Consider the following 115,343-nt stretch of genomic DNA (forward strand, 5'->3'; position numbering starts at 1 on the left):
TTCTCCTTATTCACACTTAACGTCATAGACGGATAATGCTCCTTATAGAACAAATCCACTGCCTTTTCCGAAATCTCCACCTCAAAATCAACGGCCCCCTCTAATTTATACATGTCAGCAGGGGATGACGTTAGCTCTTCCGCTTTTTTGGAAGGATGATCCTTCAATTCCTGTATTGATATTATTTTGTCGCACCTAAAAACCTGTACCTGATTATTCTTAAAATTAAATCCTGTGGCATACCACTGTCCATAAGATGCTGAGATATCAAAAAACTGAATCGTATAGGATTCCCCGGCACCATTTTTAGCATATCCAAGCTCGCATACTTTTTCCTCCAGCGCGGTTCTTAGAATTTCCTGGAGAAAAGGACTGCTGTTAGCATGCTTGTATGTCTCCAGCTTTAATAATCGTTCCATTTGGAAGACCCTTAGTATCTGCTCACTGGAAAGACAGGATTCGAACTTCTTCTTCAATTTTTCAACACTTAAATGAAAGGGTGTCGATTGATATGTTTTTAGTGTCAGCATTGAAAAATACAAAGCGTATACTTCATCTACTGTAAACACAATAGGTGACAACAATCTGTTTTTCAAGATCCCATATTTTCCGTATCGCCCCAATTCAGAAAAGATAGGCATCCCTATTTCCTCTAATGACTGGATATCCCGCAAGGCTGTGCTTTTAGAGATATTGTATCTGTCCATAATGTCCTTTAAGTTAAATTGCTCCTGCCCGTTCAGAAAAATAATCATATCGTTTATCCGTTCCGACTTTTTCATTTGTTATCTCCTTACGTTTTGAAAGGTGTCAAAATATGATACCTTTCAGCAGTATACTTTACATGCAGGAGATATTAAAGGAGGAATAATTGTGGATACGAAAAGAGAGTTTTTAAGAATGATGGCACAGCAAACAGAAATAGCATTGGCAACCATTGCAGAAAATCACCCGAAGGTTAGAATTGTAAATTTTTATTACGATGACAGATCACATTCCCTTTTCTTTTCAACGTTTGCCGACAATCAGAAAGTCAATGAGATAGAAAAAAACAACAGAGTGGCATTCACAACCATTCCATCGAGCGGCAATGAGCATGTAAAAGCGGAAGGTCTTGCTGTAAAAAGCGCAAAAAACATTCATGATGTACAAGACGGATTCATCCATAAAATTCCCGACTACAAAAACACCATTGAGCAGGCTGGTGATTTCCTGATATTATTTGAAATTAAGTTTGAAACTGCTATTGTAACTTTAGATTTCGAAAATACTGGTATTTACTCAATTTAAGAGCAGATATAAACCGGACTTGAACCGTCCTCATGATCCCGCACGAGATGCAGCCAGTCTGCGCAGCACCCTCTTCCACACATCAAAGAGCCCCCTGAATCCACCGGATAAAAGGAGCTCTTTGGTATTATAGTACGAGAGACATAGTTAGCGCAGCCGGTTACTCTCCGGCCTTGCGGGCCGCTTTATGCGCAGTCTCTTCCGCCAGTTCCGCCAGTACGCTGTTCAGCCGCAGCTTGAGTTCCTCGGCCAGTTCAACTATGCCCTGATCGCCCCGCACAGCCTGTGAGTCCACGGCATATACGCCGCCTAGAATATGCCGCGCGCCGAGCACGGACAATACCGGCTTCAGTGCGTAGTCTATGGTGAGCAAATGTGCCAGGCTGCCGCCCATAAAGAGCGGGAGCACGATTTTGCCGGCCAGTCCTTTTTGCGGGATCAAATCAAGGAAGGTCTTGAGCACACCAGTATAGGAGGCTTTATACACCGGACTAACCACGATTACTGCATCTGCTTCGGCTACATGACCATTGGCTTTGACGATCGCTTCACTTTCAAACTTGGTGTGGATCAAATCCTCCGCCGGCAGCTCAGCGACATTAATGCGCTCCACCTCAAACCCGCGCCCGCGTAAATCGGCCTCCGCATATTCAATAACCGCGTTGATCCGCGATACCAGGGACGGCGTTCCGTTGATCACAACTATTTTGCCCATTTCTCCACCTCTTCCGTTCATTTCACAATATATGCAAGACGCACCTAATCTCAAGCCTAAATACTTTAAATTAGTAATAATCCTATCAAAGAGCAAGGATTAATGTCAAACAGGAATTACCCTTGCACCCCGCAAAATCATGGGATATAATAAGCGGCAATACTATATCCCGACCAGGCCAATGAACGGCATCCAACCGCGAGGCGTCTGCGACCGGAGCATTTACTTGTTCCCTAAGTTTACCGGGTTTCGCCCGTTACCGCGAAGACCAAAGAGGATCGAATTCCGCTACTGAAGCAGCTTTACTGGGATTCGGTCAACCTGGGTGGCACCGCGAGCTGACGCTCCTCGTCCCATGGATGAGGGCGTTTTTTGCATTTTTTTAAACCAAAAGGAGCGAAGCGGTATGCTGGACATGAACTGGATCAGGGAGAATGAGGAACTCGTAAGAAACACGGCGGTGTGGAAAAAGGTGAATTTCCCGCTGGATGAATTGCTGGAATGGGACGATAAGCGGCGGGGTTTACGCCGGGACACGGAGCAGCACCGGGCACAGCGCAATACGCTGACCAAAGAAGTGGAACAGCTGCTGCGACAAGGCGACACCCCAGGCGGAGAAGCTGCCAAGGAGCAGGTGCGGAAGATCAACGTCCTGCTCGGCAAGCTTGAAGCTGATCTGGCGGAGGCGGACCGCCGCTGCGGAGAGCTGCAGCTGCTCGCGCCGAACCCGGTATCGGGCGATACGCCCATCGGCGACGATGACAGCCAGAATGTGGAGCTGCGGCGGACCGGTGCGCTGCCGGATTTCGGCTTCGCGCCACGCGATCATGTCGAGCTCGGCGAACTGCATGATATCATCGATATACCGCGTGGCGTCAAGGCTGGCGGACCGCGCAGCTATGTGCTGAAAGGCGCGGGTCTGAACCTGCATCTCGCTGTGCAGAGGCTGGCCCTGGATGTGCTCGCAGCACGCGGCTTCACGACAATGGATGTGCCGGTCATCGTCCGGCCGGAGGCGCTGGAGCGGACGGGATTTTTCCCCGGCGGCATGGATCAGACCTATGAGCTGACCGGTGAAAAACGCTGGCTGGCCGGAACCTCGGAAGTGTCGCTTGTTTCATTATATAGCGATGAGATTGTCGATCTTGCGGAGCCTATGCGGTTAGCCGGGATGTCCACCTGCTTCCGCCGCGAAGTCGGCTCAGCGGGACGCGATGTGCACGGCCTGTACCGCGTGCATCAGTTCTCGAAGATCGAACAGGTTGTGTTATGCAGAGGCGATAACAAGGTCTCGGAGCAAATGCTGCAGGAAATTCTGGCGAATGCCGAGCATATTTTGCAGCTGCTCGAGCTGCCTTACCGGGTCGTGGCCGTCTGCAGCGGCGATATGGCGCTGAAAACGCATAAGCAGTACGACATCGAGACCTGGATGCCCAGCAGAGGCGCTTATGGGGAGACCCATTCGGCTTCGAACCTGCTCGATTTTCAGGCCCGCCGTTCGGGCATTCGTTACCGGGATGAGGACGGACGGCTGCATTACTGCCACACCTTGAACAACACCGCAGTGGCTACGCCGCGGATTTTGATTCCGCTGCTCGAGAACCATCAGCAGGAGGACGGAACGATTTATATTCCGAAGGCACTCCAGCCTTATATGGGGGGCTTAGACTCCCTCCCTGCTCCGGCACAGACAGAGAAATAGCAGAATACGATCCTGCAAATCTTTTTATCGTTTCACAAATGCCCTTGGCCTTACCGCGGCCGGGGGCATTTTTACGTTCTCTTCACATAAACATAACATACAAATAACACTAACCAACTCAGAAAAAGACAATCTCAGACCTATCATTTCATAAATTCAACACAACTCTTTGGATTGGACGAGAAAAACATCATCGTCTTTTGTGCTCCGAACCGAAATTTCCAATATTTCTATGTTATTTAACCCATGTTTAATATATATTTAATGGTAGACAACCTATCATTTAATGAACAGATGATAGAGTTAGGTTAGGTTGAGTGATTATCGTAAACGAGAGGAGAAGATTCGAACAAATGAAAATCTCATCAAGGCAAAGAAAATGGTGGTCTGCGGCACTCTCAATGCTGCTCGTTACCGGTATTGCCCTGCCCGCACCACAGACCGCTTCTGCGGCCGAGGATAACAGCTCACCCGTAATCTCCCAGGTATATGGTGGCGGAGGAAACTCCGGAGCCAAATACAAAAATGACTTCATTGAGCTTTATAATCCGACCGATACAGCTGTCGATCTGACTGGCTGGAAGGTTAGATATGCCAGCAGTGCCGGATCATTCGGCACCAACAACATCCCTCTCGCCGGTATCCTTCCAGCCAACGGTTACTATTTGATCATGGGCGCAGGAGGAAATACTGGAGATGCGTTGCCTACCCCCGATCTCATCCCTTCTTCGCTTATCAATCTGAGTGCCACCAACGGTAAAGTCGATTTATTGGACGGTACCGATACCCAGGTTGACCTTATTGGATACGGCACTGCTAACTTTTTTGAGGGTACAGCGGCGGCTCCTGCCCTGACCAACGCAACCGCAGCAACACGCCAACAGTCCCTTGTATTGCCGTCAAGCAACCGCGGATTAGATACTAACCAGAACTCTACCGACTTTATTACTACACAAGCACCAGATCCGCGCAGTTCCGGTTCCGGGGTAGTCGACCCCAAATCTCCGGCCGTTGCCGCATCCATCGCTTCCGGCCTGCTCGTGGGCAAGGGAACTGAACTCGCTCTTACTACAAGCAGTGTAACCGCAAGCGTATACTACAGTGTATATGCAAATGGCAGCACTGACGCCTTAGCAGATTACGCATGGTATAATGCCCCGATTGTTCTGCAAGATGACAGTATCCTGATCAAAGCTTTCTCTAAAGAAGAAGGCAAATCCGACAGCGATATTTCACAGTTTAACTATACGACCAAGGATGCCGTGAGCGGACTGACGATTCCCCAGATCCAGGGCACTGTCCAATCCTCTACTTATACTGGTCAATTGGTGAAGGGCGTGCCGGGCATTGTGACTTACACAAGCGGCAGCACCTTCTATATCCAGAACCCGACGCCAGACAGCGATGTCCGGACTTCCGAGGCGATCATGGTCTACCTCCCCGGGAACAAGGTGAAGGTTGGTGATTCCGTGCTCGTGGACGGAACGGTCAAGGAATATAAGGAAGGCGGATATGATGGCGCCTCCGATCTGCTGACTACGGAAATTGCCGCAGCTCAGGCAAAAGTCATATCTTCCGGAAACGCTCTTCCCGCTGCTACCGTTCTTGGCACCGGTGGCCGCGCTATTCCCACTGCTGTCATTTCGGCCGGTTTGAGCAAAGAGCTTGAACCTGCCAAATATGCGCTCGACTTCTACGAGAGCCTTGAAGGCATGCGCGTTCAGCTCAATACCCCAAAGATTATCGGACCTTATGATTATGAAATTCCGGTTACCGTAAACAACGGTACCAGCACGACAGAAGTCAGCTCTCCGGCGGGCGGTCTGGTCCTTACAGGAGCAGACTATAATCCCCAGCGGATTCTGATTGCCAAGAAACCAAGCAGCCCGGTCAAAACAGGGCAGGTTTTTGCCGGCAACATCACCGGTATTCTCGGCTATGATTACGGAAACTTCAAAGTGCGTCCGGATAGCGAACTGCCTGTGGTAAACCCGGGAACCTCCAAGGACCGGGAAACTACCGCTTTGACAGCCGAAGCGGACAAATTGACGGTCGCTTCATTTAATGTGGAGAATTTCTCCAAATCCAACTCCTCCACTAAAATTAACAATGTGGCTAAATCCATTGTAAGCAATTTGAAAACACCGGATATCGTCGGCCTGCTGGAAATCCAGGACAACGACGGTGCCACGGACAGCGGCAATGTCGATGCAGCTGAGAGCTACAAGGCGCTGATCGACGCCATCACAGCACAGGGCGGTCCAGTCTATGCTTATACTGACATCTCCCCTGCAAACAACATGGATGGCGGTGCACCAGGCGCTAACATCCGGGCCGGATTTATTTACAATACTGCACGCGTTAAACTGGCTGGATCAGCCAGCAAAGGCGACGCAACAACAGCAGTTGCTTACACTAAAGACGGCGGACTCAGCCTGAATCCGGGCCGGATTGATCCAACCCACCCCGCATTCAAGAGTTCCCGCAAGCCGCTTGCGGCCGAATTTATGTTTAACAATGAAAAAGTTATGGTTATCGCTAATCACTTCAATTCCAAAACAGGCGATACTGGCCTTTATGGCGGCACACAGCCTCCGGTTAAGGCAAGTGAAACCCAACGGGCGGAAATCGCCAACGTGGTAAATGGCTTCGTGTCAGATGTCCTGACCAAGAATCCGGATGCCAATATCGTCGTTCTTGGCGATCTGAATGACTTCCAGTTCTCGAATACACTAAAGGTTCTGAAAGGCAGCGCATTGACCAATCTGATCGACACCCTGCCTCTGGGAGAGCGCTACTCCTATATTTATGAGGGCAATTCCCAAACGCTGGATCACATGCTGGTCAACAATAAGCTGGCCTCCAGATCCACACTCGACATCGTGCATATCAATGCCGACTTCCAGGAAGAAGAAGGACGGGTAAGCGACCATGACCCGCTGCTGACTCAAATTGACTTCGGCACCGACACTTTCAACCTGCGTGTGTTACACACAAATGATACGCACAGCCACCTGGAGAATGTAACCAGACGCACGTCGGCGATCAGTAGTGAACGCACAGGCAACACGGTGCTGCTGGATGCAGGGGACGTGTTCTCCGGAACCTTGTATTTCACCCAGTTCAAGGGGCAGGCAGATATCAAGTTCATGAACAACATCGGCTATGACGCGATGACATTCGGCAACCATGAGTTCGATCTGAACAAGGATCAGCCGGAAGTGCTGAAGGACTTCGTGACGGCAGCCAAATTCCCGTTCGCCAGCTCCAACATCGATTTCACTACGAAGAAAAGCGAACTCGCGGAGCTCTATCACAATACGATCGGAACGCTGGAAACCGACGAGTCCCTGAGCACGGCCAAGGATGGCAACATTTATCCTGCGGTCATCAAGGATATTTACGGCGAGAAAATAGGTATTTTTGGCCTAACAACCGAGGACACCGTTGGACTGGCATCGCCAGGTGATAAAATCAGCTTCAAGGACCATGTGGAAAGCGCCAAAAACACAGTTAAAATGCTGGAGAACCAGGGAATTAACAAGATCATCGCCGTTACCCATCTGGGTTACACTGTTGATCAGGAACTGGCGAAGGCTGTTCCCGGAATTGACATTATCGTTGGCGGACATTCGCATACGAAGGTCGATAATCCTCCGACGCCAATTGTTAATGCCGGAACTGGCAAGAATGTACTGATCGTGCAGACCGGTGAATACAGCCAATTCCTCGGGGAATTGGACGTAACCTTTGATAAAGACGGTGAAATTCTCGCCTACAACGGCAAACTGCTGGATGTTAATCTATTCGGCGAGGATGCTACAGCCAAAGCTTTGCTTGCTCCTTACGACGCTGAATTGGCAGCTGTCCGCAGCGAAGTCGTAGGCTCGACTGACGTCGATCTCTACACCAACCGCACCATCGACGGTAAGTCTGTACGCGTTGTGCGTCAGGAAGAAACACCGATCGGCAACATGATTGCCGACAGTATCGCGGAAAAAGTCAAAGAGCTTATGCCGAATTTTGTGCCGGAAAGCGACCTTGCTTCCATTAAGGGCGTTGTGTCCATCCAGAATGGCGGCGGCATCCGTGCAGCCATCGACAAAGGCGACATCACGATGGGCGAAGTGCTGACCACACTGCCTTTTGCCAACAGCCTTGCTGCGCTCAAGGTAACGGGCTCGGAAATCATCTCCTCTCTGGAGAACTCGGTCAGCGGCCTGAGCTCCGACCAAGGACGTTTTGCTCAGGTTTCCGGCATGAAATACACGTATGATTCCACGAAAACACCTGAAATTGTGGATTCCATAACAGGCAAAGTAACACAAACCGGGGAACGTATCGTATCCGTCGATATCCTGCAGGCTGACGGCTCCTACGCACCAGTTGACCCGAACGCTTACTATCTTCTGTCCACGAACTCCTTCATGGCAGGCGGCGGAGACTTCTATCGTGCCCTGGCTGCTGCCAAGGCAGACGGACGTTATTATGAGCTTGGTCTTCCGGATTTCGAAGTTCTCTTGTCCTATTTGAACAAGCATAAACCGGTCAATGTCGAAGTCGAGGGCCGTATCACGGACTTGAAGGGAACTCCGTCGCCGGACGAAGACTTCTCTTTACGCATTCTGCACACCAACGATACGCACAGCCATCTGGAAACTGTAGTTAAACGGATGACAGCGATCAAGCAAGAACGGACCGGCAACTCCATCCTGCTTGATGCAGGGGATGTATTCTCCGGCACACTGTATTTTACGAAATTCGAAGGACTGGCTGATCTTGAATTCATGAACTATATCGGTTATGACGCTATGACCTTCGGAAATCATGAGTTTGATAAAGGACTGCCTGCATTAAGATCGTTTATTAATGAGGCCAAATTCCCGTTCATCAGCTCAAATATCGACTTCACGAGCAAGGATAACGAACTTAAGGATATTTTTGTAAATAAAACCGGCGGCACTACCGCCACACCAGCACTGGATGGCCACATCTACCCTTCGGTCATTAAGGATGTGTATGGTGAAAAAATCGGCATATTCGGACTCACCACCGAGGATACAGTAGGCTTGTCTTCACCGGGTGACAAGATTGCCTTTAAAGATTACAAAACAAGCGCAGAGAACACAGTGAAAGCACTGAAAGAACAAGGCATCAACAAAATCATTGCTGTCTCCCATCTGGGGTACAACATGGATCAGCAATTGGCTGTTCAGGTGCCGGGCATCGACGTAATTGTCGGCGGGCACACCCATACCAAGCTGGACGCTCCTGTAATCTTCAATAAAGACGGCGAACCGACACTGGTTGTACAGACCGGGGAGTATGGCCAGAACCTCGGCGAACTGGATGTTGAATTCGACGACAACGGCGTTATTACCAACTATACGGGCAAGCTGCTGGACGTAAGCAAGTTCGCCGATGATCCGGCCGCTAAGGAAATGCTGGCCAAATATGACGTGCAGCTTGCGGAAATCCGCCAGACCCTTGTCGGCAAAACCGATGTGCCTCTGGTCTATGAACGACTGGTCGACGGAAAAACAACCCGTGTTGTACGCAAGGAAGAAACCAATCTGGGCAATCTCATTGCCGACGGCATTAACGCCAAAGCCAAGGAATTGGTAAGCAAGCTGATTTCTGCCGAAGATCTTTCCACGATTAAAGGCTTTGTCGCTATTCAGAATGGCGGCGGCATCCGTGCCGGCATTGATCAGGGAGACATTACACTCGGTGAAGTGCTGACTGTAATGCCGTTCTCCAACAGTCTGGTGGCTCTCAAGGTTACCGGACAAGAGATTATTGATTCTCTGGAGAACAGCGTCAGCGGACTTGAGACCGACCAAGGACGGTTCGCACAGGTTTCGGGTATGCGCTATACCTACGACTCCACCAAACCGGCAGAAAAAATCAATGCAACTACAAACGTTCTGGAGCAGGAAGGAGCGCGCATAGTTTCGGTTGATATTAAACAAGCCGATGGCAGCTACGTTGCCATTGACCCTGCAGCTTACTATATCCTGTCCACGAACTCCTTCATGGCAGGCGGCGGAGATTTCTACCGCTCACTGGCTACAGCTAAGGCAGACGGCCGGTTCTATGAGCTGTACCTGCCGGATTATGAGGTCTTTACCGACTATCTGAAAAAATCCGGCACTGTAAACCCTGCTACGGAAGGCCGTATTACCGATCTGAAAGGATCGACGCCAACACCACCACCTTCCACTGGTGGCGGATCGCTGCCAACGCCGACACCGGCACCTAGTGCAACACCGGCTCCATCAGCAGCACCGCAGGTGACTACAATTACAGCAGCCGATCTGACCGGCAAATTGGCATCACTGCCTAGCGGCAGCAATGAGCTCGTCATTCCGGTTACCGCCACAGCAGGCGGAGTACAGGTTGTACTGCCAGGCAGCGTGCTGGTCAAACAGGCCGCAGCCAACCCTGCGACAGTTCTTACGTTCACTTCACAGGGAGCTTCCTACTCGCTTCCGTTAAGTGTCCTGAACGGAACAGCACTGGCTGCGCAGCTTGGCACCACCGACTTTACGATTACAGTTTCCATGCTGCTGGCAAGTCCGGCAACACTCAGCAGCGTGAATCAGGCGCTGGCTTCCCAAGCCGGTTCCGTCACTCTGGCGGCTCCGGTCATTGAATTCAGCATTACCGCACAAGCGGGAACTAACAGCGTGCCGCTCAACAGCTTCGGAAGCACTTATGTGAAGCGGAGTATCACTGCTCCAGGGAAACTGAACTCCGAGAGTGCAACAGCGGTATCCTTTGATCCGGCAACGGGCAAAATTTCCTTCGTGCCTTCTCTCTTCACAACAAAGGCTGACGGAACTACCGATGTCACCATTAAACGGAACAGCAACAGCTATTACACGGTTGTGAAATCAGCCAAAACATTCGGAGACATCACGGGGCACTGGGCCAAGTCGGCCATTGATCTCTTGGCCTCCAAGCTGATCATTACCGGAACCAGCGATACGGCGTTCTCCCCTGCCCAGAAGGTGACACGGGCGGAATTCGCAGCACTGATCACACGCTCCCTTGGCCTTGCGGCAACAAGCAGCGGAGCAGCCTTCAGTGATGTCAGTGCAAGTGCATGGTATGCCGATGCCATTCACACAGCAGCCACAGCGGGCCTGATCACGGGCTACACAGACGGCAGCTTTAAGCCGAACAGTCCAATCACCCGTCAGGAGATGGCCTCCATTCTGTCGAAGGCGATGAAGTACACCGGGGCAACCTTAACTGCCGATCCGGCCCGGCTTGCGAAATTCAGCGATGCCGCCGACATTGCCGCATGGTCGCAAAGTGCGGTAGAGGAAATTGCTGCAGCGGGCATCATCCAGGGCAGAGCGGACGGCTCATTCGCTCCACAAATGTCTGCTACCCGCGCGGAAGCAGTTACCATGCTGGAGAAGACTCTGAAGTCCCTTCAGTTCATCAACTAAGCTGAGACAACTTTTACAGCAGCATAAAAAGGCGGTTCCAAAGGCGCAAATGGCGTCCGGCGGAAACGCCTTTTTTTATTTTTCCTTTATATTGAAATTATAGTTTAGTTCGCATATAATAAAACAAATAAATAGTTCTATATTTATAGAACAAATATCATTCACACACATTTACAGAAGGAAATGAGGAACCTCAACAATGTACAAAGTAGAAGTCGACTTTGCGCCCATGTATGAATGTATCGCCAGCCTGAACGCTTTTCTCTGGAAGCAGAATCATAATGCCATGGATGGAGGAAAGCTCTGGGTCCGTGAGGTCCAGGCCAGATTTGCACCGGTGCAGCTCCAGAGAATGCGGGAGATTATTACCCTTGTCGAGGATTTCAGTTTGGCGCCGTATATTTGGAGTTGTCCGGGGGACCGTTCGGTCAGCGGCTTTATGCACTGGTTCGAGGATCTGTCTGCGGGTGAGCTGTTTGAGATTGCCGGACGCTTCGGACAATCCGTCCCGTCCAATCTTGCGGAGCTGCGGAACTCCACCTCTGAAATTCTGCGTGCCTGGGATGCAGGTTATTTCAGTGGAATCAATCCCGAAATCCTTGAAGGGTTAAGCCAGGAGGCTGAAGCCAGACGGGCGATGCTGAACGGCGGGAATGACATGGAGGTCTTCGAACAGGCAACCGAGGGCATGCGGCTGTATCCTGCCGAGCAGCTGAAGCAGGTGATTATTATTCCGCAATATCATCCCCGGCCTCTGGTTACTTCCGCTATGTACGATGAATTTGTATTTACCAGCTACTCCTGTGATGTTCTTCCTCCGGAAGAAGGACGTCCGGCTCCCGCACTGCTCCGGCTTACCCGGGCGCTGTCCGATGAGACGCGGCTGTACATTCTCCGCCTGCTTGCAGGCAAACAGCTGAACTTCACCGAGATCGTCAAGCAGGTCGGCCTGTCCAAAAGCACGATTCATTATCATCTTATCGCTCTGCGCGCAGCTGGTCTCGTCATTGTCCACTCCAGCGGAAAAAGCGTATCGTACAGTCTGCGCCTTGAAGCACTGAACAATCTGCCTCATCAGATCGGGGCCTACCTGGAGAGCTGATGCAGTGATTGGAACTGATCTAGTAAGGTTTGCCTTGAAAGGGGAGTACATCCTGTGAAAAAACGCAGCTATTATGGTTTGCTGTCCACCATATCTTTGAGCGCCTTCGGGGATGCTTTTGGCCTGCTGGCCATGGAGTGGCTGGTCTACGAGCTGACCGGCTCCAAGCTGGCTATGGGGGCACTGGCCCTCAGCTCCGGCATTCCGGAGCTGCTTCTGCGCCTGCTGGGTTCGCCGCTGTCCGACCGGCTGCACCGCGTGCGCTTCATGGCCTGCCTGGCGGCTATCCGCCTGCTGGCGATTGCGCTGCCGCTGGGCATGGGCCTGGCCGGGAAGCTGGAGCTCTGGCATCTCTTCGCCGCCGCCAGCCTCAGCGGGGCCTGCGCCGCGCTGTTCATGCCGACGGCCATGGCGGTGATTCCCGGCGTCGCCGACAGCCGGAAGCTGGTGCGCGCCTTCGCCATTATCGACGGCTGCAAAGGCGCGGCCGCGCTGCTGGGCCCGGCGCTTGCCGGTGTATTGACCGCCGCCAGCGGAGCCCTGCCGGCGCTTGGCATCAACGCGGTTTGTTATACCGCTGCCATAGCCACTCTGCTGTGCCTGCCGAAGATGCCGAAGCCATCGCCGCGCTCCGGCACCTTCTCCATACCCGCTTATATGCGGGAGATTGCCGAAGGCTTCACCTTCTACAAGCAGTTTCCGGCGATGTTGACCATTATGATGATGGCCTCCATCAGCAACTTAAGCTCCGTTGCCGTCTGGACTATGATGGTTCCCTATGTACGCGAGGTACTCCACCGTGACGCGGCGGCTATGGGTACACTAACAACAGCTTCCGCACTTGGAACCTTAGCCGGACTCGGCATAATTTCCCTGCTGGGTGAAATCAAACGGAGACGTTTCGTGATGCTGGGCAGCCTGGGAGCCATTGGGCTCTCCACTGCGCTCTGGGGCCTGATTCCGAGCTTTCCGTTTGCGCTCGCTGCCGTATTCGCCGCCGGAGTCCTTGGCCCCTTCTTCGGCTCGTTAAGCTCCTCCCTGCATGGCCGGCTGGTTCCCGGCAACCTGCAGGGCCGGGTCAACTCGATCCGCTTCCTGATCGGCGGCAGCCTGCAGCCCTTTGGCGCTTTTGCAGGCGGAGCCGTCGCCGAGCTTTACGGCGTACCTGCACTGTTCCTGGCCGCCGGGCTGCTTCCTCTCCTTTGCGCCGGACTGGCGCTGCTGCTCCCGGGTCTGAAGGCGCTGGACGGCGACCTGTCTGCACTTGAAGCTAAGACCCGGCAGAGCGGTGGGACCTTTGTAGCGCAAAGCGCAATCGCCGAACAGTGACGGAACAAATAAATGCTCAGATCAGCCCACCGGAAACAGGCGATGCCGGATTCCCGGATCATCGCCTGTTGGCTGCTTCTATTCGATTAATAATCTACCGGAACACAAATCACGAATCAGCTAGGATTCCATTCCGGCTTCGCTTGTTTCATAATGGCTCGTATCTCCATGCAGCACAATTTCCGGCACACCGTCCGTAATATCAATTCTGCACAGGCAGGTCGGATAAATATATGGCAGATCCCATAGCTGCTCCATTGCCCTGCCTTCAAAATGGGCCATCAGCACCTTAATCACTACAGTATGCGTAACAATGAGTACGGTCTGCCCTTCATGCTTGTCCACAATCTCCAGAAGCTTCTGCAGTGCCCGTTCCTGCACCTCCCGGAACGTCTCGCTGCCTTCTACAGAGAATTTCTCCGGGTCTTTCCAGAAATAATGATGCTGCTCCGGATGAGCGCGCTCAATTTCCGCAGACTCGCAGCCTTCCCACAAGCCCATTCGGATCTCCTTGAATTCATCGCAAGCGATTACCGGGACCGTCCGTTCTCCGCGGATAATCTCTGCCGTACGCAAGGTCCGCTCACTGGAGCTTGCATAGATGGCATCAATCTGTACCTTGTTTAACCCACGGTTCAACCATTCCGCCTGCTGCACGCCAAGCGGCGTAAGCGGCGAATCCTGATGTCCCTGCATCCGCTGCTGGACATTCCACTCCGTCTGTCCATGCCGTGTGAGATATATTGTTGTCGTCCCCATGTCCGCTCCCCTTTTCCTGGCTCCGATTGTTCGTGATTCATTCATTCCGGCGGATTCAAAGATTCCGCTTTTTCTCCAGCCACTTCACCGCATAATCAACAATCTCCTGCTGCGGAATCAGCTGAGCTACCGAGGCGGCAACCGTACCATATGTAATCCGTCCCGTATCTTGGCCAAATTCCCCGCCAAGCGCTGCGAAGTCATCCGAATTCCAGTTGAAATCTCTGAATTCCACCCATTGTCTGGCTCTATCCACCAGCATTGGCGCTCCGGCGGTTACCTCCTGCTTCCCGGCATAACTTGCCCGGTGTTCGGCCAGATGAAGTGAGGTATTGTTGACATGATCCACCCCGAGCAGCAGCACGCTTCCATTCAGATCATAGATCCGGGCGAGGGGAGAATGTTCCCCCAAGGCAAAATCCAGCGCATGGCCGTCAATAATCACATCCCGGTGTTTCCCCCATGCGGCGAAGGAATGGATCGGATGGCTGCTGCGCCTAACCCCCTTCTGCTTGCGGAAGCAGTCGGGTATGATCCCCATTCCCCTCAGCAGCGTCATGTCCGGATCATAGGCCGGCATCTGCTCCCGGATACTCTGCCACCATTCCTTGGGCACCGGCGGATTGCTCCAGCCGGCCGGATCGGTTAGATCGGAGGAATGGGTAGGCATCACGAGCGTCCCTTCCTCCCCCAGCACCTGCTCCAGGGCGAGAATAACCGCCACCGGTCCACCGGCTACCCACTGGCCCAGCGATTTAAAGGACGAATGCAGCAGCAAAGTCATACCTTCGGTTACTCCCAGCTTCCGGAGATCTGCCGCAAGCGTCTCAACCGTAATCAAATCCCCTTGTATTTCTTCCACTTTAAACCCTCCAACAGCTAATAGAATTCCTTGTTATCCGCGCGGGAAGGCGTCCTCTCCAGCTGCTTCATCCGGAATTCCCCCGGGGAGATGCCCTCCAGTTCCTTAAATACGCGGGCAAACTGCTTGCTGTTCTCGAACCCGACAGCCTCAGACACCTCCGCCAGCTTGATGCAGTTTTCGGACAATAGTTTCTTGGCATGGCGGATGCGGACTTTTTTCAAGTATACGACAAAGCTCTCGCCAGTATAAGCCTTAAAGGCTTCACTGAAATAGGAGTAGCTAAGCGAAACGTAATTGCTGACCATCGCCATATTCAGCGGGCGGGAATAATGGTCCTCGATGTAAGCCAGTGCCTCTTCCATATCGGCATGCTCACTATGAGCAGTCCTAATGCCTATAATATAATCGTTTATACTGATGAGCAAATGCTCCAGTGCACGGTAATAGTCATGGAAATGGCGGTAATTGTACAAATCACCGACCGTACGATACAGCTTCAGTACCTCTACGGAGGCCTCTCCGTGTACCCGGAACACCTCATCCAGCACACGTTCATTCATACTCCGGCCCACACTCTCCAGGTAAGCCAAATCCAATTGCGGCAAATGCTCGATCTGAAAAATAACGCCCAGGAGATTCCTGATCTCCTTCTCACGGTCTGTGCCCAGCATGTTGAGCAGCTTGCGCAGTTCTTCGTCCGGTGACGGAAAGCTAAGCCGGTCGGCCTGGATATCGGTATAATCCATAAAGCTTGCCTGCGGAGACAGGAAGGTATATTGCAGCGCACGGCAGGCTTCTTTGTAGCAGGTCTGGAATTCCTCCGGACTGCGGCCTTTGCTGCCTATACCGATGAGCAGCCCCCTCAGCTCCCTGGCCCCGGCTTGCCGGGACAGCTCCAGAAAACCTTCCCTACCGCTGCCGACCAGCACTAGCTTCCCCTCCCAATCCGTCAGAATCTCGATAAATTTCTGTTCCAGCGGACCGACCAGCCGTTCGGCCATCCCCTGCACTTCCTCCGGCTTCATTCGCGCACCGTCACTGTAATAATAATTCAGTACACCAACTGTAAAAGGCTGCTCCAACCGGCCCAGTTCCTCTTGCTGTTCGGGCGATGGCTGCACCTTCTGCGGCATCAGCAATCCCTTCAAACGGGCCGAACGCAGCTCCCTGCGGAAACCCTCCGTTTCCAGCTCCAGTCTGTGGACGCCGGACTCACGCTCCTTCTTCTCCTGAACGATTTGCTCCAGAATACTGAACAGCTCATCCCGGCGGATAGGCTTTAGCAAGTAATCCTTGGCACGGTAGCGGATGGCACTTTTGGCATATTCAAAATCATCATAGCCGCTCAGGATGATAACAGCCGGGTCTTCACCCGGCGCTGCCTCCGCAGACAAGTGCTCCAGCAGTGCTATGCCATCCATAACCGGCATGCGGATATCCGTAATAATAATGTCTCTGTGTTCCTGCCTGAACAGCTCCAGCGCCTCCGCACCATTGCCTGCCAGCGCAATACTATACTGCGAAGGATATTCCCTTTCGATCATCGCTTGCAAGCCCTGGCGGATCATTCTTTCATCATCTACAATCAGCAGTTTCATCATGGTTGTTTATCCCCCGTCAAAAGAACTTTAGGCAGCGTCATGAAGACCGTAGTCCATTTCCCTGGCTCACTCTGCACTTCCAGCCCGTAAGCGCCGCCATAAAACAGCTGCAGCCGCTGGTGTACATTCCTTAGTCCGATTCCGCTTGCTCTAGGATTATTGGCTCCCGTACCGCTAAAGCTTGCGGCCGGCTGCTCTTCTTTGACAGCGTACACGCTCTCGTTCAAAGTGGCCAACCGCTCCGCCGTAAGCCCGATCCCATTATCATGGACAGCTATAAAGATATCGCCTTCGGATTCCGAGATATCAATACAGATAATTCTCTCCTTCATTTCCTCTTTATCTCCGGTCCAGGCATGCTTAACACTGTTCTCAACTATAGGCTGCAAAGACATCTTCAGCACCTCCAGCTCTAAATAGTGAGCTTCAATGCGAAGCTTCAAAACAATAGGATACTCGAAGCGGATATTCATCACTTCAATGTAATTTTCGATATGGCGGACTTCATCACGCAGCTTCACATACTCGCCAGACCATTTGAAATTATAACGCATCATGCCGCCGAGCGAGGTCAGTGCATCGGAGATCGTACGCTGATTCTCCATTTCAGCCAGCATTTTAATATTTTCGAGTGTATTATACAAAAAATGTGCATCGATCTGGTTGTGTAATGTACGAAGCTCAGCCTCCTTGGATAGAGCTTGCTTTTGTACGGCCTGAGCAACTAAAGTATTAATCGTATTCATCAGCTTTGAGAAATGATGCGCGAGTTCGCCCACTTCCCCGCCGCCCCGGATCGTAATCCCCGTGTACGCCTCACCTCTACGCACTTTTTTCATCGTTTCGGTCAAGCGGCGCAAGTTCTTAAGAATAAAGGCATTAAGCACGTAAGCAATAACGGTCACTAATATAATAAAACCGATGTTAACGCCGATAATTAAATTCCGTGTATGTGAAATCTCCTTCATGACGCCTTCCATGGAGACTACATTAAGCAGGTGCGCATCAATCCGTTCCAGCGGAGTGTTAATAAACAGAAAAGACTTCCCGTTCTCCGTATAGTGAATATCCCAATTCCCTGTCTTATTATACGATTGCAGACGATCCGTAATTGCTGCAGCCATCTTCCTGTTCGCTTGCAGAAAAGAGTGGTCTGGCCGCGTAAACAGCTGCATTTCCCCATCGACCAGAAACATTTGAGATTGGCTATCCTGTACAGTTGTATAAGTCTTAGGCGTAAACCGCTCCAGCAGCATATCGACTTGCACCATTCCGATATGGTTATCCTCTGGAATGCTCATTTCACGCAGTAGCGATACTTTTGGCACAATCTTTGGTTTTTGTCCGTAAAAACGCTCCAGCAGATCCCGGTCACTATTTAGAAAAGACCACGAAAATTTCCCCTTCAGCTTTTGTGCTTTCTGGTACCAAGGCTCAGAGGCTACACGACTTTCACGGAAGATAATGGGCGAAATCTCATGAACATTACTATTCGAATACAAGCGCAAGTGTTCGATGTTCGGATTGTTATATTGGATGCGTGTAATATTCGTAAAGACATTGGTGTTAAAATCTACTAACTCTACCAGATCCGGTTCTTCCATATTTGCCAGATAATCCGTTACCTCCTTATCCTCATAGGCCATTTGAACCGCACGTTCCATCACTTCGATCTGATTATTGATATGCAGCTTCTCCATCTGCAGCAGATAGCTATTCTTGTCGATAGCATCCTTGAAGTAAGTATTGTTGATAGCCTTATACGAATAAAAGGACACCATTAAACAGGGGCCCAAAATAATAAAAATATAGGCGGCGATTAAGCGGCTTTGCAGTGAACGCCTCCCCCACCAATAAAAAAATGATTCCCATATATCCCGAGTACGCTTGCCCAGTTTCACGCTGTAACGTTCACCTCACCGTTAGTACGACTACTTATTTTAAACGCCCAAAAGCCCGCGGTCAGCGGGCGTTTTGAGCCTTACTATTTTACATGCCGAGTTTCTTCTTGTTCTCTTCATATTTCGTTTGTTGGAAAGCCTGCACCTTTTCAAGACCCAGATCCTTTTGTTTGTCGATGTACGCTGTCCAAATTTTGTCGAATTCCCCGTCCGAAGAAGCCATCAGCAGCTTCGGCAGTGTTTTGCTGCGCAGCTCTTTAACTTTGGCTAATATAATCCCTTCCGGAGAGTTGGCCAATGGATCAATCTGGTCAAACTCGGAGATACTGTGTGTTTTTCCTCGGGTCCAGTCTTCAAGCTGTTTGAAAGGCTCTACCGATTTGGGTGTCCATTGATCTGTAATATTGGTATTCATCAGCATCCAGAAGGTAAAGGAGGAGCCGTATTGCTTGTCGAATGCCGAACGGTCTTTATTCATCAGTTCAAATACTTCGGGTTTGAATTGATCTTTGCCATCGATGGTATCGTAGCTCACACCTTTTTCCCCTAAATAAAGGTCTTTATTGCCTTCCTCACTGTTCAGGTAGCTGAGGAACTTGATGGCACGGGCTTTATCCTTCACATCTTTGGAGATAAGGGTTACTGTCCAGCCGGAAATAGCAGGCCCGTTCAGCGTAGGCGCATCCAGGTTCGTGTTAGCCGGTCCGTCCACAGCGATATAGATTTTATTCGGGTCTTGCTGATACATTGTGCCAAGCTGTGTTGCAAAGTCGGTACGTTGATACAGCATTGCGAAATAACGGCCTTGAGCAATTTTTTCTTCCATTTGCGGACGTTTGTCGATAAAGATATCCTTGGCCAGCAGTCCGTCCTGATTAGCTTGGCGAAGTGTCTTCATCCATCTGATATATTCAGGATCTGTCTCGCGGTTGTACAGCTTGCCGTCTTTTTCTCTTGGAATAGCCAGGAAGTTCTGAATGTATTGCTCCAACGAATCGTTACCGGTTGCGGTAAACTCATGCAGACCCAGCGGAATCATCGGTTGTCCATCGATATCAGGGAATTTCTCTTTTGCAGCCTTCAGCGCGTTCATGAATCCTTCCGGTGTGCGCATGTCTGGGCTGCCGATAGCTTCATACATATCCTTGCGGACAACGAAGGTTTGGTTGGATACATATTTATCGCCATATTTCTCATAGTCGGCTGGAGAAGAGGAAGCATTAGGATAGCCGTAAACATTGCCATCCGCTTGAGTATACCATCCTAATTTGTCTGGATCGGATACTTTGTAGAAATAAGGGTCATATTCATCAGCCAGCTTATTAAGCGGAAGCACAAGCTCGCCTTCGATCATTTTCTTAACAGCATCTTCGTACCAGCCCAGCGTGATGAAGTCGGGTAGCTTACCGGAAGCCATAAGGGTATTCAGTTTTTCATTTTCATTACCTGCAGGAACGATGAAGTTAATATCTACACCGGTTTTTTTGGTAATATATTGGGAGGTTGGGTCTACACCCCATTTATTAGGGAACCAGGCGAAATTTAGATACCAGTCAAAGGTAATCGGAGAAGTATCGGACTTCCATCCGGGTTCATCCGCAGATACGGGCGCTTTGGTCGCCTCTGCTGTTGCTGACGCATTGGCCGTTTTCCCGTTATTAGCCTTACCCTCGTTATTCTTCTCACCATTGCCGCTGGAACAGGCTGCTGTTGAAAGTGACATGATTAATGTCAGCAGCAGAAGCACCATTTTCTTTGGCTTACGTTTTATTCCCATGCTTTTTTACCCCTTTTCTGAGAATGTGTAATTATAAGCTATAACCCCAGAACCGTTGCGAAACGACTGGAGGAGTTACCTTGGTGTGCCGAAGCTTTGTTTTACAGGTCACTTTTAGCCCTTGATCGAGCCAATCATCATTCCCTTGACAAAATAACGCTGCAGGAACGGGTATACGAATACAATTGGAAGTGTAGTGACCACCATAGTCGCTAATTTAATCGACTGTGACGTTACCGTTTTGGTAAGGGCGCTGCCCTGAACGGCAACCATCATCTGGTTTGAACTGGACTGGGCCACAACACGGTACAAATAGGTCTGAATGGGCTGCATACTCTCATTGTTGATGTAAATCATCCCTGTAAAATAGTCATTCCATTGATACACACCATGGAACAACGCAATCGTAGCAAGGACGGGCATGGATACCGGCAGTATAATCCGCAGGAAAATCGACCAGTCATTGGCCCCGTCAATCCGGGCCGCCTCTTCCAATCCGTCTGGAATTTCCCTGAAGAAGGTCATCAGGATGATTAGATCGTAGAAGCTGAACAACACTGGAATAATATAAACCCAGAAGTTCTCTAGTAGATGCAGATCCCGCATGAGCAGATAGCTTGGAATGAGCCCCCCCGCAAAGAAGAGAGTTACTGTACCCATCAGAATATAAATTTTGCCTCCGATCAGATCCTTGCGGGAAAGCGCATAAGCTACCATGGCTGTAAAGAATACATGGGCGACTACACCGATTGCGGTCTTAGCCACGGTAATCCACATGGCCCGCATGATGCCAGGGCTTGCGAATACCGCCTCGAAGTTCTTAAAGGTGAACATGCGCGGCCACCAGTAAATATTGCCCAACATGGCGTCTTTGCCATCGTTAAAGGCGTTGATCAGCACGTACCAGATAGGATATAGGGTAATGAAACATATACATAACATGAAGACATTGTTGGCTAGATCGAAGATGACTTCGCCCTTTGTTTTGCGTTTCAGTGCAAACATGTGCAGGTCCTCCTTGGCCTAAAACAACGATGTGTCGTTGATTTTTTTGGTTACTCGATTGGCAATCAGCAGCAGAATGAGAGCGATAACTGATTTGAACAGCCCGATGGCAGCAGAATAAGAGAAACGCGCCGAAAGTAGTCCGGTCTGGTAAACATAATAATCAATTACATTACTACTGCTGTCATTAAGCGAATTGCGCAGGACCAGGATCTGGTCAAAGTTGGAGTTCATTACACCGCCGACCGCAAGAATAAACAGGATGCTGATCGTCGATTTGATTGATGGCAAAGTAACATACCACATCTTTTGGAACCTTCCCGCTCCGTCAATCGTTGCTGCTTCATACATCTCGGGAGATACACCGGCGATCGCTGCCAGATAGATGATAGCTGACCAGCCAAGCTCTTTCCAAATATCAGAGGTGATGATGATGGTCCAGAAATACTTGGGCTCTGCCAAGAACGTAATGGGCTGGTCGATTAAGTGAAGCCCCATCAAGATATGGTTGATGATCCCGACATCCGCCAGCCATGTGGCGAGAATCCCGCCGAGCACTACCCAGGAAAGAAAATGCGGCAGATAGGAAATCGTCTGAATGGTTTTCTTATACCGGATCGAACGGACTTCATTCAGAAAAAGTGCAAATATGATCGGCAAAGGAAAACCGACAAACAGCTTGATTAAACTGATCCCCAGTGTGTTTTTCATGACATTCCCAAAATTATCATCCGCTAGAAACTCCCTAAAGTGGGCAAGTCCTACCCAGGGGGCCTCGGAAATCGACTTGACGATATTAAACTCCTTGAAAGCGATGATGATGCTGTACATTGGAATGTAGTTGAAAATGATCATCCAGACCACGCCGAGCAATGCCATTGTCTGCAGATGGCGCTGGGCCAGAAATCTCCTCCAGAGTGGCCGTTTGTTACCAAAACCGGTTTCGATTACCGCAGGAATCAGCGGCCGTTTCGCCGGATTTATTCCGTCGCCTCTTTTGTTCTCCATGATATGGACCTCCAAAACCAATCTATCTATATTTAAAGCGCTTACAGCTTTATGTATTTATTGTAATTGTATTCCGCGTTCCCCGAAAGGCCGCAATTTTCATATTTAGGGGCTCATTTTTCGGATAAGGCTGAAATTTAAGATATTTCACACAAAAAGAGAAAGGCCTTTTCAGCCTTCCTCATTTGCACAGTCTCTTTAACCCATAACTGCACGGATCGCCACAATCTCTCCCCGGCGCAGGTCTTCAGCTTCCGCACCGCGCAGCAGCGCTCCCGAAATAGGGGTAACGGTCCCGTCACGGTAGACCAGCGTAAGGTTCTGGATCACCGCCCGCTCTGCCCCAAAGGTATCGGCCCGTTTGGGGTTGTGGTAGGTGACCTCCGTGCCCCCCAGGAAGTTGAATGACAGATTGCCCTGTTCATCGAACAGCCAGCCCGGCAGTGCCGGTGCAAGCGCCAGCGTCAATTCACCATCCTCTACTGTGAACACACGGCTTCCGGCCATCATCGTTCTCCACATGCTCAGGAACTCTGCGGTGGAACCGCTGAGTCTGGCTACAAATCCCCGGCCATGAGTGCCCGGGTCCGGATTCCCGCCCGTAGCAATGAACGAGGAATTCTCCAAGGTGCTGCGCCCGTATACAGCCGGATCGAGGAACGGAATCAGCGAAGTCTTCATTTCACTGAAGAACTCCTCGTACAGCCCTGATTTCAGCAGCTCCAGCAAATATTTGTAGGACATATGCAGGAAATTGGACTCCCGCTCCTGCCAGCCCGGAGTAAACGCCCGTATCCGCCCGATATCGTTCGACTCCTGCTCCAGCGAGACCGACGTCCGGTACATCGAAGTGACTGGATCGTATAGACCGGTATTTTTGACTCTGGTATAGATGTCCTTGGCCTGCTCTGGACTTTCCAGCGTTTTGAGCCAGCGGGTCGGCCCCTCCAGGAAATACGGCAGGGCATAGGCTTCGAACTCTTCCACCACAGCCTTCGGCAAGCCGTAGCCGCTGATTACCGGTTTACCCGCCTCATCCGTCACCGGCTGAAAGCGCACGGCCTCGAACCGGAAATAAGTTGGTGCAAGCCCGCCGCCCATTTCTACTGCTCTATCAATGCCTTCGTTAATTTTGAGCAAGAATTTGCCAAGCGCCTCACGGATGACGGCAAGTGTGACCTCGGCCAATTCACCGGCAATTCCGAACCGGATGCTCTCCCGGTAAGCTTCACGTGCCGAAGCTACAGTATCCCAGTAGTCAAATTGACTGGTCCCGCCGGCAAGCATAACCGTCACGGCTTGATGCACCCGCTCCAGCAGCAGCGCCACCTCCACCGGAAGCGCTACAGCTTCGGTGCCATCCCCCCCGTTCTCCAGCGCCTCCAGTAAGAAGAGGAGCATCCGTTTCAGCTCGAACGTCTCACTCATCCCTGAACCAAATAATCCGGGCAGCCCGTTCATGGCATCATTCCAGCCTGGTTTGTTGCCTTCCATTTCCACGCCCATGCCATACGGATCAAGGGTCGCAAATTTGTTCAAGGCAAGTGAGATCATCTTCACGAACAGATTCGTGCGGTAAATCTCCCCGAACCCGCCTTCCGTGCGCAGCCACTGGGTATCTCCGGCTTTGCGCTGCAGTCTGTGCAGCTTCTCCTCGTCCTCCAGCAGCGAACCATACTGCCGGACCTTCCCGCCGCTCAGCACATATTTCTCGCTGCGCGGAAGCACATAGGCCGGGCTGTCATAGAACGTGTAGGATTCATCCCCGAACAGCAGTTCCTGCTGTTTATCCGGGAATACATCCAGATAACCTTCGACCAGATCAAGATTGTACGTCCAGTGGTCGGACCAGAAGCCTTCGCCAAAGGCAGCCTCTATATTCTGCTGCGACAAAGCAAGCACACCGCTGAGCAATTGCTGTTCGTCTACCTTCAGCGTAATGTTGTGGTCGGCGATGTAATTGATCAGGCGGCCCGGTGTGAAGCGGCTTGCGCACAGCTTCACGAGTTCCTCCCGGTGATCGGCTGCAGCTTCGGCAATCCAGCCGGTCAGCTTCTCCGCATTCTCCGGCAGCACTTCAAAGCTGGTTCCCTGCACACTGAGCGGATTATAGCCGTCCGCCTGAATCAGGCTGTAGAACATTTTGATGTTGAAGCTGCCGACCTGCGGATGGAAAAATACATCGTTGCGCCGGTTCTGGTTCATATCGCGGAAATTCCCGTTGCCCTGGGAATAATATTCCGGTGCCAGAGAGAAGAAGTTATAATCCCGCTCCATATCGCCGTGCTTGCGCGAGTATAGATGTACTACAAAGCCGTCTCCCCCGTTGTCAAAGATAAACGGATAGCCGCCGCGCAGAAAGTTGTCGAGATAGGACTGCCGGCAGTAGGCATCGAACACTACTGAGGAGGTATGGGTGGCGATATCCGCCGTCAGCTCCTCGGTCAGGCTGGCTGCCTCCTGCGCCTTGGCTGTAATATACTCCTCGCGGCAGAGCTCCGCCGATTTCTGATTGATCTTCCCGATCTCGTTGACATGCCCGATGATCGTATTCAGCGTCAGCTTGCCGCCGGGAGCAAGCGTACGTGCTGTACCGCTGAAGCCGCAAGGCACCTTGTTCACCGGATATTGCGGCTGTTCCAGCAGCACTGCAAGTGGCTGTCCGGCGAAGCCGTCCGGGTAGGCAAGCGATGTGTTTCCGCCAAACACAAGCTCGAAATCTACAATCGGCGCCAGCATTTCCCCCTCCGCTGTGAAGGAAAGGTAGAAATGGCCGTTATTGATTTCACTGATTTCCGCATCATCATTCGTGCTGGAGCGCAGCTTATAGAATGGAATGCCATTCTCCAGGTTGTATACATCCATCCAACTGCGCAGCAGGTTGCCCATTTCCTTGTAGCCGCTGTTCTCCACACCGTAAGGAAGAATCTCCGGCAGACCGTCCAGCAGCTCAAACTCCAGCTTCTCAGTGCCTGTATTTTCGATTTCCACCCGCCGGATAAGCGCAGCATAATCATCATTTGGCAGGTTAAAGTAGTGTACGGTCGTCTTCAATCCATGCCCGGCATGAGCTTCCTCAATGGTTAATCCGTTCGGCAGGATGGTCATGGTCCGCTTGGCTGCAGGATCAGGACGTGCCGACTGGAATGGCTCATAGATTTCCGGCGCATTGCCCAGCTTGATGAAGGTGCGGAAGCCGGAAGACGCTACATTTTTATAAGAAATATTCGCCGGAGAAAATTCCATGATCGGCGAGTTTTTATCCCGTACCCCGAAGCTGCAGACCCCTTGGCCCCGGTTGACATAGAAGGTCCACATCGGAATTCCCTTGAGCCCGGCAAGCCCGGGCAAAAAGCTGGCAAACGGCTTGCTCTCGTGAAATTGCTCCATCACAAATTTGCCTGCATCAAAATAAGATTTGCTCATGACAAGCCCTCCTAAAAGTTTTGTGCGCTTTTGCTTCCTGAATTAACTTCGTTCAAAACTAGCTTCGGAAGCATTCACTTAAGTTTTGTGAGCTTATGCTGACCTACGAGAGGACATGTGTGACGATGGAGTGCGGCGCCAGGCGGCATTCGGCCAGCTCTGCACCCAGACCCAGAGTCAGGGAACGTTCTTCCCCGCTCTCATTCATCAGCACCACGGCAATGCTGCCGTCCGGATTGCGGAAAGCTGTGGAAAGCACACCTTCTGCAGTGGACTCCAGCCCGATCCGCACAGCACCCGGAGCGATAAATTTACTGAAATGCCCGATGTAATAATAAGAGCTGTTATAGTGCACCTCGTCCGTCGTCGTATCGGCAATGATCGGAGCATCGCAGAAATTGCCCACATGGTTCGGGCCTCCGGTCTCATCCAGCACCAGATTCCAGTCCAAATACCCTTCGGTCCAGGCGTTAAGATCACCGATCATATTCCGCCCGTAGCGTTCTCCTGTGAACCACTCTCCAAGCCGTACGCCGCCCTCCTGGCAGCCTTCCGTGAACAGCAGATGCTTATCCGGGAAAAGCTCATGTACCTTGGCCACCTTGTCGAATTCCTCACCGCCGTACCAGTGAAGACCGCTGCCCCATATATATTGCGCTGCTTCGGGATCAGACAGGATAGGTGTTACACGTTCGACCATAATATCGCGGTTGTGGTCCCAAATCACGATATTCACATCCGCCAATCCCGCTTCGTGCAGGACTGGTCCGAGATGATTTTTAACAAAATCCCGTTCCTCTTCCGCGCTGTAGATACAAGAATCCCAGGTCTGAACAGCTGCCGGCTCATTCTGAACCGAGACCGCCCATACCGGAATACCCTCTTTGCGGTAGGCTTCAATGAACTTTGTATAATACCGCGCCCAGGCATCCCCGTATTCCGGTTTCAGCGAACCGCCGTTATTCATCTCCCCGTTCGTCTTCATCCATGCCGGAGGGCTCCAGGGAGAAGCCAGCATTGTGAAAGGTCCGCCTTTTACCTCCATGGCATCCTTGATCAGCGGCAGCACCCACTTATGGTCATGGGAGATGTCAAAGGTAGCCAGCTCTGTATCATGGTCCTGCACATAGGTGTAATTGCCGAGTGCGAAGTCACAGCTATGAATATGCACGCGGCCCATACTGTAATTTAATCCCTCGACAGGATGAAAATAGCGGCGTATAACCTCCGCCCGTTTGGCAGGACTCATACGCGACAAAGTATAGCCCGCCGCTTCAGTGAAAGCACCGCCAAAACCTATCATCTTTTGAAATTCTACCTCGGGCTGCAGCTGCACATCGGCCTGCTGTCCGGCAGTACGGGCTTTAAACTGGATTCCCTCCTTCGGACTTAAACGTTCTCCTGTTTCTTTGGCAGTTACTACTGTGCTTACTGTTGTCATTTTGTCTGTCTCCTTTTGAATAAATTATGAATGCTATAATAATCGAAACCGGTTTCGATTATTTCGAAAAAAAAGCGCACCGAGGCGAACTCCCTTTTATTCATTGCCTGGCGGTGCGCAGGAATCCCTCACGACCACTTCGACGGGAAGCACAAGCGCTTCCATTCCTTGCCGATTGCCGTCGATCGAAGCCAGAAGAATCTCAGCCGCCCGGGTTCCGAGATTAGCTGTATCCTGCTTAATAGTCGTCAGAGCTGGAGTAACATACCGGGCAAGCTCAATATCATCGTAACCCATAACGGAAATATCCGCCGGTACCGCCAGCCCCTTGTCTTTGGCTGCCATAACCGCGCCTAACGCCAGCAAGTCACCCGAAGCAAAGACGGCTGTCGGGCGTTCCGGTAGTTCAAGAAGACTCTGCATTGCGGCATAGCCGCTCTCCAGGGAATAAAAAGCCCCCACCGAAACATACCCCTCCTGTACCTCAAGCCCGTGCTGCTTCATTGCAGCCTTATATCCATTCTCTCGCTGTTTGCCCGGGAATGTATTCTCTCCCCCCGATATATGGGCGATTCTCCGGTGTCCCAAAGAAGTCAGGTATTCCACCGCCTGCAGCGCACCGGCAATATTGTCCGAGCAGACCGTATGTGACTGAGTTGTCTCATAATCCAGTATAACCGTGGGAATATTGCTCTCCAGCAGCTCCTGAAAATAAGGATCTTCATAATCAGAGAGAAACACCACGACTCCGTCCACACCATGAATCCGGCAATTTTCCAAATACCCGCTTTGCTTGCCGCCGACATCCTTGGAGATAAACATCAGGGCATACCCTTTGGCCACAGCAACCTGCTTGAAGCTCTCAATCACCGCGCCGAAAAATGGATGACGGATACCGACGCCGGTGCCCTCCACGAACAGCACGCCAAGGGTCCATGATTTCTTCGTAGTCAGCGTGCGCGCATGTGCATTGGGTAAATAGCCCATCTCGCGGGCAGTCCGCAGAATCTCCTGGCGCGTCTTCTCCCGCACATCGGAGTAGTTATTAAATGCCTTTGATACCGTAGTTGGAGAGTAACCGGTTCTTTTGGCAATATCATATATAGTTGTCATTCCGGTGCACTCCCCCGGCTCAAATGAAAGCCCTTTATTTGTTCACTGCCATTCTAACGTCTTTCCGCACGTCCGTCCAGCATAAAATATCCCTGTACCGCAGGCAGCAGTGTAACAGCCTGAATCAGCAGGCCCAAGCTGGTATAGACCACATGGACAATGGATACAGCGTTCATCATGTAGGTCTGCACCATAATCCAGATAATTTGCCCGAAGCCGATATAGAGGGAAAGTGCCCACGCACTATGCAGTGTCCTGAACGGATTCAGCGGGGCCGCCCACTTCCAATCCGGCTTCTTGACTAGGCCATACAGCACCAGCAGCGGCAGAAGTCCAAAGATCACCAGCAGCAGAATGCCAGGGATTGCAAAATTCTCAAAGGGCGATCTTTCCAGCACGGAAGACGGCATCCCGATCATTTCACCACTGGGGTCTGCCAGCAGCATCAGTCCTCCCCCTATCGCTCCGACTCCCAGAAAAGCCTGAAGAATATACAGTAAAATTACAGCACCCGGTCTTTTCCCGGCTTGTGTCATTGCTAATCCCCTCGCATTCATCGTCCCAAAATATCGATCTAAACTTGCTTTGAGTAGATTTTACAGGTTCTCCCTCCACCTTGCTAAGACAGATGTCACAAATTAGGGAATCGGCGAATTTTTATGCTTGCGGTGTGAACAGACACACTTTACGTTATACTAAAGTTATTATCTGTTGAACAGGAAGTCTTTACTAATCCATAAAAAAATGAGGGGACCGGGTGACGCTGGCAAAGCATCATCCACACATGCCTATGACCGATACGAACCAGCTTTTATCCAAACAATGCGCCTATTGCCATAAACTAAAACCACTTGCCGAATTCCGCCGGCGGACCGGAAAACGCTCCAAGGGCCAGTCACGCCGCGGCGCCTGCCGGGAATGCCGCAAGGCCCGCGAAGCGGGATCCACTCCTGCACTGCTCCGCAGTATGGGAGCTGTGTCTGTGTCCGCTGTTTCAGCTCAGACTTCCGAATCCGGGCCTGCGGCTCCGCCCCGCCGGTCACCAGCTCCATCGGCACCGGCTCCTGCAGCTTCCAAGCCGCCTGCACCCAAAACCCATCTGCACTCCTTGCCGGAGCGCTCCAAGGAGGGTAAGACCGCACCTCTTACCTCCGGAGTCAAGGGAAAGACGCGTCCGCGCGGAGCCGAGCAGCGGCGGAAAGCGCCGCAGCCGTTTGGACCGAAGCCCGATCCGCAGGACGCCTCCGCCCTGATCCCTTCATTTAAAGGGATGATTCTGATGCGCGGACATAGCGACAAGGGACGCCGCTGGCACCAGGAAATCGATCTGGAGCTGGCTGTGACCCTTGTCAAAGAGCATGCCGCAATAGTTGTGAACCGCCGCACGATCCGCCGCCTGTATAGCAACAAGGATTTTCGGGCGTTAATTCTAAACAGGGACAACTATACTTGTCATTTCTGCGGCTTGTACGGAGACACTATTGATCACTTGCTGCCGCGCGCCAAAGGCGGCCACACCACTCCCGACAACTGCGTCTGTGCCTGCAATCAATGCAACCAGACAAAAGCCGACCAATATGTAGAAGAATTTATGGGCCGTTAAGAGCGGCGGGGCAGCTTTAGAAACCCACCTGCTGATCAAGCTTGCTCTACCCGGCTCCATTCCACTCACACCCCTAAATTTTTTCCATTTTATAACACGATCTATTGTATTGTCCAATTCAAGCAGAACTTTCTCTTCTCTTTAATGATCAACACCAAGTGCCTGAACAACAATAAACGCTCCTTCCGCCGGTGGCTGCTGTGCTGTTGGGCAACAGTAGCCAGGCGAGAGGAGCGCTATTGAAAGTTAAAGATAGGGATGCAACGACTTTTTCATTCAGCTGGTAATATTCTTAACCCGGCCGACTTGTCCGTCCGTCAGCCGCACCTTGATGCCGTGCGGATGGCGGGGCGAATTGGTCAAAATATCTTTGACCGTGCCATGCGTAAGTTTGCCTGTTGGCTGGTCTTGCTTGAGTACAATATCCACCTCAAGTCCGGGGCGGATGTCTGCTCTGGATTGCCCGCTCATGATGTTCTCCCCTTTCATAGGTTATAATGGAGTCAACAATTACTGAAAAGAATAGGGATGAGGATAGCTATGGCCTTCGGAATTAACAGAGAAGAATTAACCCGGTGGAAACAAGCAGTCTCGGCAGGAGAGATCGCTTTTCTGACGCATTATTGGATTGACCCGCGCTTTCCGGGAATTACTACAGTGACTAAAGTAGGCTGCAGTGACCTGCCCCGTCTAAAACGCTGGTGTAAGGAAAATGGTCTTCCGCCGCAGTATATCCACAACCGCAAACCCTTCCCCCATTTCGATCTTATGGGTCCGAAACAGCCGGAAATACTCCGGCAGGAGGGATTATGGGAGCAGTTGGAGCGGTTCCGCATGATTTGAAATAATACCGTATTTGCGTGGCCCGATTACTTCTTGTTCCGCAGATCCTTCATAATCTGGCGCCCGGTAGGGGTCTGAGCCAAGCCGCCCCCTGCCGTTTCACGGTGCTTCTCGGGCATAGCGGAACCGACTTCCAGCATTACCTTGATCACTTCGTCCGAAGGGATTACGCTGCGCACGCCGGCCAGCGCCATATCCGCTGCGGCGAGTGCCGTAACGGCACCAAAGCCGTTGCGCACAATGCAGGGAATTTCCACAAGGCCACCCACAGGATCACAGATTAGGCCGAGTGTATTTTTGAGTGCCAGACCGACAGCATGCACTGCCTGTGCCGGGGTTCCGCCGCGCAGCTCGGTCAGCGCTCCCGCAGCCATCCCGATCGCCGAACCAACCTCTGCCTGGCAGCCGCCTTCCGCACCGGATACAAAGGAGTTATTGGCGATCACATAACCAATGGCACCGGCGGCGAACAAGCCCGACACCATATAATCATCGTCCCAGCCAAACCGCTCCTGGCAGCTGAGAAATACACCGGGAATGATTCCGCAGGAGCCTGCGGTCGGTGTGGCAATAATGCGGCCCATGGACGCATTCACTTCAGATACAGCCAGCGCATAGGCCATCGCGGTACCGGCAGATCCGCCAAGACACGGTTCATCCGCCGCATTGTAGGCAGCAACCCGCTGCGCATCAAGGCCGGTCAGACCGCTGCGCGAGGTGGTATCTTCGTGCATGCCGCGGTGCACCGCCTCTTTCATCACTCCGTAGTACTGGCTCATCGTGGCGAACTCCTGCTCTGTGGAACGTCCGGACTCTGCGCTCTGCTCCTCAAGCATAAGCTGGCCGATACCCAAACCCCGTTCCTCGCATAGTACCGCCAACTGGCTTAATGTTTGAAAATTCATGATGAGCTATCCTTCCCTTTCTTTACTTGCGTTGGTTCGTTTAAATCAACAACCTTCACCGACTTCACGGACGGCAGGCCCACCAGATCCTTGAGCAGTTCTGCTGTGGCTGGCTCATCCAGCTCCAGCACTGTCAAAGCCGCACCGCTGCGGTTCTTGCGGTCCAGGGACATATGCCCGATATTAAACTGGCCTTTGCGCATCACATCGGTAACACTCGCGAGTACTCCCAAATAGTCCATATGGTTAATCAGCACTGTAGGATACATTCCCGTAAGCTTTACCCCGAAGCCGTCGATATCTACAATTTCAATATTGCCGCCGCCAATCGAGATCCCCGTAAGCGTCATTTCTGTTCCGGTCTCCCGGCCGACAAGACGCAAGCGAACCGTATTGGGGTGGGGGAACAGCCCCGTTCCCTGCCGGAAGGAAATTTCCATCCCATCCTCTTGCGCAAGCTCGATAGAATCAGGCAGACGGTGGTCATCCGTAGCGAAATCCAGCAGGCCACCGGCAATTGCCCGGTCTGTGCCATGCCCCTGATAGGTTGCGGCAAAGGAACCGAAGAAAATGACCTCAGCCTCGCCCGGCACTTCACCAAGCACCTGACGGGCTGCTCTGCCAATCCGGGCCGCTCCCGCAGTATGCGAACTGGAAGGCCCGACCATCGCCGGGCCGATAATTGAGAATACATCTTTAAAGCGCATAGTTCAGATCGCCACCTATCAAAATTCGACAATATACTCACATATATTATACTGCACGAATGCAGAAGCTACACTATTACATTGGTATGTCACCTTACGATAGATCATTATCAGGACCGTTGCTCTGAAATCTCTCCGCCTGATCAAGTATCCTGTGAGAAAAGAACAATCCCGTCCCGTTCCTGCCAGCCGATGCCCGACCAGAAGCTGCGGCCCAGCTCATTCCCCTCAATAACCATCAAGTGGCATTTCACAATGCCGGCTTCCCGCAATCTGCCTAGACATCGGGAGACCAGTTCACGGCCAACTCCTGCTCCGCGGCATTCTCCGCTGACAGCTACATGATACATATATCCTCTCCGCCCGTCATGTCCGCACATTGCAGTCCCGGCAATTTTGCCCGCTTCATTTTCGCAGACGAGACTCAGTCCGGGGTTGCGCTCCAGATAACGAACAATTTCTTCCCGGGAGTCAGCCTGGCTGAGGTTCATGCCTGTAGTATTCCCCCATAAAAAATAAGCTTCCTCATAATCATCTGCAACCATTGCTCTGTACTTCAATATTCCTCCCCCGTTTCCATTGTTCATTGTATGTAGGGATAAGCCTTCTTGCACATGTATTCCAGCTCCTCTTGACGAAGCCTGCCAAGGCGCAGCAGCGCCTCATAAGGATCGCCTTCCAGCTTCAGTAGTCTCGCAAAAGCCGGTTCCGTCTTCATTCCGCCTGACTTCAGCAAAATAATCTCTTCGCGGAAACTTTCTCCCAGCAGATCCAATATCCGTCCCTCTACCAGCATATGCAGCCAAGCGTTTTGCTGCCGCGCTGGCTTGGCTTGCCCGAACAATTCAATCGGCCAACTTCCGGCATGAAAATTAATCTTGGTGCGTGTTATTCCCCCAACCACCCGGGTTACGGCGGAATATCCGGTCCACTGCCCGAAATAACCGTGAACCTCGGCGGTAAAGCGCACGGGGTCATGTACCTCGCAGATCAGATCGAGATCGCTGCCTTCCACTTGAATTCCCAGAGGTATCGTACCTGCAAGCAGCGGATCATAGTCCGCAAGAAGCTCCATAATCCGCAGTTCCTGAAGCAGATTGTATACCTCTCGTTGAAGTACCGTGCCTTGCTGCAAATAGGCAATATTGAACCAGTTCACACGATCCGCCATACGTTCCTCCCAGGTAATATATCATAATTTTTTTCATAGAATGCAAGATTTGTCCCCCTGATAATTGCCCGCTTCAAATGCCGGATTCACACTGCAGGAGCGCACGCTTTTCTGGGCGCATGCATAAAAATATACGGAATGACAGCATCCAAGGAGGAAACCTGCGATATGAATCCCACTTACCCCTATTATGGGGAACAGACGGTATGCCGCAAGCAGCCCATTGCCTTTCCGCCGCAGCATCAGAACCGCCAGCCGGGCCTTGAAAGTCTGATGAACCCCCGCCCGATTAGCGAAAATCCCGAGAGCTTCGGCAGCCGAAAGCTGGAAGGCAAGGTGGCGCTGATTACCGGAGGAGACAGCGGCATCGGCAAGGCGGCGGCCATCGCATTTGCCAGGGAAGGGGCGGATGTAGCCATTGCCTATCTGTACGAAGCCTCGGACGCCGAAGTCACACAGCGGCGCATTGAACAATTGGGCCGCCGCTGCCTGCGGATTGAAACTGATTTGCGGCATAAGCAAAACTGCTTCCAGGCCGTAGAGCAGACAGTACAGACCTTTGGCAAGCTGGATATCCTCGTCAATAACCATGGCGTGCAGTATCCGCAGAAGAGTATTCTCGATATTTCAGAAGAACAGCTGCTCCAGACTTTTCATACTAACATTATTCCGTTCTTTTACCTGACACAGGCCGCACTGCCGCATTTGAAAAAAGGCAGCTCGATCATTAACACCGCCTCAATCACCGCTTACCAGGGCCACAAAGAGCTCATCGATTATTCAGCCACCAAAGGTGCCATCGTCACCTTTACACGCTCTCTTGCCCTTTCGCTCGCCGATACCGGTATCCGTGTCAACAGTGTCGCCCCCGGGCCGGTCTGGACACCGCTCATTCCCTCCAGCTACTCCGCTGCCGAGGTCAGCGTCTTCGGAACGGATACTCCGCTCCGGCGTGCGGCTCAGTCTTATGAATTGGCCGGAACCTATGTCTATCTGGCCAGTTCCGATTCTTCTTATGTCACAGGCACATGTATTCATGTTAATGGAGGGGACATGGTCACAAGCTGAGCTGCCGCCGATAGAGGCCCTGAGTCCGCCGTAGTAGCGTTAATCCCACCCTGAAAGGAAGTTTTAGGATGAATAAAATCAAGGATTACGATCTTCCGTCCGTCCGCCTATCCGCAGGCATGTACGCACTGGCGAAACTCTCCGCCGCCGGTCTGACCTTTATGCTCGTCTCCCTGCTGATGCTGTTCTTTCCGCACGAAGGCGGAGTGCCGGAAGGCTGGCCGATATCGGTGCCCTATGCCATTTACGCTTATGGACTGCCGGCGGCATTGCTGGCAGATCTGCTGCTGCGCATGTTCCGTTCGTCTTCGCTTGGACCTTCACTGGTCCTGTATGCGGCGGCCGGCTTTGGCGCAGGTCTGTGGCTGGCCTCGGAGCAGGGCGGAGAAGCCATGACCTGCGGCATCTACGGCATAGCTGTACTTCTGGTATTCCGGCTCGCCCAGGTAGCCGGCGAGCGGCAGCCGCTGCTGCTTCCCGTATTCGCGCTATTTATTCCGCTGCTCTGCCTGCTGCTGCTGCTCTAGCCTGCAGGCAGTTCCACCGGGTGCCGGACCGACATGCATCCGGCACGATGCATAGTGTGATCAGGCTTCTCTACACAGCTTCCTGCAATCAGAGTGCTTCAATAATATCCCCGGCAATTAATGCCGCCGGATGATGCCGCAAGCGGGCTGCCCGTTCCCCGGCCAGTCCGTGCAGATACACACCAAAAGCCGCAGCCTGTGCGGCATTCAGCCCCTGAGCCAGCAGTCCGGAAATGATGCCTGTCAGCACATCGCCCGCTCCGCCGGTTCCCATACCCGGATGGCCTGTGACATTTACATAGGCTTGTCCTTCAGGCGTTGCAATAACTGTATGCGCCCCTTTCAGCACAAGCACCACGCCATGCTCCCGGGCATAGTCCAATGCCAGACCGATCCGGTCGCGCTGCACTTCAGCCGTGGCAAGACCTGCCAGCCGGGCCATTTCTCCCGGATGCGGCGTCAAGATCACAGGCCCCCGGCGGGTCCAGGAGCTGTAACCGGCATCAGCCAGGATGTTCAAAGCATCGGCATCAATGACCAGGGGCGTTTCCGTCCCCTCCCAAATCGTGCGAAGCCAATCCGTATCGCCCTCGAACCGGCCAAGGCCAGGACCAACGGCGATAACCTCCTTTCCGGCACCCAGCCGCAGCACCTCGGCGGCCGTGCCTGCTTTCCAGGTGCCATCCTCTGCGCTGCCGGCTGCAGCCAGCATAATTTCAGGAGCGGCACCGATCACATAGGGCAGCAGCCCGCCGGGCAATGCCCAGGTAACCAAGCCGCAACCCGCCCGCAGCGCAGCCCGGGCGGAGAGCAGGCCTGCACCGCTCATGGCTAGGCTTCCGCCGGCCAGCAGGACATGCCCGTAAGTGCCCTTGTGGCCTTCGGGCGAACGGCTGCGTGACACGTCGATCTGAAGACGTGTCCGCAGCACCTCCGGCGTCAGCAGGCAAGCCTGCACGCCGTGTTCCCGGGCCAAGGCAGCCGGAATGCCGATGGAGCGGACCACCACATGCCCGGCTGCTCCCGCGCCGGGATATTGCACCAGCCCGCGTTTGAGAAACGCGAGGCAGACTGTCACTGCTGCATGAATGCACGGCTCATGCAGCTCGCCCGTGTCCGCGTTCAGCCCGCTCGGGATGTCCGCGGACACCACCGGTTTGCCGCTGCCGTTCGCGGCGGCAATCAGCTCCGCATAGGCACCGCGCGGGGCTCCCGCGCTGCCGGTGCCGAGCAGCGCATCCACGATGCCGCTGCATGCGGCAAAGTCCAGCCGGTCCACGCCGTAGATGGCGGCGGGCAGGCCCATGGCTGCAGCGGCATCCCGCTGCAGTGCGGCTTCGCCGGCCAGCGACTCCGGCGCAGCCGCGTACACCAGCGTGACGGCGATGCCCGCCTCACGCAGATGCCTGGCGGCGGCGAGGCCGTCGCCGCCGTTATTGCCTTTGCCGACGAGAATCAGCCAGTGCTCGGCTTCGGCAGAGTCCAGGGTCAGCGCGGTATCGCCGCTGACCCTAAACCCCGGCGGCTGAATCCCCGGGCCGCCGCTTCCCTGGATGGCAGCAACGCCTCTGCCGCTGCCACGCCCTGCTCCCGGTTCCTCGCCGCCGCCACGCCCCACATCCGTTCTCACGTCTCTGCCATTCTCTGCACCCGGTCCCGCGTCTATATGGCCGCCGCGCCCCGCTATATCTGCATCAGCCCAGCCGCCTCCCGCTCCGGCCCGTCCACCGTTCCGGTCCTCTCTGCCTGCGCCTCCGCCGTGCCTGCTCCGGCACAGCGCAATAACCTCCTCGGCGATGGCCCGACCCGCATTCTCCATCAGCGCAACCGCCGGAATGCTTAAACCCTCAATCGTTATGCGGTCCAATTGCCGCATCTGCTCAGCAGTTACCAGATCCATGACTCGCACCCCTTTCGCTACATTTCCATCGCAACAATAAAGGGTAAGCCTTACGGCATAAAATGCAATAAGTCTTACCCTTTGCGCATAGCCGGAATCCACTGCCCCGGCACTGTATCGGTCCTGTTGTTCAGTTCAAGGCAGTCTTACAACTGCTTCTGTACCCAGCTCAATTAATATGCTACCGTAAATCTCTCCCGGCTGAAATTGCCTTCCTCCAGCTCATCAATGACCGCCACGGCGAAATCCTCCACGCTGATGCTGCTCTCGCCATTTTCATCCACGATAAGCCGGTCCAGTCCGATGCGGAACATGCCTGTCCGCCGTCCCGGGACGATGACCGCAGGCGGACTGATATACGTATAATCAAGTGCCGAGCCTCTATAAATTTCATAGGCGTTGGCATGTGCGGCAGCCAGCGGCCGCAGCTCCTCGGGGAATTCGTCCGTGTCCATCAGCCACTCTCCCGATTCCGTCTTCAGACTGCCCGCTCCGCCGACGATCATCAGCCGTTCCACCCCGGCTATACGCATCCCCTCCAGCAGCGAATCCGCTGCGCCAAGCAGATCATTTTCCCGCCCGGAATCCGGTCCAAACGCACTGATGACTTCCCCGTGCCCGCCAACTACGGCAGCTACCGAGGAAGGATTCAGGATATCAACGGTGGCAATCTGCAGCCGCTCATGCTCGATTTGCAGCGAATCCGGATGGCGGACGGCTGCGGTTACTTCGTGTTTTCTTTTTAGTGCTTCCTGTACAATTGCTTTTCCCAGCGTCCCCGACGCACCTAGCACAACAACATCCATCTCTAGTTTTCCTCGCTTTCTCAAGCCCTAATTCTAATTTATCCCATAGTGGCGTTCTGAAACTCTTCGGGTAGAAGCAGCATTCAAATACCCCCACTAGGTGGGGGTCGGCCAGCCTCACTATCATAAGATTACAATCTTCCATTCCGGCCAGCTACCGCCGCAAGAACATCCCTTGCGAATAAGGCATTACCGGAAAAAAACCATACTGATCATACAGCTTCGAAGCATTCCCGTCAGCAATGAGGCTAACATACGACGGATTGGGCACCGTATCCAGGAATGCCCTGATCTCACCCATAATGACTTTCCCGAAGCCACGCCCTTGACGGGAGGGCTTGACGGCAATATCCGTCACCTGAAAGAAACAGCCTCCGTCCCCGATGACGCGCCCCATCCCTACCAGCATGTCCTCTTCATAGAGGGATACTGCATAACAAGAACGCGGAAGTCCGGTCTTAGCTCCCTCTATACTCATCGGACTAAGTCCTGCCTCAACCCGCAGCGCCAGATATTGCTCCACCGAGGGGCATTCATGTCTAATTTCTACTTTTTCTGCTGCATCCATACGGTCCTTCCCTTCTCGTTCCTACTAACGGTCTCAGGATCTGCAATGCTGTTACCAATATATACTTAAGCATTGATTTCAAGCAAGGCCGGGTAACCGGCTGACGGAATGGGTACATGCGGAGATTTGAAACGTTGAAGAATTCTGACGTAACAGAACTAATAAATTGTTTAGAAAAGCATTAATATTATTCTCAGCCTGCATCCCGGGGTAACCTAGAGATAAAGCCAAATATTCACAATATCATAAAGAAAGGATTGGTGAAACACTCATGTCTTCTCTGGGGAAATTATTGAAATGGGGGACTTTCACTTATGAAGCGTTCCTGGCCCTGCCGATCATTGGAGGGGTGTTCGTTGTAGCCAATGCATGGGTCCCGCTCGGCATCGCCTTTTTGCTGCACGCAGTGGCTGTTATAATCATGCTTAAGGAACGGGGGCCTTTTATCGGCAACGTCATTGGTATCATTACCTCGATAGTCGCTCTAATTCCGATCGTTGGCTGGATCATGCATGTGATCACGGCGATAGTCTTACTGCTCGAAGGCCTCTCCTCTTCCCGTCGAAGACCGCGTTATTAAGGCAATACTACCTTGAAAGGATAACTCTTCAGCGCTGCCTTCAACTGGGGATCAGGTATACAAACATGTGGAATTGATGTGCTCTATCGAGGTTCCGGCAGAACTGAAGCATATCACTGACAAATTATCTTTTGACGAATGGGAAACCTTAATTAAATAAAAAAAAGAAAGACCTTCAACTGATGGAGGTCTTTCTTTATACCTTCTATCCTCGTCCCGCAGAACGGGTATCGGTGCGCCGGCTTCCGGTCTCTCCACTATATCGTGCATTTGCAGTGCTGTTCTCGAAACGTTTGCGTTCCGTACGCTCCATCTGTACTATCTGACCTTCATGCACCACGATGTGCAATGAGCCAAACTCCATGTCATCCAGAAGTCCTGCAATCCGCGTCAGCCATACCTCATCCACTTTCAGTGGCTTAACCATTCTCCAGCCTCCCTTTCCCCGGACAGGGGATGTTCTCCGCCTTTAATCCCGTTATTACCAACTTGTTTACTAAGATTTAACTTAGCATGGAACTAAAAGAGCTGTCAATGAGCATTTTTTCGTAACAGCCAGCTTTTGATGATCATCGTTACCAAGGCGAGCAGCAGCAGCAATGAAGCCACCGCGAACGATGCCGAAAATTGATATTCATTATACAAAATCTCGACATGCAGCGGCAGCGTATTCGTTTCTCCGCGGATATGCCCGGAGACTACCGATACCGCGCCGAACTCGCCCATAGCACGGGCATTACAGAGAATAATCCCGTACAGCAAACCCCATTTAATATTGGGCAGTGTCACACGCCAGAAAATCTGCCAGCCGTGCGCCCCCAGCGTAATCGCCGCTTCTTCCTCCTGTGTACCTTGATCTTCCATCAGGGGAATCAGCTCACGGGCCACAAAAGGGAACGTCACAAACAGCGTAGCCAGCACAATGCCCGGGAGCGCAAATACGATCTTGATATCATGGTCGCTGAGCCAGGATCCGAACCAGCCATGCGCGCCGAACACCAGAATAAAGATCAGCCCGCCGATGACCGGTGACACGGCGAACGGCAGATCAATTAAGGTAATGAGGAAGCCTTTGCCGCGAAAACGGAATTTGGTCACTGCCCAGGCGGCCGCCACGCCAAAGATTGTATTCAGCGGGACGGTAATCGCGGCCACCAGCAGCGTCAGCCGCAGCGCCGAAGCGGCGTCAGGATCACTCAGCGCGGCCCAGTAGACATCCCACCCCCTCTTCAGCGCTTCTGTCAGCACGACGATCAGCGGCAGGGCGATCAGCCAGAACAGCACCAGCCCGGCAGCGGCAATCAGCACCCACTTCACCGCAGGAGATTCGTTCGTCGCAGGCGAGGATACGCTGCTCTTCCGCCCTGGAGCGAGCATCGGCACAGTACCGGCCATAATTATTCCTCCTAAATTTTTGTGAGCGTTACTTCACTGAATTGGCTTCGACAAAAATCGCTTCGAAAGCATACGCTTAAGTTTTGCACTTCCCCTATCGTGAGCTTTTGCGGGCCCAGCGCTGCAGCAGGTTAATCACGAACAGCATCAGGAAGGAGATCAGCAGGAGAAGAAGCGCCACCGCTGTGGCTCCGGCATAATCGAATTGCTCCAGCTTGGTCATAATGAGCAGCGGGGCAATCTCTGTTCTCATCGGCATGTTGCCGGAGATGAATACCACTGACCCGTATTCTCCGATCCCCCGGGCAAAAGCCAGTGCAAAGCCGGTGAGCAGCGCAGGGAACAGCTCCGGCAGCACAATCCGCAGAAAGGTCCGCCAGCGGCCTGCCCCCAGCGTCGCGGCGGCTTCTTCCATGTCCCTGTCCAGATCCTCCAGCACGGGCTGTACGGTGCGGACAACAAACGGAATGCCGATAAACATCAGCGCAAGCGTGATGCCCAGCGGCGTGAAGGCAACCTTCAGGCCGAGCGGCTCCAGAAGGGAGCCGATCCAGCCATTCTGTGAGTAAAGTGCTGTCAACGAGACACCCGCTACGGCTGTCGGCAGTGCAAACGGGAGATCGATCAGGGCGTCGAATACTCTTTTTCCCGGAAACTCATAGCGTACCAGCACCCATGCCAGCAGCAGTCCCAGAAAAGCATTCGTCAAAGCTGCCGCTGCCGCAGTGCTCAGGCTGACCCGGTAAGAAGCCAGGACGCGCGGATCTGTGGCTACATCCCAGAATTTAGCCCAGCTGAGCCCGGTGGAGTTGAAGAGCAGCGCCGAGAGCGGCAGCAGGACAACGAGACTCAAATACAGCACACTGTAGCCCATCGTAAGCCCGAAGCCGGGCAGCACCTTGCGCCGCACCGCAGCCGTAGTAGTGACATTCATTTACGTATTCATCCTTTCCTGCCTTCAGCTTATGGGCTGATCAGCACCCTTCACGGGACGAGCTTTCCGAAGCGTATCTTTACAGACTGCGGCTCTATCACCAGCATCGAGATATAAATGACCCGCACTTAAAGTAAGAGTTAGCTGCCCGGTACATAAATCTTGTCGAAAATGCCTCCGTCATTGAAATGTTTCTCCTGCGTTTCTTTCCAGGTGCCGAATTTATCAGCCAGCGTAAACAGCTTGATGTCCGGGAATTGGTCCTTGAATTGCTCCTTCACACTTTCCAGTGTGGGGCGGTAGTAGTTCTCTGCAGCTATTTTTTGACCTTCTTCGGTGTAGAGATATTTCAGATAAGCCTCGGATACCTCACGTGTCCCTCTTTTATCCACAACCTTGTCGACAACGGCAACCGGAGGTTCAGCCAGAATGCTCTCGGAAGGATTCACAATTTCAAATTTGTCCAGCCCCAGCTCTTTGATGGACAGATAGGCTTCATTCTCCCAGGCAATCAGCACATCACCGATTCCGCGTTCCACAAAGGTTGTCGTAGAACCACGCGCCCCGGTATCCAGTACCGGCACATGCTTGAACAGCTCCTGCACAAATTCCTGTGCTTTGGCTTCGTCATTATTGTTGTGGTCGAGCGCATAGCCCCAAGCCGCCAGATAGTTCCAGCGTGCACCACCGGAGGTTTTCGGATTCGGTGTAATCACCTCTACACCTTCCTTAAGCAAATCCGGCCAGTCCTTTATGCCCTTCGGATTGCCTTTGCGCACGAGGAAAACAATAGTCGACGTATAGGGCGAACTGTTAAGCTCAAATTTATTTTGCCAGCCTTCATTGATGAGTCCTGTTTCCTGCAAAGCATCAATGTCATATCCAAGCGCCAGCGTGACTACATCCGCTTCCAGACCGTCAATAACGGCACGGCTTTGTTTGCCTGACCCGCCATGGGACTGCTTGATCGTTACTTTCTGGCCAGTTTCCTGCTCCCAATAAGCCGAAAAAGCCTTGTTGTAGCTCTCATAAAGCTCACGTGTAGGATCATAGGATACATTCAGCAGCTCTACCGGATCTTTAGACGGTGCTTTGGTCGCTTCTGCCGTTGCCGCCGCATTGGTGCTCTCCGGCGTACCGGTTGCTGCACCTGCGCTGTCGTTCGTATTGTTAGTATTACTTCCGCAAGCAGTAAGCCCTGCCGTCAACAATAGTGTAAATCCGGCGAGCAGCCCCTTCTTGATCCCTTTCTTCATCACAATCACTCCCCCATATTTTCTCTTAACTAGATGATTGCTGAACTCTTCATGCGCTAATTTCTGCAAAAAAGGACGGAGGAAGGCCCACGTATGGCAGGTCAAATCGGTCCTGAAAGACACGTATCTGCGAGCCTGAAGCGGGCGTTCCTCCGTCTGTACGGTAAGAACTATTATTCAATTATTCCTACCCATTTAGTAGGTTATAAAGACATAATACTGAAAGCTCCTTACCCTGTCAAACCTTTTTTTAGAAAAAGACGGCAATCAGACATTCTCCGGCTGAGCGGCAGCAAGTGGCGGCCGTTCCTGCAAGATCCACTTGTCATTAAAGCTCTAAAGTAATAAGATTGCTACATCTAATAGGGGAAAAAGAGAGAGTGGAAATCACCGCAAAATGTCGGAGGAGACAATCATGGGAATGGATTTGGAGTATGCTCCGGCGCCGGGGAGACCGCGGCTGCACCGGAGGATACGCAGCAGCCTTGCAAAGCGAATTAGGGAAACTTACCGTTATGATACAGCACTATGGAGGATGGCGCTTACCGGTCCTTGGATAATATGTGTTCTTATATTTACGGCAGCTATTCTGGGCATCCCCACCGGCCTGGGTGCCCCGGCGGATATTATATTGGCGGCCGGAACCGGGACCATCTTCCTCGCTCTGGCAGCCAACATACTGGCTCTGGTGCTGGCATTGACCGGACTGCCTGTCCCGCGGTTATTTACGGGCTCTATATTGAGTGCGGCGGGCGCCGTTCTGCTAATCCTCTATTATGCTGAATTGGAGATTGAAGCAGCGGCTGTCGTTGCTGTTCTTGCCGCCTTATTCGGCGGGTTCGGAGGACTCGTACTTGGCCTGCTGCGCAGCAGGCGGATCGTTTCGGGACTGCTGCTCGCAGTTGCTGTCGCCTTGTCTTCGATAGCCCTGCCGATCAAGAGCCATGGCGGAGCGATGCCCGTGTTGGCAGCGTCCACGATGATTGAGGATGATATCCCCGCTGCAAATCCGGGAGAGCCCGGTGACTATACCTATCGCAGCTTTACTTACGGCAGTGGCGAGGACTTGCACCGTTCTGAATACGGTAAGGAAGTCGATCTTCTTTCCTCCACTGCGGATGCCTCGGCCTATATCAAAACCTGGCCTAAGCTGCGGACTATATTCTGGGGATTCGACTACAGCTCGCTCCCATTAAATGCCCGTGTCTGGATGCCCGACGGTGAAGGCCCCTTCCCGCTTGTGCTTATGGTTCATGGCAACCATATGATGGAGGACTACTCCGACGGAGGCTACGCTTACTTGGGCCAGCTGCTGGCCAGCCGGGGATTCATCGCGCTCTCCCTGGATGAGAACTTCCTGAATTATTCAGCCTGGTCCGGCATTCCCGACAACGATTTCAAGGTGCGGACCTGGATGATTCTGAAGCATCTCCAGCAGATCGGCGTCTTCAATGAACAGGCCGGCAACCCTTTCTATCACAAGGTGGATTACACCAAGACCGCCCTGCTAGGCCATAGCCGCGGCGGGCAGGCTGTTGCCATGGCGGCCGATGCCGAACGCTGGTTCAAAAGCGATCCCGTGCTGGCTGACGCCAAAAAGTTTTCGATAGCCTCGGTCATTGCCCTCGCTCCCACAGATAAGGCAATCGACGAGCAGCAGGCTAAGCTGATTGACGTCAATTACCTGACCCTGCAAGGCGCACGGGACGGTGATGTGCATGACTTCTATGGAGACCGCCAGTATATTCGTTCCAGTTATTCCCGCGGCTCCTCCGCTTTCAAAAGCTCTCTATATATCGCCGATGCCAATCATAGCCAGTTCAATACCGACTGGGGACTTTTGGATCAGTCATTGCCGGCGGGATTGTTTCTCAGCCGAACGCATATTATGGACGGAGACGAGCAGCGGCAAATTGCCAAGGTCTATGTAGCCGCGTTCCTGGAAACAACCCTGCATGGAGAGGCTGACTATCGCGGGCTATTCCGCGATTACCGCAGCGGAGCGAAGTGGCTGCCGGATACTGCGTATTATAGCCGATTCCAGAGCGGTGAATTCATCCCGGTAGCCACTTTTGACGAAGACCGCAACAAGAATACGGTTCTGGGCGGAACGGCGGCGGCCACGGGACTTAACTGGACGGAAGAGGTTGCCAAGGACCGTGAGCTGAAGAGTAAAGCAACGCATGGCATCCTGATGGAACGTAGTGCCAACAACAGCGGAGAAGAAGCTGCTTACACCATCACGCTCAAAGATAGTGTTACTAGCGATATTGCCGAGTCCGATGCAGAAGGCCTGACCTTTTCCCTGGCTAACCGCAACGCTGATGCTGATGAGGCTGATAAGGCTGAGGATACCGGCACTGCCGATAATACAAAGCCTTCCCCCTCGCCTGATATAGTGGTCGAACTCACGGATAGCAATGACATTGCAGCCCGCCTGCCGCTGGACGAGGTGATGGAGGTTCTGCCGCTGCCCCAAACCCAGTTCACGGTAAATTCCTGGCTGGAAAAACGGGTAAGCGACGGCAAATACGGTGATCTTTCGGAAGCCGTGTTCCAGACCTACGAGCTACCGCTTGAAGCCTTTCTGGAGGAGGAGCCTGCGCTTGACCCTGGCAAGCTGACTGAAATAACCTTCTATCTGCAGGAAGAAGGCGATAAAATCATGCTCGACGATATCGGATTTTATAACTGATCCGGCCGGAATCCATGGATTGCATTAAATAGGGCCTCTCCCTTTCGCTGATTGACAGCGAAGGGAGAGGCCCTTATCACAATTCCTTCTTGTTTCTTGTTACAGGGCTTTTATGCAGACCGGTGAAGGAACTTCCAGTTCATTGCCGGTAGGAATCAGCCTGCCACTCTCACAGTCGATTCTAAACGAGACGATATTGCCGCTGTTCTGATTGGCGGCGAGCAGCATCCCCCCCATAATGGCGAAGTTGCGCGGTGTCCGGCCGCCCGAATTGACCCAGTCCGCCGGTTCAAGCAGACCTGTAGCTGCATCAATAAGGAATAGGGCGATACTGTCATGGCCGCGGTTGGAGGCATAAAGGAACCGTCCGCAAGGAGAAACATGAATGTCAGCAGCCGTATCATCACTGCCCGCTGTGTACTGCTCCGGCAGTGAGCTGACACTCTGGAGTACTCTCAGGTCCCCCTGCTGTTCGTCGCTTGCAAATACCGTAATGGTGCTGTTTAGCTCATTGATCAGATATAACCATTGTTCCGTGGGGTGATAGGCCAGGTGGCGCGGGCCCGAACCGGGAGGCAGATCCACTTCACGATGTGTAATCAGCTTGCCGTCCTGCACACGGTACAGCAGAACCTGATCAAGACCCAGATCGCAGACCAGCACCCGCCCGCCGGTACTGTCGGGAATTACCGAATGGGGATGCGGCGCTTCCTGGCGGTCTGTGCGAATCCCCGAGCCTTCATGCCGGACCTGGGCCGACATCTCTTGGAGAGAACCGTCCCCGCCCACAGGGAACACGTTGACATTGCCGCCCGTGTAATTGGAGACATATATGTAATCCCCTTGCGGATGAATGGAGACATAACAGGGGGCACCGCCTTCTGTACTTCTGCCGCCTAGCGGGTGCAAGGCTTTGGTTCCGGCTTCAATGGTAAAGGCATGAATTTCGCCCTCATCCTGTTCGCTGACTGCATATAGAACAGTTCCCGCACGGTTTACGGCCAGATAGGACGGATTCTCAATGCCCTTAGTACCGTTCAGAACTCTCATTTCCCCTGTATCCTTGTTCAAAGCCCCCAGCAGAATAGCATCCTCTTCCTTGGTATTATAAGTCCCCACATAAAATAGTACTTCATTAGGCTGTTCCATAGCAGCGTCTCCTTTTAGTGTAATAGCAGCGTATCTTGCTTGACCCCGGGAGACCCGCTTTCGGAGCCATCGTTTGCAGGTGTATTCCCTTACTTCTTATATACCCTGCAAAGCACCCTGTTCACTCATATCCGCGCTTCATTTTCACTATAACATGTTTATATACCCAACACATTATGCGGGTTAAACAGCATCTTTTGGGGCATACTTGAATACTGATAATAAGCAGCAAGGCAATATTTTACACATGGTTTAAACGTTCCGCTTGAGGTTAATAGTAACCATCGAAGATAACAAACACAAAGGAGCTGAAGCATAATGAGTTTATTATGGATGTTAATTGTAGGCGGAGTAATTGGTTGGTTGGCAGGTCTGATCATGGGCAGAGATATTCCTGGAGGCATTATCGGCAACATTATTGCCGGTGTTCTGGGTTCATGGCTCGGTGGCATGCTGCTTGGAAGCTGGGGACCAAAAATCAGTGATTTCTACGTCTTCCCTTCATTGATTGGTGCCATTGTCCTGATCTTTATCGTCAGCCTGATCCTCCGTTCGGTCGGTGGACGCAGCCGTTCTTAAGCTTGCCGACGATCGAAGCTGACCAGATGAGTTGAACATTTGGACACAACCCGCCAGGGTCACCCTGGCGGGTTTATTGTGTCTGGACGATCAGAGAAGATCCTCAGCATACCCGCCTGAATTTTAGTTTCAGCTGCGATTCTGAACATCACAGAATTTCTGCTATAATGGAGAAATAGTGACACAAATCACAGAGAGGAAAGTGAATCATGGGCAATATTAACCCCTCGCTTCTGCATGTGGGCTCCACACTGGGGGCCGTGTTTATGGCGCTGATGGTTATTTTTATCCGCCTGAAGGCAAGCGCGAGACCGGTGACCCTCCGTAAAATATGGATACCGCCGCTCGGCATGTCCACAGGTTTTGCCATGTTCGTTGTACCAGAGGTCCGGTTTCCCTGGTGGTGGGCGGTTGCGGCTTTCCTGATCGGCTGGTTCATTTTCGCCTATCCGTTAATGCGCAGCACGGTCTTTGAAGAACGGGACGGGCAGATCTATGCCCAGCGTTCCAAGAGTTTCGCCTTCATTCTGCTCGGATTGCTGCTGATCCGCACAGTGCTTCATGAGTTTATCAACCGATATGTATCCATACCGCAGTCAGGCGGATTATTTTTTATTCTGGCCTTTGGCATGATCCTCCACTGGAGGGTGTACATGTATAAGCGCTATACCCAAATGGCTCTGCCGAAGGCACCCATTCCCCAGCCCCGCGGATAAAAATGAAGCATAAAATGAGTAAAAGAGCATTTCATTGACCCTTAGGGCCGCACGAATGCTCTTTTTTTTATTTCCGGAAGTCCAACCTGCACGCTACAAGCATAGAATATTCTATAACTCCGCCCAGTCATTCCTAACCTTTCATGTCATTTGTGGCAAAAAATGTTCGGCAAAAACACGCTTTTTCACCTTCATGTCAGGTAACTTGCAATCAGATCAGTTAAAATATAAGCATACTTCACCAAGGAATAGGAAACGTATTATTTTTTAGAGAGCGAGGACAAGGCAATTGAAAACAAAATCGAGAAAAGTGGCGATCGTCGGCTCCGGTAATGTGGGCTCCAGCTGTGCCTATTCCATGGTCAACCAGGCGATATGCGATGAGATCATGATGGTCGACCGCACCTATGACTGGGCCATGGCACAAGCGCTTGACCTCTCGCACTGCATGGATTTCACAGGGACACGCACCAAAGTATATGCCGGTACTGCAAGCGATTGCGGCGGAATGGATGTCGTTATCCTGACTGCCGGGGCCAATCCCAAACCGGGTCAGACCAGACTTGATGTCCTGGATGATGCTGCGGTTATAACCAAGGCTATTATTACGGAAATTATGGCTAGCGGATTCGACGGTATCTTTGTAATTGCCGCCAATCCGGTTGATATTGTCACCTATATGGTATGGAAAATCTCCGGACTGCCGCGCCACCGCATTATCGGCACCGGCACCTCTATTGATTCATCGCGGCTGAAGACGCTGCTGTCAGAAGTATTCTCCATTGATCCCCGCAGCGTGAACGGCTATGCACTCGGCGAACATGGAGAATCCCAGTTTGTCGCCTGGTCGCATGTAACAATAGGCGGCAAACCGCTTCTACAGATTATGGAGCAGCACCGCGAGCGGTTCAGGGATCTGGATCTGGAGGACCTCGCCCGCAAAACGAAGGATGCCGGCTGGGAGATCTTCACACGCAAGGGCTCCACGCATTTTGGCATCGGCAGTGCTCTGGCTTATATCACGCGCTCCATCCTGAATGATGAACACAAAATCATTGCCGTCTCGGCGATTCTGGACGGAGAGTACGGGCAAAAGAATGTATGCGCCGGAGCACCTGCCATTATCGGCGGGGGCGGCATTCAGGAACTGCTGGAGCTGAATCTCACTGATCAGGAGTATGCGAAGTTTGATGCTTCATGCGGCATCATCCGATCCGGCATCGAAAGCCTGCATCTGGAAGAGAAGGTTTAATTCTTAGCTCAAACGAAACAGCCCCCGGCTGCCGCGCTGCAACGCGCGAAGCCAGGGGCTGTTCTTATTTTATCTGCTGATTAACGGAATTTTTCGATCTCTTCTTTCAGCTCGGACATCATCAGATTCAGTGATTCCGCAGAATTGACTACCTTCTTCATTAGCTCCTTCTGATCTGTCGAGGCCTCAGCGACCGCCTGGGCGTTGTCCGCAGAAGTCTTGGCGATAGTCAGCATATCGGAAACGGATGCCGTAATTTCTTCCGTGCCTGCAGACATCTCTTCATTAATAGCGGATACGTCCTGGATCTGCACCGAAACTTCACGGATGGAGGAACGGATATGGTCAAAGGCGGACCCAACTTTCGTCATCTTGTCCATACCATCGCCAATTTCGGAAATGCTCTTCTCCATGGATACTGCGGCATTCGTTGTCGAATTCTGAATTTGTCTGATCAATTCAACAATATGCACAATCGCTGTATTGGTACGCTCGGCCAGCTTCTTCACTTCATTCGCTACCACTCCGAAGCCCCGTCCATGCTCGCCCGCTCTGGCAGCCTCAATGGAAGCATTCAAGGACAGCAGCCCTGTCTGGTTGGATATCTCTGAAATGACATCGACGATTTGCCCGATTTGTTCCGATTGCTGTGTCAGTGTGCCGATGAGTTCAGCAGTCTGGCCTGCCGTAGAACTGATTACCTTCATCTGTTCAAATGTCGCCTTGATCTCATGGTAGCCGTTCTCTACCTCTACACTTACGGACTCAGCCTGATCGGATACACTCACGGAGGATTCAGCAATCCTTTGCAAGCCTACCGCCATCTCTTCCGTAGCCCGTGCGGACTGTTCCGAACCTCTGAACTGCTCCTCCATTCCATGCGCCACTTCCTGAATCACCTCTGCAATCTCTGCCGAAGTGTTGGAGGACTGAGTGGCGTAATCCAGCAGACCTTCCGCAGATACCGCTACCTCCACTACGGTTGTATCGATCTTGCTGACAATTCCGGACAGGGATTCAATCATATGATTAATACTCCGGCTCATCTGGCCGATTTCATCCTCTGAGCCAACTACCACCCGCTCATTCAGCCGTCCGTCTGCCACCCTTTTCATCACTTCCGAAATAGCGACAATCGGCTTAACAATCTTCCGGGTAAGATAGAGGGACAATACCACTACAAGCAAAATAACGATGACTACAAAAATTGTCGTCAAGGTCTGGGCCGAATTCACTTTAGCGTAAACTTCGCTTTTGGGAACATTAATCAGCAGCTTCCAATCGGTTCCAGGGATGGTTTTGAAATATGTAATAAGAACTTTGCCCTCTTCGCCCTTATAGGTTACCGAACCGTTAGGCTTGCTCAATATACTTTTAACCGCTTTTTGCGTCCCGGGTTTCTCTGCATAATCCGCAATATTTTTTCCGATCTTGCTTGGATCAGAGGAGGCATAATAGTTCCCTTCCCCTGAAACTATAAATCCGTACCCGGTTTCGCCCACCTTGATATTTTTGGCCATTTCGATCATAATCTCCGGCGTAACCGAAAAGGCAATACCGCCGTTAAACTGGTTATTCTTATCCATAATCGGTACCATAACCGTAATGATATGTTTATTCAGCTGTTCCAGAAAAGTCATATCAGCTATTGACGGTTTATGTGTCTCCTTGGCCTCCAAGAAATACGGAGAGGTACCGGAATCCGCCGTCATTCCAAGCATATTGCTGAGTTTTCCTTCTTTACTGATTACACTATAGCCTTCAGACTCAGTGTCACTGTCTTCGAGCACACTGATTACCGGGAAAATGCTCTCCGGCACTGCCGTATCGAACTCGGGATGCATAGCGATCAGTTCCTGCACCGCAGAGGTTTTGGACTCCAGCCATTCCCCAAGCTGGGAACTATTCATGTTCAGAGTACTTTCCGCCAGCTCTTGACTATCCGACTTGGTTACACCGCCGAAATACTGCATAAAAAAGATGGTAGCTCCCAGCAAAGGCACGATGGAAATGGCAAGAATCACAAGCGACCATTTCGTCTGCACGGATACTGGTTTTCTTTTCTTTGCTTTCATTTTCATTTTTTCCTGCTTCATTTCTGTCTCTTCCACCTTAAGTCCTCCTAGCAGTACTAGATACAGTTTTCCAATTGCTGTAAATGTATACTAATATATCGGCAAAAACAGACATAAATCATTATATTCACGACAAAAAATAAGCCCTTAGTCCCACAATATGGAATCTAAAGAGCTTACTTTTTCATACTATTTTCATGTTTTTTCACATAATTTTCAAGTATATAGTTTGAACTTAAGATCTTTCTATTTTGGGTTATAGTCGTAACTGCGAAGAATGTTTGGACTTCCGGCCGCTGTTGTCGTAAGAATTTCTTGATTTTATTCCGCTGTTCGCGGTTGAAATCCACAGACAAAGGCGGACGCTGTCGCTCCTCCAATTCCAAACTTCTCCTCCGTCACTTCCACCCTTTTTTAATTTTCCAAGTTCAATCTATATAGCTGCGGGACTCCTATGACATTCATTCCGTTTTAGGCGCCTGCAGCGCTCTGATGCTGTTCAGCACAGCAAGCACGGTTACACCCACATCCGAGAATACCGCCTCCCACATTGTAGCAATCCCGAATGCACCCAGCAGCAGAAAGATCGCCTTGACCGCCAGGGCAAAAATTATATTCTGCCAGACAATACTCCTCGTCCGCTTGGCAATTCCGATGGCTGCCGCAATCTTCGACGGTTCGTCGGTCATAATGACAATATCCGCCGCTTCAATTGCTGCATCCGAGCCAAGTCCGCCCATTGCAATGCCCACATCTGCCCTCGCCAGCACAGGAGTATCGTTGATTCCGTCGCCGACAAAAATAATTTTCTCCCGCTGTGACTTCTCCTTCTCCAATCTTTCGACAGCTTCCACTTTATGCTGCGGCAGAAGCTCGGCATGAATTTCATCAATTCCCAGCTGGCGCCCGACAGCCTCCGCTACCGACGAAGCGTCACCTGTCAGCATGACCGTCTTGCGGATGCCCAACGCCTTCAGTTTGCGGATCGCCTGAAGGGAGTCGTCCTTCACTTCATCAGATATGACCAGATATCCTGCATATTGTTTATCAACAGCGATATGAACAATTGTTCCACTCACCTTAGGAGTCCCGCTGGAGATTCCCTCGCGCTCCATGAGCCGGGCATTTCCGGCGAGCACTGCCCTGCCTTCTACAGTAACGGCTATGCCATGACCGGAGATTTCATTGTAATCGGCAATAGCTTCACCTGGAATATCTTCGCCGTAAGCCGAACGGATGGATTCCGCAATAGGATGGGGCGAATGGCTCTCCGCATAAGCGGCAACCCGCAGCAGCTCGCTCTCGGCAATACCTTCCGCAGGAAAGATGCCAGTAACTTTGAACTGCCCTTTCGTCAGCGTTCCCGTCTTATCGAACACGACAATCTTCACATCATTCAGTGCCTCAAGATAATTGCTGCCTTTAACCAGAATGCCATTCCGGGAAGCCGCTCCAATGCCGCCGAAGAAGCCAAGCGGAATGGAGACGACCAGCGCGCAGGGGCATGAAATGACGAGGAAGACAAGCGCCCGGTAGATCCAATCCGAGAAGGTGGCCCCACTGATAAACAGTGGCGGCAGTACTGCCAGCAGCAGAGCTGTAATGACTACAACCGGAGTGTAGGCCCGGGCAAATTTCGTAATGAAATTCTCTGTCTTCGCCTTGTTGCTGGAAGCATTCTGCACCAGTTCAAGAATTTTGGATACCGCTGATTCCCCGAAGGTTTGAGTGACCTGAACGGTAATCACACCGTTGCGGTTGATAAAGCCGCTCAGCACCTGAGCGCCCGGCTCAGCCGAGCGTGGCACCGATTCTCCGGTAAGCGCCGATGTATCCATCATTGCACTGCCCTCGAGGATTGTTCCGTCAAGCGGCACCTTCTCACCTGGCTTGATTACAATGATGTCTCCGACGGCGACTTCCTCCGGCGATACTTTTCTCAGCTTCTCCCCTTCCTTGAGAAAGGCAAATTCCGGACGGATATCCATCAACGCTGTAATGGAGCGGCGGGAACGGTTAACTGCCAGACCCTGGAAGAGTTCGCCAACCTGATAAAAGAGCATGACAGCAACGCCTTCCGGGTACTCGCCGATGGCGAAAGCCCCGATCGTCGCCAGTGCCATCAGGAAATTCTCATCGAACACTTGGCCGCGGACAATATTCCTTGCGGCTGACCATACGACCTCGCCGCCGACAATAAAGTAAGCGGCCAGGAAAATCAGCAGCTCCAGGAATCCGCTGACCGGCAGGAACATTCCGGCTGCCGCTAGAATTCCGCCGGCGCCCAGCCGCAACAGGATTTTGCGCGTATCCCCTTCCCCATGCTCATGGCTATGGGAGTGGCCATGAGCTTCATCATGTGCATGATCATGATTATGGGCTTCATTACTACCATGAGTGTGACTGTGTCCGTGGGCCTCCCCCTGGCTATGTCCGTGAGTGTGGCCCTGATGTTCATGATGGGCATGAGCGTGGGCTTGCCCTTGCGCTTCTGAGGATGCAGAATTCACAGCAGCAGCCTGTTGCTTCTTCCTTGCAACGGCAGTTTGGACCTCCTTCAGCTTCACATGCGGCTCAAGGGTAGTTACTGTCCGCTTTGCCTCTTCGGATACCGTGTCCGCATAAGCTGCGGCAGTCTCCAGTGTCATCATCTTCATGGCGAAATTTACGGAGCAGGATGACACTCCTTCAATCTTTTTCACCTTATTCTCAATTTTCATGGCGCAATTTGCGCAATCCAGACCCTCGAGCACCCACTGACGTCTTACGTTTCCCTCCACCGCATTCAAATCACTCATCTCCCTTGGAAAAAACTATATATGAGTATCTGTTCATATGTTTACTTACACATATTATATTCTCCCTAAACTTGCAGTGTCAATGCAGATTCCGTATACTTCACCACTTTTTTTAAAATGATAAGAAGATCACAATTGTTTCCAAAAGGGACTTGTAATTCAGCTGAGTTGCGAATACTATTAACATATGAGCAATCATTCATATGTTATTTTAGGAAGGGGTACCTGTATGACAAATCATCAACACAACGATAGCCACCATAAGCATGAACATCAGGGACATGAGCACCGACACAACCATTCGGAACATAATCATTCCGGCCATTCTCATTCCCACTCCCACTCACCCGATAACCTCAAAGGCCTATTAATCGCTCTGATCATTACCGGAAGCATCATGCTGCTGGAGTTCTTCGGCGGTCTGGTTACGGGCAGCTTGGCCCTGCTGTCGGACTCCGGCCATATGCTGGGCGATACTGTTTCGCTGGCCTTAAGTCTTGTCGCCATGATCTTTGCTGTAAAGCCCCCTTCTCTGAAAAATTCTTACGGTTACTACAGATTCGAGATTATGGCAGCCTTATTCAACGGAGTTACGCTGTTTATCATTGCCGGATTTATTATATGGGAAGCGTATCAGCGTTTCTTCTCACCTCCGGAGGTAGCAAGCGGTACAATGATGATCATTGCGGCGGTCGGATTGCTGGCCAACCTGGTCAGTGCATGGTCTTTGATGCGAAAAAGCAATGTGCAAGAGAACATCAATGTCCGCAGCGCCTATCTTCATATCGTTAGTGATGCACTAGGCTCGGTCGGAGCTCTGCTTGCCGGGTTAATCATGAAATTGTTCTCCTGGTATATTGCAGATCCAATCATCAGCGTGCTTGTCGCACTGCTCATCCTGAGAGGAGCCTGGGGCGTAATTAAACAGGCATTCCATATTTTAATGGAAGGAACACCGCTTAACGTGAATACCCGTGATGTACAAGAAGCGCTGCTGCGCATTGACGGAGTCATTGAGGTCCATGACCTGCATATCTGGACCATTACCTCAGGGCTGGATGCGCTTAGCGGCCATCTGCTGATTCAGGACCCTAAGGATCATCAGCGTGTTCTCCAGGAGGCCACCAGCCTCGTGGAAGAAACTTTCGGCATTCATCATTCGACGCTGCAAATTGAGAACTCGTCCATGAAGCACAGAAGCCTGAAGGTTTAACGTGCATTAGGACGGTGAAATCTTCTGACGCAAACAAAAGAAACCGTCCTGCGCTAAGCTAGCGCAGGACGGTTTTGTTTTTACAGCTGAGTTCTCATGAAAATCTATTCATGTCTTATATGCTCATGCGTCTGCAGAAAAATCTGCTCCACATGCGCATCGTTTAGTGAATAATAGACTGTCTTGCCTTCCTTGCGGCGCTTTACGATCCGCAGATTGCGCAGATAGCGGAGCTGATGGGATACGGCCGATTGCCCCATGTCGAGGATAACCGACAAATCGTGCACACACAGCTCTCTCTGCGACAAAGCGTAAATGAGCCGTACCCGGGTCGGGTCGCCCAGCGCTTTGAACATTTCCGCCATTTTATCCGTTGTTCCGCGGTCCGGCAGAATCAGCGCTATAGATTCCGGTTCCAGCTCCGAACCATTGCATGTGTTGTCGCATTCTTCAAGTGCCGCAGGCTCCATGCTCTCGCCCTCCTCCAATATGCTTATCCGGTGTTACTGGTTGTTAATAGTATCTTCTACGATTAATTATAGAAAAAACTTCACCGGATGTCCATGAGAGGATTCAGCACAGCATGCAGCATACGGGATATTATACCGCTTTGCGCCAGAAGTGGAGCAGGCCTCCCGCCAAAAAGAGAACCAGGCTTCCTGTAACTACCAGCATCAAGCTCTCCATCGGCAAATTAAAAGCTCCGAACTTATCTTCCCCGTAAGGAGACATGGCCAGCATCGGCTGCACCCAGGGATAATATGGGCCGTAGGTGGCTGAATTGGAGATGAGCATATTCGGTAAAGTCAGGCTTACATTCAGTGCCAGCGGTGCGCCGAAGCTGCTCCAGCCCTGGGATACTGCCAATTGCAGCGCAGCCAGCGGCAGGCAGGCGAACCAGCCGCCAAAGAGGCTGGTGAGAAGCAGCTGCCAAGGCACGGCGCCTTCCGCACCGCGATATATCCCTAGGCCTACCACTACAACGATAAACAGCAGCTGCACGGCGGCCAGCATTCCCATAATCAGTGTAAATTTAGCCAGGTACACAGAACTTCGTGTTACAGGCAGGGACAACAACTGCTTCCAGCCACCGTCGGTATGCTCGGAACGGCAGATTAGAGCCGCAAATATGCCGGCAAGCACGGGAAGGAACAACATTGAATGCATTAGCGACATTACACTCAGCAGCACCTGCCAGGTGATCTGCCCATCATCCTGCATATCGGCTAGCCCTCCGATAGGCAGCGCGACAGCCGGACTGAGCAGAATAAGCAGCCAGACATGAGATTTGGACATTTTCAGCTTCTCAGCCGATAGAACTCTCCAAAAGGTTCTCATCCTAGTCCACATCCTTTCGCGCAAAATGTATGGATCCCGGCAGCAGAATCAGCAGGCCAAGCAGCAAGCCTGCTCCGCTGAACAGCCAGGGCCGGGGAGCGCTCCAGGCTAGGGCCGGCCAGCTCAAGGGAACCCATTCCGACAGAAACAAGGAGAAGATGCTTAGCAGCGACAAGGTAATTCCCACCGACACCGGAAACGTCTGATTGCGGCTGGACAGGGAGAACCACAGCTGCAGTGAGATCACCGGGAGTGCTGCAGCATAAGAAGCAAAGCCGATTTGCAGCACCTTCTCATAAGGGATTGGCTGCGATTGGAAGCCGAGGATCACTCCTAAGCCCACCGTACCCGCCGCCAGCAGCAGACAGGAGACAGTAAGCAACAGCAGGCAGAGCAGCAGCTTGGCCATAAAGACAGAGGTCCGGGAAATCGGCAACGCCAGGAGCTGCTTCCACGAACTCATTTGGTGCTCCACGTTGGCCATCATCGAACAGATCAGCGTGCCCCCCAGATAAAGGGCCACCGGAACGAAGTCGGCCACATTGCTGAGCAGTCCGCCCCATAAATCGGCACGATATTGCTGGGTCAGATAATCGTAACGCAGCCCAAAGTTCAGCCCCTGCATGGCAAGCAGGCCGATGGGGCCAAGGAAGACCAGAAACCACAGGCCTTTGCCGCGGATTTTGAGCCAGTCAGCCGACAGCGCCCGCCACATCATGATGCGCCTCCCTCAACAACCTGCAGGAAGAATTCCTCCAGTGATTGTCTGCGTTCTTCCACCCGGTAGATTGCATGTCCATCCTCGACCAGTTCTTTAATCAGGAGAGCCACTCTGGCATCGCTCATCCGCGGCAGCACGAGCCGCCCATCCTGCATTTCACCGCCGCAGCCTCTTCGCAAGGCGAGCGCCAGTGCGGCTTCCGGCTCGGATACGGCAAGCCGGAGGTCTCCCGCCGCCTGCTGCTGCAGATGGGCAATGGAGTCCTGATAAACCATCTTGCCCTGGCGGATGATGCCGACCGTATCCGCCATCTGTTCAATTTCGCTCAGCAGGTGGCTGGACACAAGCACGGTAATTCCCTGCTCTTCCGGAAGCCGCTTGATCAGCGAGCGGATCTCCTGTATGCCTGACGGATCAAGCCCATTAGTCGGCTCATCGAGGATCAGCAGCTCCGGACTGCCGAGCAGTGCGGCAGCAATGCCCAGCCGCTGCTTCATGCCCAGCGAAAAGCCCTTCACAGGCCGCTTTTCTTCTCCTGTCAGCGAGACAATATCCAGCACCTCGGCGATCCGCTGCTTAGGCACATTAAGAATCCGGCGGATCGCCTCCAGATTGTCCAGTGCGCTCAAATGCCCGTAATATGACGGGGACTCCACAAGCGACCCCACCTTGCGCAGAATCTGCAGCTTATTTTTACGGAGCTCCTGGCCGAATACCTTAATTTGCCCCGATGTCGGCTTGATCAGCCCCAGCAGCATGCGGATGGTCGTTGTTTTGCCTGCGCCGTTGGGTCCAAGAAAGCCGTAAATTTCACCTTTGCCAATATTCAGGTTCAAACGCTCCACCGCAGCCCGGCCCCGGTATTCCTTCAGTAAATCCTTTGTTTCAATCACAGTTTCTTTCATTCTCATTCACCTCGGTAACTAGCATAACGTCCCAAGGTTAAAAGAGCGGCGGCAGCAAGTTTAAATTTCGTTTAAATTTTGTCCCGGCGCTGAGAAATGGCAATAGAGGTACCCTGCTCACTGCTGTCGACCGTCCACTCCAGCTCCATCCGCTTAAGCAGCAGCTCTACAATAGACAAACCAAGTCCTGCCCCTTTGGAGTCGGAGTTGCTCATCATTCCCTTGCCATGGTCCGAGACGACAATCACAGGGCGGCTATCCCGGACTTCCAGCGCAATGCCTACATATAGTCCGCAGCGGGCGTGGCGCAGGATATTCTGAAACAGGTTGTCTAGAATCCGGCGGAACCAGCTCTCGTCTATAGTCCAGTATAGAGGTTCACCCTCCAGGTCAATATCAACCTGGAACCCTTCCTTCTCCCAAAGCGGATACCAGGCAGCGGCACTTTCGCGCAGCAGCCGCAGCACATCCCTGCGCTCCAGCTTCAGCGTTATCTTTCCGCTGCTGAGCAGATTATAAGAGAGCAGATTCTCGATTAGCACGCTGAGCCCGGCAATCCGTTCATCCATCAGCTCCAGCGATTCCTGCCCGCGCGGCGATAGGCTTTCCTTGCCCAGCACATGGAGATGAGTACGGATTACGGTGAGGGGAGTCCGCAAATCATGCGACAGATCCGAAACCAGGCGCTTGCGCAGTCCCTCCTCTTCCGCCTCTCTGGACCGGCTGGCAGTAAGCTCAGTCACCATCGTATTAAAGGCCTCCTCCAGACGGCCAATCTCATCAGCTCTGCCGCTGGAAGTAACAGGCTTCGGAATTCCGGCCCCGCCCGTGAAACTCATCGCCGTCTGCAGGCGCAGCAGCCGGGTTCGGATCCCTATAAAGAACAGCAGCGACGCCACAATGAAGCCGGCAAAAAACAAAACCAGAACGATTAAATACCACGAGCTTAGCCCATCAATACTTTCTTCATCCCTCAATGCATCCGGAATTTGCATCACCATAAAACCTTCTCCGGCTTCCGCACGGTCTCCTACAAAGGCGACAATGGCGAGCGGATTAAGCTCTGTGCTCTTTTTCATAAAGGCAACCGCTTCTGCAGCACTCCACTGCGCGGGCAAAGCATCACCCTTTACCTGCTTCAGCAGCTCGGGATCTTCCGGCGTAAGGCTTAGCCTGGTTTTCCCGTGGCTGTCTACCCAGAACATCCCGGCCAAAGAATACTCACTGCTGAGTTGCCGCATCCGCTCATTGATCGCCTCCGGCGGTTTGCCCAGCAGATCCAGCGCTTCGTGATGCCACATGGTCTCCAGCTTGGTGATGCTGGAATAAGGGGCATATTCATCAGGCGGACCCTCCCGGGTCAATGCGCTGAATACGCCGTATCCGACAAAAGTTGCCGTCATCATGACAGGCAGGAACAGCAGCGCAGCAACAATAATCAGCAGATAACGGGAGAGCAGCGAGCTGCGCAGTTTGTGCGAGCGCCCACTGGCCTTCATGCTCTCACCCGGTAGCCGATTCCCCGGACCGTCTCTATAATCTCCGGTGCTGCCGGGTCAAGCTCCAGCTTCTCGCGCAAATAACGGATATGTACCATCAGCGTCTTGTCCCCCTCTATGTAAGCCTCACCCCAGACGGCTTCATAGATCTGTTCCTTGGTCAGAATCTGCCCAAGATGGCGGAGCAGGTAGGAGAATATCTGAAACTGCTTCCCGGTTAACAGGATTTCTTTGCCGCTGGCCGCCTCTTGAATAAGGTGTTCCCCTTCATGGACGATCAGATGCTTAATCCTTAGCGGTGCAGGTGCCGCAGCACCGCTCCTTCTCAGCAGGACTTCAATCCGTGCAGCCAGCTCATCCGGGTGAAACGGCTTGGTCAAATAATCATCGGCGAATTCCAGCCCCTGGAGCTTATCGTCGATGGAGGTGCGGGCGGAGAGCATCAGAATTGGCAGCCCCGGGTACGTCCGCTTCAGCCGCTGCCCAACGGTGAAGCCGTCAAGACCGGGCAGCATGACATCGAGGATGGCCAACTGACAGCCGGCAGCCGCCTCCACTGCCCCTTCACCGCTCTCCAGCCAGCGGACGGCATACTGGCGTTCCCGAAGATCGGCGGAAACCGCACTGCCAATCTCCCGGTCATCTTCAACATATAATAATGTAACGCTCATTTAGCTTTCAATTCCTTTCTTGGTGGAAATGGCAGGACATCATAAAATCCCCGAAGGCGGCGGATTACCGTCTGCGCTTCGGGGAGGGTATAGGTTGTATTGACTATGCACGGTTTCCAAAACTAGCCGGGGGCCCTTATAGCATTGGCGAGCGGAATCGGGCAGGCAACCGGTTCAATGTCAGATTTCAGTCGAGTAATTATAACATGATTTACCATAAGCCAGCTATCTTCCGGACGGCAAAAAGCCATCTATAAACCGTAGGGTTTAAGATGGCCAGCTGCTTCATATCTTAGATTTATTTGCCGTTAACTGCGGCCGTAGGCTGCCAAACGCCATGCTCTTCGTTTTTGCCGACATACTCTATCCGTGCCGGTGCAAGCTCCAGAATGACATAGTCAGGATCATCCGGTCCCTTGAACCATTGCTCCAGTGATTTATTCCATACTTTAGCCCGCAAGCCTTCATCCTTGGTGACAGCGACTGTTGCTTCGATCTCCAGCACATCCTTGCCGCCGCCCTTTTCATATCCAAGCAGCAGAAAAGCATGCGGATTATCCTTCAGCTCTTCTATCTTATGCGTCTTCCGATTGGTTGCGAGGTAAATGCTTAATCCGTCATGAAATACCGCCATATAACGCACCTTAGGTTTGTTGCCGGCTTCTATCGTGCCGAAGGAACCGAACTTATTGTCATCCAGCGCTTTGATGATATTTTGCTCCAGCTCATTGCTATCCATTGACGAAACAGCTCCTTTCCAATATGTGTGCTTATTATAGTGTACCCGTCCGGTTCAGAATGAATCCGGGACAAAATCATGAACTCATCACAGGAATTGCTCTGGATCTGGATCGGTCGTCTCTCCTAGCTTGGCAGCCTGGAAATTAGGGTAATATAGAAGATGTCAATATCCTGTGCATAAGGGTGGAACCGTTAATGACTGAGCATTTCTCCGAACACACCGAACCTACACTACATACCGCTCTGCTGCAGTTTATTTTCCCCTTCTCCATCAAGGACGGTGAGGACAAGAGCCTGGCCCGGCAGCTTGGGCTTGACGGCTTCACCCGTTTTTTTCTTGACAACAAAGAGCTGGAAGATGCTTATTACGGCGAAGGCTACTGCGTATCCCATGAGAAAATGGAGCGAAGCTATCTGCCGTTCGCAGCCCATGTCCTATTCCCGCGGGACAAGGATAAAGAAGATTCCTTCCGCCGGTTTTCCCGGGTAAACGATCTGGCCTGCAGACTGGAAATGACACAGCAATCCATAAACTTCCGGGTACTCTCGACGGATGTATTCATTTGTCCGTTTCAGCTTGGATTTCTGACCGTAAGAGTCCGCATCGAGGAAGAGAATCTGCCCTTCAGCACCGCGCTGGAATTCGCCGACCGTTTCCGCACACTCGAGGATGTCTCCTACCAGGACAAACATACGTATATCCATTGCCAGGACAAAACCTTCGATCAGGTGGAGGATTTTGTGTTCAGGAATCTGGCCGTTGGCCTGCAGCCGTTTATGGACCAATCGGAAATTGACGGGGCCTATTTCGAGACGCTTCCCTTCTTCGTTGATGAACGAATGCTGGTCCAAGCCTTTTATGGCTTCAACCGGCAGGAGGACGCAGACGAAATCAGCGTGGAACTGCGTTACCGCGCCTCCCAGCTGGATGGGCTGAATCTGGACGGAAAACCCTATATCAGCGCCAGCGATCCCGAGTACATCGAGGAATACTGCCAGGCACATTCGTACAACCGCTGGGGGCCGGATACCTACTATATGACCAACGAGCAGACCTTCTGCTGCCTGAGCCGGGCCGAACCGGAGGTAGCCACCCCACTGGTCAATCAGATGTACGGGCAGTATTACTACGGGCTGCTCCTTAGTATTTTCCACAAAATCGTCCTGTTGAAGCTTTCCAATCTCCACTCCCGGCTGCGTATCAACCACGACTATGACGAAATTGAGAATCTGATCTTCCTGATTAACAAGTTTTCGGCCAAGTTTTATTTTCTGGAGCTGATTTCACAGTCGCAGGGCCGGGAGATCTTCTTCCAGCTGCGCAAAGTATACGGCAATGACGCCCTCTTTGATGAAGTCAAAATGACCCTGAACGACCTGTTCCAGTACCAGGAGAAATTCCAGGCCAAACGCCGGGATACGCTGCTGATGATTCTGACCGTCTTCACAGTGGTGAGCGGCATCTACGGGATGAACCAGGTTATTGAAGATTTGAAGGGACGCATTGAATGGAGCAAAATGCTGGAATACTCTCCTTTTGAATATTTGGCACTGCTGCTCACCTTCACCGGGATCCTCGTCAGCATCCTCCTGACGCTGAAAGAGCTATGGAACGGAATCCGCAGCCGCCGCAGAAAAAGATTTTATTCCAAGGATTGATAAGCTGTCGGAAACTATCATGAGTGATTTGCCCTCCGGGCGACGTAGTAATGAATAGTATATACGCCGGAGGTTGCCTATGACGTTCAATCCTAATGACAGCCTGGCATGGGCCGGGCGGTTCAAAAACAAAGATAAAAAAGCACTCGCAGAAGCGATTGATCTCTTTGGCCCCGATGTGCAAAGACTGGTCCGGCGTATTCTGTCCGGCACCGGAAGCACGGAGGATGTTGAGGAATGTGTGAGCGATGTGTTTATGGCAGCATGGAGCGGAATCAGCCGTTATGAGCCCGAGCGCGCCTCCTTCCGCACCTGGCTGTTCCTGCTGGCCAAATACAAAGCGCTGGATCTGAGGCGCAAGCTGCTGCGCCGGGGCGGAACCGGAGAAGCAGATGCTGCCGGAGCTGCACGGAATGAGATTTCCGCCGAACAGGAAGTTCTTTCCCGCGAGACGGCCAGGGAATTGATCGGCTGCGTGCAGCAGATGGGCGAACCGGACCGCAGCCTGTTTCTGCGCAGATATTTCCTTTATGAGAGCCTTGATCAGCTAGCGCAAACCTTCAGTCTCAGTAAAAAGGCTGTCGAGAGCCGCTTATACCGTTGCCGGACGCTGCTCAAGCAGAAGCTAGGCCTGTCTGAGAGTCAGGGAAAGGAGGCGCAACATGGCCAAAGACATTAAAATTGAGGAACAGCGCCTGTTCGGGATGATTGATTCTATGAGCTTCAGCGATGCAGAGCTTGCCTTAGGTGTTCTGCCGGAGGTTGACCAAGGTCCGCGCCCCGCAGACGAAGAGGAAGCCGCTTCGCTCGCCCGCATCAAAGCACGTACACTTGCCCGTCTGGAGCCCGAAGCTGCTGTCCACACCGTCCGTTCCTTTGCCCGGAGATCCCGGAGGCGGAATATCTTCGCAGCCGCAGCGGCAGTAATACTAATTGCTGCCGGTATGCTCGCTTTCTCTCCTGAGGTACAGGCCGGGTTAAGAAAGGCGCTGAGCTTCCTTCCTGGCTTCGGCACCGTTGTGGAGAACAGCCCCGGTGACCTGATCTATGTACTGAGCAAACCCTATGACATTGCTGTGGGGGACGGAAGTCTGACCGTGGATGCCGTTCTCCTGCAAGAGCTTGGCGGGAGCATTACGCTTCGCGGCCGGAAAGTCCCTGAAGTCAGCGAATTTGAGGCAGATATCGGCGGCAACCGCTATACTTTCACCTCTTACATGCGTTCGTCCTCGGAGAGTGAGTGGTACGGCAGCTACAGTTCAACTCAAGCGCTGCAGCTGAAGAAGGATAATCTTCTAACCCTGCATCTAGGCAGCACAACCGTTGGTCCGTTACAGCTCACCGCTCCGAAGACAGCTGAGGAGCTCGGGGAACTCGGCGCAAGCGATATACAGCAGGATGTGCGGATTACTGCTTTTCCGGTGGAACTTGGCGGCGGGCTTGTCCGTGTCCAGTTGTTGCCCACTCTGACGGCGGAATCCGGGCTAACTGTCCATTCTTACGGATTGGAGCCGCTGGTGCCTGGGTCAGGTCTCTATGTAGAGAACGCGGCAGGAGAAAAGGCATCACTGGAGCAGCCTGAATCCATGTCCTATCCTTCCGACTTCCGGTTTCATGAGACTGCCGGGGCGGGCGCTCGGCCTTATACGGTCTTCATTCCTTATATTGAAGTTTCAGATCGTGACGCCGTATCTGCAGAAGTAGAGATTCCGCTGCCTGATATCGGCCAGGAGGAAATGCTCCACACACGCGCGGAAATCGCGGGCTTTCCGGTAGAGTTCACCCGCATTGAACGTACCGGCGAGACGGCTGCCAGCGTCGATATGAATGTGAATTTCAATGCCGCAAAGCTGCGGACGCTGAAGTATTTCCTTATTCGCTATCCGGGGCAGGCGGACAACAGCTCGTTCTCTTGGCTGAATACCGACCAGACCTACGGCGTGATGAAGACCCTCCATTTAGAAACAAAACCCGGGGAGGATAAGCTGCGTTTTAAGCTGTCCGAACCGCATTTTCTGCTCAAAGGGCCGTGGCGCCTGCCGCTGAAGCTTGATAGCTAAAGCAGAGTTGCTACTGGACAACTTTGGAGCAGGCGTCTATAATACACCGTAAGAACACAGCAATACCTATAACTTCATAGTACCAGGGGTGCTGGAATTGGCCGGCTGAGATTGTATCCCACAAGATACTGACCCTTATACCTGATCTGGATAATGCCAGCGTAGGAATCGTCAATCGCTTACGGCCGTTTATGGCCCAAGCACAACCTTGCGCAAGTAACTGGTGTCCCGATTCTCGGGGCGCCTTTTTTGTATGGGACTATTCAGAATCTGGAAGACTAGGGTTGCTGGAAGGAGAGAAGAAGAGAAATGGGAGTCACAAAAGTATTAAAGCTCAGCCTCACCTGCATGCTGGTCTTTGCCATTGCCGGATGTGGCAATAGCAATGGGAACTCTGGCGGAAATGCGGCAGACACTGCCGGAAACAGCACCACCGCTCCTGAAACCACTGCCGGGGCAGCAACGGACGCTCCTAAGGAGCTGACCAAGATCAAGGTCGCGCTGGACTGGACGCCGAATACAAATCATACCGGGCTTTATGCGGCAAAAGAGCTGGGCTATTACGAAGAGGAAGGGCTGGATGTTGAAATCGTGCAGCCGGGAGCTGCCGGGTCCGACACGATGGTTACCTCGGGCGAAGCCGCTTTTGGCATCAGTGCCCAAGAGGCGCTGACGCTGGCCCGCCTGCAGAAGGTGCCGCTCGTGTCCATCGCCGCTATCATTCAGCATAATACCTCCGGGTTCGCTGCACCGAAAGACCGCAATATTAAGACACCTAAGGATTTCGAAGGCAAAACCTACGGCGGCTGGGGTTCCCCTGCCGAAGAAGCGGCCATGAAAGCCATTATGGACCCCGAAGGCGGAGATGTGAAAAAGGTGAAGCTGGTGAACATCGGTGAAGCAGACTTCTTCACCGCCGTGAAACGCGACATTGATTTTGCCTGGATCTTCTATGCCTGGACCGGGATTGAAGCGGAGCTGCGCGGAGAACCGCTCGACATGCTCTACCTCAAGGATTATGCACCCCAGCTCGATTACTACACGCCGGTACTGACTACGAGCGAGAAGGAAATTGCCGAACATCCGGAGCTGGTGAAGGCTTTCCTTAAGGCTACCTCGAAAGGTTATCAATACGCCATTGATCAGCCGGAGGAAGCCGCAGCCATTCTATCCAAAGCTGTTCCCGAGCTGGATCCCAAGCTGGTCCTGGCCAGCCAGAAATGGCTCAGCCCGAAATACAAGGATGATGCCGTCCGCTGGGGCGAGCAGAAGAGCGAGGTCTGGCAGGATTACGCCGACTGGATGTATGGCCTGAAGCTGCTCGATCAGCCGCTGGATGTTCCAAGCACATTTACGAATGAGTTTTTGCCAGCTAATTGATTAAGGATGAAGTGATTGAATGTTCGTTTCGTTCCGCTGTACGCAGATTACCCATTTAAACTGAGAGGAATGATATATTGTGGCCAATACATTGCTAAGCATTCAGGTAATTCCCAAAACTCCGAACAACGAGGATTCGATTCCTTACGTGGACAAAGCCATCGAAGTGATTCAGAAATCCGGTGTAAAACATCAGGTGAACCCGCTGGAGACCACGATGGAGGGCGAAATCACCGAGCTGCTTGAGGTTGTGCGCCAGATGCATGAAGCGCTGATTGCAGCAGGCAGTCCAAGCGTCATCTCCCAGATCAAAATCGCCCATAACCCGAATGGAATCAGCATGGACAAGCTGACGGAGAAATACCGGCCGTGAGATCGTATTGGAAACAGATTTGGCCGCCCCTTGTGGCGGTCGTCTTTTTTCTGGGGTTATGGCAGGTTTCCGTATCCCTGTTCCATATCGAGTCATGGATCCTTCCCAGCCCAAGCGATATCGCCCGGGAAACCTCGGGCAATGCTTCCGGCATTTGGGCACATACAGCGGCTACGCTGCGCCTTACCCTGATCGGCTTCCCTATCGGCACAGGCGTGGGTCTTATTGTTGCCCTGCTGCTGCATCTGCTGCCTTGGCTCAAGAGAGCGCTCTACCCGCTGCTCATTCTCAGTCAAAATGTGCCCTCCATTGCGCTCGCGCCGCTGCTGATTATCTGGTTCGGCTTCGGGCTGCTGCCGAAGATTGTGCTGATTACACTTGTCTGCTTCTTCCCGGTTTCAGTCGCAGCCATGGGCGGCCTGACGCAAAGCGACCGGACCATGCTGAACTATATGAAGATGGCCGGCGCGAACAAATGGCAGATCTTCACCAAGCTGGAGCTTCCGGGCTCCCTGCCCGCCCTGTTCTCGGGGCTTAAAATTTCGGCCACCTATGCTGTAATGGGTGCCGTTGTCGCGGAATGGATCGGAGCTGACAAGGGCATCGGCTACTACATGCTGCTGCAAAAATCCGCTTACCGCACAGACCGCGTATTCGTCGCCATTGCCATCATCGTGCTGCTCAGTCTTGTGCTGTTCGCACTTATCGCGCTGCTGGAGAAATGGCTGGTGCGCTGGAAACCGCGCAAAAGTTCCTAGAGAGGAGGATGGCCGACAATGCCGCATATTACAGATAACCCGCCATCCGGCACTGAAGCAGCCGGCATTCCTGAATCCAGGAACTTACCGCCTGCACTTGAGGTAAAAGGAATCTCCAAAACCTTCACCCACCGCCGCCGCGAAACCCGCGTGCTGGACAACGTATCCCTTACAGTGCAGCCGCAGGAATTCGTCTCAATTGTCGGACCCTCAGGCTGCGGAAAAAGCACTTTATTCCATATTATCGGGGGCCTGGAGCTGCCGGATGCCGGAACGGTAAGCATGAACGGCAACCTTGTTACAGGGCAGCGCGGAGAGATCAGCTATATGCCGCAGCAGCCCGCGCTGTTCCCTTGGCGGAGCATCGAGGACAACGTCCTGCTCGCCGGTGAGCTTAAGGGCGCGCCGCAGGCTGCGGCGCGGGAAACCGCCCGCCATTGGCTGGCCAAGGTCGGCCTTGGCGGCTTCGAGCGGGCCTACCCGCATATGCTGTCGGGCGGCATGCAGCAGCGGGCTGCCTTCCTGCGGGCGCTGCTCGCGCCGCAGGAGCTGATGCTGCTGGACGAGCCGTTCAGCGCGCTGGATGCGCTGACGCGCAGCGAAATGCAGCGCTGGCTGCTGGAGCTGTGGGAGGAGAACCGCCGCTCCGTGCTGTTCATCACCCACAACATCGAAGAAGCGCTGCTGCTCTCCAGCCGCATCTATGTGTTCTCCGGACGTCCCGGCTCCGTCCTGCATACGGTCGATGTCCCGTTTCCCCGGCCGCGCCGCGAGGAAATCGCCGATTCGCCGGAATTCCTCCAGCTCAAGCGCCAGCTGTCACAGTGGATGCGGGAAGAGCAGGCGAAGAGCGCCAAGTAATCTTAAGCGATGTCCGCTTAACAGCCTGTACAAAAGACCAGCCGTCCGATGAACCGGACGGCTGGTCTTATTAATATGTAGTTATTTCAAGATAACCGCACCCGAATGCGACACTGATTCAGGCAGCGCAGGGCTCCGCAACACAAACAACAGCAACACGCCCGCTATTTTCATATAAAACCTATTTTTATTGATTTAGAGGGAATTACTCCCTATATTATTCAATTACTAAGCCCTTTTTCCATTTTCCAAGGAATTACCGGTAGTAAATCCCTCTGATTGCCGCACCATTCTGTCGGTGGCATAATTAGCGGGACCATTTCCCTTTAAGCTATAGGCATACATCGGCTCCATAAAGAGACTACTGGCCCCCTTCCCGCCGCTCCATTAAGCATTTAACCTTAATAGAATTTATCCGGACGTAACCAGTAACAATCCACCTGTAGCACGCCCACCGCAGCATTCAGAAATATCAAGAGATAATAAACGCCTAGATCCAGCCCTTCTCCTCAGCCAGCCGTACGGCTTCGATCCGGCTTTTCACTTCCAGCTTGCCCAGAATTTCCGAGATGTAATTGCGGACTGTCCCATAGGAGAGGTGCAGACTCCCGGCAATTTCACCGGCCGTCTGCCCTGCACCGGCCAGCCGCAGAATCTCCCGTTCACGGGAGGACAGCGGATTCTCTTCCCGCAGGCTGCCGAAGACCAGTTCCGGAGAGACCTCACGGTGCCCTTCTATGACGCGCCGGATCGCATCTGCCAGCTTGTCGACCGGCTCGTCCTTCAGCAGATAGCCCTGAATCCCGGCCTTCACGCCCCGTTCGAAATAGCCCGGCCGGGCAAAGGTCGTCAGGATAATGATCTTCGTCCGGCAGCCTTTGGCTTTCAGCAGCTCCGCCACCTCCAGCCCGCTCTTTAGCGGCATTTCGATGTCCATAAGACATACGTCCGGTTCCAGCCGCTCGATCAGCGCAAGCGCCTCCGCCCCGTCGCCGGCCTCTCCGAGAACCTCAATGTCCTCTTCCAGGTCAAGCAGCGAGGCCATCGCTCCGCGCAGCAAACGCTGATCCTCGGCGATTACAATGCCTATCATGCCAATTCCCCCTCCTTATGTTCCTTGATAATCCTTGGAATCACTACAGATAATGCTGTCCCCCCGCCCGGATTGGAGCTTAATGTCATTGAGCCGTCAACGAGCGACAACCGCTCGGCCATCCCTTTCATTCCGTTGCCGTCGTGGCGTTCCCGTCCTGCTTCATCAGGAGTGAGGCCGATTCCGTTATCCTCAACGGTGATCCGCACTGCCCCCTCCGTCAGCGCAATTCCGATTCGGCAACGGGTGGCTTGGCTATGCTTCACTATATTCGTCACCGCCTCCTTGATGCAGAGGCTGAGGATATTCTGTGTCAGGTCAGGCACGTCCTCCAGCGGTACCTCCCCCTGCACTTCAAGGGCGATCTCCGCAGCCCGCAGCATTTTCCCGGCCTCTGCCAGTTCCTCGGCTACGGTAACTGCCCGCATCTCCGAGACCAGCTCGCGAACCTGGCGCAGTGCCGCACGCGAGGTGCGCTGAATCTCCCTGGCTTCGGCCTGCGCGCGCTCCGGGTCCTTGGCGACAAGCCTCTCGACAAGCTGGCTTTTCAATGTAATCAGCGACAGGGTATGACCCATCGTATCATGCAGGTCCCGGGCGATCCGCATCCGCTCTTCGCGTTTGACCAGCTCCTCGATGACTTCATTCGCCTGATCCAGCTGTTTCTCCAGTATTTTCCTACGGCCTAGAGATTTTATCCCGAACGGAGAGACCAGCATGATAATTAAAAAAGGAAAAAAGAACAGCAGGTCATACAGATTCATCCCCCATGCCGCTATAACCAGCGGTACCAGAATCACACCGCAAAAAACTACATAGGCTATCTTGAACTCTCTCTTACCGGCATACCAGCCGACAAAGTTGGAAGAGAAGAAGCCCATGAAAAAATTAACCGGGTTGTAGCATAAGCTCAGCACCACAATCAGCAGCATTTGCAGCCCCAGCCAGTAGTTAAAGGCTCTGTCACTGGCCCAGTATAACTGCCGGTATGTCACGGCGAAGAGCAGCAGCAGAGCTGCTCCAATGATCAGCTTCAGGCCCCGCTCCTCCTGTAGATTAAAGGCCGGAAGCAACAAATAGAACATCCATACAAAAGGGAAAAAACCGTATTTTTGCGGGAACAACCGAAACTTCCTGCCTGACAACATGCATTACACCGCTTCCTGTTTTTTTCGAATATACAGCGATAGTAACATAAATATTGCCAGATAGCCGAGCAAAATCAGCACACCGCTCCACTGTGGATGGCCGCCCCGTACAATCTCCCACGCCCCGTTTCCATAATTATAAGAAGGCAGCCAGCGGCCGATCCGCTGCATCAGCTCCGGAAGAATATCCAGCGGCATCCACATGCCGCCGGCCAGCGCCAGCCCCATATAGAGCACATTGCTGACACCGCTTGCCGTGTCTACCCGTTTCATAAAGCCGACAAGTGTGCCCAGCGCCAGAAAAGGCAGGGAGGCGACAACAATCCATAATCCGCTGAACAGCCACTGCCCTGCAGTCAGGGACACCCCGTTCATCACATAACCGGCGGCAAATATGCATACCACGGAGAAAAGCTGCATGATCATCTGAGCAAACATTTTGCCGATGAAATAGACATAGGACGGCAGCGGAGTAATGCGGATAAAGGTGTTCCAGCCCTGGGTCCGCTCCTGCACAAGCCGGATGCCAAGCGTCATGATCGCTGACCCCATTACACTGAACGCCGCCATCGACATCAGATAATGAGCCTGCCAGAGGGCCGCGTCGTCCATGCCTGTATTCACCACTTTAGTGAAGATGAAATAGAACATGATCGGCATGACCAGCGACCAGAACACATAATAAGGATTGCGGAAGATCCGCAGCAGCTCGGACTTGCATTGGTTGATAATTAGTTTCATGGCTTGACGCCCTCCTCCGGTTGAATCGTCAATTGCTCAAAGGCCTCATCCAGCCGGCCCTGATCGATGCGGACATCCTTCACTTCAAGCCCGCCTGTAAAAATAGCACGGAGCGCCTCGTCCGTATTCTCTGTCGTGACCACAATCCGGCCGTCCTTATCGTACATTTCCTCGACCGACGCCAATTGCCGCAGCCGTCCGCGCAGCTCTTCAGGATTACCTGCAGCCAGAAAGGACAGCGATTGCCGCACAATTCTCCCCTTAATCTCATCCGGGCTGCCGTCCGCCACCAGAGCGCCGCGGCTGAACAGCAGAATCCGGTCGGCAATATCCTCGGCCTCCTGCAGATAGTGGGTCGTGAAGAGGATCGTCTTTCCTTCAGCGGCCAGTCCGCGCACCCTGTCCCAGAAATGCCGCCGCGCTGTAATATCCATCCCGACTGTCGGCTCGTCAAAGAACAGCAGATCCGGGTTGCCCGCCAGGGCCAGCGCGAAATTCAGGCTGCGCCGCTGGCCGCCGGAGAGCTTCTCGGCATACCGCTGCAGATCGGCTTTGGCCAGGCCCGTCGCCTGCAGCAGAACCTCCATAGCCATGGGCTGCGGGTAATAGCTGCGGATTAGAGCGATGATTTCCCGGACCTTCAGCCGGTCCATTACGCTTACTTCCTGCAGCATGGCCCCCGTTTTTTCCCGGACCAACCGGCTCCCGGGCGGAAGCCCGAACACCTTTATGCTGCCTTCCGTCTGTTCCTTCAGTCCAAGCAGCATGGATAACACGGTCGTTTTCCCCGCCCCGTTAGGCCCCAGAATCGCAGTAACCGAACCCCTGCCGATCTTGAAGCTAATGCCGTCCACCGCTTTTTTGCCGTGAAATATCTTGCTTACCCCATCCATTTCGATCACATTCTCTATACCGTCCATGTCCGTTCCCCCCGTATCTTAAGCCCTGATCTATATTTCTATGGTATAAAAAACGGGGAAATAAGATCAGTATGGACTGTCATTCCTTTGAGATGACAACTGTCACCTTGCCATAAACGCATAGCAAAAAGCCCCGCACCAAACGGCAAGCATTTGGCATGAGGCTCTTTGCATCGCTTCAAGAAGCTTATAACCATGCTATTTTTGCATAAATCCCTTTTCCTGCAGAAATTCCTTCATATGCATGCGGGCCGGCTCCGCGAACCGTTTAGCCATCATAGCCGACCAGGGTGCATCACTCTGTCCGCCCGTCCGCTCGCGCATATAGGCACTCGACACTTCGTCATAAGCTGCAACCTGCGCGGCAGTTTTGGCCTTGTCATAGCCGTTCCGGTGCAGTACAGCTTCCAGCGGAAGACGCGGACGAAGTCCTGAGGCCCCGGCAGGATAGCCGAGACACATGCCGAATACCGGATAAACCCGTTCAGGCAGATTCAGCAGCTCCGACAATTCGGCGATATTGTTGCGGACTCCGCCGATGTAGACGATGCCCATGCCTAGCGATTCTGCGGCAATGGCAGCGTTCTGCGCCGCAAGCGCTGCGTCAACGGTGGCAACAATGAAATTTTCAGTGGAATCGAAGGATTCGGCTGATTGCAAATAGGGTGCCGTTGTTTCATGCAGCCGGTACAGATCGGCACACCAGACCAGAAAGACCGGACACTGCTCGATATAAGCCTGATTGCCCGAGAGGGCGGCAAGCTGTGCTTTAAGCCCGGGCTCAGTGACTGCAATGACACTATAAGCCTGGACATTGCTGGAGGTCGAAGCCATCTGGCCTGCGCCGATGATGGCAGCAAGCTGTTCTTTACTTACCGGCTTGTCCAGGTACTGGCGGACGGAGACATGCTGATTTAATAATTCAAGGGTTTCGTTATTCGGTTTCATGATCTGTTCGCCTCTCTTTTCTCCTTATTAGCACTTCGTTCTTTTCTGGACTTCAAGTATATTATGAACACAAATCAGTGCATAAACAAATGAATACAGGCCTCACTTTTACCATCCGCCCCCGCGCTTCACTTCCTGGACAATAGCCTTGACGCCTTCGTCGATCTGGTCCAGCCGGGCACGCGAAATGCTGATCCGCATAAACTTCTCCCGGTTCCCGTAACCGGTCATATAGAATCCCTTGCCTGATACGACGCTGATCTTTCTCTGCGCGAGCCGCTTGACCACACGATCCAAATTCACTGTCTCCGGCAGCTTATACTGCATGTAGATCCCGGAGCTGTCCGAAGACACTTCAATCAGTCCTTCCGTATTGTGCCGCTGGAGCGCCTCGTACATTGCGCTGATTCTTTCGGCATACAGAGCTTTTATTTTGTGCTTGTGATGCTCATACATGCCATTCCTGATATACACCTCAAGGGCCGCTTGGGACAATAACGAATTGTCCGTGTATCCTTTATACGCGCAGAATGTCTTAAACAGGGTTTCCGGCACAACAGCCGCACCCAGCCGGAGACCCGGAAAAATGATTTTGGAATAGCTTTTCAAATAAATAACATGTGAAGTCTGGTCATACGCATAAATAGGGTCAAAGCGCCGCTCTGCACCCAGATCTGCCATATAATCATCCTCAACGATGTACACATCGTATTTGCCGGCCAACCGGGCAATGGCTTTCCGTTCCTCCGTACTGAAAGAGGTTCCGAGCGGATTATGATATCTGGGCATGGTATAAAAGAATTTGATTCCCCCGCCGCTGAACCTCTCCTCCAGCTCCCGCAGATCAATGCCGGCTGCCGAACGGGCAATCCCGCTCACCGGCATCCCCTCCGCCTCCAAATAACGCAGGTACAGATCATATCCGGGCTGTTCAACAAGGATTTCTGTCCCGCCATTCGGAAATGGCATCTTGGCCAGCACCTCCAGCGCCTGCTGGGTTCCCGAAGTGATGATGATCTGTCCTACCTTGGCAAAGACCTGATATTCGGCCAAATGGGGCACAAGAGTCTGGCGCAGCGTACCCAGTCCCAGCGCATCTCCATAGGTGAACAAGTGGTATTTGTGCCTGTCAATCGCTTTGTTGAGACAATGCTGGAAATCCAAATACGGGAACACATTCAGATCGGGCGAGGCCGAGGCAAAATCAATCGTCTCACTGCCCCTGGCAGGTCCCGCGTCTTCAGACCTTTCAACCATGTAGTATCCGCTCTGCGGAATAGAATAAATCGCATGTTGCCTTTCCAGCTCCCCGTATGCCCGCAGAATAGTACTGATGCTGCAGCCGTAGAAATCTGCGCTGCTACGCACAGAAGGCAGTTTTTGCCCCGGGTTGTATTGCCCCTCTCTGATCCGGTTTTCCATGTCGGACAAGACCGAAAGATACTTTTTCATGATGCGCCTCCTGAATGGCCTTCTACACTAACTGTAAGTTAATGTTACCACTATTCGTCTTTATTCATTATATAGCAATCAACGAACTGTATCGGTACAGTCATGGAAAAACAGTATTGTTCGCGCAGGCATTTCCCTTTAATTTTAAAGTAACAGATAAGACGTTTAGACGATCCTGTCCTGTTAACGAAAAGGAGATGCTACTATGCCGCAAAAGGGACTTAAGCTGGCTTATATATTTGCCGTGCTTAACGCTGTTATTATCGGATTCTCATTCTTATTCACCAAAGTAGCGCTCGGTCATGCCGGACCGCTCGATACATTGACCTACCGCTTCGCGGCTTCGTTTATAGTGATGTCGATTCCGGTCGCCTTCGGCTGGGTCAAAATATCCTACAGCGGCAAGCCGATTGGTAAAGCGCTGCTGCTGGCAGCCATGTACCCGCTCGGATTCTTCACCCTTCAGGTATTCGGACTCCAGCATGCCACCTCTGCCGAGGGAGGAATTCTCTATTCTTTCACCCCGGTTGTGACGATGATCATCGCCTCTATATTCTTGAAAGAGCGCACGACACTTCTGCAGAAGCTGTGTATCTTCCTGTCTGTATTCGGCGTTGTGTTCATCTTTGTCATGAAAGGGAGCAGTATTAATCTGTCCAACATGACCGGGATTGTGTTGTTATTCCTGACCTGTCTGGCCTTTGCCGGATACAGCGTACTGGCCCGGTCACTCTCCAAGCATTTCAGCCCCGCTGAGCTCAGCTATTTAATGATGGGGATTGGCTTCGCCACATTCCTGATCATTTCGCTTACCGGACATGTGTCCAGCGGCACGCTTGGCGATTTCTTCAAACCGCTCAGCAGTAGCACCTTTATCTTGTCTACCCTTTATTTGGGTATTATAGCGTCGCTCGTCACCACCCTAACATCAACTTATATTTTGTCCAAAATCGAAGCTTCCCTTATGAGTGTGTTCACCAATCTCTCGACCATCGTCTCCATTGCGGCCGGGGCGGTCTTTCTCGGGGAAAACATCACTGTGTATCACTGGATCGGATCGTTCCTTATTATTGCAGGAGTTATTGGCACCAACCGTCTAGGACGTAAGAAAGCCGCCGGGGCTTAACGCCCGGCGGCTTTTTTGTCCGTTCAGCTCCAAGAATGGAGCATTCCCCAGTGGAGAAAATCATGAGATTTACAGCTTGACCCGCTGCAGCCGCAGCGCATTCAGCACGACCGATACAGAGCTGAAGGCCATTGCCGCACCGGCAAGCCATGGCGCCAGAAAGCCCAGCGCAGCAATCGGTATCCCAATGGTATTGTAAGCAAGCGCCCAGAACAAATTCTGCTTAATATTGGTCATGGTTTTGCGGCTCATCAGGATCGCATCCGGAATGCTCATCAGATCGCCCCGCATGAGGGTAATATCCGCTGCTTCCATCGCTACGTCGGTACCGGTACCAATAGCCATACCGGTATCGGCAGTGGCCAGGGCAGGGGCATCATTAATGCCGTCCCCGACCATCGCCACCTTGGTTCCCCCGCTCTGCAGCCTGCGGATCTCGGCAGCCTTCCCTTCCGGCAGCACCTCGGCCAGCACCGTACGGATGCCGGCCTGCCCGGCAATGGCTTCGGCTGTCAGCTTGTTGTCTCCCGTAATCATGACCACTTCAATGCCCATATCATGCAGCTTGGCTACGGCAGCCCGCGAAGTATCCTTGATGGTATCGGCAACCGCGACAATCCCGGCAATGGCCCCATCCACGGATACTAGCATCGCCGTCTTGCCCTCCTGCTCCAGCTTCTGCATCAGCCCGGTCCATGGCCCGGTGTCTGCACCGCTTTCTTCCATCATCCGCCGTGTTCCCACACGGATGCTCTGGCCGTCAACCACCGCAGAAATGCCGCGTCCCGGCACCGCCTCAAACTGCTCGGCACCCGGCAGGTCCAGGCTTCTTTCCGCAGCACCGGCCACGATGGCATCCGCCAGCGGATGCTCCGACAGCTTCTCGGCAGCCGCCGTAACGGACAGCAGCCGGTTCTCGGCCAGTACTCTGTCATGTGCGGCGATTCCCGTTGTCGTTATAATATCCGTCAGCACCGGCTTGCCGCTGGTTACAGTTCCCGTCTTATCCAGTACAACGGTCTTGATCCCCTGTGCGGCTTCAAGATGTTCGCCGCCCTTGAACAGAATCCCGAATTCAGCCGCGCGTCCCGATCCGGCCATAATGGAGGTTGGTGTAGCCAGACCCAGTGCACAGGGACAGGCGATAACCAGTACAGCAATGGCTTTCTCCAGTGCATCGGCGAACTGGCCCGGCGCTCCCCAGATATACCAGACTCCAAAGGTTACAGCTGCAATTACGACCACAATCGGCACAAAGATGCCGGAAATCACATCGGCAATCCGCTGAATCGGAGCTTTGGAGCCTTGCGCTTCCTCCACTACTCTGATGATTTGCGCCAAGGCGGTGTCACGGCCAACTTTGAGTGCCTTAATCTTCAGCATTCCGTTCTTGTTCAGTGTTGCTCCAATGACAGTATCTCCCGGCTTCTTCTCCACCGGAATGCTCTCGCCCGTCAGCATGGACTCATCCACAGATGACAGCCCTTCGACCACCTCGCCGTCTACCGGCACCTTGGTTCCCGGCTTAACCAGCACAATATCTCCCGGAATGACCTCTTCCACAGAAATGCTGAGCTCAACACCATCACGGATGACCAGCGCCGTCTTAGCCTGCAGGCCCATAAGGCTTTTAATGGCGTCGGAGGAACGGCCCTTGGCCAGTGCTTCGAACCATTTGCCGACCAGAATCAGCGTAATCAGAATCGCGCTGGTCTCGTAATACAACTCCACCGAATGGCTCATACCTGCCATCGACAAGGAATCTATCGTCAGGTACAGACTATAGAAATAAGCAGCCGAGGTGCCCAGAACAACCAGCACATCCATATTGGCACTGCCGTTCTTCAGCGCCTTATAGGCGCTGACATAGAACTGCCAGCCGATAATGAACTGCACAGGGGTCGCCAGCACAAGCTGGAACCAGGGGTTCATCAGTATATCCGGTGCCGGAATCCATGAAGTGAAGGAGAAATGCGCCGCCATCGCCCAGAGCAGGGGAAAGGACAGAACTGCGGAAATGATCCATTTATTCCGCTTGCGCACAATTTCCTGGCTGCGCTGATCGGCCGTGTCCTTGCGGTCCTGTTTCAGCGCAGCCTTATATCCGATGCTGCTTACTTTCTCCATGATCTCAGCCGTGCTGATGTTTCCCGGTGTATATTCCACATGCGCCGTCTCCAGGGCCAGATTCACATTGACCGCCGCGATTCCGGGCATGCGCCCAAGCACCTTCTCAATCCTTGCCGAGCAAGCGGCACAGGTCATTCCTGTAATATCAAAATCTGCCGACTCCTTCAGCGTATCGTATCCCAGCGAGCGGATCTTCTCTTCAATTTGCGGCAATCCCGCTACCGCTGGATCAAAGCCCACTGTCGCTTGCTCCAGCGCCAAGTTGACGTTGGCCCGCGATACCCCCTCCATCCGGGACAGCCCCTTCTCGATCCGGGCCGCGCAAGCCGAGCAAGTCATGCCGGTAATCTGCAGCGTTGTCTGCTGCAGGCCGGATTCTGTCGTCTTCTCCACGATCTCCGCGCCTCCTTATACCCCTTAGGGGTATATTAATGTGTAAAAGAAAAGGCTGAAGCCTACGGAACCTGCAAAGTTCCCCCGCCCCAAGCCTCATATTCATTCATCCGACTTAAACCACGTCGTATCCCTGGTCCTCAATTGCTGTCTTAATCGCACTAAGGCTTACCTTGTTCTCATCGTATTCAACAGCGACAGTCTTCGCAGGCAGGTCGACTTTGGCGGCAGCGCCAAGACCGCTTACGGCTTTCTCCACAGCACTGACACAGTGACCACAGGACATTCCTTCTACAGTTAACGTTACGTTTGACATATTAAAAACCTCCTAAAAGTTTTGTGAGCTTTACTTCATTGATTCTACTTCGTACAAAACTGTCTTCGAAAGCATACGCTCAGTTTTGTGAGCTTTACTTCGTTGATTCTACTTCGTACAATCCTTATTTCATAAGCTTGTTAACCGTGATCAGCAGCTCATCAATAACCTCATGCTCACCGGCTTCAATGCGCTCAATAATACAGCTCTTCATATGTCCTTCAAGCAGCAGCTTTCCGACACCGTTCAACGCAGCCTGTACTGCCGCGAGCTGGTTAAGCACATCGTCACAGTAGGTATCCCGTTCAATCATGCCCTTGATGCCGCGAATCTGCCCTTCGATCCGGTTGAGGCGGTTCGTGAGCCCATTCTTGAATTCCGGTGAATGGTGACTCTTGCGTTCTCCGGGGGTATGACAACTGCTATCACATGATTCAGGAGACAGCTTCTCTTCTTTGGGCGCCATCTACGCACCTCCTTGTATCCTGGCTGCTACTTAATCTTAATATACCCCCCATGGGTATGTCAAGAAAAATCATCTTCCTAAAAAAAGGTGTTTTGGCGAAGTATAACGAATGAAAGACTCAGGAATCCATTTATTTCATATTTCCCATTCTTGAACAGAGGCAGGTAAGCTAATGGTTTACGATGGCATCATTCTTGGTCTAATTGTAGGGTTCTTCCGGGGCGGTTTAAGACACGGCCTTGTCCAGTTCAGCAACATCCGGCTCAAGGCAGGATGGATCTTCCCGCTGCTACTGGTATTCCAATTTTTTATGTATTATATTCAGGAGCGGTCGTCCACTGTAGCCGCAGCCAGCGGTTATATCTTTACCGCTGTGTATGTGGTTGGGCTGATTTTTTTATGGTTGAACCGGCACAACAAAGGATTTTGGCTCATTATGACGGGTGTATTCCTTAACTTCCTGGTTATGCTCGTCAACGGAGGGAGAATGCCGGTATCCTTTGAAGCGGCTTCTGTACTCGATCCGGTTTATCTGGAGATGCTGCAGAGCGGCGATGTGGTGACCAAGCACTATCTGCTTGACGCCTCAACACGCCTGCCGTTTCTTGGCGATATCATCCCCTTGTCCAGCCCTTATCCGCGTACCCAGGCGATCAGCATCGGAGATGTAGTGATGAATCTCGGGATTTTCCTCTACATTCTGTCGATCATGACACCGGCTGCTGCAGACCTGAAAACATTGCCCAAAGTACAGGGATAAGCCGTTAACCAAGTGAAAGGAGGAGTTCCCATGAAAAAGAAACTGGAAGGCATCAAATATTCCCGTCTTGCGATCAATGCTATTATTGTAGCTTCCGTAGTTATCGCTCTTACTTCGGGTTTCAGAATCGGCGGACACTAGTTCCTCCACAAGAAGCAGGCTGAAAACAGCCTGCTTCTTTGCAAATTACTATCCATTTATCCCTAAAACCATTATTATGTACACAGGCACATTTTGTTAGTAAAGAGGGGTAATCATGACCAAGCTTAAAACGTTTGCAGGCAATATTAATTCAGGCCATATCTATGCACTGCTCATATCTCTTCTGGGAGTAGCGCTTTTCACGTATAGCAATCATTTGGAATTTCTGCAATATCCAACCCCAAGGTGGGTATGGATTTATGCGCTTACCGGAGCCAGTTTAATACTCACCTTTTCCCTGGTGCAGCTTCCTCCGGAGGGCAATGAACTGACCATGGAATCAGCGGTGTATTTAGCCTGCATTTTTGTCTTTGGCGGCTCTACCACTTTGACTGTTCTTCTTCTCAACTGCCTGATCTTTTTCTTTTTTGACACAAGCACCAGCTGGTGGAAACACCTGACGAATTTCTCGATTTACTCCATTATGATCTGTCTTTCTTCCTACACCTTTGATTGGTTTGGGGGACATCCTGGACCGCTGATCAATGACGAACTGCCGGCTTATCTGATGACACTTGCGGTCTATTTTATAGGTAACACCCTGTTGATCGGACTATATTACTACATTATATATAAAGGCACACTTTATGAGACAATTAAGGATATTATAAAAGATTCTTTCGTCGTTTATCTGTGCACACTGGTTCTTTCTCTGGTTCTCGTTGTACTGATCGTCCATAACAGCTTTTTCGGGCTTGTCCTATTCTTGTGCCTGAGCACGCTGCTCTGCTACTCCTTCAAGAGATTGTTCTCCATGTACCGCAGCATTGAGGAACGGGCCAATACCGATCAGCGGACCGGGCTATTCAATCACAGCTACTTTGAGGAAGCTTTGGAACAGGAAATCCAGAAATCAAGGGCATCGGGCGTTCCGCTTTCGCTCGCCATGATCGACCTTGACGACTTCAAGAAATATAATGACCATTTCGGCCATCTGCAGGGGGACAAGCTGATCGCATTTGTCGGTGAGACGCTTAAGAGCGAAGCCCAGCAGCATGGGATTATTGCCTCCCGCTATGGCGGAGAGGAATTTACACTGCTCATGCCGGCCTACGATATTCTGCAAGCCCGTGTCTACATCGACCAGCTGCGCAAAAAGCTGAACAACAGCCGGTTCGACGGCGTTGAAATTTTCCCGCTTGGCTGCCTCGCCTTTTCCGCCGGCATTGCCTCCTGCACCAGCGATATCCACGATAAATCACAGCTCGTCGACCAGGCCGACCAGGCTCTCTACTATTCCAAGCGCCAGGGCAAGAATACAGTACACACGTATGGAGCTTACTCCTCGCTGGAGCAGGAGCTTGACTTCAGCCAGGATGTACGCGACATCGAGCAGCAGCTGAACCTGTTTATGTATAAGGATATGGAGACCTTCCGCCACTCCAAACGCGTATTCCGCTATGCGATGGATATCAGTGAGCTGCTCGACATCGACGCCCTTTCCAAAAGACACTTCACACTCGGTGCGCTGATCCATGATATCGGCAAGCTGGAAATTCCGTGGGGTATCCTCAACAAGAAAGACAAGCTGGAGCCTGAGGAGTGGGAAATGGTCAAATGGCATGTCACCTGGGGCAAAAAAATGGCGCTCACCAATGACAAATTCAAGGATCTCGCCCCTTACATTGAGCTGCATCATGAACGGTATGACGGCAAGGGGTATCCCTACGGGTTTAAGGGCGAAGAAATCCCCCGCTTGTGCCGGATGCTGACCATTATCGATTCCTTTGACGCCATGACTACGGAAAGGCCCTACCAGCCAACCAAGTCCGTGGAAGAGGCAATCATTGAGCTGAGAGCCTGTGCGGGAAGCCAATTCGACCCTGAACTGACTGAATTTTTCATTACCTATATTGAAGCCCGAGAGCTTCGCGCCGGAGATGCAGCTATATAGTTGCAGAGTTCTCCGGCCGAAGCTCTTTTTTTGTTCCCTCGTCTAGAAGCCCCCAATCCTGACCACAATAAAAAAATAATTCTTGCTCACCTATTCAAATTTGAATATAATGAGTTCTGTTTCCACTTGCCGTTTTTTCTTAAGGAAATCATTAACTTTACAAAAAGGAGCCTGCGAAGCATGCACACTAAAGAAAGCAATCTCAAACTCGTAGTTGTCGGTCTGCTGCTTGGTATTCTAATGTCCGCTATGGACAATACCATTGTTGCCTCAGCTATGGGTACTATTGTTTCCGATCTTGGCGGACTCGATAAAATCGTCTGGGTCACCTCGGCTTATATGGTCATGGTCATGGCCGGAACGCCGATCTTCGGCAAGCTGTCCGATATGTACGGGCGCAAACGTTTCTTCATTTTTGGCCTCGTCGTGTTTCTGGCCGGCTCGGCACTCTGCGGGATCGCAACCAGCATCACGCAGCTTAGCATCTACCGCGCTATTCAAGGCGTGGGCGGCGGCGCACTTATGCCAATCGCCTTCACTATCGTATTTGATATTTATCCGCCGCAAAAAAGAGGCAAGCTGACCGGACTTTTCGGTGCCGTCTTCGGCATATCCAGCGTAATCGGCCCTTTGCTCGGGGCCTACATTACTGAGTATGTAGGCTGGCAGTGGATCTTCTATATCAACCTGCCGATCGGCATTGTCGCTTTTATTCTGATCTCCATGTTCTATAAGGAATCCGTCTCCCATGCGAAGCAGCGGATCGACTGGGGTGGAGCTTTTACCCTTGTAGGCTCTGTCATCTGCCTGATGTTCGCCCTTGAGCTGGGCGGCAATGAATATGCCTGGGACTCCCCGGTCATCCTTGGCTTATTCGCCGGCTTCGCAGTACTGCTGATTGCGTTCCTCTTTATAGAACGGACAGCAGCCGAACCGATTATATCCTTCGCCATGTTCCGCAAGAAGTTGTTTGCAACGAGCAGCATCATCGGTTTATTCTACGGCTCGGCCTTTATCGTAGCTACCGTGTATATCCCGATTTATGTACAGGGTGTATATGGAGGTTCCGCCACCAACTCGGGACTGATTCTGATGCCGATGATGATCGGCACGGTAATCGGCAGCCAGACCGGGGGACTGCTCACCACCAAAACCAGCTTCCGCAATATTATGATGCTGTCAGCCGTTTTCTTTGTGGCAGGCGTCTTCTCCCTAAGCACCTTGTCGCCGGATACTTCCCGCCTGCTGCTTAATGTATTTATGGCGCTGACCGGCTTCGGTGTAGGCTTCTCCTTCTCCGTGCTCAGCATGTCCTCGATTCATCATTTCGAGATGCGCCAGCGCGGTTCCGCTACTTCTACCAGTACCTTCATGCGTTCTCTGGGCATGACGCTGGGCATTACCATCTTCGGAATTATCCAGCGCAACGGATTCACAAGCAGCCTTAGTGATGCCTTTGGCGGTGGTGCCGAAGCTTCCTCGTTCGGCGATCCACGCGCCGCCCTGACACCGGAAGCCAGAGCGCAAATTCCGGCTCCGGTACTGGAGAAGATTACCGGCGCATTGTCCAGCTCAATTGCCCACACCTTTATGTGGGCGCTGATTCCGGCGGTGCTGGGTCTGGCTTTTGTACTGCTGATGCCCAAAGACCGGCTCACCGATCACAGTAAGGAAACTCAGCCTTCGGGCGGAAGAGGGTAAGCGGAAATGTCCATGAAGATGGTCATTCTCGGGCTGCTGCTGGAGAAGGACAGGCATCCCTATGAGATTACACTCGTAATGAAAGAGCGCATGTATGACCGGATGATAAAGCTGCAGATGGGATCGCTATACTACGCCGTTGATAAACTGGCACAGGAGGGACATATCGAAGCTGTAGAGACCATCTCCAGCAACGACCGCCCGGATAAGACCATCTACCGGATTTCCGATAAGGGCAAAGCCCTGTTCGAACAGCTTGTCATTCAGCAGATCAAGAAGACCGATCAGGTCTTTCACCCGCTGTACATGGCCCTTGCGCTCTCGCGGCACATCGATCAGGGCAAGGTGGAGAAGCTGCTGCAGGAGCGGATACGCGAAGTTGAGCATCAGGTCAATTATGCTTATCAGGTGTACGAGGAGCATATCTCCATCGTCCCCCGGTCCGCGCTGCACTTGATGTACGGCAGATACGAGCATAACCTCACTGAGCTGAAGTGGCTTAAGCGGCTCTATGACGACGTAGCCGCCCGCAAGCTCAGTGACATTGGAACACCGCTCGATTTGCAATAAACGTTATACAATGGAGGCCCTCAGGGGCCTCTTTGCTGTTTAACACAGGTCAAAACCGTTTATTAACGAGCAACTGCAACTGAACACCAGGCGGATATATAGGGCTGCTCCAGCGACAAAAAATACCATACCGGTTTCTAAAGGTGTACAATATTCGATATAACGTTAATCCTATTTCACGGAGGGATATTATTTTTGAAAACGCTACCACTGCATACGCGCGGGATTCCAGCCAGCCGCATTGCTCTGGGCTGCATGGGACTGGGCGGAGGCTGGGACCATGAGCCAATCACTACCGAACATGTAAAGCAGGGACATGAGGCTGTCGAGGCCGCACTGTCCATTGGAATCAACTTTTTTGATCATGCAGATATCTATACCCGCGGAAAAGCGGAGAAGGTATTCGGACAGCTCTTCAAAGACCGCCCCGGACTGCGGGACGAGATCATTATCCAGTCCAAATGCGGCATCAAGCTGATAGAGCCAGGCGATACCTCTAATAGCTTCGACCTCTCCGGGGAGCATATTCTGAAGAGTGTCGACGGAACCCTCTCCCGGCTGGGCACGGAGTATATTGATATTCTGCTGCTGCACCGTCCCGATCCGCTTATGGACCCCGAAGAAGTAGCTGAAGCGCTGCATAAACTCAAAGCGGCGGGAAAGGTGCGTCACTTCGGCGTTTCCAACATGAGTGCCGCCCAGATCCGGCTGCTGGAGCATTATTGTGACGAACCATTCGTCGTGAACCAGCTGCACATGAGCCTGGCCAAAATAAGCTGGCTGGATGCTATGGTCAGCGTAAACCGCGAACCTTGGAAAGACATCACTTTTCCCGAAGGTACCCTGGAATACTGCCGGACGCAGAACATCCAGCTACAGGCCTGGGGTCCGCTGGCCCAAGGCCTATTCAGCGGGCGTTCACTTACAGGCCAGCCTGAGAGTGTCGTGAACACGGCGGCTATGGTCCAAACGCTCGCCGAACAGAAGAACACCACCCCTGAAGTGATTGTCCTGTCTTGGCTGATGACTCATCCTGCGGCCATCCAGCCGGTAATCGGGACGGTGAATCCGCAGCGGATCGCCGCCTGCGCGGGTGCGGACAAGCTGGAGCTTACGCGCAAGGAATGGTACGACCTGTATGTCAGCTCGCGCGGCGAGAAGCTGCCATAAGCCTCATATCCTCATTCGCAGACCAAAAGGAGCGTCATCTCCGGTTCATGAAGCCGGAGATGACGCTCCTTTTATGTTCTATTCCTGATTCTAATTATTCTTCACCTGCTCAAAGTTGTTCTTGAAGGTGAAGTTAACCGATTTGCCTTGCAGACTGTCATTATCAAAGCCGAGACCCGTATCATCAACAAAAGTCACGTTATAGGCTAGATGCATCGTCTTCTTGGCAGGAAGAATCAGGTTCGGGAGGTTGGCATCCCGGCCTGCCCCGCTGTTGTACAAATCCTTAAGTGAACCTACATAAGCATCGGAAACGCTGACCAGTACAGTCTGGCCGTTATTGTCTACGCGGTATGTCCAGTCGAGCACGGCTTCTCTGGCAATCGCAAAGGCTTCCTGTCCGTTGCGTGCCAGTGCCTTCAGGAAGGAAGGACCGTTAATCAACGATTTGAACAGCCGGTCCGCAGCATCGTTCACCTCATTGAGTGCATCAGCATTAAGAGTAACGCCGCCTGGTGCAGCCAAAGCGGCTACAGTAACTACCGCTTGCTCACCGAATGCGAGCGCATCGGCCTGCTGTGCAGGTGTTCCTTCCGGGATGGCAATCAGATCGGTCAGTTTGGCATCCAGCGTTCCGGTATTCTTGATCAGCATGGCGCGGGTGTGGGTATCTTTCGGTGCCCACAATCCTGTTCCCATGCGTCCGGCATCGGAGTCGCCCGTATAGAACATCGGGCCTTCAACCGGCACGTCATTGCGGTGAGTACTTAAGGACAACGTACCGGAAGCAAAGGTGTTGCCGGTGTTTTGGGCGGAGCTGGTGAACAAGGCATACGTGCCTCCACCAATGGCGGCGCAGAGCAGCACCACGGAGGAAAATGCGGCAATCAGCATTTTTTTCTTTTTCATCATTGAAGTAAGCTCTCCTTATTAAAAAAGGGGGGCAGCCCCCTTTTTATTTGATTTTTAGTTATAGATCCGTTCGTTATAGTGCTTAGTTATTTTTAGTCTGCTCTGCATCTACTTTAATGGAGGCTGTACCCGACTTGCCTTGGTAGCTGTTGTCAGCTGCTTTCGGGAACTCAGCTTTGACATAAATCGTCTCCGATCCGCCCACAGCAAGCACACGGTCGGCAACGGTAAGCGGTACCGTTCCAGCCGCATCAGAATATGCGGTAATGACCAGCGGGGTTGCTCCGCCGCCGAGGTCACCGCCTACAGCCAGCGAGAGATCATAACGCAGCTCAAGTGTTCCTTTGTTGCTAACTACTACTGGCTGGATTTCAGAATCTCCCGGAGCCCAATTTGTGATGTTGAAATATTTCTGCTGAGCTTCATCCTTCTTATCCAGTTCAATCTTGAGCGTGCCAGCAGCAAACGTATTGCCTGTATTCTGTGCGGAACTCGTAAAGATAGCGAAGGATCCCCCGGCAATTAATGTTGCCCCCAGTGCTGTAGTCGCCATTGCCATTGCCATTGTTTTTTTGAGATTTGCCATTGTTATTTATCTCCTCCTGGATCTCCATGAATGGAGTATGTTATGAATTATTTATTGAATCTTCCCTAACCACGTTAGGAGAAGCATCAACCGTTCGTAACAGGCGGGGATTCTCCGGGCGCAAGCTGCACCTCTACAGGATCCTCCATGCGCATGATCGATTTGAAGATTGTAATAAGGGAAGAGATGACGAGGAAAATCCCCGGAATAACCATTACGACAATAATCCCGGCGGTCGATTTTACCCAGTTCATGAAATACCCCAGAAACGGAACGGTAAAGTCCGCATACTGTGCAACAACATTACTCGAAGGAATAGGATCTGCATCCTGCGCATCGTTATTGTCGCCTTTGGTGATATACTGGGTGTTTTCTCCCGAGCCGAGCACGCTGACAATGCGGTGGGTAATCAGGCTGTTTGATCCATCCAGAGCTTTGTAAGTGATTACATCTCCTGGTTTAAAAGATCCCTGACTCTGTTCACTCACCAGTTTGACGGCAATGACAGCCCCCGTCTGGATTCCAGGCTCCATGGAGCCGGAGAGCACCGTTAGAATTTCCTTGCCCAGAATCTTGGGCGTTCCGCCATTCATCCGGCTAGTGATTGCAGATACCAGCGTAAGTAGAAAAATGAGAATTAATGCATACATCAATAGGTTACGAGTCCATTTAAGTATCACTGGAGAGCACCGCCTTGTTTAGAATACGCCTTGCTTTTCGCCTATTTTTACCGTTATGCTGTCAGGATTCGCGTCCGGGGCAGGGGCTTCAGGCTCAGCAGTCTTATCAGGCTTTGCTTGCTCCTCAGCTTCGAGCTTCGCTTTCTCCTCAGCTTCGAGTTTCGCCTTCTCCTCAGCTTCGAGCTTCGCTTTCTCCTCAGCTTCGAGCTTCGCCTTCTCCTCGGCTTCGAGTTTCGCCTTCTCCTCGGCTTCGAGCTTCGCTTTCTCCTCAGCTTCGAGCTTCGTCTTCTTCTCAGCCTCGAGTTTCGCTTTCTCCTCGGCTTCGAGCTTCGCCTTTTTCTCAGCTTCGAGCTTCGCCTTTTCTTCCGCTTCGAGCTTCGCCTTCTTTTCAGCCTCTTTCAGTCCTTGGATCACGTCAGCGGCCTCCGTATGCATCAACGAGGTTTCGTCCGCATAACTCCTAGCCTGTTCGGCCGCGGTCGATGCCTGATGATAGGCAGCCTGCACATAAGCGTCCACTCTTCTGATGGAGCTTAGCTTTCTAACCATCTCCTGAAATTCGCCCAGTGTTAGATTGGCTTGGCTGAGCAATTGTTCGAATACCGGGATATCGTTATTTTGTGCGGCTGTTAATTGATTAAAATCGACCTCATATGGAGAAAGTCTCTGGTTCACTTCATTGACTTGCTGCTCCAGCTCTAATTGCGAGCGTGTTAGATAGCCTTGAAGCTCAGCTAAAAAAGCAGCCGCGCCGGCCGCAGCCTCACGCGTTTGTGCAGCAGCCTCTTGAATACCTCCAATACGTCCCTCTGCGGTCTCCGAGTCCGTATTCTTATCCGTTATCTCCGCTAGCACCTCTCTCGCCGCTTCACGCTGCCAGGCAGCAAGCTTCATCGCTTCGCTGGCTTGGTTGGCAATATGATCGACCGTGCTTGGAAACACAAATGCTGTGGTGATATTGGAGGATTCGGTTGCTGCGACGTTAGTCAGCAATGCATACGTGGGCGTTGTAATTTGGCCGATGCCATAAGCCGAAATCACTACGATCCCTGCAATTTGGGGAAGCGTATACCGACGGATGTTTCTATTCCGGGAAGAACGTGAAAGCCTCACAGGAGCCTCTCCTTTAGCTGCTTGCAATTTCCTGCAAACAAGGTAATCTATTAACACCCAGCCTTTATGACGAACGTTATTTGTTCGTTATTAAGAACTATGACGTAAGTATATGCCATTACTCCTACAAATCAAAAATCTCATTTTGTTGCAATATTCTTAATAAAGAACGATTTATAGTTGATATTCTGCTTTTAGCTTCATTTCCCTCAGCTTATCGTACTTTTTAACGAACGTTTTCGCATGAAAAATCTAAATGATACCGCAGAGGGAACAAAAATAATGGGGATTTGGAGTGGAAACGACATAAAAGGGGGATCATTCATACTGGAACTGATTCTATAGTGCTTTGTCCGTCTTCCGGTTATTTGTTATACTGTAACAAAAAGTACGGAGGGGCGTTTTTATCGTGCCAGATAATATGGGAAGTCGCATCCACCATCTCCGTCTGGAAAAAGGCTTGTCTCTTTCGGAGCTTGCGGATAAGGCTGATGTGGCGAAATCATACTTAAGCAATGTGGAAAGAAATATACAATCTAACCCCTCTATTCAATTTATTGAAAAAATCGCTGACGCACTTCAGGTGTCCATTCATGCGCTGCTTTACGGCGAGCCTTCCGATGTGCAGGAGTCACCTCTGGATGGAGAATGGTCCCGGCTCGTACTGGAAGCTATGGCTTCGGGTATAAGCAAGCGGGAATTCAAAGAGTTCTTGGACTATCAAAAATGGCGGCTGGAGCAGAAGGATTCCTGATTCATGCGGGTTCCTTCTACTGCCGGTCATACAGAAAGGGCACAGCGGAGAGATCCGCTGTGCCCTTTCTGTATGTACAAAAACTTTTAACAACCAACCGCTACATTGCCTGCAAAGTCTTCTCATTAAAAAATTGGCGGATTTCATCCACTTTGATGCCCGCCTGCTTAGCCGACATCAGCAAATAGACCCATTCTAAATCCAGATCAACTGTCTGCAGTTCTCCGTTGTTCCCCTGGTTGGACTTATCCAAGAAATCTCCTCCTAAGATTACGCGTCCCCAGGCAGTCCGGCCGTCGTAGTATTTCTACATTAGACCCGAGACTTTGTGCCCCTGTCTTTCGGCAGGTTTACCCTTTACTGGATCCTTTACATGAAAGGATCTGGCTAGAAATTCATGAAACCGTTATCCGCCATAACATTATACAATATCTTACACGAAAAGTGTGTCGATTTATGGGAATATTGTATAATTAGAAACGGAAAATAATTGATTATTTTGCCAACTACTTGTACGAATTACTCGAGAATCCTAAAAAATTGTAGAACAAGCCTCTTTATCTATGTATGTATATATGAAAAGTGAAAACAACATTTTTATTTCGTTCATTTCAATCACACCGCCGCATCATTTTCATATAGTTAAGAAACCAAACTTATAATAGTTCTGTATGAATTAGGCACTGAATCATACCGTTTTGCGAACGGATTCAACCAAAGTATGAATTGATTACCCGCCTTGAAAGTTGCACAATAAGATGAGGAATGAAACCGCAAACATCGAAGCTCCACAAGGGCGCCGGCGAAATTTTGGCGCGCATGGAGTTCATCCGTTAGGAGGATGTATTCATGGCAGTCAAAGATCCCTATAACGAAACTGTGTGGAGCAAGTATTACGGACCCAATCTGGGTTACATCCAAGAGAAATATGAGCAATTTGTAAAAGATCCAACTTTAGTAGAGCATAATTACCGCGATCTCTTCACCCTTTCCGGCCCCCCTCCATTGGCTCCCGATGCCGAACAGGCACCGCTGCCTGTGGTTTCAGGAGATACTGAGTGGCTTAGAAAGGCCGTAAGGGCATCCAAGCTGATCGCCAATATCCGTATACATGGCCATATGGCCGCCAATATCGACCCGCTGGACCGGGGAAACAATCCGATGGCGAAATATTTGGAGTACGAAACCTATGATCTGACCCGCGAGGATTTAATGGCTATGCCCGCCTCGCTGATCTGGGAGAATGCCCCGAGTGACGTTCATACGGCCTGGGATGCCGTTCACCGGATGCGCCAGGCCTACACGCAGACCATTGCCTATGAATTCGGGCATGTGCGTGACGAGCAGGAGCTGCGCTGGCTGAACAGCCAGGCGGAATCTACCAGCTCTCCCGCGCCTCTAAACAACACAGAGCGCAAAGAATTGCTGAAAAGGCTGATTCAGGTAGAGCAGTTCGAAACTTTCCTTCATAAAACCTTTGTCGGCCAGAAACGCTTCAGCCTGGAAGGCAATGACGCCTTGGTGCCAATGCTGGATGAAATCGTGCGTGCTGCTGCTCATGACGGTGCCGAACATATCCTGATGGGTATGGCGCATCGCGGACGGCTTAACGTCCTGGCTCATATCCTGGGCAAACCTTATGATATTATTTTCTCGGAATTCCATCATTCGCCGAACAAGGAGCTGTTCCCTTCCGAAGGCTCCATGGGCATCAACTACGGCTGGACCGGCGATGTGAAATATCATCTCGGCGCTGACCGCGCCGTCCGTGAAGGGGAAACCGTCCGTACACGGATCACACTGGCCAACAATCCGAGCCACTTGGAATTCGTCAATCCGGTGGTTGAGGGCTTCACGCGTGCGGCCCAGGAAGACCGCAGCACTCCGGGTCTGCCTAAGCTAAATACGAATAAAGCCATGGCTGTGCTGATGCATGGCGATGCTGCCTTCCCGGGTGAAGGCATCGTGGCCGAAACCCTTAATATCGGCAAGCTTAAAGGTTATCAGAACGGCGGTACGGTGCATATTATCGTCAATAACCGGATCGGATTCACGACGGAAAGTGAGGATTCCCGTTCTACCCACTATGCCAGTGACTTGGCTAAGGGCTATGAAATTCCGATTGTGCATGTCAATGCCGATGATCCGGAGGCTTGCATTGCCGCCGTCCGTCTGGCCAGCGCCTACCGCAATCTGTTCAAGAAGGATTTCGTAATCGACTTGATCGGCTACCGCCGCCATGGACATAATGAAATGGATGATCCGGAAACGACACAGCCGATTGTTTATGGTAAAGTGCGCAATCATCCTACTGTATACAAAGTGTACGCGGAACGGCTGCAGGAGGAGAGAGTTATCACGGCAGAAGACGTTACGGTAATGAACGCCGAAGCTGAAGGCGTACTGCAGCAAGCCTTTGATAAGATGAAGGAAGGCAAGCATAAAAACGCGGAGGCCAAAACCTCAGTTGCACTGGACAGCGCACGTATGCCGCAGCGTCCTACAGCGGTTCCGCTTGACAACCTGCAGGAAATTAACCGGGAGCTGCTGTCGGTGCCGGACGGCTTCCAGGTCTATCCGAAGCTGGAGCGGATTCTGCAGCGCCGCAAAGACGCTTTGAATGATGGAGAACGTGTGGACTGGGCACTCGCAGAAGCCCTCGCCTTCGCTACGATTCTGAAGGATGGCACACCGATTCGCCTCAGCGGCCAAGACTCCCAGCGTGGCACCTTCGCGCACCGCCATCTGGTGCTGCATGACAGTGACACAGGGGCACTTTTCTCTCCGCTGCATCAGCTTAAGGACTCCAGCGCCTCCTTCGGGGTGTATAACAGTCCGCTGTCGGAAGCGTCAGTGCTCGGGTACGAATACGGCTATAACGTGTTTGCCCCGGAAACCTTTGTCATCTGGGAAGCGCAGTATGGTGATTTCGCCAACGCCGGACAGGTCATTATCGACCAGTTCATTGCTGCCGGACGCGCCAAATGGACCCAACGCAGCAACCTGGCGATTCTGCTGCCGCACGGCTACGAAGGCCAGGGGCCAGAGCATTCCAGCGGAAGGCTGGAACGGTTCTTGCAGCTGTCGGCTGAAGAGAACTGGACTGTAGCCAATCTGACCTGTGCGTCGCAGTATTTCCATCTTCTCCGCCGCCAAGCTGGCCTTTGCGGCAAATCGGATGCCCGCCCGCTGGTGGTCATGGCTCCGAAAAGCCTGATCCGCAACACACGCAGCACTTCCCCGGGAGCCGAGCTGGCTTCGGGAAGCTTCCAGCCGGTCCTGCCGGACCCGCTTCTGGGCAGCAAGCCCGGCGAGGTTAAACGGCTGGTTGTCTGCAGTGGGAAGGTCGCTATCGACCTGCAGACCGAGCTGGAGTCAGCCAAGGGGCAGGATTGGTCCTGGCTGCACATTCTGCGGCTGGAGCAGCTCTATCCGTTCCCGGAACGGGAACTGGCCGCTCATCTGAGCACCTTCCGCTCCCTGCAGGAAATCATCTGGGTACAAGAAGAACCTAAGAATATGGGCGGCTGGAGTTATGCCGAACCACGGCTGCGCGCCATCGCCCCGCAGAATGTCAAAGTGCAGTATATCGGCCGTCCGGAACGTTCCAGCCCGGCCAGCGGTTACGCTGATGTGCATAGCTTTGAACAGCGGCGTATAGTTACGGAAGCCCTGAAACTAAATTCGCAAGTACAAGCGGCTGTACCGTCCTCCTGAAAGGGGACGGTGTCACGATAACGTTAACTATTATATTTGGGGAGGTAAGGGCCTGTGTCCGAAATTAAAGTACCCGATCTGGGCGAATCCATTTCCGAAGGAACGATCTACAAATGGCTGGTTAAAGAGGGCGATACTGTCGGCCAGGGGGATGTGCTTGCTGAGCTTGAAACCGACAAGGTCAATCTTGAAATCAGCGCGGAGGAGGACGGCGTCATCTCCTCCATCCTGCGCCAGGCCGGCGAGAATGTAGCCGTTGGCGAGGCTATCGGCGTGATCGGCAGCGCAGACGCTGCTGCCGGAAGTGCGCCGCAGGCCGCTGCGGGCGGCAAGCCCGAGGCGGCACTTGCTACAGGCAGCGTTGCACCTGCCGCTGCCGCACCTGTGGCAGCGTCTTCGGACGCTGCCGTTCCTGCCGCCGCACCCGAAGGTGCGACGGGCAATGCGGCCCTGGCTTCGCCGGGGGCGCGCAAGCTCGCGCGGGAGCGGGGCATCGACCTCGGCGAGGTCAGTGCCCGCGACCCTATCGGCCGGATTGGCCAGGCCGATGTGAAGGACCATGGCGCAGCCGGCCCAAGGGCCGCTGCGCCCGTGTCTCCGGCGCCGCAGGGCAAGCCGGAGCCTGCCAAAGCTGCGGCGGGCAAAGCGCCGCAGCAAGAGGACGGCAAGGCCGTGGAGCGCAAGCGCATGTCGCGCAGACGGCTGACGATCGCCAGCCGTCTGGTCGAAGCGCAGCAGACCGCGGCCATGCTGACCACCTTCAACGAGGTGGACATGACTGCCATCCTCGACATCCGCAAGCGCCGCAAGGATGCCTTCAAAGAGAAGCATGAAGTCGGACTGGGCTTCATGTCCTTCTTCACCAAGGCCGTGATCGGCGCGCTCAAAGCCTATCCGCTGCTGAATGCCGAGATCGACGGCGAGGATCTGCTGCTCAAGAAATATTATGACATCGGCATCGCCGTCGCTGCCAAGGAAGGGCTGGTTGTACCGGTCGTCCGCGATGCGGACCGGCTCAGCTTCCCTGAGATCGAACGGCGGATCGGCGAGCTCGCCTCCAAAGCACGCGCCAACACGCTCAGCCTGCAGGAGCTGCAGGGCGGCACGTTCACCATTACCAATGGCGGCGTGTTCGGCTCGCTCTTGTCCACGCCGATTCTCAATACGCCGCAGGTCGGTATCCTCGGCATGCACAAGATCCAGCTCCGTCCGATCGCCCTGGACGAAGAAAGAAGCGCCAACCGCCCGATGATGTACATCGCGCTTTCCTACGATCACCGCATCGTGGACGGTTCCGAAGCTGTAAGCTTCCTCGTTAAGGTCAAGGAATTGCTGGAGGACCCGGAAGCGTTGCTGCTGGAAGGGTAACGCGGCCTCAGGAGGCTACTCTTCATCGCCAGCCTATGGATAATCACATACCAAGAGGGATACGAAGACAGCTCCATCGTCCTCGTATCCCTCTTTTCTATAACGAAATGTTATCTACTATAAGTCGGGCCACTTTCGCGAGCTGGTGGAGCATCCGCATCTGGACACCTCCGACTGTGAGTCCAGACACTTAAAACAACGAACCCGTTCTCCACATGATCTGGAGAACAAGTTCGTTGTGATTTATTTTCCATTCATCTGCCATACCGGAGCTTCTGCCTCCCGATTACAGACCGCCCTTCATCAATTCACCAGCCAGCTCCAGCAGCTTTTCCTTAGTCAACTCTTGTTTCCCATAGGTCGTAAGCGTATAATACGAATCCTGCCCTTCGTTGTACCAGGTCAGATAATGGTAGGTGACCACCCCCGGTCTGACCACATGATTATAGATCACTTCCCGCCCGTCTACCTTAATCTTCTCTGGCGTGTTCTCCGGCTCCTGATATACCGTCATATCACCACCATTAAGAAAATTGGCCCAGATACCGACAGTAGCTCCTTGCTTGGTATATTCTGCGCCCACAGATCCCGTCTCGGTCCAAGGCACCACCCTCATGAACAAATTCCGCTTCTTATCCTGTTTCGCTTCGTCAACTAGCTCACTCAGCGTCTGACGGTAGAACGGGTTGCTGTCCCGTTCTGCCTCTGGCGGAATTTGGGGATGTAACGTGCCGTATTTAAAAGCATACCCTCCGGCTGTCTTGGGAAGTATAACAGGCGATTTTTTTGTGTTCATTTGTTTCAGAAAGGCGGAATATTCTTTTATACGCTGCTCCTTGTAGGCAAATTGCAGCATACTCCCCGTCTCCTCAGAGGTTTGCTCTCCTCTGACATAATAGGCGATTTGCTCATCCGGTTTGGCAAAATTCATCAGCTTCTGCTCATACTTGTAATAAGAGGACACTCCTTTCGGAAAAAGATCCTTAGAAAGATGCTGCACCTTGACCACTCCCGCCTTGTTGTGGATCTGGATGTACTCCGAGGCCGCGTAAGCCGTTACTGTGATCAGCAGCAGCAGGATCAGCATTCCTGAGGTTGCAGCCGTTTTGCCGGCAAATCTTATCCCGCTCCGGCTCCGGGCCTGCTCCAGTCCCCTTACCCGCGCCATTACGCGCTCCGTTACGTTAATGCTCGGCAACTGCTCTTCACGGGCAGCGGCTCCTATTATATCTTGGTACCCGCTATGGATTCCGGTTCGTTCCAAGAGATCCCCTCCTCTATCTGCATAAATTCCCTGACTTTCCGTTTAATCCGTTCCATCCGCTTGTGCAGCGCATTAGGACTGCTGTTCAGAATGTGGCCCATCTCCTGAAAAGTCAGCTCCTCAAACACCCGCAGCACAAGAATATTCCGCTCCTCCAGTGACAGCTGCATCAGCGCTAACTCCAGGGCAGGGCTAAACAGCCGCGCTTCCATCTGTTGCTCCGCGCTCGCAGCTACCGTCTCCGGCCGGAAGATCCGCAGAATATGCCCCTGCAGCCGGCGTCGGCGCAGCAGATTAAGACAATGATTGCCGGCAATCCGGTAGAGCCAGGCGGAGAAGCTTACTTCAGGCTTGTACCCTCTGATTGATTGATAGGCTTTTACCAAAATGTCCTGAACAGCATCCTCCGCATCCTGCCTGTTCCCAAGCAGACGGCAGCAATAACGGTATATTGGCTGCTGAAAAATCTCGACAATGCAGGCGTATTGCTCCCGGTCCCCCTTTTGAACTTGTTCGATTACAGCCTCCACCTGTTTCATATCCCTTAAATGCTCCTGTGACGTTGCCAGCACCTCCTTACTTGTTTATCTCTATAACACTTGCGCCCTGCAAAAAGTGCCTATGCCTGAATTTTTTTCTGTACGCCCCGAACTATTTTCCATCCTATACATTTCGGCAGCAGCAGCACAGTCCTCTTACTGAACCGTGAGTATACAAAAAAAGAGATATCCGCCAGCCGTTTGCACGAAAGGCTGGGATATCTCTTTTTCGAATAACTATTCTCTTTGTCTGTATACTTCTTAAGCCAACATGTTTTTATATGGTTAAGCCGTATGCCGTGAAGGCTTCAGGCTCATTCCCTTTTCTCTTGCCTGTCTCTGCACCGGAGGCTTTAAGGAAGCCGCCAGAAGACAGGCTACAATACACAGTGCGCCGATGACGATGAAGGTAGGCTTGAACCCGCCGAGAGAAGCGGCGATGAACGAGCCGGACAACGCCCCGATTCCGAAGCCCTGATAGACAATGCCATAGTTCTTGCTATGGTTCTTAAGGCCGAAGAAGTCGCTGACAATCGCAGGAAACACCGTAATGTTGCCCCCGAAGCAGAAAGCAATGGTGGCCACACAAGCGAAGAACAAACCGTAGCTCAAGGTCGCATAGCTTAAGGTTAACATCGCTAAGGCTGTGACCAGAAGTGTGGCACTGACCAGCTTCAATCGGCTCATACGGTCGGACAACGCTCCAAGAATCAGGCGTCCTGCAGTATTGAAGATCGCGATCATCGCAACGGCATTGGCCGCTGTAGCGATATCCAGACCCGCCAGCTGCACCCCGATATCCTTAACAATGCCAATCAGGTAGAGGCCGCTCATGCAGGCGGTGAAGAAAATTACGAACAACAGGTACGCTTCCTTCGTGCGCAGCATTTCTTTGACGGTATAGTCTTTCGCTGCAACCGGAATAGTTGCGACTGAGGAATCCACCCCTCTGCTATTTGCTTGTGCCAGTGCCGGAGCAGCCACAGGAGCTTCCCTGACCAGTAGCGAACCGGCAACAACCATGATCATGACGGCCAGGCCCCAATACAGGAAGGTATTCGATACGCCTGCCGACTCGATCAGGCTGCCGTTGATATATTTGAAGATCAGACTGCCGGTTCCGTAGGCGCCGACCGATACGCCGGAGATCAAGCCTTTATGTTTAGGGAACCACTTAATCAGATTGGATAACGAAGTAATATAGGCCGTACCATCGGCATAACCCACGACTACGCCGGCCAGCAGGTAGAACATCAGGAGGGAGTTGGCCTGCGAGCTAAGCATCAGACCAAGTCCCAGCATAATCCCAGCGGAAGCGGTCAGCTTGCGGAGGCCAAACCGGTCCTGCAGTTTACCAGCAAACAAGGTTGCGAAGGCAAGGGCAAAGCTCGTAATGGAAAAAGTTATCGAAACAGAGCTGAGCTCAAAGCCGAATTTGCTGACAAGCTGCGCATTAAACAGGCTCCACGTGTAGATTGTGCCCAGTCCCATTTGCATAATCACTGTACCCAGCACGATCATCCAGCGCTTGCTGCCAGATTTAGCCGTAGTCATGAGTCATTCCTTCTTTCTCTCTATTGTCGCTGCAAGGGCTTTCTTTGCTCCTTTATTGTAGCGAAACAACGCTTTCTTGAGAGAAATCGGGAATGAGATGACCGAATCGGGGAATGAAATGCCGCTACAGGCGCATGATCTGCCTGAATTCTTTGACCTTGCTGCGGCTTACCGGCACTTCAAAGTCCAGATCACGAAGCCGGAGCAGATACGTATTATTGAACCAAGGGATAATTTCCTTGATCTTGGACAGATTCACAAGATAGGACCGGTGGCAGCGGAAGAAGCTGTCCTGCGGCAGCCGGCTGTGGAACTCGCTGATGCTCAGAGCCATGCTGTATTCCTCTCCCTTAGTCATTACGCTCGTTGTCTTCTCCTGCGCTGAAGCATAATAAATCTCGTCGGCATCGACAACGATGATCTTCTCGTTTTTCCACAGATTGACCTTGTTGCTGACCGCAAGATGCCCTTCTTCTCTGGGACGGCTACGCGCCGCGAATGCCGCTACCAGCTTGTTCAGCATGGCTTTAATCCGCGATTCACTGTAGGGCTTCAGAATATAGTCGAATGCTTCAATCTCGAAAGCGTCGGCGGCATGCTCCTTATAGGCAGTGATAAATACTATATAGGGTTTGACCGAGAACCTGCTGATATTCTGGGCCAGCAGCACGCCGTCGATGGACGGAATATTGATATCCAGAAAAATCACATCGATTTCCTCAGCTTGAAGAAATTTCAGCGCATCTAGCCCGTCCTCAAACTCGGCGGTGATCACTATATCGCTGTGTGCTCCGATCAGAAAGGCAAGCTCACTCCTTGCCAGCACTTCATCCTCTACAATTATCGCTCTCATCGCTTCTCCTTTGTGACGTCGAAATAAATTTCCGTCCCTTTATCCAGCCGGTGAATGATCAGACCCTTGCCATAAATCAGCTTTACCCGCTGTTGTACGTTATATAGCCCGATTTTGTTATCCGGCATGTTTCCGCTGTAGACCTTCTCCATCGTCTCCTGCGCGATGCCTGCTCCGGTATCGGCGATGCCGATCCGCACGGTCTCTCCCCGGTCTTTCACCGAAATCGTTACCGTGCCCGGTCCCTTCACTTTCAAAATGCCGTGAACAATCGCATTCTCCACCAGCGGCTGAATAATCAGGCTGGGAATACGCACCTCCACTTCGTCGATATCATACTCAACGGCCAGGCGGCTGCCGAAGCGGGCTTTTTCAATCTCCACATATTGCTGGACCTGCTGCAGCTCACGCCGGATATCAATGAATTCATCGGTCAGCTCCAGATTGTATCTCATATAGCCTGACAGGTTGATGATCAGCTCCCGTGCCTTATCCGGGTTAATCCGGATAAGGGAACTAATCGCGTTCAGCGCATTGAACAGAAAATGGGGATTAATGCTTGTCTGCAGCGCCTTCAGCTCGGCTTTGTTAGCCATCTCCTTAATGCCTTCGACCCGCGATACCTCCATCAGCGTCGAAATCATCTGCGACAGCCCTACCGCCATTGCCTGCAGCGAGTAAGTGATTTTATGGGCTTTGGTATAGTAAATTTTAAGTGCTCCGGTCACTTCGCCTTTCTCTTTCAAGGGAATGATAATCAGTGACCGGATTGCCCGGTTCATATATTCAGTATCGTCATCGCGGATCGTAATTTCGCCGTCCCTCAGCGTCTTTTTCGTCTCTTCACTGATAATCTCGTTCGTCTCGGTGTAGTATTCCTCTCCCACTCCGACATAGGCACGGATGAAGCGGGTATCAGTGATCGCTACCGCATCGGCACCGATGTCCTCCTTGATGATTCCGCAAATGGTGCGCAGCGACTGGGGATTGATGTTGCGGAAATACGGCAGCGTCTTATTGGCAATATCCAGCGCCAGCTTGGACTGCTTCGCGGCGATCCGCTCCTTCTCCCCCTCCACGCTCTGGACAAGCATAACAATGAGGCCGACACTGATCTGCCCCACAATCATCGGAAAAGCAATTTTCGAAACGATATCCACACCCAGCGATGAAGGATCTGCCATAACGAGAATAAGCAGCATGGTCAGTGCTTCACAGCCCATCCCGGCCAGAATGCCGGCGATCCAGCGGCGGTCAGCCGTGGTCCGGCGGTAAATAACGCTGGAGACAATTCCCGCCGTGACACTTGTAATCAGGCAGGGCACAGAAGTCACGCCGCCGATATCAATCAGAAAACGGTGAACCCCGGATATAATGCCAGTAATCAGTCCGACCCAAGGACCAAACAGAATCCCGCCGGCCATGATGGCGATAATCCGCACATTTACCAGTGAGCCGTCGACTTTAATGCCGCTGTAGGTTCCGAAGATCGCGAACAGGCTGAAGATCACCGTCACGATCACTAGATCCTGTGGAGCGTAAGCCCCTTTGACAAAAATCTCTTTAAACCGCGGCAGCCGGGTCAACACAAACAGGCACATCAGCAGCAGTGCCGCCCTTTCGAACAATTGCAGCAATATCGTCAAGTTATGTTCCACAGCCACGCCTCCAATGGTCAATCTATCGGTCCATTATAAGATGTGCCAAATCATAATAGCAATCCGCCCTATTGTCTTTTTAGAGTACCCAAGCCTGTAAATTCGGCCTTATAATAGAGGTATCGGATAAAAAAACCGTTGCTTTTATGTAGTTCATCTATTTAAAGGAGGACCTATGTTGCTGATCCATACGGAGGAAGATCTCCTGCGGGCCGTGAGAGAAGACCCGTGGATGATGAATATTCTATCTGCCGCCCGAGCGCTGATGCTGCCCGATTCCTGGGTCTGCGCCGGATTTGTCCGCTCTAAAGTCTGGGATGTCCAGCATGGATTTACGGAAAGAACACCGCTGGCAGATATTGATGTTATTTATTATGATAGCAGCGACATCCGCGAAGAGACCGAAAAGGCTTGGGAAGCGCAGCTGCGAGCTGCTGATCCGTCCATCCCCTGGTCGGTCAAAAACCAGGCGAGAATGCATGTGGTTAACGATATTCCGCCCTATACCTCTTCTGTCGACGGCATGTCCAAATTTCCCGAGACGGCAACCGCTCTTGGGCTTTCGCTGGATGAACACGGTAATTTAAGGTTGGCCGCCCCTCATGGTATCCGGGATGTAATCCAAATGGAGCTCAGACCCACTCCGAGTTTTATAACCAACCGCCAGTTGTACTTTATCTATGAGAAACGGATCGCCAGCAAGAACTGGAGGTTGTTATGGCCTCGGGTGCAAATTACAGCTGTCGGCCAGCTTGCCCAAGAAGATAGGAACACTTGGTAATATCACTTCACTTCAGAACATTTACGAGCAGCATCCTAGCCGCTTGTTTGCTGTCTCCGTCCAACCAGACTCTGACTGTAGGGGCGGTTGGAGATGACTCCACTATGGAGACCAGGCTGGAAATCGTACCTTCTTCGTAGGTGCTGATAATCTTATTTTGATCAGACGCCAAATGCCTGATAATGATTTTGGTTGAGGCACCTACTGGAATGGTACTATTCTCTTGCCCGGGTTCTGTTGTATCCGCTGTTTTCTTCAGCATACTATACTTAGGATTGTTATATAGGGTTATTGCGTCAGTCTGGGCAGCGGTCAAATCGCCGAACAGATCAGCCGTACTCTCATCTACACCTGTCATGATCTGCTTGTTCTCATCTATGTATTCCATCTCCTGATCAGCAAAAGGCAGCAAGCTGCGATCCACCACCCCCGTCACAACACCTCCGCCAATGCCCGCCAGTAAAAAGAATCCAATGATCGCCGCAAGGAGCTGGTTTCCGGAAGGAGTGCTCTTCATGAGTGCTTTATACAAGGCTATGCCAATCACACCTCCGGCACAGTTCAACAGAATATCATCAATATCACTGCTTCCAAGCGCAAAGATATATTGAATGATTTCAAAAGCCATACTAACCGAGAAGACAAAAGCAACCTTAAATCCCCAGGTCCTGCTCTTTCCTATATAAGCTGCGGCAAGGCCTAAGGGGATAAAGATCCCGATGTTGCCCAACACATTGGTCACCATTCTATCGCTGCCGATGGATTCATCTGCGAAAAATCCGTAAATCGTGTGGAAGGGGAACAAGTTCACACTTCTTAAAGCCGTGTCCGCCTTAAATATGCTTGTTATAGGAATAGTCTTGAACAAAATTACCTGAACAGTAAATAATGCATACACAATAAAGAGCAAGTACACTATCACCTGAAGTCCCCTGCTTTTGTCCTGCTTTGAATCCATTGCTGCATCACCCTCTCGAATTTACAATTATGATAATTATTGTATACCATATGAGCGGGAGTTCAAATGAGAGCTAAATAGAAGAAGGGCAGACTCAACGCAGAAATTCCTGCAGTGAGGCTGCCCTTCTTCACCTATTCTATTGTCTTTAAACGCCGGTTTGTTCCAGCATCCCCCGGGCAATCCATACCCCGGCGGCTCCGGCTTGAGCCAGACCGCGGGTAATGCCCGCACCGTCTCCGCCGCAGTACAGTCCGGAAATTTCCGTCTCCAGATTCTCCGTAAGCTTTGGACGGGCCGAATAAAATTTCGCCTCTACTCCATAGAACAACGTATGTTCGGAGGCGATACCCGGAGTTACTTTCTCCAGGGCTTCCACCATTTCAATCAGGCTTTTCATGGTATTGTACGGCAGTACCAGTCCCAGATCACCGGGTACTGCTTCCTTCAGCGTCGGCTCCAGGAATCCTTCCTTGATCCGCGTTTCCGTTGAACGCCGGCCACGGAGAATATCACCGTATTTCTGTACAATCACGCCGCCGCTGGACAAATCGTTCGCCCGCTTGCAGATTTCCCGGGCATATTCATTGGGCTTGTCGAAGGGCTCCGTGAACGTATGCGAGACCAGCAGGGCAAAGTTGGTGTTCTTCGAACCCAGTGCAGGATCCTTATAGGAATGTCCGTTAGCCGCCATCACACCGCTGTGATTTTCCACGACAACATGTCCTGAAGGATTGCTGCAGAAGGTGCGGACACGGGTGCCTACAGATGTATTGAAAATGAATTTTCCCTCATAAAGATGTTCATTGATCTCCCGCATTACCACATCCGAAGTTTCGACTCTTACACCTACATCGACCTGATTATTGTACATTTTCAGCCGGCGTTTTTTCAGCACCTCGGTCAGCCAGGCCGAACCGTCACGGCCCGGGGCAATCATAACCTTATCCGCCTCATGGCTTTCCCCGTTTTTCAGCGTAATGCCTGTAATGCGGTGCGTTCCATTGTCTTTTACGGTAACTATATCCTGAACCTCTGTCTTGAACAGCATTTCAATACGTGTTTTCAAATATTCATATATGGATTTAAGGATTTCCAGGTTTTGCTCCGTCCCCAGATGGCGCACCTGCGCCCGCAGCAGCTTCAGTCCGGCAGCGTATCCCCGTTGCTCAATATTGCGGATACTTTCGGTTGTCGGATCGGTAATGACCCGTGTTGCGCCATGCTCCAGGTTAATGCTGTCTACATATTCGATCAGCTCCAGCACTTTGGAAGGTGCCAAATAATCGGTCATCCAGCCGCCGAACTCCGTCGTGATGTTAAATTTGCCGTCACTGTAGGCCCCTGCTCCCCCGAAACCGGCAGTAATTGAACAGGCAGGCAGACAGCCGGCGAATTCCTTGCGCCCCGAAGCGGGCGGACAGAGCTTGATCTTCTCCTCAAGGATCGGGCAATTGCGACGGTAAATATCATGACCCTTGTCCACAAGCAGCACCCTCAGATCAGGCGCCTTTCGTGTCAATTCATAGCAGGCGAATATTCCGGCCGGACCCGCACCAACGACAATCACATCATATTTACTCATCTGTTTCTCTGTTCCTCCTAGGGAGAAACGGCATCGCCGTACTCATGCAGGCCATTGTCCGTTTCTGCGAAATTAGATAGTTTATTAACCACAACACAAAAATCCCGGATACTTCATAGGTATGCAAAATGCACCCTATTCGTAGCCAGGAATTTACGGTCCCCTGTAGAAACCCCCAAACCTTATCTTTGAGGATATACGAACAGCTTAACTTTATTATATGAGCCAATAGAAATTCTACAGATTATTCACGAATGTGTCAAGGACAAAACCAGACAATAATTCGCCTTTAGATCTTAATTAGAGAATTTTTAGCTATAACCCCTGATGTTAATTCACTTAAATACGAACATTATTAGATGAATATCAGTGGAAGGAAACCCGGGGTATATGTCGGATATAACACGAAAATATAAGCGAGCCCGCGGACTGAATCGTCCCGGGCTCGTTTTGCTGTGCAGTCATCTCTAGTTCTATTTCAATAATGAGGCTCAAGCAGTTCCCATACTCCGCGCTCCGGAACCGGCCTGCTGATTAAATAACCCTGTACCTTATCGCAGTCGAATTGCTTAAGAAATTCCAGCTGTCTGGCATCCTCTACTCCCTCAGCCACCACATCAAGACCCATTTTGTGGCCGAGAATGATGATCGTCTGAACAAAGGATTGGCTGTAGGCCTTATCCTCCAGAGAATCTATAAAGATTTTATCCATCTTCAGTGTGGAAATCGGCAGCTGCTGCAAATAACTCAAAGAAGAGTACCCTGTTCCGAAATCATCCAGGGCGATGCGGATCCCGCGCGACTTGAGGAATCCCAGCTTGCTGACGGTGCTTTCGAAGGATTCCATAAAGATGGATTCCGTAATTTCGAGTTCCAGGCAGCTGGGCTCAAGTCCGCTTTCCGCCAGGCTGTCCAGCACCATTTCCACGAAATCATCCTGCAGCAGCTGAATGATCGAAATGTTGACGGATATTTTATATGGAATTCCGGTGCGGTCATGTACGCTTTTCATGAACCTGCTGGCTTCTCTAAGAACCCATTCGCCGATATATATAATCAGCCTCGAATCCTCGGCAATCTTGATAAATGACAGCGGTGATACAAAACCAAGCACAGGACTGTTCCAACGAATTAAGGCCTCAAAGCCGGAAATCATCCCGGTCCCGATCTCCACCTGCGGCTGATAATGCAGCTCAAATTCATTGTTGTTCATCGCACTTCGCAGATGCTTCTCAATGTTCATCCGTTCATTAAACGCGGTATGCATGGACTTATCATAGACTACATACGTGCTTTTGCCCTCTTCTTTGGCCCGGTACATCGCCACATCGGCATTCTTCAGAATCTCCTCTGTGGTCTCCCCGTCTTCCGGATAGAAGGAGATCCCGATGCTGGCAGAGACATACAGATTGCTTTCTCCGATAAGGAAAGACCTGCGGAATGACCGCATGATGTCCTCCGCCAAATTCAGCACGGCTTCACGGTCATCCGTATCCTTGAGGAAAATTACAAATTCATCCCCGCCGAGTCTGGAGAGCATGGCTCTTTCATCCACAAGCGACTGCAGCCGTTCACTGGCTTTACGGATGAGAATATCACCCGATTTATGACCCAGCGTGTCATTGATGTATTTGAAATTGTCGGTATCCACAAACAAGAGTGCCGCTTTGCCGCCAGGCCGCTGGAAGTAATTCTCCATCGTCTCCAGCAGGCTGAGGCGGTTGGGCAGATTACTGAGTGAGTCCACATAAGCCAAACGGTGCATATTCTTCTGATTTTCGACCAGCAGATCATATTGTCCTACCAGTTCCTGCTGTGTTGCCGTAAGCTGCTCATACGTCGCCTCCAGCTCCTGATAGCTGTTATTCAGCTTGAACTCAGCTTGCTTGCGTTTGCTGATGTCAATCAGGGAACCCAGGAACAGCACAATCCTGTCCTTTGGATCGACAATCGACTTGCCGCGCACCTCAAACCATATATAGTTGTCATCTTTGGTTCGCATGCGGTATTCAGTCTCATATATCGGGGTCAACCCGGACAGATGCTCTTCTCTCGCCTTCCGCGCAGTCTCCTGGTCATCGGGATGAATGATACTGAGCACCCCGCCGTCGAACGAGTTGATTTCTTCTTCATTGTAGCCCATCACTTCATACCAGCGGTCAGAAAGCTTATAGACCCCTGTCTCCCAATCCAGCTCCCACATATAAGCACCGGAGCTTTCTGAGGCCAGGCGGAACCGGCGTTCACTGACCCCCAGCTTGTTGAGCTGTTCCTGCAGCTCCACCTCTGCCGCCGCCAGCTCCTCATAGGTGGACTCCAGCTCCTCGTAGCTGAGCTGAAGCTTAAGCTCACTCTCCTTACGCTCATCAATATCCAGTCCAACCAGTACGAAGATGTCTTCAGCCTGCTCATCCATCCCCTTGATCAGAGTAGTCCGGACGGAGAAATAGCGGGCATCCGGCGCATGGTCAGGAAGCCGCAGTTCAACGTTGCCTGCATAGTCCTTGTACACCGCTTTAATAAGGAGATCTCTGAGCAAGGCTGCACTGCCTTCCAGACCGGGGATATCATCGAGGCTTTTTCCGAGCATGTCCTGCTCCTTCAGCCCCGTCATCTTTTCCGCATACTGATTGAAACGCACGATCCTCTTATCACCCTGCACCGCCCAGACAATCATCCCGGTATGCTCAATAACATCCTCAAAAAACTCCTGCTCGGAGTGGATAGTCCGTCGTAAACGCCTGATGTAAACCCTTATTAGAACAATACCAAAAAGCAGCACACAGAAGCCGATGATCATTCCTGAAATGATCCTCCCCTTAGTTAGGGATTGGTAATCATCCGAATGAGCGAAAAAATACTGCTGGTACAGCTCCTCAAAAGCACCGGACCGCTGCAGCCGTTCCAGCCGTGCATTAACGTAGGAGACCAGCTCCGGTGCTGATTTGCTGATACCATAAGCGATATCCTCAGGGTATAAATTACTCATTTTGCGAATAATATCACCGGTTAATCCACGCTCAACAATCAAATAATCGACAACACCCTGGTTCTCGAACAAGAGATCAATCTCGCCTTTCTGCAGAGCCTCCAGCGCTTCTGGTACTGTTGCATATTCTATGTAATGTGAGACTCCTGCTTTGCCGTGCAGCACCATCTCGGAGTACTGACCCTTGCCCACTCCTACCTTATAGTTCTCCAAGGTGCTTAGCTTCACTTCTTCTTTCAGCGCCTGACGCGAATAGACGGAGATATAGCTTTTGAACAGAGGCTTAGAGAACAATGCCTGCTTCTTTCTCTCCTCCGTAACGGCCATAAGTCCGGTGGTATCAATCTCTCCGTCAATTAGCCGTTTATACGTTTCCTCCCATTCGCCAGTGCTGTACTGAATCAGATAATCCTGCTTCTCAAAAATCATGCTGGTCAGGTCAATATCAAAGCCGGTCAGATATCCGTTCTGTATGTATTTATAAGGCGGGTAACCCAGCTCTGTCTGATATCTTATCTCTTGTCTTTCAGCGTGAGCGGCAGCAGGGGGTGCAATCATGAGCACAATGCTAATTAGAAGGATGAGTTTACACCGCTTCATCGCAATTCTCCTTTTTCCAATAAAAATCGGGCTAAGAGCATTTATAAGAAGCTGTATTCGACAAAAAATGGTATGGTTCCTGCAAGTTACCTGACCTATTGTGATAAATTGTGCAAATATACCAGTTCACCGTCCCGCTTGAGCAAGGTGCTGCACTGTCCATTACAAGAACAGCTCATCTTTTTAATTTTTTATATTGCTTTTTTAGCTTAAAATGTGGATAATAGCAATAACGGTTGATAATGATTATCATTATTAAATAAACGAATACATTCAATTCACTATATGGAGTTAAAAGGAGACTGAACACCCATGAACTCAGCCAATACCCGGACCGCTCTGCAGGTTGACGACTATCTGGATCTGCTCAATCTTGCTGTTAAAGTTGGAGATTTGAAATGGCAAAAGGAAATTAAATCCAGATTACAATATATTCTCTGCCTGCAAATCAGATAATGATCGCGCAGAATGCCGCATTCCCGGATTACGGGGGTGCGGCTTTTTTTGTTGCCATTTTAGAAAAAAACATTTGATACAAGCTGCAAAAGGGCCATTAATTGCTTAAAAGTGCATCTGCAAAGCTTAGGATGTTTAATGATATAGTATAATAATCAGCATAATATACTGAACAATAGTCCTATAGATCGGAGCGTGCCAGTTTGAAAAAATATATTTCCTTGTTCCTGATCATCAGCCTGCTATGGATGCCAAGTATCTATGCGGCAGCGATTCCCGCTCAGCAGGGACTGGTTACCGATGAAGCCGGCCTGCTCTCGACGCAGGAGGCGGCAACTGTTGCCGCAATTGCTGAGGGAGACCGCTATACCATCCGGGTGCTGACTGTCGATTCTTTGAATGGCGCCGAGCCTGGCGCCTATGCCACTGACGTCTATGATTCCTGGGGTCTGACGCCGCAGGATGTTCTCCTTCTGATCTCTGCCGGAGACCAGAGAGTTGAACTGAACTTCAAGAATCCGGGCCTACAGGACTATATCAACTCCTGGTCTCAAGCTCAAGGCGGAGCCTTGGATACCGCAGCCATCACGGAGCTGCTGGACACGTATTTTAATCCTTATGCCCGGGAAGGGGATTTTGCCGGGGGAATTCGTTCCATGATTCAGAAGCTGCACTCCTTCGGCGGCACTGGCAGCAGCAGCAGCAGCGGCACTGGCAGCAGCGGCAGCAGCGGCACTGGCAGCAGCGGCAGCAGCGGCACTGGCAGCAGCGGCAGCAGCGGCACTGGCAGCAGCGGCAGCAGCGGCACTGGCAGCAGCGGCCCAGGCCTTGGGCTGCTGAAGATGGCCGGCATTGTCATTTGGATAGCGCTGCTGGCATTAGTGCTGTATGTGCTGTTCACCGGCCTGCGCAGACGGGGGCAGCTCCGCAGCCAGCAGGAGCAGCTGGCCGACTTGCTGGTCCGTGCGAACCGGGCGCTGGAATCCCTGCAGCCGTTCCAAGGAATTGTTCAAGGCAAGACGGGAGAAATGGTCGAGGGAATCTCCAAGCGGCTGGCTGCACAGCTGGTGGAGATCTCCGCATTGCAGAGCAGCCAAAGCTCGCAGCCTCCCTTCTACCGTCTGAAGGCGCTCAAGGCTGCCAGCTCACACTTGCAGCAGACTGAAACAGCTTTCCGCTCCTCGCTGGAGGAAGAAGAGCAGCACATTGCCGTAATCAGTGATGCTGACCGCAACGTTAAACAGCAGATTACCGAACTGAAGAAGGAAGCGCCTGAATTGAACCTCCAGCTTCAGAGTGCGGTCAAGGAGACCGGCTATGGGCTGCAGGAAATTGCCGATGATCTGAAAGAGCTGGCTGAAGAGACCGCCAAAGCGGATGAGCTGGAGCTGTTCGACCCAATTGCCGCACAGGATATGACCGGAGAGGCGCAGGAGAAGCAGGCGCAGATCGAGCAGGATCTGCAGGATGTCGATAAGTATGACGACAAATTGAATGACTTTCCTGGAGTTCTGGCGGCTGCCCGTTGCACAATCGCCGCATTGATCGAACAGAATTCCCTCCACAATATGAAGGTCAAACCTTATGAGAATCTGGATCAGGCCTCCGCAGCCGCGGCAACACTTGAAGCTCCCCTGCGCAGCGGAGACATGGATGAGGTGCGCAAAATCGCTGCCCGCATGGATACCCTACTGGGCGATGCCATTGCCATGACAGAGCGCCAGGCCCTGATCCGCCAGAACAACCTGAGGGATCTGGATACGATCCGCAGCCGTTGGAGCGAGTTGTCTCAGCGGCGCAATGAGCTGCACAGCCGGATCTCCGAAGCCCGCAGCCGGTTTGCGGAGATCCATCTGACCCATCTTGAGGAGGTAATGGAGACTGCGGGAACACAGCTCCGTCAGGGTGCGGGAGAAGTTCCGCAGATCGAAACCTGGACCAGTGACCAGCGGGGGGAATATGACAATGCCCGCAATAGCCTGGACCAGCTGCTCAAACTTCAGGAAGAAACCGCCCAGAAGTTCGACAATGTCGGCGAGAGTCTCAATATGCTGGGCCAACGCTTAGCTAACGTCACCAGGCTCCTGTCGGAAGGACAGGAGCGTGTGGATACGGCCCAGCGGCGGCTTCAGAGCAAGGGAATCGCCTCCAGAAGCCAATTCCAGCTCTCCCTGATCCCTGAGTATGGTGAACTGGAGCAGCGGCTATCCATCCGGCCTTATAACCTGGATGAGCTGGAAGCCGTTGCACATGCCTACGAGTCCCAGATTTCCTCCTTCGTGGAGGAAGCGAACCGTCTCGTACGCCAAAAAGAAGAAGAGGAGCGCCTGGCACAGCTGGCCATCCTGCGGGAACAGCAGCGCCGGGAGCAGGCACGCAAGCGTGGCTCCTCTTCGGGCGGCTTCGACGGCGGCAGATCATCCGGCGGTTCCTCTTGGGGAGGCGGCGGCCGCTCGACTGGCGGGTCATCCTGGGGCGGTGGCGGCGGCAAATCCGGCAGAAATTCCTCTGGCGGCTCCAAATGGTAGACAGCGAACATATCTATGCAAAACGCCACCGGCCCGGAATAACTGGCCGGTGGCGTTTTTGACTTGAACTCTTTTTCACTTTTCATTCGTTTTTTCTGAAATAACCAGAAATATCCAGAAAAACAATGAAAATGATAGAACGACTTCATTATATGAGTATACAAGGCCCCATACATATCAATATGTAAATTTATGTATTTATTTGAACATTGAGTAAAATGAACATTAGACTTACGATTAATTTGTTAATTAATTCCAAATAAGGACGAAGGAAGGCGATCAAACCATAACGCTCACTCTCTCATGCACCGTGGTATATACCCGCATGTAAGTTTCTTAAACACAGTGAAAGGAATGTGAGAACTTGTGAAAAAAGTTGCATTGGTAAGCCCATTAAGAACAGCCGTTGGTTCTTTTAACAACGGACTTTCGTCAGTAAGCGCCTCAGAATTGGGGGCAAACGTGATGACAGCCTGCCTTCAGCAAAGTCAACTAGAGCCTGCATTGATTGATCAAATTTACTTAGGAAATGTCCTTCAAGCAGGCACTGGCCAAAATCCTGCCAGACAGGCGGCATTAAAAGCCGGCATCCCCATTGAAGTACCTGCATCAACAATAAACACGGTTTGCGGTTCAGGGCTTCATGCCGTCGCTTTAGCTTACAACTCTATTTTGGCAGAACAAGGCGGCGTCCTCTTAGCTGGAGGTATGGAGAGCATGTCGAACGCCCCTTATGTACTAAGGAATGCACGAAATGGCTACAAGCTGGGCAACAGTGAATTGATAGACACCGTGGTAGCCGACGGCCTTACGTGTCCCATCAATAAATATCATATGGGAATTACCGCAGAAAACATTGCCGCGAAATATAACATTTCAAGACTTGAGCAGGATGAATTTGCCTATGGAAGCCAGATCAAGGCTCTAGAAGCAAAGAACAAGCAGGTTTTTGCAGAGCAGATTGTTCCCGTTCTGACCAAAACCAAAAAAGAGAATATTTGGTTCTCGGAGGATGAACATGTAAGAGGAGATGCAAGCAAAGAAAAACTTTCTAATTTAAAACCTGCATTTAAGACAAACGGATCGGTTACTGCCGGAAATGCCTCGGGGATCAATGATGGAGCGGCGGCTGTACTTGTTATGTCGGAAGACAAATGCAAGGAACATGCGGTACAACCGTTGGCCTATATCAAGGGTTATTCACTTGTTGGCGTTGACCCTGCATATATGGGGATGGGCCCGGTGAAAGCCGTTTCGTCACTTCTTAAGGATCAGGGAATCTCCCTTGATGCCATCGATCTGTTTGAGATTAATGAAGCCTTCGCTGCACAAGCATTAGCGGTAATAAAAGAGCTTGGGGTCAACCCGGAGAAGGTGAATGTCAATGGCGGCGCAATCGCAGTTGGACACCCTGTCGGTGCAAGCGGAGCGAGGATATTGGTTACGCTTGCGCATGAAATGGTACGAAGCTCTGCGCGTTACGGCATAGCCTCGTTATGTATTGGAACGGGTATGGGAATCGCGATGCTGATTGAGAATGCACTCATCTAACACTCTTCTACAAGAAAGGGAGATCCGATTGTTATGAATCCACAAGAGATTTTTTCACTGCAGTCCATGCCTGCGGCCAGCGCTAGTTATGGTCGTCCCCCCTACCGCTTCATCGACAGGGAATTTTTTATAATTACCTATGAATCCGACCCCGCTGCGATTAGACAGGCGGTCCCGGAGCCTCTTCAGCCGGATGGAAGCAATACCGTTTCCTATGAATGGATCAAGATGCCTGATTCATCCGGTCTAGGAAGCTATGAGGAGAGCGGTATTGTCATCCCGTGTACCTTTCAGGGGGAACCCTGCAATTTTGTTGCCCAAATGTATTTGGATAACGCACCTGCTATTCTTGGAGGACGTGAAATTTGGGGTTTCCCCAAAAAATGGGCGAATCCCCGCCTGAGTGTTGAAGGTACTGAAACGCTGACCGGTACATTACATTATAACCATGTCCTGGTGGCCATGGGAACCATGCCTTTCAAACATAACATTCTCGACGAAAAGGACACGGCTACAGCCATCGCAAAAACCCAAGTGAATCTAAAATTAATTCCCGATGTTGATGGTACCCCTAAAATTGCGCAGTTAGTGGCGTACAATCTCGAGAATATTACAGTAAAGGGTGCCTGGTCAGGGCCGGCCCGGTTAAGTCTGACCCCCCACGTCCATGCTCCTGTGGCAGATTTTCCTGTTAAGGCGTATATCGGCGGCAAACATTTTATTGCCGATTTAACGCTGCCATACGCAAGAGTCATTCATGATTATCTCCAGTAAACTTTGCTTTCCAAGTGGAAACGGCTACGCCGTCCTTTTAAAGGACGGGGTGTTTCAGCGAGAAATAGAAGGATAATATATAGCGTGAAACATATAAATTCTATATTTTCAAAAAAAATATACAAGGAGTCTGAAACCATGAACAACAAATTAATCTCCGCAGAAGACGCCGTTAAGAAGGTCAAAGACGGAGACACGGTGATGGTCGGCGGTTTTCTGGCCGGAGGCCATCCGGAACAGTTGGTGCGTGCGCTTGTCGAGACCCATTCCGCCGGTAATCTCTCCATTATTTCCAATGATACTGGCACCACAGAATTATCTATATATAAGCTTGTAAAAAACGGTAGAGTCAAGCGGATTTATGCATCCTATATCGGCTCCAATCCGGAAACGGGAAGACTCCTTATGACCAAAGAAGCTGAGGTAAACCTCTTCCCGCAAGGCACGTTAGCTGAAAAAATACGTGCAGGAGGAGCAGGCTTGGGCGGTGTTTTAACACCTGTAGGTGTAGGTACCATTGTAGAGGAAGGCAAAAGAAAAATAGATATTGACGGAAAGGAATATCTGCTCGAACTGCCGCTCAAAGCGGACGTGGCGCTAATCAGAGCCCATAAGGCAGATGAAGCGGGGAATCTTGTGATTAACGGCTCCTCACGCAACTTCAATTTCGTTATGGCTATGGCGGCAGATTATGTAGTTGCCCAGACAGACGAATATGTAAAGCTCGGGGAGATTGATCCCAATCATGTCAACGTACCCGGAATATTTATCGACGCCATTGTAAAGGTAGGGGATACGCATGAATAACCGAGAATTCATTGTGAGAAGAATCGCCCAGGAATTCAAAGACGGCGATGTGGTCAACCTGGGTGTTGGTATGCCTACCATGGCAGTAAACTATATTCCCGATAATGTTCATATTATGCTGCAGGCTGAGAACGGAATCCTTGGTGTTGGCCCCAAAGCCACAAAGGAACAAGAAAATATCGATTGTATTGATTCTGGCGGAAGTTATGTTACAACAATGGCAGGAGCTTGCTATTTTGACAGTGCACTTTCATTCTCCATCATCCGTGGAGGGCATGTGGACATCACCGTCTTGGGTGCCTTGGAGGTTGATGAGAACGGCAACCTTGCAAGCTGGATGATTCCAGGAAAAAAAGTGCCGGGCATGGGGGGAGCTATGGATTTGGTGGTCGGGGCCAAGCGTGTCATTGTAGCCATGGACCATGTGAACAAAGATGGGGAACCGAAAATATTAGAACATTGCAAGCTGCCCCTGACTGCTGTAAATGTTGTGAAAACCATTGTAACCGAAATGGCTGTCATCGATGTGATTCCGGGCACAGGGCTGATGCTGAAGGAAATTGCGCCGGGTCTGTCGGTGAAAGACGTTCAAAAGGCAACCAGGGCAAAGTTGTTGATCTCGCCAAACTTGAAGGCCATTGCCGTTTAAGCAAAACGGTAACCTACGGTATTTGGCTAATTCCAAACACCGCTGTCCAAAAAAACCAGCCCGCCCTCCCCAATCTGGGGAAGCGGGTTGGTTGGTCTTCGGTTAATGCGTATCCTTGGGCTTGTCGTGCTCCTCGTCCAGAAACGGCTTGTTCACATAGTAATACATTACACCCATCAATACACCGCCGCCAATCAGATTCCCGATGGTGACAGGCACCAGATTGTGCACCACACCGCCCCAAGAAATCGTACCGGGATGATCCAGCACCAGTGCAATCGCAAAGGTACACATATTGGCTATGCTGTGTTCATATCCGGAAATAAAGAAGCAGAATACGAACAGAACCATGGCGAACATTTTAGCCCCGTCGCTTTTCATGGACATCGGAACAAAAAACGCCAGACAGACCAGCCAGTTACACAGGATTGCTCTGAAGAATAGCTCTGACGCCGGAGCCTCCATCTTATGGGCGACCACATTCAGCAGAAAACCGTTGACGCTGGAATCGTAGAACAGTCCGGTCAAAAAAATCAGCAGCGCAAAGGCCGCAGCTCCAAGAATATTGCCAAGATAGCTGACGGTCCACATCCGCACAACTTCGGTCCACTGCATCTTGCGTCTTAAGGCAGCATACGTGTAATAAAATGTATCCCCGGTGAACAAATCTCCTCCACCGTAGGAGATCAGGATGATGGCCGCGCCAAACGTAATCGCAGCCATCGGATAGGTCATCGGTGATTGCTCCATGTAGAAGAAGTTGCCCGTCTTGAACGCTACAATTACGCCGAATCCGATAAACATACTAGCCAGCATTGCTCTGGCGATATAACGCAATATGCTTTGCCGATAAATCTTCTGTTTCTTCAGCGCCAATTTCTCAACCTGCAGCAATGCCTCGTTCTCCATATGACCTCCGCTTAAAGCTTGTATTTTCCGCGATGATGGCAGGCTGATACAGCCTCCTGGGGTATTATACCCAATAAACCGCTGGAAATTGCTTGAATCACAGAGCATCAATATATTACAAATTTTCTTTAGTGAGAATCCGTTGCCGCTGTGCTAGCTGCCGTCATCCGGATCATTCAGCTTGGCAATGGCTTCCGCCTTTTCGCTGCTGGCTACGACAATAAGCACAAATATCAGGCATCCCAGAATCATCCGTAATTCCTCACTTCCTCCATATGTTGCCTTAGTGACAACTTATGTAGGGGAGTGCTCTATTATGAATGCTCCTTAAGCTGCTAACATCCGAGGCTGAAGCGCTATGCGCACAAGTGGAAACGGCTTCGCCGTCCTCAAAAAGGACGGTATCCATTTCAGCGAGAAATAGAAGGATAATTTATAGCGTGAAGCATATAATTCTTATATTTCAAAAAAGCCCGCTGAACCATCCAGCAGGCTAGAACAAAGTAGCTGTTCATCTATACTCGGACAA

General features: G+C 51.9%; 97 protein-coding genes and 3 riboswitches (1 of these 100 only partly in view). Of the genes, 39 read left to right on the forward strand and 58 right to left on the reverse strand.

Going from position 1 to position 115,343, the window contains the following annotated elements:
• On the reverse strand, window positions 1-782 hold the 5' portion of the coding sequence (locus ACQ76X_RS09475; RefSeq protein ID WP_438493259.1) for a helix-turn-helix transcriptional regulator. 160 nt of this gene lie to the left of the window's left edge; the window shows 782 of its 942 coding nt (coding positions 1-782); its start codon is at window positions 780-782; the stop codon falls past the left edge of the window.
• A gap of 91 nt (window positions 783-873) precedes the next feature.
• Here ACQ76X_RS09475 and ACQ76X_RS09480 point away from each other — a divergent pair, with 91 nt between their 5' ends.
• On the forward strand, window positions 874-1,290 hold the full coding sequence (locus ACQ76X_RS09480) for a pyridoxamine 5'-phosphate oxidase family protein (RefSeq protein WP_438493261.1): 417 nt from the start codon (window positions 874-876) through the stop codon (window positions 1,288-1,290).
• A 160-nt stretch (window positions 1,291-1,450) separates the two neighbouring features.
• Here ACQ76X_RS09480 and ssuE read toward each other — a convergent pair whose 3' ends face one another.
• Window positions 1,451-2,005 (reverse strand): NADPH-dependent FMN reductase, encoded by a 555-nt coding sequence (gene ssuE, locus ACQ76X_RS09485; protein ID WP_438493263.1) that lies wholly within the window; start codon window positions 2,003-2,005, stop codon window positions 1,451-1,453.
• A gap of 406 nt (window positions 2,006-2,411) precedes the next feature.
• On the opposite strand from ssuE, the gene serS reads away from it, so the two are divergent.
• The 4 genes from serS (at window position 2,412) to ACQ76X_RS09505 (ending at window position 13,598) form a co-directional block, all read left to right on the forward strand.
• Window positions 2,412-3,707, forward strand: a complete 1,296-nt coding sequence (serS, locus tag ACQ76X_RS09490; protein WP_438493264.1) for a serine--tRNA ligase — start codon at window positions 2,412-2,414, stop codon at window positions 3,705-3,707.
• Window positions 3,708-4,060: 353 nt separating this feature from the next.
• Window positions 4,061-11,167 carry a 5'-nucleotidase C-terminal domain-containing protein gene (locus ACQ76X_RS09495; RefSeq protein WP_438493266.1) on the forward strand — a complete coding sequence of 2,369 codons (7,107 nt, stop codon included), beginning with the start codon at window positions 4,061-4,063 and terminating at the stop codon, window positions 11,165-11,167.
• A gap of 199 nt (window positions 11,168-11,366) precedes the next feature.
• The gene (locus ACQ76X_RS09500) at window positions 11,367-12,269 is read left to right on the forward strand and encodes an ArsR/SmtB family transcription factor (protein ID WP_438493268.1); all 903 of its coding nucleotides are present in this window, start codon (window positions 11,367-11,369) and stop codon (window positions 12,267-12,269) included.
• Window positions 12,270-12,323: 54 nt separating this feature from the next.
• On the forward strand, window positions 12,324-13,598 hold the full coding sequence (locus ACQ76X_RS09505; protein WP_438493270.1) for an MFS transporter: 1,275 nt from the start codon (window positions 12,324-12,326) through the stop codon (window positions 13,596-13,598).
• 120 nt (window positions 13,599-13,718) lie between these two features.
• Here ACQ76X_RS09505 and ACQ76X_RS09510 read toward each other — a convergent pair whose 3' ends face one another.
• From ACQ76X_RS09510 to ACQ76X_RS09560, 11 genes are all read right to left on the reverse strand, one after another.
• A complete protein-coding gene (locus ACQ76X_RS09510) occupies window positions 13,719-14,357 on the reverse strand; it encodes a histidine phosphatase family protein (protein ID WP_340895168.1) in 639 nt (212 codons plus the stop codon).
• 55 nt (window positions 14,358-14,412) lie between these two features.
• Entirely contained in the window at window positions 14,413-15,219 is an 807-nt protein-coding gene (locus tag ACQ76X_RS09515) for an aminoglycoside N(3)-acetyltransferase (protein ID WP_438493272.1), read from the reverse strand.
• A 17-nt stretch (window positions 15,220-15,236) separates the two neighbouring features.
• Window positions 15,237-16,823, reverse strand: a complete 1,587-nt coding sequence (locus ACQ76X_RS09520) for a response regulator (RefSeq protein WP_438493274.1) — start codon at window positions 16,821-16,823, stop codon at window positions 15,237-15,239.
• Entirely contained in the window at window positions 16,820-18,724 is a 1,905-nt protein-coding gene (locus ACQ76X_RS09525) for a cache domain-containing sensor histidine kinase (protein WP_438493275.1), read from the reverse strand. Before ACQ76X_RS09525 ends, ACQ76X_RS09520 begins: the two co-directional genes overlap by 4 nt.
• Before the next feature lie 88 nt (window positions 18,725-18,812).
• Window positions 18,813-20,501 (reverse strand): extracellular solute-binding protein, encoded by a 1,689-nt coding sequence (locus ACQ76X_RS09530; RefSeq protein ID WP_438493277.1) that lies wholly within the window; start codon window positions 20,499-20,501, stop codon window positions 18,813-18,815.
• 114 nt (window positions 20,502-20,615) lie between these two features.
• On the reverse strand, window positions 20,616-21,506 hold the full coding sequence (locus ACQ76X_RS09535; protein WP_438493279.1) for a carbohydrate ABC transporter permease: 891 nt from the start codon (window positions 21,504-21,506) through the stop codon (window positions 20,616-20,618).
• Between the two features lie 18 nt (window positions 21,507-21,524).
• Window positions 21,525-22,514 carry an ABC transporter permease gene (locus tag ACQ76X_RS09540; protein ID WP_438493281.1) on the reverse strand — a complete coding sequence of 330 codons (990 nt, stop codon included), beginning with the start codon at window positions 22,512-22,514 and terminating at the stop codon, window positions 21,525-21,527.
• 198 nt (window positions 22,515-22,712) lie between these two features.
• On the reverse strand, window positions 22,713-25,940 hold the full coding sequence (locus ACQ76X_RS09545) for a cellobiose phosphorylase (protein ID WP_438493283.1): 3,228 nt from the start codon (window positions 25,938-25,940) through the stop codon (window positions 22,713-22,715).
• 103 nt (window positions 25,941-26,043) lie between these two features.
• A complete protein-coding gene (locus tag ACQ76X_RS09550; RefSeq protein WP_438493285.1) occupies window positions 26,044-27,381 on the reverse strand; it encodes a glycoside hydrolase family 30 protein in 1,338 nt (445 codons plus the stop codon).
• A gap of 96 nt (window positions 27,382-27,477) precedes the next feature.
• Window positions 27,478-28,494 carry a LacI family DNA-binding transcriptional regulator gene (locus tag ACQ76X_RS09555; protein WP_438493287.1) on the reverse strand — a complete coding sequence of 339 codons (1,017 nt, stop codon included), beginning with the start codon at window positions 28,492-28,494 and terminating at the stop codon, window positions 27,478-27,480.
• A 53-nt stretch (window positions 28,495-28,547) separates the two neighbouring features.
• Complete coding sequence (locus ACQ76X_RS09560; protein ID WP_438493288.1) at window positions 28,548-29,030, reverse strand: hypothetical protein; 483 nt, start codon at window positions 29,028-29,030, stop codon at window positions 28,548-28,550.
• 221 nt (window positions 29,031-29,251) lie between these two features.
• Here ACQ76X_RS09560 and ACQ76X_RS09565 point away from each other — a divergent pair, with 221 nt between their 5' ends.
• Window positions 29,252-30,097, forward strand: a complete 846-nt coding sequence (locus tag ACQ76X_RS09565) for an HNH endonuclease (RefSeq protein ID WP_438493290.1) — start codon at window positions 29,252-29,254, stop codon at window positions 30,095-30,097.
• A 276-nt stretch (window positions 30,098-30,373) separates the two neighbouring features.
• Here ACQ76X_RS09565 and ACQ76X_RS09570 read toward each other — a convergent pair whose 3' ends face one another.
• Entirely contained in the window at window positions 30,374-30,568 is a 195-nt protein-coding gene (locus ACQ76X_RS09570; RefSeq protein WP_038585239.1) for a YwbE family protein, read from the reverse strand.
• A gap of 69 nt (window positions 30,569-30,637) precedes the next feature.
• Between ACQ76X_RS09570 and ACQ76X_RS09575 the strand changes: the two genes are divergently transcribed.
• Complete coding sequence (locus ACQ76X_RS09575) at window positions 30,638-30,940, forward strand: hypothetical protein (protein WP_438493292.1); 303 nt, start codon at window positions 30,638-30,640, stop codon at window positions 30,938-30,940.
• Window positions 30,941-30,966: 26 nt separating this feature from the next.
• Here the strand turns inward: ACQ76X_RS09575 and sdaAA are convergent, their stop codons facing one another.
• The 4 genes from sdaAA to ACQ76X_RS09595 form a co-directional block, all read right to left on the reverse strand.
• Window positions 30,967-31,845, reverse strand: a complete 879-nt coding sequence (gene sdaAA / locus ACQ76X_RS09580) for an L-serine ammonia-lyase, iron-sulfur-dependent, subunit alpha (RefSeq protein WP_038585233.1) — start codon at window positions 31,843-31,845, stop codon at window positions 30,967-30,969.
• The gene (gene sdaAB / locus ACQ76X_RS09585) at window positions 31,842-32,552 is read right to left on the reverse strand and encodes an L-serine ammonia-lyase, iron-sulfur-dependent subunit beta (RefSeq protein WP_438493294.1); all 711 of its coding nucleotides are present in this window, start codon (window positions 32,550-32,552) and stop codon (window positions 31,842-31,844) included. Before sdaAB ends, sdaAA begins: the two co-directional genes overlap by 4 nt.
• 143 nt (window positions 32,553-32,695) lie before the next feature.
• On the reverse strand, window positions 32,696-33,112 hold the full coding sequence (locus tag ACQ76X_RS09590) for a GNAT family N-acetyltransferase (RefSeq protein ID WP_438493296.1): 417 nt from the start codon (window positions 33,110-33,112) through the stop codon (window positions 32,696-32,698).
• 23 nt (window positions 33,113-33,135) lie between these two features.
• On the reverse strand, window positions 33,136-33,723 hold the full coding sequence (locus ACQ76X_RS09595; protein WP_438493298.1) for a DUF4269 domain-containing protein: 588 nt from the start codon (window positions 33,721-33,723) through the stop codon (window positions 33,136-33,138).
• Window positions 33,724-33,891: 168 nt separating this feature from the next.
• Here ACQ76X_RS09595 and ACQ76X_RS09600 point away from each other — a divergent pair, with 168 nt between their 5' ends.
• Window positions 33,892-34,791 (forward strand): SDR family oxidoreductase, encoded by a 900-nt coding sequence (locus tag ACQ76X_RS09600; protein WP_438493300.1) that lies wholly within the window; start codon window positions 33,892-33,894, stop codon window positions 34,789-34,791.
• 68 nt (window positions 34,792-34,859) lie between these two features.
• Window positions 34,860-35,318, forward strand: coding sequence for a hypothetical protein (locus tag ACQ76X_RS09605; protein ID WP_438493301.1), 459 nt, complete (start codon window positions 34,860-34,862; stop codon window positions 35,316-35,318).
• A gap of 88 nt (window positions 35,319-35,406) precedes the next feature.
• Here ACQ76X_RS09605 and ACQ76X_RS09610 read toward each other — a convergent pair whose 3' ends face one another.
• The 3 genes from ACQ76X_RS09610 to ACQ76X_RS09620 all read right to left on the reverse strand — a co-directional run bounded on the left by ACQ76X_RS09610 (window position 35,407) and on the right by ACQ76X_RS09620 (window position 38,592).
• Entirely contained in the window at window positions 35,407-37,218 is a 1,812-nt protein-coding gene (locus tag ACQ76X_RS09610; RefSeq protein ID WP_438493303.1) for an NAD(P)H-hydrate dehydratase, read from the reverse strand.
• 173 nt (window positions 37,219-37,391) lie between these two features.
• A complete protein-coding gene (locus ACQ76X_RS09615; RefSeq protein ID WP_438493305.1) occupies window positions 37,392-38,024 on the reverse strand; it encodes an NAD(P)-dependent oxidoreductase in 633 nt (210 codons plus the stop codon).
• A 154-nt stretch (window positions 38,025-38,178) separates the two neighbouring features.
• Window positions 38,179-38,592, reverse strand: a complete 414-nt coding sequence (locus ACQ76X_RS09620) for a GNAT family N-acetyltransferase (protein ID WP_438493306.1) — start codon at window positions 38,590-38,592, stop codon at window positions 38,179-38,181.
• 271 nt (window positions 38,593-38,863) lie between these two features.
• Between ACQ76X_RS09620 and ACQ76X_RS09625 the strand changes: the two genes are divergently transcribed.
• Complete coding sequence (locus tag ACQ76X_RS09625) at window positions 38,864-39,172, forward strand: hypothetical protein (RefSeq protein ID WP_438493308.1); 309 nt, start codon at window positions 38,864-38,866, stop codon at window positions 39,170-39,172.
• Window positions 39,173-39,377: 205 nt separating this feature from the next.
• Here ACQ76X_RS09625 and ACQ76X_RS09630 read toward each other — a convergent pair whose 3' ends face one another.
• The 4 genes from ACQ76X_RS09630 to ACQ76X_RS09645 all read right to left on the reverse strand — a co-directional run bounded on the left by ACQ76X_RS09630 (window position 39,378) and on the right by ACQ76X_RS09645 (window position 42,757).
• Entirely contained in the window at window positions 39,378-39,599 is a 222-nt protein-coding gene (locus tag ACQ76X_RS09630; RefSeq protein ID WP_038585204.1) for a YezD family protein, read from the reverse strand.
• A gap of 104 nt (window positions 39,600-39,703) precedes the next feature.
• Window positions 39,704-40,567, reverse strand: coding sequence for a sulfate ABC transporter permease subunit CysW (cysW, locus tag ACQ76X_RS09635; RefSeq protein WP_340895193.1), 864 nt, complete (start codon window positions 40,565-40,567; stop codon window positions 39,704-39,706).
• Between the two features lie 94 nt (window positions 40,568-40,661).
• The gene (cysT, locus tag ACQ76X_RS09640; protein ID WP_038585200.1) at window positions 40,662-41,501 is read right to left on the reverse strand and encodes a sulfate ABC transporter permease subunit CysT; all 840 of its coding nucleotides are present in this window, start codon (window positions 41,499-41,501) and stop codon (window positions 40,662-40,664) included.
• Between the two features lie 140 nt (window positions 41,502-41,641).
• On the reverse strand, window positions 41,642-42,757 hold the full coding sequence (locus ACQ76X_RS09645) for a sulfate ABC transporter substrate-binding protein (RefSeq protein WP_438493311.1): 1,116 nt from the start codon (window positions 42,755-42,757) through the stop codon (window positions 41,642-41,644).
• A gap of 93 nt (window positions 42,758-42,850) precedes the next feature.
• On the opposite strand from ACQ76X_RS09645, the gene ACQ76X_RS09650 reads away from it, so the two are divergent.
• Both ACQ76X_RS09650 and ACQ76X_RS09655 read left to right on the forward strand, forming a co-directional pair.
• Window positions 42,851-43,102, forward strand: coding sequence for a hypothetical protein (locus ACQ76X_RS09650; protein WP_038585195.1), 252 nt, complete (start codon window positions 42,851-42,853; stop codon window positions 43,100-43,102).
• Between the two features lie 70 nt (window positions 43,103-43,172).
• Window positions 43,173-45,452, forward strand: a complete 2,280-nt coding sequence (locus tag ACQ76X_RS09655) for an alpha/beta hydrolase (protein ID WP_438493313.1) — start codon at window positions 43,173-43,175, stop codon at window positions 45,450-45,452.
• A gap of 99 nt (window positions 45,453-45,551) precedes the next feature.
• Here ACQ76X_RS09655 and ACQ76X_RS09660 read toward each other — a convergent pair whose 3' ends face one another.
• Entirely contained in the window at window positions 45,552-46,601 is a 1,050-nt protein-coding gene (locus ACQ76X_RS09660; protein WP_438493315.1) for a lactonase family protein, read from the reverse strand.
• Window positions 46,602-46,919: 318 nt separating this feature from the next.
• On the opposite strand from ACQ76X_RS09660, the gene ACQ76X_RS09665 reads away from it, so the two are divergent.
• The 3 genes from ACQ76X_RS09665 to ACQ76X_RS09675 all read left to right on the forward strand — a co-directional run bounded on the left by ACQ76X_RS09665 (window position 46,920) and on the right by ACQ76X_RS09675 (window position 49,148).
• Entirely contained in the window at window positions 46,920-47,180 is a 261-nt protein-coding gene (locus tag ACQ76X_RS09665) for a GlsB/YeaQ/YmgE family stress response membrane protein (protein WP_038585188.1), read from the forward strand.
• A gap of 209 nt (window positions 47,181-47,389) precedes the next feature.
• Entirely contained in the window at window positions 47,390-47,896 is a 507-nt protein-coding gene (locus ACQ76X_RS09670) for a CcdC family protein (RefSeq protein ID WP_438493317.1), read from the forward strand.
• 289 nt (window positions 47,897-48,185) lie between these two features.
• On the forward strand, window positions 48,186-49,148 hold the full coding sequence (locus ACQ76X_RS09675; protein ID WP_438493319.1) for an L-lactate dehydrogenase: 963 nt from the start codon (window positions 48,186-48,188) through the stop codon (window positions 49,146-49,148).
• An 80-nt stretch (window positions 49,149-49,228) separates the two neighbouring features.
• Here the strand turns inward: ACQ76X_RS09675 and ACQ76X_RS09680 are convergent, their stop codons facing one another.
• Together ACQ76X_RS09680 and ACQ76X_RS09685 are read right to left on the reverse strand one after the other, a co-directional pair.
• Complete coding sequence (locus ACQ76X_RS09680; protein ID WP_438493321.1) at window positions 49,229-51,259, reverse strand: methyl-accepting chemotaxis protein; 2,031 nt, start codon at window positions 51,257-51,259, stop codon at window positions 49,229-49,231.
• A gap of 425 nt (window positions 51,260-51,684) precedes the next feature.
• A complete protein-coding gene (locus tag ACQ76X_RS09685) occupies window positions 51,685-54,012 on the reverse strand; it encodes a heavy metal translocating P-type ATPase (RefSeq protein ID WP_438493323.1) in 2,328 nt (775 codons plus the stop codon).
• 238 nt (window positions 54,013-54,250) lie between these two features.
• On the opposite strand from ACQ76X_RS09685, the gene ACQ76X_RS09690 reads away from it, so the two are divergent.
• Entirely contained in the window at window positions 54,251-55,234 is a 984-nt protein-coding gene (locus tag ACQ76X_RS09690; RefSeq protein ID WP_438493325.1) for a cation diffusion facilitator family transporter, read from the forward strand.
• 104 nt (window positions 55,235-55,338) lie between these two features.
• Here ACQ76X_RS09690 and ACQ76X_RS09695 read toward each other — a convergent pair whose 3' ends face one another.
• The 7 genes from ACQ76X_RS09695 to ACQ76X_RS09725 form a co-directional block, all read right to left on the reverse strand.
• On the reverse strand, window positions 55,339-55,704 hold the full coding sequence (locus ACQ76X_RS09695; RefSeq protein ID WP_038585175.1) for an ArsR/SmtB family transcription factor: 366 nt from the start codon (window positions 55,702-55,704) through the stop codon (window positions 55,339-55,341).
• Window positions 55,705-55,834: 130 nt separating this feature from the next.
• Window positions 55,835-56,572 carry an ABC transporter permease gene (locus ACQ76X_RS09700; protein WP_076111667.1) on the reverse strand — a complete coding sequence of 246 codons (738 nt, stop codon included), beginning with the start codon at window positions 56,570-56,572 and terminating at the stop codon, window positions 55,835-55,837.
• 1 nt (window position 56,573) lies between these two features.
• Entirely contained in the window at window positions 56,574-57,290 is a 717-nt protein-coding gene (locus tag ACQ76X_RS09705) for an ABC transporter permease (protein WP_438493328.1), read from the reverse strand.
• Window positions 57,287-58,198: an ABC transporter ATP-binding protein gene (locus tag ACQ76X_RS09710; RefSeq protein ID WP_076111664.1), complete on the reverse strand. Its 912-nt coding sequence runs from the start codon at window positions 58,196-58,198 to the stop codon at window positions 57,287-57,289. The genes ACQ76X_RS09705 and ACQ76X_RS09710 overlap by 4 nt, the downstream gene beginning before the upstream one ends.
• Before the next feature lie 71 nt (window positions 58,199-58,269).
• On the reverse strand, window positions 58,270-59,697 hold the full coding sequence (locus ACQ76X_RS09715; protein WP_438493331.1) for a histidine kinase dimerization/phospho-acceptor domain-containing protein: 1,428 nt from the start codon (window positions 59,695-59,697) through the stop codon (window positions 58,270-58,272).
• The gene (locus ACQ76X_RS09720) at window positions 59,694-60,368 is read right to left on the reverse strand and encodes a response regulator transcription factor (RefSeq protein ID WP_340895216.1); all 675 of its coding nucleotides are present in this window, start codon (window positions 60,366-60,368) and stop codon (window positions 59,694-59,696) included. The genes ACQ76X_RS09715 and ACQ76X_RS09720 overlap by 4 nt, the downstream gene beginning before the upstream one ends.
• A gap of 298 nt (window positions 60,369-60,666) precedes the next feature.
• Window positions 60,667-61,107 (reverse strand): pyridoxamine 5'-phosphate oxidase family protein, encoded by a 441-nt coding sequence (locus ACQ76X_RS09725; RefSeq protein ID WP_438493333.1) that lies wholly within the window; start codon window positions 61,105-61,107, stop codon window positions 60,667-60,669.
• A 197-nt stretch (window positions 61,108-61,304) separates the two neighbouring features.
• Between ACQ76X_RS09725 and ACQ76X_RS09730 the strand changes: the two genes are divergently transcribed.
• The 7 genes from ACQ76X_RS09730 to ACQ76X_RS09760 all read left to right on the forward strand — a co-directional run bounded on the left by ACQ76X_RS09730 (window position 61,305) and on the right by ACQ76X_RS09760 (window position 68,200).
• Window positions 61,305-62,768 (forward strand): hypothetical protein, encoded by a 1,464-nt coding sequence (locus tag ACQ76X_RS09730; RefSeq protein WP_438493334.1) that lies wholly within the window; start codon window positions 61,305-61,307, stop codon window positions 62,766-62,768.
• A gap of 79 nt (window positions 62,769-62,847) precedes the next feature.
• Window positions 62,848-63,447 carry a sigma-70 family RNA polymerase sigma factor gene (locus ACQ76X_RS09735; protein WP_438493335.1) on the forward strand — a complete coding sequence of 200 codons (600 nt, stop codon included), beginning with the start codon at window positions 62,848-62,850 and terminating at the stop codon, window positions 63,445-63,447.
• Window positions 63,431-64,828 (forward strand): hypothetical protein, encoded by a 1,398-nt coding sequence (locus tag ACQ76X_RS09740; RefSeq protein ID WP_438493337.1) that lies wholly within the window; start codon window positions 63,431-63,433, stop codon window positions 64,826-64,828. Before ACQ76X_RS09735 ends, ACQ76X_RS09740 begins: the two co-directional genes overlap by 17 nt.
• Window positions 64,829-64,902: 74 nt before the next feature.
• Window positions 64,903-65,013, forward strand: a riboswitch (TPP riboswitch).
• 124 nt (window positions 65,014-65,137) lie between these two features.
• Window positions 65,138-66,208, forward strand: coding sequence for an ABC transporter substrate-binding protein (locus ACQ76X_RS09745; RefSeq protein WP_438493339.1), 1,071 nt, complete (start codon window positions 65,138-65,140; stop codon window positions 66,206-66,208).
• A gap of 79 nt (window positions 66,209-66,287) precedes the next feature.
• Entirely contained in the window at window positions 66,288-66,581 is a 294-nt protein-coding gene (locus tag ACQ76X_RS09750; protein ID WP_342438088.1) for a thiamine-binding protein, read from the forward strand.
• Window positions 66,578-67,339, forward strand: a complete 762-nt coding sequence (locus ACQ76X_RS09755; RefSeq protein ID WP_438493341.1) for an ABC transporter permease — start codon at window positions 66,578-66,580, stop codon at window positions 67,337-67,339. Before ACQ76X_RS09750 ends, ACQ76X_RS09755 begins: the two co-directional genes overlap by 4 nt.
• An 18-nt stretch (window positions 67,340-67,357) precedes the next feature.
• A complete protein-coding gene (locus ACQ76X_RS09760) occupies window positions 67,358-68,200 on the forward strand; it encodes an ABC transporter ATP-binding protein (protein WP_438493343.1) in 843 nt (280 codons plus the stop codon).
• Between the two features lie 490 nt (window positions 68,201-68,690).
• Here the strand turns inward: ACQ76X_RS09760 and ACQ76X_RS09765 are convergent, their stop codons facing one another.
• The 6 genes from ACQ76X_RS09765 to ACQ76X_RS09790 form a co-directional block, all read right to left on the reverse strand.
• Complete coding sequence (locus ACQ76X_RS09765; RefSeq protein ID WP_438493345.1) at window positions 68,691-69,293, reverse strand: response regulator transcription factor; 603 nt, start codon at window positions 69,291-69,293, stop codon at window positions 68,691-68,693.
• Window positions 69,290-70,417: a sensor histidine kinase gene (locus tag ACQ76X_RS09770; RefSeq protein WP_438493347.1), complete on the reverse strand. Its 1,128-nt coding sequence runs from the start codon at window positions 70,415-70,417 to the stop codon at window positions 69,290-69,292. The genes ACQ76X_RS09765 and ACQ76X_RS09770 overlap by 4 nt, the downstream gene beginning before the upstream one ends.
• Window positions 70,418-70,444: 27 nt before the next feature.
• Window positions 70,445-71,182, reverse strand: a complete 738-nt coding sequence (locus ACQ76X_RS09775; RefSeq protein WP_438493349.1) for an ABC transporter permease — start codon at window positions 71,180-71,182, stop codon at window positions 70,445-70,447.
• Window positions 71,179-72,093, reverse strand: a complete 915-nt coding sequence (locus tag ACQ76X_RS09780) for an ABC transporter ATP-binding protein (protein ID WP_438493529.1) — start codon at window positions 72,091-72,093, stop codon at window positions 71,179-71,181. Before ACQ76X_RS09780 ends, ACQ76X_RS09775 begins: the two co-directional genes overlap by 4 nt.
• A 207-nt stretch (window positions 72,094-72,300) precedes the next feature.
• Window positions 72,301-73,050: an oxygen-insensitive NADPH nitroreductase gene (nfsA, locus tag ACQ76X_RS09785; RefSeq protein ID WP_438493350.1), complete on the reverse strand. Its 750-nt coding sequence runs from the start codon at window positions 73,048-73,050 to the stop codon at window positions 72,301-72,303.
• Window positions 73,051-73,158: 108 nt separating this feature from the next.
• On the reverse strand, window positions 73,159-74,502 hold the full coding sequence (locus ACQ76X_RS09790; protein WP_438493351.1) for a PLP-dependent aminotransferase family protein: 1,344 nt from the start codon (window positions 74,500-74,502) through the stop codon (window positions 73,159-73,161).
• A 205-nt stretch (window positions 74,503-74,707) separates the two neighbouring features.
• Here ACQ76X_RS09790 and ACQ76X_RS09795 point away from each other — a divergent pair, with 205 nt between their 5' ends.
• Window positions 74,708-75,628, forward strand: coding sequence for a DMT family transporter (locus tag ACQ76X_RS09795; RefSeq protein ID WP_438493353.1), 921 nt, complete (start codon window positions 74,708-74,710; stop codon window positions 75,626-75,628).
• 69 nt (window positions 75,629-75,697) lie between these two features.
• Here ACQ76X_RS09795 and ACQ76X_RS09800 read toward each other — a convergent pair whose 3' ends face one another.
• From ACQ76X_RS09800 to ACQ76X_RS09810, 3 genes are all read right to left on the reverse strand, one after another.
• Entirely contained in the window at window positions 75,698-78,151 is a 2,454-nt protein-coding gene (locus ACQ76X_RS09800) for a heavy metal translocating P-type ATPase (RefSeq protein ID WP_438493355.1), read from the reverse strand.
• Between the two features lie 115 nt (window positions 78,152-78,266).
• Window positions 78,267-78,467 carry a copper ion binding protein gene (locus ACQ76X_RS09805; RefSeq protein ID WP_038585127.1) on the reverse strand — a complete coding sequence of 67 codons (201 nt, stop codon included), beginning with the start codon at window positions 78,465-78,467 and terminating at the stop codon, window positions 78,267-78,269.
• 124 nt (window positions 78,468-78,591) lie between these two features.
• Complete coding sequence (locus tag ACQ76X_RS09810) at window positions 78,592-78,933, reverse strand: metal-sensitive transcriptional regulator (protein WP_438493358.1); 342 nt, start codon at window positions 78,931-78,933, stop codon at window positions 78,592-78,594.
• A gap of 172 nt (window positions 78,934-79,105) precedes the next feature.
• On the opposite strand from ACQ76X_RS09810, the gene ACQ76X_RS09815 reads away from it, so the two are divergent.
• The 5 genes from ACQ76X_RS09815 to ACQ76X_RS09835 all read left to right on the forward strand — a co-directional run bounded on the left by ACQ76X_RS09815 (window position 79,106) and on the right by ACQ76X_RS09835 (window position 85,229).
• The gene (locus ACQ76X_RS09815) at window positions 79,106-79,693 is read left to right on the forward strand and encodes a DUF5317 domain-containing protein (protein WP_038585121.1); all 588 of its coding nucleotides are present in this window, start codon (window positions 79,106-79,108) and stop codon (window positions 79,691-79,693) included.
• 256 nt (window positions 79,694-79,949) lie between these two features.
• Window positions 79,950-81,788: a bifunctional diguanylate cyclase/phosphohydrolase gene (locus ACQ76X_RS09820; protein ID WP_438493360.1), complete on the forward strand. Its 1,839-nt coding sequence runs from the start codon at window positions 79,950-79,952 to the stop codon at window positions 81,786-81,788.
• Window positions 81,789-81,968: 180 nt separating this feature from the next.
• Window positions 81,969-83,489: an MDR family MFS transporter gene (locus ACQ76X_RS09825; protein ID WP_438493361.1), complete on the forward strand. Its 1,521-nt coding sequence runs from the start codon at window positions 81,969-81,971 to the stop codon at window positions 83,487-83,489.
• Window positions 83,490-83,495: 6 nt separating this feature from the next.
• Window positions 83,496-84,059, forward strand: a complete 564-nt coding sequence (locus ACQ76X_RS09830) for a PadR family transcriptional regulator (protein ID WP_438493363.1) — start codon at window positions 83,496-83,498, stop codon at window positions 84,057-84,059.
• 195 nt (window positions 84,060-84,254) lie between these two features.
• Window positions 84,255-85,229 carry an aldo/keto reductase gene (locus ACQ76X_RS09835; RefSeq protein WP_438493365.1) on the forward strand — a complete coding sequence of 325 codons (975 nt, stop codon included), beginning with the start codon at window positions 84,255-84,257 and terminating at the stop codon, window positions 85,227-85,229.
• Between the two features lie 90 nt (window positions 85,230-85,319).
• Here ACQ76X_RS09835 and ACQ76X_RS09840 read toward each other — a convergent pair whose 3' ends face one another.
• The 4 genes from ACQ76X_RS09840 to ACQ76X_RS09855 form a co-directional block, all read right to left on the reverse strand.
• On the reverse strand, window positions 85,320-86,141 hold the full coding sequence (locus ACQ76X_RS09840) for a TasA family protein (RefSeq protein WP_438493367.1): 822 nt from the start codon (window positions 86,139-86,141) through the stop codon (window positions 85,320-85,322).
• Window positions 86,142-86,223: 82 nt separating this feature from the next.
• Window positions 86,224-86,727, reverse strand: coding sequence for a TasA family protein (locus ACQ76X_RS09845; protein ID WP_052091759.1), 504 nt, complete (start codon window positions 86,725-86,727; stop codon window positions 86,224-86,226).
• 86 nt (window positions 86,728-86,813) lie between these two features.
• On the reverse strand, window positions 86,814-87,407 hold the full coding sequence (gene sipW / locus ACQ76X_RS09850; RefSeq protein ID WP_438493369.1) for a signal peptidase I SipW: 594 nt from the start codon (window positions 87,405-87,407) through the stop codon (window positions 86,814-86,816).
• Between the two features lie 18 nt (window positions 87,408-87,425).
• Window positions 87,426-88,520, reverse strand: a complete 1,095-nt coding sequence (locus ACQ76X_RS09855) for a hypothetical protein (RefSeq protein WP_438493371.1) — start codon at window positions 88,518-88,520, stop codon at window positions 87,426-87,428.
• Between the two features lie 421 nt (window positions 88,521-88,941).
• Between ACQ76X_RS09855 and ACQ76X_RS09860 the strand changes: the two genes are divergently transcribed.
• Entirely contained in the window at window positions 88,942-89,274 is a 333-nt protein-coding gene (locus ACQ76X_RS09860) for a helix-turn-helix domain-containing protein (protein WP_038585105.1), read from the forward strand.
• 100 nt (window positions 89,275-89,374) lie between these two features.
• On the opposite strand, the gene ACQ76X_RS09865 is transcribed toward ACQ76X_RS09860, so the two are convergent.
• Window positions 89,375-89,527 carry an anti-repressor SinI family protein gene (locus tag ACQ76X_RS09865; protein WP_438493373.1) on the reverse strand — a complete coding sequence of 51 codons (153 nt, stop codon included), beginning with the start codon at window positions 89,525-89,527 and terminating at the stop codon, window positions 89,375-89,377.
• A gap of 27 nt (window positions 89,528-89,554) precedes the next feature.
• Window positions 89,555-89,639, reverse strand: a riboswitch (cyclic di-GMP riboswitch).
• 484 nt (window positions 89,640-90,123) lie between these two features.
• Here ACQ76X_RS09865 and ACQ76X_RS09870 point away from each other — a divergent pair.
• Entirely contained in the window at window positions 90,124-92,991 is a 2,868-nt protein-coding gene (locus tag ACQ76X_RS09870; protein WP_438493375.1) for a 2-oxoglutarate dehydrogenase E1 component, read from the forward strand.
• A gap of 54 nt (window positions 92,992-93,045) precedes the next feature.
• Entirely contained in the window at window positions 93,046-94,359 is a 1,314-nt protein-coding gene (gene odhB, locus ACQ76X_RS09875; protein WP_438493377.1) for a 2-oxoglutarate dehydrogenase complex dihydrolipoyllysine-residue succinyltransferase, read from the forward strand.
• A gap of 286 nt (window positions 94,360-94,645) precedes the next feature.
• Here odhB and ACQ76X_RS09880 read toward each other — a convergent pair whose 3' ends face one another.
• From ACQ76X_RS09880 to ACQ76X_RS09900, 5 genes are all read right to left on the reverse strand, one after another.
• Window positions 94,646-95,623 (reverse strand): hypothetical protein, encoded by a 978-nt coding sequence (locus tag ACQ76X_RS09880; RefSeq protein WP_438493379.1) that lies wholly within the window; start codon window positions 95,621-95,623, stop codon window positions 94,646-94,648.
• A complete protein-coding gene (locus tag ACQ76X_RS09885) occupies window positions 95,584-96,162 on the reverse strand; it encodes an RNA polymerase sigma factor (protein ID WP_438493380.1) in 579 nt (192 codons plus the stop codon). The genes ACQ76X_RS09880 and ACQ76X_RS09885 overlap by 40 nt, the downstream gene beginning before the upstream one ends.
• A 285-nt stretch (window positions 96,163-96,447) precedes the next feature.
• A complete protein-coding gene (locus ACQ76X_RS09890) occupies window positions 96,448-97,716 on the reverse strand; it encodes an L-lactate MFS transporter (protein ID WP_438493382.1) in 1,269 nt (422 codons plus the stop codon).
• A 124-nt stretch (window positions 97,717-97,840) separates the two neighbouring features.
• Entirely contained in the window at window positions 97,841-98,569 is a 729-nt protein-coding gene (locus tag ACQ76X_RS09895; RefSeq protein WP_438493384.1) for a LytR/AlgR family response regulator transcription factor, read from the reverse strand.
• The gene (locus ACQ76X_RS09900; RefSeq protein WP_438493386.1) at window positions 98,566-100,227 is read right to left on the reverse strand and encodes a LytS/YhcK type 5TM receptor domain-containing protein; all 1,662 of its coding nucleotides are present in this window, start codon (window positions 100,225-100,227) and stop codon (window positions 98,566-98,568) included. The genes ACQ76X_RS09895 and ACQ76X_RS09900 overlap by 4 nt, the downstream gene beginning before the upstream one ends.
• 178 nt (window positions 100,228-100,405) lie before the next feature.
• Between ACQ76X_RS09900 and ACQ76X_RS09905 the strand changes: the two genes are divergently transcribed.
• Window positions 100,406-101,008, forward strand: coding sequence for a nucleotidyltransferase family protein (locus ACQ76X_RS09905; protein WP_438493532.1), 603 nt, complete (start codon window positions 100,406-100,408; stop codon window positions 101,006-101,008).
• Window positions 101,009-101,015: 7 nt separating this feature from the next.
• Here ACQ76X_RS09905 and ACQ76X_RS09910 read toward each other — a convergent pair whose 3' ends face one another.
• The 3 genes from ACQ76X_RS09910 to ACQ76X_RS09920 all read right to left on the reverse strand — a co-directional run bounded on the left by ACQ76X_RS09910 (window position 101,016) and on the right by ACQ76X_RS09920 (window position 107,140).
• A complete protein-coding gene (locus ACQ76X_RS09910) occupies window positions 101,016-101,966 on the reverse strand; it encodes a VanZ family protein (RefSeq protein WP_438493388.1) in 951 nt (316 codons plus the stop codon).
• Between the two features lie 148 nt (window positions 101,967-102,114).
• Complete coding sequence (locus tag ACQ76X_RS09915; RefSeq protein WP_438493390.1) at window positions 102,115-103,551, reverse strand: NAD(P)/FAD-dependent oxidoreductase; 1,437 nt, start codon at window positions 103,549-103,551, stop codon at window positions 102,115-102,117.
• A 122-nt stretch (window positions 103,552-103,673) separates the two neighbouring features.
• A riboswitch (purine riboswitch) is annotated at window positions 103,674-103,773 on the reverse strand.
• 256 nt (window positions 103,774-104,029) lie between these two features.
• On the reverse strand, window positions 104,030-107,140 hold the full coding sequence (locus tag ACQ76X_RS09920) for an EAL domain-containing protein (protein ID WP_438493392.1): 3,111 nt from the start codon (window positions 107,138-107,140) through the stop codon (window positions 104,030-104,032).
• Window positions 107,141-107,452: 312 nt separating this feature from the next.
• Here ACQ76X_RS09920 and ACQ76X_RS09925 point away from each other — a divergent pair, with 312 nt between their 5' ends.
• The 6 genes from ACQ76X_RS09925 (at window position 107,453) to ACQ76X_RS09950 (ending at window position 113,905) form a co-directional block, all read left to right on the forward strand.
• Entirely contained in the window at window positions 107,453-107,596 is a 144-nt protein-coding gene (locus ACQ76X_RS09925) for a hypothetical protein (protein WP_179091777.1), read from the forward strand.
• A gap of 203 nt (window positions 107,597-107,799) precedes the next feature.
• Entirely contained in the window at window positions 107,800-110,124 is a 2,325-nt protein-coding gene (locus ACQ76X_RS09930) for a TPM domain-containing protein (protein WP_438493394.1), read from the forward strand.
• Window positions 110,125-110,490: 366 nt separating this feature from the next.
• Entirely contained in the window at window positions 110,491-111,675 is a 1,185-nt protein-coding gene (locus ACQ76X_RS09935) for an acetyl-CoA C-acetyltransferase (RefSeq protein ID WP_438493396.1), read from the forward strand.
• A gap of 33 nt (window positions 111,676-111,708) precedes the next feature.
• On the forward strand, window positions 111,709-112,449 hold the full coding sequence (locus ACQ76X_RS09940; protein ID WP_076111601.1) for an acetoacetate decarboxylase: 741 nt from the start codon (window positions 111,709-111,711) through the stop codon (window positions 112,447-112,449).
• Between the two features lie 138 nt (window positions 112,450-112,587).
• Window positions 112,588-113,256, forward strand: coding sequence for a CoA transferase subunit A (locus ACQ76X_RS09945; protein WP_438493398.1), 669 nt, complete (start codon window positions 112,588-112,590; stop codon window positions 113,254-113,256).
• Window positions 113,249-113,905 (forward strand): 3-oxoacid CoA-transferase subunit B, encoded by a 657-nt coding sequence (locus ACQ76X_RS09950; RefSeq protein ID WP_438493400.1) that lies wholly within the window; start codon window positions 113,249-113,251, stop codon window positions 113,903-113,905. Before ACQ76X_RS09945 ends, ACQ76X_RS09950 begins: the two co-directional genes overlap by 8 nt.
• A gap of 102 nt (window positions 113,906-114,007) precedes the next feature.
• Here ACQ76X_RS09950 and ACQ76X_RS09955 read toward each other — a convergent pair whose 3' ends face one another.
• Complete coding sequence (locus tag ACQ76X_RS09955; protein WP_076111595.1) at window positions 114,008-114,814, reverse strand: formate/nitrite transporter family protein; 807 nt, start codon at window positions 114,812-114,814, stop codon at window positions 114,008-114,010.
• Window positions 114,815-115,343: the final 529 nt, after the last annotated feature.

The organism is Paenibacillus sp. IHBB 3054 (assembly GCF_051594305.1).
In the GTDB taxonomy this organism is placed as follows: Bacteria; Bacillota; Bacilli; order Paenibacillales; family Paenibacillaceae; genus Paenibacillus_AQ.

Excerpts from the sequence above, each read along its gene's own strand:
- ssuE (WP_438493263.1), bottom strand. The coding sequence starts at position 2,005 with ATGGGCAAAATAGTTGTGATCAACGGAACGCCGTCCCTGGTATCGCGG.
- serS (WP_438493264.1), top strand. The coding sequence starts at position 2,412 with ATGCTGGACATGAACTGGATCAGGGAGAATGAGGAACTCGTAAGAAAC.
- ACQ76X_RS09495 (WP_438493266.1), top strand. The coding sequence starts at position 4,061 with ATGAAAATCTCATCAAGGCAAAGAAAATGGTGGTCTGCGGCACTCTCA.
- ACQ76X_RS09500 (WP_438493268.1), top strand. The coding sequence starts at position 11,367 with ATGTACAAAGTAGAAGTCGACTTTGCGCCCATGTATGAATGTATCGCC.
- ACQ76X_RS09510 (WP_340895168.1), bottom strand. The coding sequence starts at position 14,357 with ATGGGGACGACAACAATATATCTCACACGGCATGGACAGACGGAGTGG.
- ACQ76X_RS09520 (WP_438493274.1), bottom strand. The coding sequence starts at position 16,823 with ATGATGAAACTGCTGATTGTAGATGATGAAAGAATGATCCGCCAGGGC.
- ACQ76X_RS09530 (WP_438493277.1), bottom strand. The coding sequence starts at position 20,501 with ATGGGAATAAAACGTAAGCCAAAGAAAATGGTGCTTCTGCTGCTGACA.
- ACQ76X_RS09535 (WP_438493279.1), bottom strand. The coding sequence starts at position 21,506 with ATGTTTGCACTGAAACGCAAAACAAAGGGCGAAGTCATCTTCGATCTA.
- ACQ76X_RS09540 (WP_438493281.1), bottom strand. The coding sequence starts at position 22,514 with ATGGAGAACAAAAGAGGCGACGGAATAAATCCGGCGAAACGGCCGCTG.
- ACQ76X_RS09545 (WP_438493283.1), bottom strand. The coding sequence starts at position 25,940 with ATGAGCAAATCTTATTTTGATGCAGGCAAATTTGTGATGGAGCAATTT.
- ACQ76X_RS09550 (WP_438493285.1), bottom strand. The coding sequence starts at position 27,381 with ATGACAACAGTAAGCACAGTAGTAACTGCCAAAGAAACAGGAGAACGT.
- ACQ76X_RS09555 (WP_438493287.1), bottom strand. The coding sequence starts at position 28,494 with ATGACAACTATATATGATATTGCCAAAAGAACCGGTTACTCTCCAACT.
- ACQ76X_RS09560 (WP_438493288.1), bottom strand. The coding sequence starts at position 29,030 with ATGACACAAGCCGGGAAAAGACCGGGTGCTGTAATTTTACTGTATATT.
- ACQ76X_RS09570 (WP_038585239.1), bottom strand. The coding sequence starts at position 30,568 with ATGAGCGGGCAATCCAGAGCAGACATCCGCCCCGGACTTGAGGTGGAT.
- ACQ76X_RS09575 (WP_438493292.1), top strand. The coding sequence starts at position 30,638 with ATGGCCTTCGGAATTAACAGAGAAGAATTAACCCGGTGGAAACAAGCA.
- sdaAA (WP_038585233.1), bottom strand. The coding sequence starts at position 31,845 with ATGAATTTTCAAACATTAAGCCAGTTGGCGGTACTATGCGAGGAACGG.
- sdaAB (WP_438493294.1), bottom strand. The coding sequence starts at position 32,552 with ATGCGCTTTAAAGATGTATTCTCAATTATCGGCCCGGCGATGGTCGGG.
- ACQ76X_RS09595 (WP_438493298.1), bottom strand. The coding sequence starts at position 33,723 with ATGGCGGATCGTGTGAACTGGTTCAATATTGCCTATTTGCAGCAAGGC.
- ACQ76X_RS09600 (WP_438493300.1), top strand. The coding sequence starts at position 33,892 with ATGAATCCCACTTACCCCTATTATGGGGAACAGACGGTATGCCGCAAG.
- ACQ76X_RS09605 (WP_438493301.1), top strand. The coding sequence starts at position 34,860 with ATGAATAAAATCAAGGATTACGATCTTCCGTCCGTCCGCCTATCCGCA.
- ACQ76X_RS09610 (WP_438493303.1), bottom strand. The coding sequence starts at position 37,218 with ATGGATCTGGTAACTGCTGAGCAGATGCGGCAATTGGACCGCATAACG.
- ACQ76X_RS09615 (WP_438493305.1), bottom strand. The coding sequence starts at position 38,024 with ATGGATGTTGTTGTGCTAGGTGCGTCGGGGACGCTGGGAAAAGCAATT.
- ACQ76X_RS09620 (WP_438493306.1), bottom strand. The coding sequence starts at position 38,592 with ATGGATGCAGCAGAAAAAGTAGAAATTAGACATGAATGCCCCTCGGTG.
- ACQ76X_RS09625 (WP_438493308.1), top strand. The coding sequence starts at position 38,864 with ATGTCTTCTCTGGGGAAATTATTGAAATGGGGGACTTTCACTTATGAA.
- ACQ76X_RS09630 (WP_038585204.1), bottom strand. The coding sequence starts at position 39,599 with ATGGTTAAGCCACTGAAAGTGGATGAGGTATGGCTGACGCGGATTGCA.
- cysW (WP_340895193.1), bottom strand. The coding sequence starts at position 40,567 with ATGGCCGGTACTGTGCCGATGCTCGCTCCAGGGCGGAAGAGCAGCGTA.
- cysT (WP_038585200.1), bottom strand. The coding sequence starts at position 41,501 with ATGAATGTCACTACTACGGCTGCGGTGCGGCGCAAGGTGCTGCCCGGC.
- ACQ76X_RS09645 (WP_438493311.1), bottom strand. The coding sequence starts at position 42,757 with ATGAAGAAAGGGATCAAGAAGGGGCTGCTCGCCGGATTTACACTATTG.
- ACQ76X_RS09650 (WP_038585195.1), top strand. The coding sequence starts at position 42,851 with ATGGCAGGTCAAATCGGTCCTGAAAGACACGTATCTGCGAGCCTGAAG.
- ACQ76X_RS09655 (WP_438493313.1), top strand. The coding sequence starts at position 43,173 with ATGGGAATGGATTTGGAGTATGCTCCGGCGCCGGGGAGACCGCGGCTG.
- ACQ76X_RS09660 (WP_438493315.1), bottom strand. The coding sequence starts at position 46,601 with ATGGAACAGCCTAATGAAGTACTATTTTATGTGGGGACTTATAATACC.
- ACQ76X_RS09665 (WP_038585188.1), top strand. The coding sequence starts at position 46,920 with ATGAGTTTATTATGGATGTTAATTGTAGGCGGAGTAATTGGTTGGTTG.
- ACQ76X_RS09670 (WP_438493317.1), top strand. The coding sequence starts at position 47,390 with ATGGGCAATATTAACCCCTCGCTTCTGCATGTGGGCTCCACACTGGGG.
- ACQ76X_RS09690 (WP_438493325.1), top strand. The coding sequence starts at position 54,251 with ATGACAAATCATCAACACAACGATAGCCACCATAAGCATGAACATCAG.
- ACQ76X_RS09695 (WP_038585175.1), bottom strand. The coding sequence starts at position 55,704 with ATGGAGCCTGCGGCACTTGAAGAATGCGACAACACATGCAATGGTTCG.
- ACQ76X_RS09700 (WP_076111667.1), bottom strand. The coding sequence starts at position 56,572 with ATGAGAACCTTTTGGAGAGTTCTATCGGCTGAGAAGCTGAAAATGTCC.
- ACQ76X_RS09705 (WP_438493328.1), bottom strand. The coding sequence starts at position 57,290 with ATGATGTGGCGGGCGCTGTCGGCTGACTGGCTCAAAATCCGCGGCAAA.
- ACQ76X_RS09710 (WP_076111664.1), bottom strand. The coding sequence starts at position 58,198 with ATGAAAGAAACTGTGATTGAAACAAAGGATTTACTGAAGGAATACCGG.
- ACQ76X_RS09715 (WP_438493331.1), bottom strand. The coding sequence starts at position 59,697 with ATGAAGGCCAGTGGGCGCTCGCACAAACTGCGCAGCTCGCTGCTCTCC.
- ACQ76X_RS09720 (WP_340895216.1), bottom strand. The coding sequence starts at position 60,368 with ATGAGCGTTACATTATTATATGTTGAAGATGACCGGGAGATTGGCAGT.
- ACQ76X_RS09725 (WP_438493333.1), bottom strand. The coding sequence starts at position 61,107 with ATGGATAGCAATGAGCTGGAGCAAAATATCATCAAAGCGCTGGATGAC.
- ACQ76X_RS09730 (WP_438493334.1), top strand. The coding sequence starts at position 61,305 with ATGACTGAGCATTTCTCCGAACACACCGAACCTACACTACATACCGCT.
- ACQ76X_RS09735 (WP_438493335.1), top strand. The coding sequence starts at position 62,848 with ATGACGTTCAATCCTAATGACAGCCTGGCATGGGCCGGGCGGTTCAAA.
- ACQ76X_RS09740 (WP_438493337.1), top strand. The coding sequence starts at position 63,431 with ATGGCCAAAGACATTAAAATTGAGGAACAGCGCCTGTTCGGGATGATT.
- ACQ76X_RS09745 (WP_438493339.1), top strand. The coding sequence starts at position 65,138 with ATGGGAGTCACAAAAGTATTAAAGCTCAGCCTCACCTGCATGCTGGTC.
- ACQ76X_RS09760 (WP_438493343.1), top strand. The coding sequence starts at position 67,358 with ATGCCGCATATTACAGATAACCCGCCATCCGGCACTGAAGCAGCCGGC.
- ACQ76X_RS09765 (WP_438493345.1), bottom strand. The coding sequence starts at position 69,293 with ATGATAGGCATTGTAATCGCCGAGGATCAGCGTTTGCTGCGCGGAGCG.
- ACQ76X_RS09775 (WP_438493349.1), bottom strand. The coding sequence starts at position 71,182 with ATGAAACTAATTATCAACCAATGCAAGTCCGAGCTGCTGCGGATCTTC.
- nfsA (WP_438493350.1), bottom strand. The coding sequence starts at position 73,050 with ATGAAACCGAATAACGAAACCCTTGAATTATTAAATCAGCATGTCTCC.
- ACQ76X_RS09790 (WP_438493351.1), bottom strand. The coding sequence starts at position 74,502 with ATGAAAAAGTATCTTTCGGTCTTGTCCGACATGGAAAACCGGATCAGA.
- ACQ76X_RS09795 (WP_438493353.1), top strand. The coding sequence starts at position 74,708 with ATGCCGCAAAAGGGACTTAAGCTGGCTTATATATTTGCCGTGCTTAAC.
- ACQ76X_RS09805 (WP_038585127.1), bottom strand. The coding sequence starts at position 78,467 with ATGTCAAACGTAACGTTAACTGTAGAAGGAATGTCCTGTGGTCACTGT.
- ACQ76X_RS09810 (WP_438493358.1), bottom strand. The coding sequence starts at position 78,933 with ATGGCGCCCAAAGAAGAGAAGCTGTCTCCTGAATCATGTGATAGCAGT.
- ACQ76X_RS09815 (WP_038585121.1), top strand. The coding sequence starts at position 79,106 with ATGGTTTACGATGGCATCATTCTTGGTCTAATTGTAGGGTTCTTCCGG.
- ACQ76X_RS09820 (WP_438493360.1), top strand. The coding sequence starts at position 79,950 with ATGACCAAGCTTAAAACGTTTGCAGGCAATATTAATTCAGGCCATATC.
- ACQ76X_RS09825 (WP_438493361.1), top strand. The coding sequence starts at position 81,969 with ATGCACACTAAAGAAAGCAATCTCAAACTCGTAGTTGTCGGTCTGCTG.
- ACQ76X_RS09830 (WP_438493363.1), top strand. The coding sequence starts at position 83,496 with ATGTCCATGAAGATGGTCATTCTCGGGCTGCTGCTGGAGAAGGACAGG.
- ACQ76X_RS09840 (WP_438493367.1), bottom strand. The coding sequence starts at position 86,141 with ATGATGAAAAAGAAAAAAATGCTGATTGCCGCATTTTCCTCCGTGGTG.
- ACQ76X_RS09845 (WP_052091759.1), bottom strand. The coding sequence starts at position 86,727 with ATGGCAAATCTCAAAAAAACAATGGCAATGGCAATGGCGACTACAGCA.
- ACQ76X_RS09860 (WP_038585105.1), top strand. The coding sequence starts at position 88,942 with ATGGGAAGTCGCATCCACCATCTCCGTCTGGAAAAAGGCTTGTCTCTT.
- ACQ76X_RS09870 (WP_438493375.1), top strand. The coding sequence starts at position 90,124 with ATGGCAGTCAAAGATCCCTATAACGAAACTGTGTGGAGCAAGTATTAC.
- ACQ76X_RS09885 (WP_438493380.1), bottom strand. The coding sequence starts at position 96,162 with ATGAAACAGGTGGAGGCTGTAATCGAACAAGTTCAAAAGGGGGACCGG.
- ACQ76X_RS09890 (WP_438493382.1), bottom strand. The coding sequence starts at position 97,716 with ATGACTACGGCTAAATCTGGCAGCAAGCGCTGGATGATCGTGCTGGGT.
- ACQ76X_RS09895 (WP_438493384.1), bottom strand. The coding sequence starts at position 98,569 with ATGAGAGCGATAATTGTAGAGGATGAAGTGCTGGCAAGGAGTGAGCTT.
- ACQ76X_RS09910 (WP_438493388.1), bottom strand. The coding sequence starts at position 101,966 with ATGGATTCAAAGCAGGACAAAAGCAGGGGACTTCAGGTGATAGTGTAC.
- ACQ76X_RS09915 (WP_438493390.1), bottom strand. The coding sequence starts at position 103,551 with ATGAGTAAATATGATGTGATTGTCGTTGGTGCGGGTCCGGCCGGAATA.
- ACQ76X_RS09920 (WP_438493392.1), bottom strand. The coding sequence starts at position 107,140 with ATGAAGCGGTGTAAACTCATCCTTCTAATTAGCATTGTGCTCATGATT.
- ACQ76X_RS09925 (WP_179091777.1), top strand. The coding sequence starts at position 107,453 with ATGAACTCAGCCAATACCCGGACCGCTCTGCAGGTTGACGACTATCTG.
- ACQ76X_RS09940 (WP_076111601.1), top strand. The coding sequence starts at position 111,709 with ATGAATCCACAAGAGATTTTTTCACTGCAGTCCATGCCTGCGGCCAGC.
- ACQ76X_RS09945 (WP_438493398.1), top strand. The coding sequence starts at position 112,588 with ATGAACAACAAATTAATCTCCGCAGAAGACGCCGTTAAGAAGGTCAAA.
- ACQ76X_RS09950 (WP_438493400.1), top strand. The coding sequence starts at position 113,249 with ATGAATAACCGAGAATTCATTGTGAGAAGAATCGCCCAGGAATTCAAA.
- ACQ76X_RS09955 (WP_076111595.1), bottom strand. The coding sequence starts at position 114,814 with ATGGAGAACGAGGCATTGCTGCAGGTTGAGAAATTGGCGCTGAAGAAA.